Here is a 115,343-nt window from a genome sequence, read left to right as displayed (position 1 = left end):
ATGCCCGCATCGGTTTCCACCTCGAACAGCCGCTCGTCCTTCTTCGTTACTTTCAGCACCTTTTCCTCCAGCCGGACATCGACGGGGAAATGGCTCATTTGTTCGTTCAACCGGTTGACAAGCTCCTGAGCAGTCACTTTGGGGAATCCCGCTACGTCATAAATATATTTTTCAGGATAAAGCGCTGCAAGCTGTCCGCCCAGTTGCGGCATGCTCTCGATAATTTTTACGGAAGCTTGGCGCATTCCTGCGTAAAACGCCGCAAACATCCCGGCAGGGCCCCCGCCGATGATGATGATATCCGTCACTTGTTGATTGTGTTCACTTCCTGACACGAAAACAGACACCTCCAGATCTTTTTTCACACCCTACTATTATAAACGTCTCGATATGCGAAGAAAAGCGGATTTGTCACAAATAACGACAAAATTTAGACAGTTTGTCGCTTGAAATTTTGAATGGGAAGATATATGATTGCTTTTGATAATAAAGCGTTCATAATAATGTCGAATAAACGATGCAGTTGCAGGATGCAGAATGGCTTTACGGAACTCATTTTTGCATGCAATGGGTGTCTCGCTAGTTCGCTTGTGTTTTTTTTCACAATGTCGAGGTCGTACAGAGAAGCTAAACAAACAAGGATATGGATGGGATAAGAGATGAGTACAGTTCCAAGAATCGTCATTTTGGGTGCCGGTTATGGCGGTGTGCTAACCGCTCTGAGATTGCAGAAGGAGCTCAATTATAATGAAGCGAACGTCACGCTGGTGAACAAGCACGACTATCATTATATAACGACCCATCTGCATATGCCCGCCGCCGGAACGGACGATCCGGAAAATGCGCGAGTCAACATTTCCAAGCTGATCGACGAGTTCAAAATCGATTTCGTCAAATCGACGGTCGTACAAATCAAACCGACGGAAAAGAAAGTCATTCTCGAGGACGGCACGCTGTCCTACGATTATTTGGTTATCGCTCTCGGCGGAGAATCGGAAACTTTCGGCATCCCCGGGCTTCAGGAATATGCACTTGCCATCCGCAGCATCAACAGCGTCCGTCTGATCCGCGAGCATATCGAGTACCAGTTCGCCAAGTTCAAGCGCGAACCGGACCGCACCGATTATTTGACCTTCGTCATCGGAGGAGCGGGCTTTACCGGCATCGAATTCATCGGCGAATTGGCCGACCGCATCCCGAAGCTGTGCAAGGAATTTGACGTCGATCCGGCGTTGGTCAAAATCATTAATATCGAAGCGGCGCCTACCGTTTTGCCGGGATTCGATCCGGAGCTTGTCGAATACGCCATGAAGGTGCTTGCGGATAAAGGCGTCACGTTCAAAATCGCTACCGCGATCAAACAATGTACGCCCGACGGCGTCGTACTGGCAACCGGGGAAACGATCAAAACATCTACCGTAGTCTGGACGGGAGGCATTCGCGGCAATCGCCTCGTGGAGCAGGCCGGTTTCGAGACGATGCGCGGCCGGGTGAAGGTCGATCCCTACTTGCGGACGACGCAAAACGGTCATGTATATATCATCGGCGACTCCTCGCTCATGTTCAATGACGAAGGCCGGCCTTATCCGCCGACGGCCCAAATCGCCATGCAGCAGGGTGTCACCTGCGCGTTCAATCTGGTGGCGGCGATTCGCAACCAGCCTATGCGCGAGTTCAAGTTCGACAACAAAGGAGTCGTCGCCTCGCTCGGCAAGGGCGAAGCGATCGGCATCGTGTTCGGCAGGAAGCTGAAGGGCGGGTTGGCGGCCTTTATGAAGAAGCTGATCGATCTGCGCTATTTGTTTATTATTGGCGGCGTTACGCTCGTGTTGAGAAAAGGAAAGTTTTAGTCGGTTGCCGGTCGAAGATTTCGGGAGGCGGTTTATCCATGAGACATTGCAGCGTCCAAGTGCGCGGGCTTCTGACCCGCGAGGAGCTGGACCGTTATAACGCTTTGATGGAGGTAGGCTCGTTTCTCGAATCGCAAAGCCGATACGACTTGGCCTACACGGTACAGAAGGAAGTCGATCTGCTCATCATGCCGGCGATCGAACGGCTGAAGGAGAAAAGCCGCGCCCGCGATCGGGCGGATGAGGCATATTTGCGCGGCCTAGCCGCGGATGATGAGGAAGACGAGGATTGAGAGTTCGGCTATAAGCATGCAAAGCGGCTGTCGGGATAACCCGGCGGTCTTTTTTTGCTACCGCGGCATAATTCGCCTCCAGAGAGCATGTATCGCATGATCGGCAAAGGGCGACTGCCTTTGCCGGTGCCTCGCGGGACCGCGAGTCCAGCAAATAGCGGAACTGGAATATGTTATTGACCCGAGTGTTGGCGTTGATTGCAAATAACGCAAGACCGTTCCGCTACTCTGCCGTTTATGGTCATTTTCACCCCGAACGGTCGAGATAGCGGAAGTCTGTTCCGTTATGATCGAGAGTATAACGGAATTCGTGAGGATAACGGAAGACGGTTCCGCTATTCCGCTGTTCATGATCATTTTCACCCCAAACGATCGAGATAGCGGAAGCCTGTTCCGTTATGATCGAGAGTATATCGGAATTCGGGAACATAACGGAAGACCGTTCCGCTATTCCGCTGTTTATGATCATTTTCACCCCGAACGATCGAGATAGCGGAAGTCTGTTCCGTTATGATCGAGAGTATAACGGAATTCGGGAGGATAACGGAAAACCGTTCCGCTACTCCGCTGTTTATGGTCATTTTCACCCCGAACGATCGAGATAGCGGAAGTCTGTTCCGTTATGATCGAGAGTATAACGGAACTCGGGAGGATAACGGAAAACCGTTCCGCTACTCCGCTGATCATGATCATTTTCACCCCGAAAGATCGAGATAGCGGAAGCCAGTTCCGTTATGATCGAAAGTATAACGGAATTCGGGAGCATGACGGAATATAGTTCCTCTATTTACGGCAACGCGTTGCATCCGCGCATCATCAAGTTGCCTCCGGGCTGCAAGGGAATGATGCTGTCGCAGTTTTTTTGCTATTGACAGAAAGGGAAACTGCGTTTACATTGAGGTTATCGGTAACCTTAACTCCGGGGAAACGAGGTAGGATAATGAACCATACAAACCTGAAGCTTAACTTTGCGCAGCCGGCCAAAAACTGGGTGCAAGCGCTTCCGATCGGCAACGGACGGCTGGGCGGAATGGTATTCGGCGGCATCGCCGAGGAACGTATTCAGATGAACGAAGATTCGATATGGTACGGGGGTCCCCGAATCCGCGACAATCCCGACGCGCTGCATCATCTTGCGGAAGTTCGCAGGCTGCTGTTCGAAGGAAAGCCGCGGGAGGCGGAACGTCTTGCCCGGATCGGGATGACGTCGACGCCGCAGCATTTCGGTCCATACCAGCCGCTCGGCGACCTGAAGCTTCATTTCGAGGGTATGCGGGGAGAAGTAAACGGCTATGTCCGCGAGCTTGATCTGGAAGACGGCATTGCGACGGTCCAATATACGGCCTCGGGGACAACGTTTCGCAGAGAGCTGTTTGCAAGCGCGGTCGATCAGGTGATGGCCATGCGGCTGACCGCCGACAAGCCGGGGAGCTTGACGTTCAGCGCGATTGTCAACCGACGCCCGTTCGAGGGAGTCGTCGAGCTCATCGATGAGAAAGCGCTTGCCATGAGCGGAAGATGCGGAGACGACGGAATCCGGTACAGTACCGTGCTGAGGGCGGACGCCGAAGGCGGCACTGTGCGGACAATCGGCAATTACATATCCGTGGAAGGCGCCGACGCGGTTACCTTGATCGTGGCGGCGCAAACCTCGTTTCGCCACGAGGATCCTCGAGGCGTTTGCCTGGATCAGGCGGATGCCGCCGTGCGATCGGGATATGCCGCTTTGCGCGACCGCCATAGGGCGGAGCACCGTTCGCTTTTCAACCGGGTGGAGCTCGAATTCGATGTGCCCGATCCGGTGCGCGAAGCAACGGAAGCATTGCCTATCGACGTACGGTTGAAACGGGTGCGGGACGGGGAACGAGACATCGGCTTGGAGGCGCTGTTTTTCCAATACGGACGATATTTGCTGATGGCCAGCTCCAGACCGGGCAGTTTGCCCGCGAATCTGCAAGGAATATGGAGCGAGAGCCATACGCCTCCGTGGGATGCCGACTATCATATCAACATCAATCTGCAAATGAACTATTGGCCGGCCGAGGTGGCCAATCTCGCCGAATGCCATGAACCGCTGTTCGACTTGCTGGACCGTCTCCGGGTGAATGGACGCCGGACGGCGAAAACGGTGTACGGGGTCGGAGGCTTCGTCGCCCATCACGCCACCGATCTGTGGGCGGATACCGCCATTCAAGGCTCTTATGTGCCGGCCGTGTTTTGGCCAACCGGAGGCGCCTGGCTGGCCCTTCATTTATGGGAGCATTACAAGTACGGAGTGTCGGACAGCTTCTTGTCGGAGCGGGCTTATCCCGTCATGAAGGAGGCGGCGCAGTTTTTCCTCGATTTTCTCGTCTTGGATGCGCAAGGACGGCTCGTAACGGTTCCTTCCTTGTCTCCGGAAAACAAATATGCGCTGCCGAACGGCAATACCGGCTGCTTATGCGTCGGCCCCTCGATGGATACGCAAATCGTGCACGCCTTGTTTGGCGGCTGCATCGAAGCGTCGCTGCGGCTCGGCGTGGACGAGGGGTTTCGCGGCAAACTGGAGGAAGCGATCCGGAAGCTGCCGGAGCCGGCAATCGGCAGGCACGGGCAGCTTATGGAGTGGTCGGTCGATTACGAGGAGCCGGAGCCGGGACATCGGCATATCTCGCATTTGTTCGCCCTGCATCCGGGCGAGCAAATTACGGTGCGCGGCACTCCGGAGCTGGCCCGCGCGGCCCGGGTAACGCTGGAGCGTAGGCTCGCGAACGGCGGCGGGCATACGGGCTGGAGCCGGGCGTGGATCATTAACTTCTGGGCCCGTCTCGAAGACGCGGAGCAGGCTTACGAAAACTTATCGGCGCTGCTGCGCCATTCGGTCCATCCGAATTTATTCGGCGACCATCCGCCGTTCCAGATTGACGCCAATTTCGGCGGCGCGGCGGCGATTGCGGAAATGCTGCTGCAGTCGCACGGAGGAGAGCTGAAGCTGCTGCCGGCGCTGCCGCAAGCGTGGCCGGGAGGAAAGGTCAAAGGCTTGAGGGCGAGAGGCGGCTTCGAGGTCGACATCGAATGGGCGGAAGGAAAGCTGGCCGCCGCAGTGGTTCGCTCGATGAACGGGGGGGTATGTGCCGTACGGACGGATATTGAGCTTTCGGTCAGCGCAGACCAGAGTTCGGGCGATGAAATAAGCAGGGGCGAAGGTCTGCTGCGCTTCGAAACGAAAGCCGGTCAAACGTACCGGATCTGCAGCGTGTGACAGTCACCGGTCTCCGATTAAAGGTATCGTAAAACTATTCGATATAAGGAGAGAAACGATTATGACGGTCTCGCCGCGCACCAAGCCGACTGCCCGGCAGCTTGCTTTTCAGGAATGGGAATTCGGACTGTTTTTGCATTTCGGGCTTCGCACGTTTTATGAAGGTTATGTCGATTTCGATAAACGGCCGATGTCGCCTTCCGCTTTCAATCCGGTCAGGCTGGATTGCGGGCAATGGATCCGGACCGCCAGGGAAGCGGGAATGAACTATGCGGTGCTGACCGCCAAGCACCATGACGGATTTTCCAATTGGCCTACGAAATATTCGACGTTTTCCGTCTCCGCGTCTCCCTGGAAAGAGGGAAAAGGCGATGTAGTGAAGGAGTTTGTGGAGGCGTGCCGCAAATATGGGGTCAAACCGGGAATTTACTATTCTCCGTATGATGGCTCCGCCGATTTTTACAACCAGGATGCCCAGGCGTATGACGACTATTTCGTAGGGCAAATTACCGAGCTGCTGACCGGTTATGGGGAAATTGACGTATTATGGTTCGACGGCTGCGGCTCCGAAAATCACGACTACGACTGGCCCCGCATTATCGGCGAAATCCGCCGTCTGCAGCCGAATATATTGATTTTCAACATGGGCGATCCCGATTTTCGCTGGATCGGCAACGAAGACGGCATTGCGCCGATTCCATGCTGGAATGTGGTCGATTCGACCGATTTTTCGATTATGACCGACGATAAGGAAAAGCTGAAGGACCGGCTCTGGCTGCCTGCCGAATGCGATGTGCAGCTGCGCTCCAGCTGGTTTTATAGCGACGACAATGCACATGCGCTCAAAAGCTTGGAGGAATTGATGGGGCTGTACTCGCTCTCGGTCGGACGCGGGGCCAACCTGCTGCTGAACATCGGACCGGACCGCGACGGATTGTTTCCGGATATCGATGCGGAGCGCCTGCTCGAATTCGGTGCGGAAATTCGCCGACGTTACGGCAAGCCGATAGCGACGCTTGCCGATTTTGAAGTGCGGGAAGGCAAGTGGGTGTACGACACGAAAGAAGCGCAATTGATCGACCACGTCGTGCTCGGAGAGGATTTGACGGAAGGCGAAAGCGTCAAGCGTTTCGCCCTCTCGATCATAACCGCCAAATCCCGCCGTCCGTTCCGGATATACGAAGGCCGGAACATCGGACATAAGGCGATCGTCCGGCTGCCGGCCGTCAAGGCGAGGGGAATCGTCCTCGACATATTGGAAAGCGACGGCGAGCCCGCGATCCGGAGCTTGACGCTCCATTACGCGGGGAAGGCGTGATCAGGATGGGATGCGACTGTTGGGCGCGACATGACGTTGCCGTAAATAGAGGAACTCTATTCCGTTATTGTTCCAAATTCCGTTGTACGCTTGAAGATAACGGAACTGGCTTCCGCTATCTCGACCGTTCGGGGTAAAAATGATCATGAACAGCGGAATTGCGGAACGGTTTTCCGCTATTTTGCAATCAATACCAGTACTCGGATCCATAGCATACTCCAGTTCCGCTATTTGTTGGATTTGCGGTCCCGCTTGGCGCCGGAAAAGGCAGCCAACCTTCACCGAACAGTCGTTATTTGCACTCCAGTACACGAATTCCAGCTATCTCAGAAAAAACAAACAAAACCGCCCCGTACCGGAGTCATACCGGTTCGAGGCGGTTTTGTCGCTTGTCCTTATCGTTCCAAAAGCTTAAGACCGCTTCTGCGCCAAACCGTTATCGATCGCTTCGCGGACGAAGCCGTGCGATTGCTCGAGGAGCGTCGTCGCTTGCTCGTACGGGGAGTTCGTGGCAATCATGACGGTGGCCGTCTTGACGTGGCCGCTCGTAGCATGGAATGCCCGCTCCACCTCGTCCTCGGGAGCGCCGGTAGCCATGCGGATCATTTGCTTGGCCCGGTTGACGAGCTTCACGTTGGTGGCCTGCATGTCCACCATCAAATTGCCGTAAACTTTGCCCATCTGGATGAAAGAGGTCGTTGTAAGCATATTCAATATCATTTTCTGCGCGGTACCCGCCTTCAGCCGCGTGGAGCCGAGAACGGCTTCCGGTCCGACGACCGCCTCGATCGCGACATCGGCGTGCCGGCCCATCGCCGTATTCGGGTTGTTGCATACGCAGACGACCGCGGCGCCTGCGGCTTTGGCATGCTTCATCGCGCCGATGACGTATGGGGTGCGTCCGCTGGCGGCGATCCCGACTACGACGTCATTTGCGCCTACATGGCATCGTTCGATATCCTCCGCTCCGAGCGCTTCGTTATCCTCCGCGCCTTCGACCGCCGTACGAATGGCCGTGTCTCCTCCGGCGATAATGCCTTGGACGAGCCCGGGATCGGTTCCGAACGTCGGAGGACATTCCGATGCGTCGAGTATGCCCAGCCTGCCGCTAGTTCCCGCCCCTACATAGAATAGTCTGCCTCCAAGACGGAATCGGGCCACGATAAGATCGACGGCTTTCCCGATCTCGGGAATCGTTTTCCGGACCGCTGCGGCGATCAGCTGGTCCTCGTCGTTCATAAGCTCGAGCATGCGGACCGTGGACACCCGATCGATGTCGCGCGTCCTTTCGTTTTGGCGCTCCGTAATCAATCTTTCCAAAGAATAGTTCATCAAAATCCCTCCGCAACTGTTTTCTCATAGATGGGCATCGAGAAGTTGTCTATGTGCGCTCTGAAATCCGGATAGGGCAGGCGGGTAAAATAAGGACGCCCTTCTTCGGCTCAGGCCGATATAAGCCATTATAGAATCCGCTCGCAAAGACGATTTTCTTAACGTTAAGGAATGCTTATCCGTAACTAATTAGGTATTCCATACCAACAATAAGCTGCGGTTAAATCGCGGTCGCTCATCACTGGAAGGCGTCGATAGAAGCTTTTCTTACTATAAACGATAAAGGGCTTGTCTGTAAAATATTTTTTTAAATATTATTTTATTGTTGAAATTTAATTTCACGATGCTATAATGGGGCGTGTGGATGAAAATAAATTTTAAGACTCTGGACACTGATTGAAATTAAATTTTGATCGTACTAATTGTTAAGTCCTGCGGATCAACGATTTCCGACTTAACATATACCGGGGTCTGTGAAAGCGTTGTCAAATTTAGATTTATAACGGTGAAACGAAAAAAAAGACACGTCGATATTTCGACGCAAGCCAAACGGCATAAGCAACATCTTTGGCCGGAGCTTTAAGCAACCAAAGCGATAAAGCTGCAAAGCCGTGAACGGTCAAAGCGGCTGTCCCCGTCTAGACGGACCCGTTCGAATGAGAAGAGAGGAAGGAACCCCGAACATGGATAGTTTGGAATACCGCTGCTACGAGCCCGGAGACGAGGCGGCGATCGTGGAGATGTGGAACGAATGCTTGCATCGCGACCCGATCACGCCTGTGCGATTCCGTCATATGGTGCTGCTCGACGCCAACTTCGATCCCAAAGGATGTCGTCTCGCCTTCGCGGACGGACGGCTGGTCGGAGCGGTTTACGCGGTAAGAAGGCAGCTGCCGATGCACGGTACGGAGCTGGAGCCGGATAACGGCTGGATCACGTTTTTCTTCGTCGCTCCGGATTATCGCCGCCAAGGGATAGGCACCCGGCTTATGCGGGACGCTTTCGGATTTCTTGCGGAGCTTGGTCGCAAGCACATCTTTTTCTCGTCCTACGCGCCGAACTATTTCGTTCCCGGCATCGACGAGAGCAGCTACCCCGAAGGCTACTCTTTGTTGCAAAAGCAGGGCTTCTCCAAGCTGTATTCCCCGGTAGCGATGGATTACTCGCTCGTAGGGTATTCGGTACCCGAGGAGATCAAGGCTTTGAAGCGGCAAAGGGAGTCGGAAGGGTATACGTTCGCTCTTGCCCGGGATCGCGATCTTGTCGAAGTGATCCGCTTCGCCGCCGATAGCTTCAACCCCGATTGGGGCCGGGCGATCCGGGAAGGCTTGCTTCGCGGGCTGCCGCTCTCCGCGATCCATATCGTCCGGGAGCGGGGGAAGCTAGTCGGCTTCTGCATGCATGGCGGGTATGAGGGCATCCTCGAGCGGTTCGGTCCGATCGGCATCGATCCGTCCCAGCAGGGGAAAGGACTCGGCAAAATCGTCATGCACGACTGCATGGCGAATATGCGGGCGCAAGGGCTGCACGGCGTCTGGTTTCTGTGGACCGGGGAAACGTCGACGGCAGGACATTTGTACAAAAAGCTCGGCTTCCATATTACGCGCCGCTTTCACGTTTGCCGGAAAAGCTTGTAAACGTTTCGGATGCGGCGGAATATCGCCGGAAATCGGGTTCATGCGGTTTTCCTTGGTTCGGAAAGCAGGCTGCGCCTTCTTGCTTCGGCGCAGCCGAACGGACCGAATCCTTTATATACCAACATTTTCAGGGAGGTCTATTTCATGAAGAAGAAATTCGCCACACGCGCAATCAGCCTTACCGTTACATCGGCGCTGGCCGTAAGCTTGGCCGCCTGCGGCTCGAGCAAGGAAGGCTCGGAAGGAAACGGAAGCGGCTCGAAAAGTCCGGTAACCCTTACGCTGTTATCGCACTATGCCGGAGCTCAAGACGAGAAGCTCAAGCCGTACGTCGACATGTGGAACAAAGATCATCCGGACATTCAAGTAAAGCTGGAGCCGGTCGATTTCGGCGAGCTGCTGAAGACGATCCAGGCCAAGCAGACGGCGGGCCAAGTCGCCGACATTATGCACGTGTATTCGCTCTGGGGCGGACAGCTGACGAAGAATAAGGTGCTCGCCGAGCCGCCGGCCGACGTCACGGACGATATCAAGAAAAACTATCCGGACGCTTCCATCAAGGGCGCCTCGATCGCAGGCAAAGTGTACGGCTTCCCGACCGAAGTAAACGCCTACGCCTTATTCTACAATAAGAAAATGCTGAAGGATGCCGGCTTCGACAACCCGCCGAAAACGTGGGACGAAATGTACAACATGGCCAAGGCGATTACGAAAAAAGACGCCTCCGGCAAAATTACGCAGCAAGGCTTCGGCTTCGCCCGCGGCTACGCTTCGATTGTCGACCAGCCCTTCATGTCGCTCATGGCGACCGCAGGCGGCCAACTGATCAGCGACGACCTGAAAAAAGCGCAGCTCGATTCCGACGCGGGCAAGAAGACGATGGATTACGCCGCGAAGTTTTATAAGGACGGCATCGCCGACGTCTCGTTCAGCGTAAGCAAAACGTTCCCGGCCGAGCAGACGGCCATGACGATCCAAGCCGGATGGTATGCGGGTTCCCTGCAGGGCACGATGAAGGACGCGTACAAAAACATCGGCGCCGCTCCGCTGCCTTCCCCGGACGGCTCGAAGAAAGGCTCGGTCGCCTATACGTGGATGTGGGGCGTAAACAACAAATCGAAGCATCAGAAGGAAGCTTGGGAGTTTCTGAAATGGTTCAACACCGTGTCGGTCAAAGACGGTCTTACGCCGGAGGGCAGCTTCCTGCTCGACGCGTTCAACTCGCTGTCGACCCGCAAGTCCGACCTCGACGCGAAGCCGATCAAAGACAAGCTGGCTGACGACGCCGTGCTGAAAACGTTCGTGGATGCGCTCAACTATGCGATTCCGGAACCGAACCCGGCTGCCGGAACGGAAATCCAGGATATCCTGTTCAAGCAGATCGAAGCGACATGGACCGGCCAAGCGACGACGGACGCGGCGGTGCAAGCGGCGCAAAAAGATATCCAAGCGAAGCTGGCGGCCGAATAAGAGAATCCGCCGAGCCATGGCGGGGAAGCGCGGGCCGGGTATTCCGGCCCGACCTTTTTTACCGCACGACATGCTTTACTTTTCGGGGAAGGGAGTAGTGGCAATGCATGAGCGGAAATAACAAACTGAACCGCGGCCAAGGAGCTTTGGGCTGGTTGTTTTTATCGCCGGTCGTCGTGTTTTATGCGATCTTTTTCCTCATTCCGCTGTTTTTCTCGCTGTTTTTAAGCTTTACGGAATGGGGCGGCTTCGACCTTACGCTGATCGACTGGGTCGGGCTGAAAAACTATAAAGCGCTGTTCGCCGACGGCTCGACCTTCGTCAATCCGATCATCAAGAATACGTTCGTATTCGCGTTCGGCACGGTCGGCTTGTCGTTTTTCATCGCGCTCATGGTAGCGTACATGATTACCCGTCTTCGGTATGAAGGGTTCTGGCGGACGCTGTACTTTCTGCCTACGGTGACGACGGTTGTGGCTATCGGCAATGTGTGGCTGTACTTGTACAATCCGACGAACGGCCTCATCAACGCCGTCCTGAACAAGCTCGGCGTGTCGTCGATCAAATTTCTCGACGATCCGAACACCGCGCTCGCCTCGATTATCGTCGTTGGCGGCTGGCTCGGTATCGGCAGCTCGGTGCTTATCCTGACGGCCGGGCTCAAAGCGATCTCCGACGATTTCTACGAAGCGGCTACGCTGGAAGGCGCAGGCCTGACGGCCATTTTCACGAAAATTACGCTGCCGCTGCTGAAGCCTTCCATTTTATTCGTACTTATTACTTCCTTTATCGGAGGACTGCAATCGTTCACGCTGTCGCTCGTCATGACGAAGAACGGCGGTCCCGGCAATTCGACGAACGTAGGCGGTCTGGAAATGTACAATCAGGCGTTCTCCTACGGCAACTGGGGGACGGCCAGCGCGATGGCGTTCGTGCTGTTCATCTGCGTCTTTATCGTCACTATTATTCAGCTGACCGTATTTCGCCGGGGGGGAGTGGAAAGTTACTGATGAAACCGAAAAAATTTCCATGGTTTTCGTACACGGTCATTATTATCGGAAGCATCATGATGGTGTTCCCGTTTCTCGAGATGATTTTCTCCTCCTTCAAAGGTCCGGCGGATTACAACCGGCTCGATTATTCGCTGCTGCCGGAGACGTTCGAGATCGGCAATTATGAGACGGCGTTCGAGCAGCTCAAGCTCGGGCTGTTGTTCAAAAACAGTCTGATCAAGTCCGTCGTGACGACGGCGATCGTGCTGCTGACGAGCTCGCTGGCCGGCTACGCGTTGACGAAGCTGCGCTTTCGCGGACAAAAGACGATTTTTCGCTTCATTCTGGCGACGATGATGTTCCCGGCGTTTTTGTTTCTCATCCCGAACTTCTACATCATGGTGCATTTCCCGTTCGTAGGGGGCAACGATTGGATGGGCGAGGGCGGGGACGGCGGCATGGCGAAATATACGCTTGCGCTCATTTTGCCGTTTACGGTCAGCGCGTTCGGCATCTTTCTGATGCGCCAGTTCATTATGACGATCAACGACGCTTATATCGAAGCCGCGCGGATCGACGGGGCGTCGGAGCTGCGCATTTTTTTCCAGCTCATCCTGCCGATGACGGTACCGGCTCTCGCGACGCTGGCCATCTTCGAGTTTATCGGCAGCTGGAACGAGTTCATATGGGCGCTGCTCATGTATACCGTCAATAAAGATTTGGCGACGCTGCCGGTCGGCATCCAGCAGCTGAAGTCTCACCTCGACTCCAATATGACCCAGCCGCTCGTCAACGCGGCGCTCGTCATCAGCACGGTGCCGATTTTGCTCGTCTTCATATTCCTGCAAAAATATTACGTGCGCGGCATGATGAATTCGGGCTTGAAGGAGTAGCGTTTGAATTCCGCCCCAAAACGGATACAATAAAAAGGAGAAATGAGACATGTCCGATCAACCGAAAAAGCACATATTGGCCATTAGCGCCCATGCGGGAGACCAGGAGCTGACGGCCGGCGCGACGATCGCGAAATATACGCAGGAAGGCCATAAGGCCACTTTCCTGCATTTGAGCCCGGGGGAGAAAGGCCATCCGCGTCTGAATCCCGACGAATACGCCAAGCAAAAAATCGAGGAATCGTATAAAGCGGCGGAAATACTCGGAGCCGACGTCCGCTATTTGTCCTACAAGGACGCCGAAATTCCGGTTCATGACGAGATCAAATACGAAGTGGCGGACGTCATCCGGGAGCTAAAGCCGGATATCATCATCACGCACTGGAAAAACAGCATTCACAAGGACCATGCGAACACGCACAAAATCGTCGAGGACGCGCACTTTTACGGCGCTCTGAAAACGATCGAACGGGAGCTTCCTGCCCATTACGCGCGCAAGGTGTACTTCTCGGAAAACTGGGAGGATATGCACGAGTTCGTGCCGGAAGTATTCATAGACATCCCGGAGGAAGCGTTCGACGCCTGGGTCAGGGCGCTCGGCCAATACGCGTTCGCTCGCGGGGAAACGTACGGCTTCCCGTATATCGACTATTACAAAGCGTTGACGGTCGTCCGGGGAGCTCCGGTTCGCTTCAAGCACGCGCAAGGATTTATGGTGCCGAAGGGCGGCCTGAACAAACGGCTGCAGTGGTTGGAATAAGACGGCCGGCAAACGGCAAAGGTGGAATCGAATTGAACGGCGGGTTGGTTCGCATAAGGGAAATGGTGCAGCACATTACGCCATCGGAGCGTATTATCGCGGAATATATTTTGGCTCATCCGGAGGAAATGGCGCACATGTCGGTCGCCGATTTGGCGGAACGGAGCGGGGGCAGCCAGGCGGCGATTATCCGGTTGTGCAAATCGCTCGGGTTCAAGGGATACCCGGATCTGAAAATGAAAGTAGTCGGAGACCTGCAAATGCAGGAAACGTATGAATACCGGGAATTCAGCCCGAACGATCCGATCGGGTCGATCGTGCAAAATGTGTCGCACAACAACATGCAGTCGATCCGGGACACGATGAAAATATTGGACCTCGGCCATTTGCAGCGGGCGGTCGAAGCGCTCAGCAAGGCGAGCCGCATTTTTTTCTTCGGGACCGGAGCGTCCAACCTGATCGCGCAGGACGCCCAGCAAAAGTTTCTGCGCATTAACAAAGCGTCGTTCACCTTTACCGATCCGACCGTGCAATTGACCGCGGCCGTTACGATCCAAGCCGATGACGTTGCGGTAGGCATCTCGTATTCGGGCGAGACGAAGCCGGTTATCCAGAGCCTGATGTATGCGAATGAAGCCGGAGCCGCCACGATCTGCATTACCAAATACGGCAATACGACGTTGGGCGGCGTAGCGGGCATTCCGCTCTACATCGCGTCGACCGAGAACGAAATACGCAGCGGAGCGATGACGTCGCGGATTACGCAGCTGAATTTGATCGATATTTTATATTTGAGCGTGGCCAGCGCCAATTATGCGGAATCGGTAGTATATTTGGAGCGCAGCCGCAAAGTATTGCGGGATATGGAGCGGATCGAGACGAAAAAATAGAGCCGGTGCTTCCCGCACCGCAGGCAGCTCCCGGCGAGTGGTGTCGCGCTGCATGACGGCGGTCGGTCGAACGCGGCGCGGTGATGTTCCCGCGTTCCGGGTTTTCCCCGGTCACCCCGGTCACCCCGGTCACATCGGTCACCCCTGTCCTCGGTCCTCGGTCCCTCCCGCCGGCAGATGGAAAATATGCAGTTATTTTCGATCATGGAGTATGCTTAACGTACATTAGCTGCAAAAAGTCCAGTTATTTGTCCCGTCTGGGCCCCGTTCGCCTTGATGGCGGGGAAATAGCTGTAGGTTTTCCCGTTAAATGTCGGAGACGACCTTCGAGACGGATATTAGGTGCAGGTTTTCCATCTATTTGGACTGAAGGGGATAAAAGTCGAATACCGGTTGGAAGCAGACATGCGGCGGACTCGATGGGCCAAACCGGATCGAACCGGAGTAAACCGGAGCATGAAGGCTGATCAGATTGCCCGCTCCTATTCGATTCCAGGCTGACAGGCGTCCCCAACACTTGCAGCCATAGCCTTGCTGTGCCTTTATGTAAAATATTATTTTATATTATATAATTATAATTGAAATATTGTTTCATAGTGCTATAATGGGGCTGTAGCGACAAACCGATTTTTGGATTCGATTCATAAGGAGCAGCGAGAAAGCGAATATTGAAACGGAGTGGAGGAATTTGTAATGGAACTGTCGAAGCTGCAGCCCGTACTTTCGGGCGCCGACCGGCTGGAACGATCGGCCTCGGCTTACTTGGACGGCAAACGGATCGGCGTACTGACGAACCCTACCGGAATTACGCGAAATTTCCGCTCAACCGTTGATGTGTGCGCGGGACAGTCGGCCGGGAAGCTGACGGCATTGTTCGCCTGCGAGCACGGCATCCGCGGCGAGCGGCAGGCGGGGCTGCTGTTCGAGGACGAGACCGATCCCGCTCTCGGCATTCCCGTATACAGCCTGTACGGGAAGCACCGGGCGCCGACGCCGGAAATGCTGGAGACGGTCGATGCGATCGTGTTTGACTTTCAGGACTTGGGCGTGCGGTTTTATACGTATTTGACTACGTTGATCTATACGATGCAGGCATGCGCGAAGGCGGGCAAGGAGCTGATCGTGCTCGATCGCCCGAATCCGCTCGGTGGACGGAACGTGGAAGGCGGCATTCTTCGCGACGGCTATCAGTCGATGGTCGGGGGTTGGCCGATTCCGTTTCGTACGGGATTGACGATCGGCGAATTCGCCAAGCTGGTCAATGACCAATCGGAACTAAAGTGCAGCCTCCAAGTCGTGCCGCTGGACGGTTGGCGCCGGGAGATGGAATATCCCGAGACCGGGCTGCCTTGGATTATGCCTTCGCCCAACATGCCGACGATGGATACAGTAAGGGTGTACGCCGGTACTTGCTTGTTCGAGGGGACGAATCTTTCGGAAGGACGCGGGACGACACGGCCGTTCGAAATGATCGGAGCGCCTTGGCTCGACGGCAGACGCGTAGCCGATTCGATGAATAAGCGGGGACTTCCGGGAGTTACGTTCCACCCGGTGTATTTCACCCCGATGTTCTCCAAGCAGAAGGGCGAATTGTGCAGCGGCGTACAATTGTATGTCAACGATCCGGCGGAATATCGGGCCGTGCGGACCGGACTCTATTTGCTGAGACAAATTCAGGAGCAACACGAGGAGCATTTCGCCTGGCTTCCGCCTTTCAAGGAAGGCTCGAAAGGATTTATCGATTTGCTGACCGGCAGCGACAAGGTGCGGCTGACGCTGCACGAAGCCGGAGCGGCCGAGCGAATCGCGGACGAATGGGACCGGGAAGCGGCCGAATGGGCCAAAACGCGCGAGGCTTACTTGCTGTACGAATAAGCCGTAAAGGGGAGATCAGGCATGGCACAAATCAACTACCGGCATTACGAGCCGGGCGATGAAGCGGCTATCGTGGCGTTATGGAACGAAAGCCTGCACCACGATCCGATCACGCCGCTTCGGTTCCGCAATATGGTGCTGCTGGACGCCAACTTCGATCCGGCGGGATTGCGGCTCGCCTTCGAGGGCGAACGACTGGTCGGAGCGGTATACAGCCTGAGAAGACTGCTGCCGATGCACGAAACCGAGCTGGAGCCGGATAACGGCTGGATCACGTTTTTCTTCGTGGCAAAGGATAAGCGCCGCGGCGGAATCGGGACCCGCCTCATGCGGGACGCGTTCGAATTTTTGACCGGGCAAGGCCGCAAGCACGTATTTTTCTCTTCCTACGCGCCAAACTATTTTGTGCCCGGCGTAGACGCGGACAGCTATCCGGAAGGCTACGAGCTTCTGCAAAAGCTCGGCTTCAACCGGCTGTATTCGCCTGTAGCCATGGATTACTCGCTCGTGGGTTACTCCGTGCCCGAAGATATCCGAGCGCTGAAGCGCGAGCGCGAAGGCGAAGGCTATACGTTCCGTCTGGCGCAGGACAGCGACCTCGTGGAAGTGATCCGCTTCGCCACCGACGCGTTCAACCCGGACTGGGGACGCGCTATTCGCGAGGGCGTGCTTCGCGGGCTGTCGCTCGGCGCGATCCATGTGGCGCGGGAGAACGGCAAGCTCGTAGGCTTCTGCATGCACGGCGGCTATGAAGGCATTCTCGAGCGCTTCGGCCCGTTCGGCGTAGATCCGTCCCAGCAGGGGAAAGGGCTCGGCAAAATTTTGCTGCACGATTGTTTGGCCAATATGCGGGCTCAAGGGCTGCATGGCGCCTGGTTTCTATGGACCGGGGAGACGACGACGGCAGGGCATTTGTACAAGAAGCTCGGCTTCGAGATTTCGCGGCGTTTCCATGTATGCAAGAAAAGCTTTTGAAGCCGACTGTTTACAGCTGAGAGACGGGCCGTTAAAGGGCGGCGATAGATAGATGGAGGGAGAACATACCATGTCCGAACAACAGAAGCATCATATCCTGGCGATCAGCGCCCATGCGGGAGATCAGGAGCTGACAGCCGGAGCGACGATCGCGAAATATACGCAGGCCGGCCACAAGGCGACGTTTCTTCATTTAAGTCCCGGAGAGAAAGGGCATCCGCGTCTGTCGCCGGAGGAATACGCCAAGCAGAAGATCGAGGAATCGTACAAAGCGGCGGAAATATTGGGCGCCGACGTGCGTTATCTGCAGTACAAGGATGCGGAAATCCCGGTCAACGATCAGATCAAATACGAAGTGGCCGACGTCATCCGCGAGATCAAGCCGGACATTATCATTACTCATTGGAAAAACAGCATTCACAAAGACCACGCGAACACGCACGCGATCGTCGAGGATGCCCACTTCTACGCCGCTCTCAAGCAGATCGAGCGCGAGCTGCCGGGCCATTACGCCAAGAAGCTGTACTTCTCGGAAAACTGGGAGGATATGCACGAATTCGTGCCGGAAGTGTTCGTCGACATTCCGGAGGAAGCGTTCGAGGCCTGGATCAAGGCGCTCGGCGTATACGCCTTCGCTCGCGGGGAAACGTACGGCTTCCCGTACATCGACTATTACAAGTCGCTGACGGTCGTACGCGGGGCGCCGGTCTACTTCAAGCGCGCGCAAGGATTCATGGTGCCGAGAGGCGCGCTGAACAAGCGTCTGCAATGGTTCGAGTAATATAGAGGATGGTTGGAGGGCCGACTTCCGCGCTTTTACAGGCTGCGGGAGCGGTCTTTTTTTGTAGGATAGCAAGATTCCGCGTTCAGGAGTGCATGTACCGCAGGATCGGTGAAGGCAGGAAGACTTTGCCGGCGCTTGCGGGACCGCGAATCCAACAATAGCGGAACTGGAGTACGCTATGGATCCGAAAATCCATGTTGATTGCAAAATAAAGGAAAACCGTTCCGTTATTGCGCGATTTTCTACCCATTTTCACCCGGACAGATCGAGTTAACGGAAGCCTGTTCCGTTATCTTCAAGCGTGCAACGGAATTTTGGACAATAGCGGAACACAGTTCCTCTATGTACGGCAATACGTCGCGCCCGCTTCATCAAGAGGCTTCCAGGCATGTATGAGGGAGGAAAATGCTGTCGTGTTTTTTGCATCGCCGCATCGCCGCCGCATTCCGGATTCTGAACGCGGATGCTAGACCGGATTGGAAGCCGCGTTAAGTGAAACGCTGGGGATGTTCGGAAGAGCTTAACCGCTTTTTGTACGACAGGGGAGTCTCCTTGACCAGCTTCTGAAAATCCCGATAAAACGAGGACGCGCTCTGGAACCCGCACTGCCCGAGTATGTCCTCGACGGACAAATCCGTCTGCACGAGCAACCGCTGCGCGGCTTGTACCCGGAGATGCGTCAAGTACGTTTTAAATCCTTCCCCGATTACTTCCGGAAACAGATGACGGGCTCTCGACGGGCTGAGCGACATCGCTTTGGCGACATGGTCCAGGCTAATAGGTTCATGATAGTGGGACTGGATGTAAGAGAGTCCTGTTCGAAGTGTTGCGTATTTGTTATAAAATCGGTGCCACATGTCACTCGTCTCGACATGGTAATGGCGGAGCAGCAGCGAACTGATCTGAAACAGCATGCTTTTGATCAGCGGGCCGTGAGCCGGCCGCTTTGCGAGAAGCTCTTCCTGCATGCGCAGCATAAGCTCCCCGATCTGCCGGGCGACCGGGAGATGCGACGGTATTTTATGGGTGAATCGACTCCGGTTATATATAAACGGGCGGAGCAGATTATAGTCCAATTGCTCGATCGTCGAGGCGTGAAAAAATAAAAATAAGTTCGAGCATGGATCGCCTCTGTACGATTTGGACGTATGCCGCTCCACGTTGTTCACAATGATCAAGTCCCCGGTCGTTATATCGTATTGCCGGTCGATAAAATAAAATACCCCTTTTCCGGAAACACAGTAGCATATTTCCAATGTATCATGCCAATGAGGGATTTCCGGAATCGTCGGCAATGTCCACGGAACGAGGTCAATCCCTGTCTCCAAGCTGGGCTTATGCTTATTTTGTATAGCATCGACAGTCTGAATGATGTTCATTTGGCGCCGCCTCCCATTCCTCTACGCATGACCATTTCCAGTATACGACCACGACCGTCGGCCAGCCAACCCATAATAAATAGTTAGCCGTTTTTGGGAGTAAAGGGGACGCTGCCGTTATTGTTTCGGCTTCTGTTTGTTTCTAAGATAAAGATAGCTTAAACAGAGGAGAGGGTTAACGATGGCAACCGAAACGACAGTAAACTTCCGCTATGAGTTCGACCGGGACGAAGTGGCGGAGATCGTAAATTGCAACAGGCGGCACGGATTTGCCATAGTGAAAGGGCTGTTGCCTGCCGGTATGGTGGAGATGCTGAAAGCGGAAGTACGCCGCATACTCGAATCTATCGTTCAGTCGAAGGGCCTCGTGACGCATACGCATGACCACTACATCGAATATTCCCCCGTGTATGCCTCGCTGATGACCTATGAGCCGTATATGCGCATCGCCCGCGCGTTGTGCGATGACGAGCCGATGACCGTAAACCGTTCGGCTGCCATTTACAAGAAGGCCGGATGCGGTCCGATGGCATGGCATACGGATTGGGGGCCGCTCGAGCACCAGTATAATACGAACAACGTACTCAACAACTCGGGAGCCTCGTCCATGTGGTTTTACTTAAACGGGATCGATGACGTGCGTGGAGGATTGGCGATTATACCGGATTCTCATACGGAAGATTGGCCCGCTCCCGAAGGCTTCGAGTTTACGCCCCACAAAAAGTCGTTTTACGCAAAAGGAAGCGAGCCGCGGCCTCATCTTCAGATGGACGATGTCCCCGGGGCTATGCCGGTTATCGCCGGGCCGGGCGATATGATCGTGTTCGCGGAACGAACCTATCACGGAGTGTACCCGCACCGCGGATCGGAAACGCGGCTCAGCTGCGGCATGAGCTTCCGCAAACGCAGCTACAAGCCGGAGCAAACATGGCCGTTATCCGAATCGGCCAAGCAGTTTATTCACTTTTGCCCGCCGGAAGCGAAGCCGTTCGTCGAAGGATATTTGGGAATGGGCGGGGACTGGAAAGGCGCTCCAACACGATAATGGCATAGAACATCCAAAGTGGCATATGGGACAAGGCGGTGCGAATATACTCCAATGAAGTTGCGGACGGCCAGCCCGGGAATCGATTGCGGCTGTGCGCTCCCGCGACCAATATCGATAACGGAGGAATCGAACCGATGCCGACCAGTGCCGAGTTGCGCGCGACCGCAAGAACAAGTTTGAGCGGGAATTGGCTTCCCGCGATAGGCATTACGCTCCTGTTCGCAGTCATCCTAGGAGTCGTCTCGTACATACCTTACATTGGCGAAATAGGAGTGCTGCTGCTGGGGGGACCGCTTACGCTCGGTCTCATCACTTACTTCGTCATGCTGGTCCGAAACGAAAAGCCTCTAGTCGGGCTGTTGTTCGGCTCGTTTGACCGGTTTCCCGTCTCGTTTCTCGTCTACCTGCTCGTACAAATTTTCGTGTTCCTGTGGACGCTGCTCCTGATCGTGCCGGGGATTATCGCGGCATTGCGGTATTCCCAAGCGTTCTTCATTTTGCGGGAAAATCCGAACATCGAAGCGATGGACGCGATCCGGCAAAGCAAGGAAATGATGGTCGGTCACAAAGGCCGCCTGTTCGTGCTGTACTTGTCGTTTATCGGCTGGGCGATCTTGGCGGCGATTCCGTTCGGCCTCGGCTTCATCTGGCTGTATCCGTATATGCTGGCCGCTCAGGCGGCGTTTTATGAGGATTTGAAGGGGCGGGCGAATGTTGGCAGCATTTAATGCAAGGATGGACGCGAGCCCATAGGAATTAGGAATGACGTGAGAGCCCTTGTGATAAGGGCTCTTTTTGTGTGTTTTAGAGAGAAGAAGCCAGAGTCTATAAACCGAGACGAAGCTAAGTATACCGGTGAAAGGATACGTATGAAGGGGAGATTGCGGATCCGCTGCTGAGTCTTAACCTGTACGCTTATTTGGCGAATAATCCGGTATTCTGTTTTTTACGAGGTGAATTTGAAAACATGGGAATCAGCAATAAATCGGCATGAAAGACCACCACCAGGAGTAACAGGAAGGTGGTCTTTTGTATTCCGATAAAGACAGGTGGACTTCTTTGTGTTGTTCATTGTTAGAATGAAGCTCCAGAATGGTATTCAGCAGAAAACGATGGTGGGCCGAAAATTGACCTTCGAGGGACTGGACCAGCTCCGGCAATTTCGGTTTGACATCGGTCTTTCTCCCCGGCACATGCTTGATATGCCTGGCGTTGACCACCATGACTTCAAAATCCGATTCCAGCATGTTATATACCGGTTTCCAATAAACGCCGGAGCTTTCCATCGCAACGTGCGTGCATCCTTTCACGGTCAGCCAGATCATTCAACGCCAATAGATCAACGGTCATCGTCCCATACGTCTTCGTTTCCAGGACTGGCTTTTTGCCAAATGTCCCGGTGATGATCGTGGCTACCACTGATCCTTATGAACATCCAAACCAGCACATCGTTCAACGAGACCTTCCATAGGTATTCCTTCTTTCCTGCAGTGATGGAACAGGGTTCGCTTTGATCGGAGTTTGAAGTAATTTGATATACGAGCTCTCGGCAACAATGATTTGTGCTTTACGATCGATGCTGTCCGTTTAGTTCGCGGGGTCTGATCTTGCTACCACCATAAAGAGTACCGACTTTGCAGCGGAAGTCTCTCTTTCCTTGTGGGAGATTTTTGCTTATTATTTTTAGAAAATTTTTCCTTGACTTCTTGTGTCACCCTATTCTATATTGGCACAAGATGAGAAGTAAAATTCATCTTGGCAATCCCAAAGGGGGGCGCTTCGAAATGAAAAACAGAAGGCTGCAAATGCATTTTCCTAATACGAGCAGCGTTTTTTTCAAGCTGCTAAGCTCCTTTATCATTTTGATTTTGGTGCCGATTCTAATCTTTGGAAGCTTGGCTTATTTCCTATTCTCGAATGCGCTTCAAGAGGAAGTGAAAAAGAACAACGAACTCCTGTTGAAGCATGTGCATGTCAACATTGAGCAAAAAATGGAGGAAGTCCGGCAAACCTTGTATCAAATTTCGTTGACCGTTGATGTCGATCCCGGCAATCCAACGAAATTGCTGGATGTGTCCAAAACATTAAATCGCATCAAAGGCACGCAATCTTTTATAGACGATGTATACGTGTACTATAAGGAGAAGAATTGGATTATCACGGAGTCGGGTTTGTTTTATCCGGATTATTTCTTCGACTACGTGTATAAACCCGAAACGAACGATCGAGAACAATTGCTTCAGAAGCTGCAGGACCGCAATCTCTTTCAAGATCTGGGTACTTTCAAGCTGACAGACGGTGCTGGGTCCGGCAAACGGTATATCGTGGTTTTGTCGTCGTTTCCCCTTTACAACGCTGGGATCAGGGGGACCCTTGTTGTCTTGATCAATGAGACTAAATTTATGTCCATGATGAATTCCGTGAATCCATCGGACGCTCAAACCGGTTTTTATATCGTGAACGAGCAGCTTCAAACGATCATGGAATCGGATGCGAACCATTTCAATGTACGATTCTCGGATTGGAAGCTGCAGCAGTTTTTAAATGAGACTCTGATTGAAAGCCCTTCCAATAGAGTGCGATACAACAATTACTTCGTTTCCCAATTTCATTCCAATGTGACGGATTGGAAATATATCGCGTTTTCATCGGCGGCCCATATTTTTAAACCGGTTTTCTTTTTACGCAATTGGATGGTGATCACCAGCTTATTCCTGCTAAGTTTGGGCGTAATGCTGTCCATCTTTCTCGCGAGAAATTTATACAAGCCGATTGGAGAAATTATGAGGTCGTTCCAATTCGACATGTCCGCCGTGGATTGGAAAAAGGAGAAAAAAATAAGCGAATTGGAGCTGATCTCGAGCCACATTCACTACATCACAGAGCGAAATCAGCATTTGATGCAAAGCGAAACGGAGCATATCTCTCTTTTGAAAGATTATTATGCGAAAACGATGATCCTGGGCGTACCGGAGGAACGGATGAAGGTCAGGCCGGACTCAGCGGCTGGATTCAAGTATCCGTTGTTTTCCGTTATCGCGGCGAAGATCGAAATGACCGATCCTTTAAGCACCACCTTCCAACAAATGAATTTCAATAGCCGCCTGATCGAGGTGTTCAATCAGCTCTTGAACAATGATGCGGATATCTCGTGCATGGTAACGAATATTGGCCGGAATCAAATCTCCATTCTTGCGAATTATGAACAAGAAGACAAGCTCACTCTGAACTTGCAGGCGGCCATGGAGCAAATATCCGGGTTGCCAGAAAAGGTCCGCTTTTCCCTTGCGCTAGGGATCGGAAGACCGTGTGATGATCTATTGACCGTGAATCGATCTTACGAAGAAGCACTGGAAGCATTAAATTATCGTGAAGTAGACAAAACGATTCAGCTTATTCAACATCAGGACATCCACTTCGTACAGAAGTTTGTGGATTATCCGATCGATTTGGAACAGCAAATCATTGGAAATGTTCTTTCCGGCGATTACGCGAAGCTCGAAACGGTATTGAATGAAACCATCGACAGAAACAGGCATGCCATAAACTCGTATTTGCTATTGAACGATCTTTACAACACGCTTATGGCTACGGCCAACAAAATCATCCAAAGGAGCAGTGGGAAGAAGGAAGAGGTGTTTGACGAAGCCGTCATCAGCATTTATATGAACAAAGAAATGACGAGCCTGGAAAGTATGAAGGACTCCGTATTCGGCATCTACAGGTATATGATCGAAACGTTATACGGGAATAAGGAGAGCAAAAACTACGACTTAAAGAACCAAATGATTCACTATATCGAATCCCACTTTAGCAGCGATATTTCTTTAACAACACTTGCGGATCATTTTAACTTGAATCCCAAGTATTTGAGCCGCTATTTTAAAGACCAGACCGGAACGAACTTCATCCAGTATGTCAATCGGCTGCGGATAGATCAAGCCAAACTGCTATTGCTAAAAGAAAAAAGTCTCCATATCGACGAGATTGGGGAAAAAGTTGGCTATTTGAACAAAAATACGTTTATTACCACTTTCAAAAAACATGAAGGGATGACTCCCGGAAAGTTCAGGGAACTATCGACCCAAAACCTCTGAAGTGATCTGCTCAGAGGTTTTTCTTACTCTGACAAACGTAACGCCGCAATTTTCCGATTTATCCCATCGAACCCCCGCTTTACGAGCCTAACCGAACGCCGAAGCCAAAAACCGTCCGCGAACCGGACGGTTTTTCTTAGGACTTGCGGTTTTTGCGAAACAAATATAGAAAATAGATGCCGAATTTGCCCAGAATGTAGAATTTGAATTCCTCTTCGAAATTGAATGCTTGAATCGCATTGAAACCGCTCTTATGATCGGGTTAACACAGAGTGAGCAGATCCAACACGATGCGGAAAAGACATGCAATTGGTTGCGATCAGGAAGAGGGCGATAAGTTGAAACAAACCTTACGATTAATCAAAAGAGACCGCTTGCTTTTATTCATGCTGCTTCCCGGAATCCTTTATTTTCTCGTCTTCAAGTATGCCCCCATGTACGGAGTCGTCATCGCCTTCCAAAGATACAATCTGTACAAAGGTATTTTTCACAGCGAATGGGTGGGCCTCAAGTATTTTATAGAGTTTTTTCAAGGCCCGGACGCGTGGCGGCTGATCCGCAATACGCTGCTCCTCAATGTGTATCAACTCCTGTTTGCCTTCCCCGCGCCGATCCTTTTAGCGCTTGCTTTTAATGAATTGAGAAAGGCCTGGTTCAAAAAGATTAGTCAGACAATCAGTTTTCTGCCGCATTTTATCTCTACCGTTGTCATCGCCGGACTTGTCGTCAATTTTCTTTCGCCATCGACGGGGCTTGCCAACAAATTGCTGGGCCTATTCGAGATCAGTCCGATTTCGTTTATGATGATGCCGGATTATTTCAGGACGATTTTCATCAGCATGGGCATCTGGAAATCGGTCGGATGGGGGACGATCATTTACTTGGCAGCGATGGCGGGGATTAATCCGGAATTGTACGAAGCCGCTTCCATTGATGGAGCCAGTAAGCTTAAAAAAGTGTGGTATGTGACACTCCCGGGGATAATGCCGGTCATCATCATCTTATTCATTTTGCAATTGGGCGATATCCTGAGCGTCGGCGCAGAATCCATCATTCTTTTATACAATCCGGTCACCTATGAAACGGCCGATGTGCTGTCGACATACGTTTACCGCAGAGGATTGATTTCTGGCGAGTTCAGCTTCGCTGCAGCGGTCGACTTGTTTAATTCCGTCGTAGGCCTCATTCTTGTGTTCGCCGCGAACAAAATCAGCAAAAAAGCAACGGAAACCAGTATATGGTAAACCGGGTGGGGGAACATCCAATGAAAATCGCCGATAGCTGGGGAGACCGAATCTTTGCCAATATTTCGCGGATTCTGGTTTGGTTCGTCGTACTCGTTACCTTGTATCCGTTTGTATACGTTTTCTCGTCTTCGATCAGCGATCCGACAGCGGTATATAAAAATCAAATCTTTTTGTGGCCGATCGGGTTCAGCTTGAAGGCGTATAAAACCATATTAAGTTACCCGGAATTAAGAATGGGATATGTGAACACCGTCTTCTATACCGTTGTAGGAACGGCCATCAACATGTTGCTCACTTCCTTGATGGCTTACCCACTTTCCAGGAAGAATCTCGTATTCCGCAAACCGTTCATGATCATGATCACCTTCACCCTTGTCTTTTCCGGAGGTTTGATCCCTACGTTCCTGATCGTGAAGTCGCTTGGTATGGTGGATACTTATTGGGCGCTGTTAATCCCAGGCGCCATCAGTACGTGGAACGTTATTCTGATGAAGACCTTCTTCGAAAACTTGCCCAGAGAGCTGGAAGAAGCGGCCACGATCGACGGCGCGTCGTCGATGCAAATTTTGTTTCGCATCATCTTGCCTTTATCGAAACCCGCCTTCGTAACGATTGCCTTGTTTTATGCGGTCGGACACTGGAACAGCTATTTTCCGGCGATGATCTATTTGCAGAGTGAACACTTGTATCCCGTGCAATTATTTTTGCGCAAGATCGTATTGCTTGGTCAAACGGCCGATATCACGGGGGGGCAAGGGAGCACGGAGACGATCTTGATGGCGGAATCGCTCAAATATGCAACGATCATGATTGTTGCTTTGCCGATCATGCTCGTATACCCGTTTGTCCAGAAGCATTTTGTAAAAGGTGCCATGATCGGCTCGCTGAAAGGGTGAAGAAGCGCAAGCTTTTTACCATATATCCAAAAACACTTAGGAGGGGTTCGAAGTCTGAAAACTAAGCTCACCGCACGTAGTACGGAGAACGGGCATAGCAAAATAAGTCGTGCTCAGAACGACTTAATGGAAAAAAAATGTATGTTGGGGCGCGTAAAAAGTCAGGTGGCCACGGCATCACATGGTAACTGTAACCTTGGGTTTGCAACGACAAAGGTTTGGTGAACGTCAATCCTGCAACCGACCCATATAACGATGCGGTCACCTCGTGAAGAGGCGGCCCACTCACCTCCGCGTGATTTGCAGTATACGGGGTCTCTGTATTTCCAGCATACAAAAAGAATTGCTCATCGCCGCCAACGGATTTCATTCCGTTTTGTGTTTTGAGCGAAGCGAAAGGAATGGTATAACGATGAAGGAATTCAAGAAAATCTCGTGGCTGATGACAGCCGGTTCGGCTTTGGTGATCTGCGCTGCAGGATGCGGCAGCTCGGATTCGGGTTCGGCAGGGCAGTCAAGCCCGAGCGCGGCGCCGTCTGCCGGTGCAGCGTCAAGCGCGCCGCCAGCTGCCACATTCCCGCTAAAGGAAAAGGCTTCATTCGAAATATTCTCCGCCGCCCACGATACGAAACCGCAAAGGGGAAATGAACCAATTTTTGCCGAAATTGAAAAAAGAACGAATGTACAGCTGAAATTGACCAACATTCCCTCTGCTAGCTACGCCGATAAATTCAAGGTGACTCTGGTTTCCGGCGATTTGCCGGATGTGATGGATTCGGACGTCGCCTCGGCGAAAAAGTACGGCATGGATGGAGCGTTCCTGGCGCTGGACGACTTGCTCAAAAAGTTCGGTCCCAACATTTTGAAAGCGATCAAGGAAGAAGGCATAGATACTTCCTTGCGGGCAGCCGACGGCAAAATTTATGGAATTCCCTATTTCTCCATGCCAGGTACCACCGCTACCGTCCCGCAATACAGACAGGATTGGTTGGATGAGGTGAAACTGAAAGCCCCAACAAACCCGGATGAGTTTTATCAAGTCCTCAAAGCTTTCAAAGATGCGAATTTGGGCGGCAAGGACACGATTCCGTTCGCTCCGCAAGGGTATAACAACTTCCCGATCTTCAGGGCGTTCGGAACGGATCCGCGCATGTATCTGAACAAAGAAGGGGTGTATCAATTTGGCCCTGCTCTTCCAGGGATGAAAGATGCGCTGACCTTCTTGAACAAACTATATAACGAAAAATTAATCGATCCCGAATTTGCAATCATCTCGAAACAGCAATGGGAAGCGAAGGTTAGTAAAGGCAATGTGGGAGCGATCTTCTTTAACCCGGGCCGCACCGATTTCTTCACGGATGTGCTCAAGAAGGAAAATGCGAAAGCCAAGATGGTGGGCGGCGGAGCGCTTAAGGATAAAAACGGAAAAGGAGAGTTGCTGCCGGATTTCAGCCTGAAAGGTGTCATGGCGATTTCGTCCAAGTCCAAAAACGCGGAGTTGATCGTAAAATATTATGACTTCTTGTACAGCCCTGTAGGCAAGCTTCTGACGCAATATGGCATTGAAGGTCAGAGCTACACCATGAAAGATGGAAAGCCGCAATATACGGATGATTTCAAGAAAGATATGGTGAATAACCCCACAAATCTAGGCATAGGCACATCCAAATATTTCTTTACCGCTCCTCTGCCGAGCCTATTCAAGGATCGAAATGAAGGCATGTTAGTGGCCGCTGCCGTAGAAACTTCGAAGCCCGATTGGACCAAGCAGGAGCCGCAACTGAGCTTTACGCAAGCGGAGCAGGATATCGTGTCCAAAAACCTGCAGCCGATTATGGACAAAACGAGCGAGTACATGATCAAATTCATCATCGGCCAGGAGCCGTTGACAAACTTCGATAAATACGTAGGAGAACTGAAGCAACGCGGTTTGGATGACTTGGTCAAGACTTATAATGCAGCGTATCAACGTGCTTTGAAAGCTTCCCAATAATCCAAGAATGCAATAAAGATTCTAAATTGGAAGGCAGTTGCTGCCTTCCAATTTAGAATCGCGATTGATCGGGTTAATCACAGCATGAAGCTTGATTGAGGAGGAGATGCGCGAATGATATCGCTCCATTTCGAGAAAATTTCCATGTATCCCAGACATGAGGAACCGTGCATGATGGCGGTGCCATTCGCGAAAGGGGCAGTGTCTGATACAACAAGAGTATCCGTCCTTGACGGCAACGTGGCCGTACCGACGCAAACAAGGGTGACCGCCAAATGGCCCAATGGTTCTGTAAAATGGCTGCTGCTGCATTTTCTAGCCGATCTTCCGGCCAATTCGGGCAAAGCGTTTGCACTCTCGACGGATCGCGTAACGGCAGTACCTGCGAAACCGGTTGTGATCGAGCCGGTGAATGGCACGTTTGTGATCCGCACGGGTGCGATCGAAGCCGAGTTGACAGCCCCGGGAGGAATGGGATTATTCCAATCGTTGAAGCGAACGGGATTTGTACCCACCCATGATGTGGTTGGACCCTCGCTTCGAGACGCTTCCGAACAGGAGTATGATTGCGAGATTTCCGCAGAAGGCTGGCGCGTCATCGAAGCGGGTCCGGTTCGCTGTGCGGTTGAAGCGAGAGGAAAGCACCGCGGTCGCGCAAAAGAGAGCCACTGGTTGGATTTTGTTGTCCGAGTTTATGCGTATGCCGGAAAACCTTGGCTGATGATCGATTATCAGATCGTCAACAAGGAGCCTGAGAGCGAGCAGGTGATTCATGCGGCCCAACTGCATGTTCGTTCAGCGCAACATATTGTGACGTCCGATCAGCTTCGACTGGGGATTAGCCGCGCCGGAGCCGATCGCAGGATGAAGAGCGGATCGGCGGGAGAACGGTTGTCGTGTACATTTACGGCTGAGGTTCTCGAAAAAGAATTTATTGAAGACCAGGCGGAAACGTTCGCGGGTACATTCTGGGCGGATCTGTCCGACGAGAAGCAGGGCGGAATTACCGTTACGTTGTTTCAGGCCCTGCAAAATTGCCCCAAATCGCTGGATGTTACAGGCGAAGAAATAACCGTCGGCATCATTCCTGCGGGACATCCGATTACTATGCTGCAGGGGATGGCCAAGACCCATCGATTGTTCCTGCATGTGCATGACGGGGACGAAACGCTAGAAGAGGTGAATGTGCGCAGTCTGCAATTCCAGCTTGCGGATCATCCTGTTCTGGAGTCCGCTGCGTTCGAGCGGGCCGGCATAATCGAATCGATTCCCGGCGATCAGACGATAGATTGGGTGGAACGCGGATTTTATCGGATGGCCGACGGCCGTACGAAAACATACGGCATGCTTTATTGGGGAGATGCGCCGGATAAAGACTATACGGCCCAGGGCAGAGGCGGCGGAGATTGGGTATGGGTGAACAACGAATATGATCTGCCACATGCGATGATGCATTTGTATGCGAGAACCGGGAAACGAAGGTTTTACGACTATTTGATGAGAGCGGCGGAACATTGGAAGGACGTGGACATTCTCCATTACAGCCCCAATCCGCTGCGTCATCAAGGTCAAGTGATGCATTCCGCCAAGCATGTAACAGGCGAGGTGAAAATATGTCATGAGTGGGTGGAAGGGTTGCTTGATTACTACCACCTAACGGGGGAAGCATCCGCACTCGAGGCCGCAATCGGCATCGGAGACAATGTGAGGAGGCTGCTGGCTACTCCCCGTTACCGAGGCGAAGGCGGCATTTCCGCAAGAGAAAGCGGTTGGGCGCTTCGCAGTCTGGGAGCTTTGTATACCGAGACCCATGACGAGAAATGGCTGCAATCCGCCGACCAAATCGTCGATCATTTCGAAGCCTGGAAAAAGAAGTATGGCGCCTGGCTGGCACCGGCTGCAGGGCATGTCGTTTATCGTTCAGGCTTCATGATATGCATCGCCGTCAACAGCTTGATGCGCTATTATCGAATCCGCCCGGAAGAACGAATCAAGCAAATGATCGTGGACGCGATGGAGGATTATGTGGAGCATTGCTATGTGAAGGAAACGGGCATGTTCTATTACAAAGAACTGCCGAGCACGCAGCATCTGCACAGCAATCCAATCTGTCTGGAATCGCTCTCCTATGCCTACGAATTCACCGGCGACCTCAAATATTTGGAAGCCGGCCGAGTCACCTTCGAAGAGGCCATCAGATTCGCTCAGGGGAGTGGTAAAACAAGGGAAATATCCGGCGAGGCACTTATTTTTTGGGGAGACAGTCCGAAAAAGTTTGCCCAGTACTACTACCCGATCTTTTATTATTATCGAACGATCCTAAAAGCCGAAGAGGAAACCGGAAGACTGCAGCAGGAATTTTTCGCCGGAGGTAGGCGTAAATGATCACGCTGCAGACGAGCGGCTGTGGAAGCCTGCGGTGTTCAAACGTTAAAAGTGGTGTTTGAATCCAGGCATGGAGGGGACTGGATGAGGCTGCAGCTTCAAAATAAAGTGATTGTCATAACCGGCGCGCTGGGCAAGATCGGCTTCTCTTCCACTCGAATGTTTCTGGAGAGAGGCGCCAAAGTGGTCGCCAATGATTGGGTAGTTGCGAATGATGCTCCCCGGATGTTGGCGCTGATGGAGCAATACGGCCCGGAAAGGCTGCTGTTTGTGGAAGCAGACGCGAGCGATGAGGATCAGGTCATCGGCCTATTCAGCCAAATCCGCGATAGGTTCGGCCGCCTGGACGGGTCATTTCATAATTGTTATTTGCAGAATCGGAAGCCAGTTACGGGTTATACGCTGAAGGATTGGAACCAAGTGATCCAGGGCACGCTCACTTCGACATTTCTCATCAGCAAGCATGCCATTCTGCTGATGAAGGATTCCGGTGGCGGGTCCATCGTCAATACCTCCTCGATCTTGGGCATGAAACCGCGAGTGGGCGAAGGGGCCTATGGATCGGCTAAAGCCGGGATTAACTTCTTAACGCAAGTGATTGCCGCCGAGAATGCCAATCATGGCATCAGGGCGAATGTGATCGTACCGGGGGACATAAAAGAGCCGAAGCAGCGGACACCAGAAAAGGCGGCGGAGATTCGTAAGGACATCTTGCTCGGGCGAAGCGGAACTCCGGACGAAGTATCCGAGCTGGCCGCCTTCCTGCTGTCAGATGCCTCCGCCTACATCACGGGATCGCTGTATACGATCGACGGAGGGATCCGGATATGAGGAAGCGGGTTGCGGTGATCATTACCCAATACTGGCTTAATTCCCACGCTGATGTGATCGTCAGCAGGCTGCTTGGCGAGCTTGGATATAAACCGCAAGTCGAGCTTGTCGCTATGTACGTCGAACAAGTGACAGCCAGAGACTTGAGTCGTGAGCTATCCGTGAGGCACGGCGTACCCATCTGTGCCACCATTGAGGAAGCAGTCGCCTGGGGTGCCCCAGAACGGCCGGTCGACGGTGTTGTCGTCATCGGGGAGCATGGAGATTACCCGTGGAATGAGAAGCAGCAGCACTTGTATCCGCGGCTGCGGTTCATGCAAGAGACGCTGGCAGCCATGGATCTTCACGGCATTCGCGTGCCGATCTTTCTGGATAAGCATTTCTCATACAACAATACGGATGCGCGCTGGATTTATGATGAGGTCAAGCGCCGGGGTATTCCTTTCATGGCCGGTTCTTCCATCCCCTACACGGATTATTTGCCTCACTTCGATCGGGCGTTTCTGCAGAAAGGACGGATATTCTTCATCAACAGTCATGGCGGGTATGAGTCTTACGGATTCCATGGCATGGAAGTGCTGCAGGCGCTAGCTGAACACCGCCACGGGGCGGAGTTGGGCGTCGCATCCGTTCATGCCTTGTCCGGTGACGAGATGTGGCAAGCGATGGACCGTGGAGAATGGCCGGAAGCGCTGATGCTGCGTGCCCTCGCACTCGAGCCGGAGCTAGCAGGGAGACATCCCCGCAAGGAGTGTCCTAATCCCGCGCTGTTCGTCGTAACCTATCAGGATGGTACGATGGGGTACGTGGCTCAGCTCGATAAATTTGCAACCCGATGGAGCTTTGCCGTTCAGGATGATGAAGGAGCTTATATCGCTGCGTACTGTAATACAGGGACCGAGAGGCCTTATCGCCATTTTACCAGGCTGACCGAAATGATGGAGGAGATGTTCATCAACGGGACCCTTCCTTGCCGGATTGAAAGAAATTTGCTTACTACTTACTTGATCAATTCCGCCATGGAATCCTTATATCTGAGACGCCCGTTGTCCTTGGAAGAATGGAATGTTGCTTATGACCCGGCACCGAACCGCTGATCTTCACCTCGGGCATGGAAGGACCTGCTTGTGACCGGGAAGTTTTATAAAGCGGACGAATCTTACCAGTCATGGCTGGCGGTGAAAGCCGCGGATGCGGCGATCATGGCGTTTCGCAACCGGGTGGAAGCGAGAGTCGGCGTCGGTGCCGGATATGAAGCCGACATCTCTAATGTGGATACTTACCGAGAATTATTATATCTCGATGAAACGATTGATCGAAAAATGGGGAGGAGACGATCCTGTGATTGTATTAAACAAGTTCGATTTTGCAAAAGAATCCGATGCATGGGTGATCCCGGTATCGGATCGGGTTGTACGGCAGGAGAACGGATTGTCCGTACGGGCTTCGGGCGGACCGTCGATTGAGATTGAAGGTCCGGGCGTTCATACGCGCAACGGCGACGCCATTCACTTAGTTTTCAAAGATCTGGGCAGCGGCTCCGGTTATGTGCGATTCGGCTTTGACGGCGGTTTCGAATACGCCTATGTGGAATGCAACCTCGCCTGTCGCGAGGCTGCGCTTTTCACCAGCGAGTGGAATCGCGCACAGCCCGTCGTTCGGGTCGCGTTGCCGCCTGCTGTGCAGGACGAGAACGAAGTTACTTTGGTCAAAACAGAAGGAGCCGGCAATCGGATCAAGCTGGCCGATCTGGCAATCTATTGGAATGGCGAATGCGTGATTCGCAGCGTCGATCATGATATCATCCCTCAGCTGGGGGTAAGGATTAGTGTCGAGGATGCGGATGTGGAGCTGCGGCGATTCGCGCATGAAGGTCCAACAGCGCTGATGAAAGAGTATCTGAAGACGGGCGCCTGGCAAATGCTGAATTCCCGCGATGTGAAGGACAATGTTCGATCCATTTGCAAAGGGATACGAAGCGCGGCGGAGCTCGGTATTGAATTATTAGTGGCGCCGGAATACTGTATATTCGGTTTTTTTCGCACCAAGCCGACGCTCGATCAGATGGAACCGATGCAAGAGGCCGAAGCGATCATTCGAGCCTGTTTGCGGGAAACCGCAAACTCGCCCTACCTGATTGTCGGGAGATCGAATTGGGATCAGGTGAGACCCGGTTCGTCCGAACCTGTCTTCAATTCTTGCAGGTTGTACGATCCGGAAGGCAATACCGTGCGCGACAATCTAAAATTCAGGACTTGCGAAAGGTACTATTACCATGGGCACATGCTGAACGAATTTGACATTTACGGCGTCCCGGTCAGCCTGCATGTATGCCATGACCGAAGATATCCCGATCTGAGAACGCTGCCTGTCATGTTCGGCTCACGACTCATCATTCATCCGGTTAACGGAGGACTCGTTACAGGTGCCCGTGTAGCCGTACAGGCAGTGGCCAAAGATGAAACAGCAACCACGCACGCATTCTACCTGAGAGCCGCTACGGATGGGGGCAGTTATGTGATCGGACCGAAAAAATTCGACAACCTGCTCGCCATCAGCTCGGAATGCAAGTTGACGGATTCTCCCGGCGAGCTTGCAGGCGCTCCTGCCGAAGAATTGGTCGTTGCCACGATTCGAACGCACGACGCTTTTGGATACTGGCCTGTCCGCGCCTACCGGGCATCGGAAGCGATCGCAGAAGCCTACGAGCAGCTGTACCGAACGATGGGCGGACGGAATATTTGAATCGATCCTCCGGACCGGTGCAGTCAAGGAAACGTTGCACCGGCTGGAGAATCGGAGGATGTATCACGGTCACGGACGTTCGCTCGGAGAAGGATTGTGGAGAGAGAAGGAGACACTTTCATGAGAAGTTTGAAACAGCAAGTGTATGACATGGGCAAGCCCGAGTGGAAATCGATGCTGGAATATACGGTAGAGCTTCATAACAAGTGCACGCGGGAACCGGAGCCTCCCTTTCATTATCCATGGGAAGAAATCGGAACGGGGTACTGCTACGGTCCGGCATTCGGTCACATCGATCTAACCCATGCGACTTTGGACACCCTCCGTTATCAGCCGGATCATGCCAAACATCAAATGTTAAACTACTTAAACCTGCAGACTTCCGACGGATTGATCCCCGGCTGCATTTGGTTCCGCGGCGGCGAGGTGAAATGGAGTACGGTGAAGGGACATCCTCCGTTTTGGCCGGTGGCCGTGCAGGATTATGTTGACCTATACGAAGATATCGATTTGTTGAAAACAGCCTACCTTGCCCTGGTTCGTCAAATCGGTTGGTTTGAAACCAAACGGAAGGCTGAAAATGAAGGTTATTATTATATCGATCTGTGGAAAAAAGTATGGGAAAGCGGTGTCGATGACGGAATTCGTTATGACCATATCACACCGGGTCCCTATGCGTGCGTCGATGCGACTGCGCATGTTTATCAAATGCATGTCTGCGCTGCACAATGGGCGAGCCTTCTTGATTTGCCTGCTGAATCCGCGAAATGGCAAAGCAGAGCCGGACAGCTGGCGGAATTTATGCGCAGCGCCTTGTTCGATGAAGAAACGGCTCTATTCCACGATATTTGGTCGGTTAATAATCCCGGGAGCCGTCGCCTTACGTTTGAGGGCATGTGGCCGATGATGGTAGGTGCGGCAACCGTGGAGCAAGCGAATCGTGTGATCGATGAAAATGTATTGAATCCAAAGCGTTTTTTCACCAAGCATCCGGTTCCGACCATCGCTCTGGAGGATCCGGCCTTTGAACTTCGCATGTGGCGGGGGCCTTCTTGGAACAGTATCACCTATTGGGTCGCCCGGGGTTGTACCCTGTACGGGAGAAACGATGCGGCCAAAGTGATTCTGGAACGCGCATTGGACCATACAGCCGAGAAATTTTCCGAGACCGGGACATTATGGGAGTTCTATCATCCTCATGGAGGACATCCGACCGAACTCCAAAGAAAACCTTATACCGAGTTTAATCAACCGTGTCGCGAGTATATGGGCCATAACCCTTTGATCGCCATGACCGATTTATGGGCTTCCCTATGAAAAACCAGACCCGTCCGGAAAACGCAGAAAAGCTTATCGGGAGAGGTGCAACCGGTGATCGCTTCTTCACTGTTAAGAAGATGGTTTGTGTTCAGCACGCTTCTTACGCTACTCCCGATTCTTTTTTTGGGAGTGTTTTCATATACAATTGCATCCAAGGGCATTCAGGAGAAAGTAGACGAGGGCAATCTGCAAAATCTGTTACAGACCCAAATGCGGGTGGAGCAGCTGCTCAAAACACTGGAGTACGTGGTGATGCAATATGTCAGTTCGCCAATTGTTACTAATGCTCTTTATAAGCCGCTCACTACCACCACCCACTTCAAGGAAATCAACGATTTGTCGCAAGGATTGCATAATCTTCATTTTTTCGTCGGTGTGCAAGATGCTGCTTTGATTAATGTGAGGGAAAACTGGTACATAGGAAAAAACGGATTCGGAAGCAACCTTAAGGAGCTTGCCGATTATGAAAGCTTGGAACGATATACTTCGATGAGGAACAATTTGGTGTGGATGCCGGATTCGACTTCCTCCCCGGAGATGGGAACCTTGAATCTGATCTGCAAAGTGCCACTATTGAATTTTTCCGTGGAAACTAGTGCTTTGCTAATTTTAAAAATCAAAAAAAGTGAATTGAATCGGCAATTTTTGGCGCAAAATGAGCTGGGAAACTTGTTCGTGCTGGATCGTTCCCCCCAAGCCGTGCTCGGTGATCCGAATATCGGTGAATTATCTGTGGAAGTCCAAAACCGGATTACTGAAAGGATAGAGTCCTTGCAAAGTCGTAACGGTCACTTTCCGATGGATTGGGAAGGGCGAGATGTACGGATTCATTTTATACAATCATCCCAGCACGGTTGGACATATCTAGCCGTTCAAGATGCCAAAAAGTCTACACAGGAGGCTCGACAAATCGGGATCTTCACATTGGCCAGCTGTGCGGCGTTATTCCTGCTTTTCGGAGCGGCAGCCCTTTATGGCTCCCATTGGATGTATTCGCCAATCCGGGGATTTGTCCAATTCCTGCGAAGTGACTTAGGCAAGAAAGAAGACGGGGATGTGAAGGATGATTTCGCCGACTTGGCCCAACGTATTCGTCATTTGATGAACAGCAGTCTTCAGATGCAGGACCAATTGACCTTCTATGCCGTCCAACTCAGGGACAGCTTCGTGCAGCGGTTATTGGCCGGAAAAATCACTAAAAGCAAATTGCTGGAGCACTTGTCCGCAATAGGCTTTCCCGTTGCTTGGAAGCGATTGATTGTGCTTGTTGTCCAAATTGATACTTTGAAGAATACCCGTTATCAGGAACGAGACCATGATTTGTTACTTTTCGCGATCGGAAATATTGTGGGCGATTTGGTAGATCCCATGAAAAGATTTCAGCCGGTATCCATGGACAACTCGCAAGTGACGATTCTGGCTTCGGAATTTGAAACAGATGAAGAATGCAGCAGATGGGCTCTCTCGATTGCGGAAGATATTCGAATCAAGATAGCGGAATTCCTCGGTTTGAAGGTAAGCATTGGGGTCAGCCGTTCTTATGTCGACCTTGTCGATGTATCGGGTGCTTACCAGGAAGGTCTTGAGGCTCTGAAGTATAGGTTCCAACTGGGATCGGAAATGATATTGCACATTAATGACATTCAATTGAACAGAAGCAAGCAAACCGTATACCCCAAGCAGTTGGAAAGGGATATTGTGGATGCGGTTAAGCTCGGGCATCCCGAGCGGATCTCCGCAAGCTTGGAAGTCTATTTGGTACATGCCATCCAATCCAATATCCATATTCAAGAATTCCAATTTATGCTGATGCAATTAATCGGAAGTTTGACTGAGTTGCTTTACGATTCAGGTTTGTCGGCCGAGAAGGTTCTTGGCGATAAGCAGGTTACCCATCATTTGTTGCAAGGAAAATCATTGATTGAGTGGAAACGATGGCTATTGGACGAAATCGCGATGCCTATAGCCAACCACTTAAGGGATGAACGCGAATCGCACAATAATCGGATAACGGAAGATCTGATTCGGATAATAGAAAGGGAATTCGAGTCCAATTTAACGCTGGAGGATTGCTCGGCGAGACTGAATTTTCACCCGGTTTATGTCAGTCGCGTGTTCAAGAAGGAAACCGGGTTAACCTTCAGTGATTTTTTGGCGCAGTATCGGCTACGGTTCGCCAAGAAATGGCTGGTCGAGACGGATATGACCATTTTGGAAATCGCCACGCGGCTGAATTACGCGAATTCAACCCCGTTTATCCGATATTTTAGCAAGGCTACCGGAGTTACACCTGGAACGTATCGTAAAGATCATATGCAGTTGTAGGACATACAAACACCCATGCTTCCTAAGGAAACTTGGGTGTTTCTTCTTATCAGACCTAATAGCTAAATGGGGTGGATGTATAGGTTATCTGCTGTATATAACGATCATCAATGTCGATCTCGGTGAAATAGTTAACTGAGGGATATATACTTCTTTGAACACGGCGCGTTACATTTCAGGTATCCAATAACGATTAGGGAAAGGAGAACATCAAACATGAAGAACAACGCCATGGCGACAACCGATCTTCAAAGCACTCCGTCTGTTAAAAAACGCAGGCCGTGGGTAGCCGACCTGATCATGGATCGATGGTTGTATGTAATGCTTGTTCCAGGTATCGTTTTTTTCATTTTGTTTAAATATGTACCCATGATTGGTATAGCTATGGCGTTCCAAGATTATAGGCCGCATTTGGGGATCTTAAACAGTCCGTGGGTCGGGTTCAAGCATTTTGAACGTCTGTTTGCGGATCCGCAGTTTATGAATCTTCTGAAAAACACGTTGATTTTGGCCGTGTACGACATCGTTTTTTATTTCCCTATACCGATTATTTTGTCGCTGCTTCTCAACGAGATTCGTCTTCAATTGTTCAAGCGAACCATCCAAACGCTGGTCTATATTCCACACTTTATATCCTGGGTCGTTGTGGTCGCGATTTCTTATCTTTTCTTCACAACAGAAGGCGGGGTCGTGAATGACCTGATCGCCTCGATGGGAATGGAGAAGATCCCTTTTCTGCTGAGCGAGGAATGGTTCCGGCCTCTGTTTATGCTTCAGGCGATCTGGAAGGATGCGGGATGGGGGACGATCATCTTCCTGGCCGCTTTGGCGGGAGTCGATCCCCAGCTCTACGAGGCCTCTCGTATAGACGGAGCTAACCGTTGGCATCAGCTATGGCTGATTACTTTGCCCGCCATCCGCAGCACCATCGTGATTTTGTTTATCCTCCGTCTGGGCAATTTCTTGGATGTAGGCTTCGAGCATATTTTTCTGATGCTGAATCCGATGAATCGGGAGGTTGCGGAAGTGTTTGAAACTTATATTTACAGAGTCGGCTTGACACAAGCACAATTCAGCTACAGCACCGCTGTAGGTCTATTCAAATCCTTAATCGGACTGGTTCTGGTATTGTCGGCCAACTGGGCGGTACGAAAGACGGGAGAGGAGGGAATCTGGTGAATCATCGAGGCCTCGGGGGTCGTATGTTTGACGCATTCAATGTCATTCTTTTGACCTTGATCGGTTTATCGGCGGTACTTCCCTTTATATACATCGTCTCCGCATCCTTCTCATCGGAACATATTGTTGCGAAGGGAACGTTCTTGCTTTTCCCGACTGATGTAACGCTTGATGCATACAAGTATATTTTTTCCACCAATACACTCGTTCGCAGCATGATGATTTCGTTGTACGTGACCATTGTAGGAACGCTGATCAATCTGATACTCACTTCCTTGATGGCGTATCCGCTTGCCCATCATCGTCTGCGCGGAAGACGAACCTTGCTTATACTCGTGCTATTTACGATGTTGTTTACAGGCGGCTTGATTCCGACCTATATCGTCGTCAAGTCATTAGGTCTGATCAATTCCTTGTGGGCACTAATGATCCCGAATGCGATCAGCGCATTCAACCTGATTATTCTGAAAAACTTCTTTCAGCAAATTCCGGATGGACTGCAGGAATCCGCCAAGATCGACGGCGCAAACGATATGCGGATTCTGCTCCGCATTGTGCTTCCCCTGTCGGCACCGGCTTTGGCCACTTTTGCCTTATTCTATGCGGTCGGACACTGGAACAGCTATTTCAACGCCATCATTTATTTGAACGATTCCGATAAATGGCCGATCCAAGTTATGCTGCGGCAAATTGTCATCTTAGCGCAATCCGGCTTCGCGGATTCGTCTTCGCTGGAGGATGCGATACTCCCGGCGGAAACCGTGAAAATGGCAGTGATCACTTTTGCGACGGCACCGATCCTAATGGTGTATCCGTTCCTGCAAAAGCATTTTGCTAAGGGCGTTCTGTTGGGTTCGGTAAAAGGCTAGTCTTGAGGGGGGTGAAACGAACGAATCGGCAGTGAGGGATGGCTATCCGGAAATCAGAAGGGACCGTTTTTATTACAAAGAGAGGGGAGCATTTGTCAATGAAACAGCAAGGATGGCTACCGGTGAAAGGGATGGTTGTTGCTTCGATGCTCTTGACGACCTTAGCTTGCTCCACCGCAGGAACTAGCAGCTCGGGTAATCCGGAAGGAAGTGCAGTCAAGAAGGAGGAAAAGCCCCTCGAGCTCACAATGGCCGCGGTGGCTTATCAAGAACCGCCCGTCGATGGTAATGAAATCGAAAAACGGATTGCGGCATTCACGAATACCAAGCTGTCCATTCAGTGGATTCCCTTGGCTGCCTATACCGACAAAATCAATTTGATGATTGCATCCGGAGAGCTGCCTAAGGTCGTGAATGCAAACTATAGTCCTACGATTCAAAGTGCCATGAAATCCGGCATGTTTTGGGAAATCGGTCCGCATTTGTCCAAATTCAAAAACTTATCCACTTTCAATAAAGCGTATTTCGATCATACTGTGGTCGATGGAAAAGTTTATGGAATTCCCTCTTCACGGCCGATCACAAGGCAATCACTCATTTACCGCAGCGATTGGCTTAAGAATGCAGGTTTGAAGGAGCCGAAAAACTTAGAGGAGCTTTATCAAGTCTTAAAAGCGTATACACAAAATGATCCGGACAAAAATGGCGTTAACGATACGGTTGGCCTAGCCATGGAAGGCTTAGGCAAGCTCAACAACATCGTTGTGATGCATGGCGGTCCTAACAAATTTGCGATCGAAAGCGGAAAGTTGATTCCCGATTTTGAGACCAATGAGTACATGGATGTTTTAAAATTCATGAAGCGTTTATATGCCGAAAAATTGATGAATCAGGATTTTGCGGTCGCCACGAGAGCTCAAACGCAAGGCTCATTCACTACAGGAAAGTCGGGCATGGTTCAAGCCGTTTCCGGCAACGCGTATAACTTCTATGCAGTTCTGGTCAAACCGGTGCCTCAAGCGGAAGTGGATTATTTCACAGCTTTTGAGGAGCCAAAGGGCAGAAAAGTGGTTGCGGAGATCAATACGGAAACCTTGACCCTTATTCCTAAATCATCCGTGAAAACAGAGGAAGAGCTGCTTCGCATTCTCGCCTTCTTCGATAAACTCGCGGAACCGGAAATGGCGACCCTGCTCGCGAGAGGGATCGAAGGAAAGCACTACAAAGTTGAAGACGGCAAAGCGCTCACCACCGACGGCGCATTATTCCTTAAGGAAGTAGCCGATTTACGCAACCAGCTTCTGAAAACCTGGATATTTCACAACACCATGCCGCCCAAACAGCATGCTCTATTGGATAAATCGGATCGCAGCGACAAAGATGATGAAAAATACGGTGTTTTTGATGCTTCCAAGACTTTGACCTCTGCAACCTACATGGAACGCGGAAAGGAACTGGAACAAATCATCACGGATGCGGCCACCCAATTTATTATGGGCAAAATGGACGAAGCCGGTTTCAGGAAGGAAATCGAGAAGTGGCGCAAAACCGGTGGAGACAAAATGTTGGATGAATTTATGGCCGATTCCAACAAAAAGAACAAGAAATAATTTCAGTTCATTGTGGAAAGCCGCATCTGTATCCGGTGCGGTTTTCCCTGCAAGAGTGGAGAGCGATGCTGGAATATACGGGGGAGCTTCATAACAAGTGCACGCGGGAAGCGTGCGGCGAGTATAGGGGCCGTAACCCTATGATCGCCATGACCGACTTATGGGCTTCCCTAAACCAAGAAGAATAGGAGAGGTAAAAGCCGTTGAAAAACGAGACCCGTCCCAACATCTTGATCTTTATGCCGGATCAAATGCAGGCCCAAATCACATTTCCCGGTCACCCCTGTAAAACCCCGAACATGGATAAAATCAAAGAAGCCGGCGTTAGTTTTCACTCCGCGTATCCGCCTATGGCACATTGCTGTCCGGCAAGGGCTTCATTCATGACAAGTCTTTACCCTTCGCAGCATGGGATCTACAATAACGTTTCCAATGATCAGGCGATTCATAGCCATCTAAACCCCGGGATCGAAACCTTTTCCGAGAAACTGGCGGAGAGCGGTTATCAAATGTACTATGCCGGAAAGTGGCACGTTTCGGCCGCAGAAACGCCGCAATCCAGAGGGTGGACGGAATTGTACCTGAAGGAACAGGAATTGGACAATGGATCACGCAGAAAAGCGTATCGGGAAATGATCTGCGAAAGCGGCCAAAGAAGCCGAAAACGAGGGGAAATCTTGCGTCCCGGATGGGGGGGCTATACCCTTTACGGCACGTCGGACAAATCTTACACCGAGATAGACGACTATGAATGTGTGCATAAAGCCATCTCGCAATTGGATAGGCTGCAAGATAGTGCTGATCCCTGGTGCATGTATATCGGACCGAACGGTCCGCATGATCCTTTTGTTATTCCGGAAAAGTACGCCACGATGTATGATCCCAATCAGATCGATCTGCCGCCCAATTACGAGGACGATATGCAGGATAAACCCCGAATCTATCAACGCATGCGAAAGGTGTTCAGCCAATTAAGCGAACAAGAAGTGAAGGGATCCATTGCGCATTATTGGGGTTACTGCACGCTAGTTGACGATTTATTCGGGGAAGTCCTGGATGCTTTGGCCCGCAACAACCAGATGGACAATACGCTGATAATCGTCGTATCGGATCATGGCGAACATGCGGGAGCCCACGGGTTATATTGCAAAGGAATCAGCATGTTCGATGAAGGGTATCGCGTTCCTCTTATTATGAGCTTTCCCAAACTTGTCCAGAATCCGGGGAGAGCCGTCGAACAATTCGTGACACTCATGGATATAGCCCCTACATTGATCGAACTTACTGGAGCGGAACCGCTGGGCAAAACGAGCGGGCGCAGCCTGGTTCCGTTCCTGTCCGGTGAAACGCCGGATAACTGGCGGGACAGCATATATGCCCAATGCAACGGTACGGAATTATACTATACCAGCCGGATGGTCAAGACGAAGAACTATAAGTTCGTCTATAATCCTACCGACTTTGACGAGCTATATGACCTGGAATCGGATCCGCATGAAATGCACAATATTGCGGACCGTCCGGAATCGGAAGCCCTTTTGAAGGAAATGTACGGCAAGATGTGGGAGCATGCCTTTGAATCCGAGGATATGAATATGGTGAAATATATTCCGGTTACCACAGGAGAGTATGGTCCGGCTATAGTCAACGCAAAGGAGAGATTGATGAGATGACCAAGTATACGGTAGCGGTGACCGATTATGGCTTTCCTGATTTGCATCAGGAAGAAGATGTGTTACTTCCTATGGGCTTTGAATTTGTAACGGGACAATGCAAAACGCCGGATGAAGTGATGCAATTAACCAGACACGCGGATGCGATTTTAATCGAAAGAGCGCCGATCACCAAAGAAGTCATCGAGAACTTGGAGCGTTGCAAAATCATCGTAAGGTATGGCGTCGGTGTCGATAGCGTGGATATTCAAGCGGCAAAAGAACGAAATATTCCCGTTGTCAACGTACCGGATTATGGGACGGGGGAAGTCGCCGATCATGCGATGTCGCTCTTGCTCTCGAGCGTTCGGAAAATCCCCCAAATTGTTTCCCAGGTGCGCCGAGGGGTGTGGCAAACGACTCCGTGCCGACCGATTATGGGCTTGCAAGGGAAAACGCTCGGAATCGCCGGCTTCGGCCATATCGGAAAAGATGTGGCAAGGAGAGCCCAAAGCTTCGGCATCGACACGATCGCCTACGATCCGTATGTGCCGGAAACCGTTTGTAACGAGTGGGGAACACAGAAGGTCGATTGGCACTCCTTGCTGGAGCGAAGCGATATGATTTCGGTTCATCTGCCCTTAACCCCGGAGACCAAACATCTCTTTCATGATGAAGCCTTTGAGCGAATGAAATCAACCGCTTACTTGGTGAACACATCCAGAGGCGGAGTGATCAAAACCGCAAGTTTAGTGGATGCGTTGCAAAGCAACAAAATCGCGGGTGCGGCGTTGGATGTATTGGAGGAGCAACCGATTCCGATGAGCAGCCCGCTTCTCCAATTCGACAACTGTTTCATCACGAGCCACTGCGCCTGGTATTCGGAAAGCTCGTTAAACCGGCTGCAGCGACATGCAGCTCTGGAAATTAAGCGAATATTCAGCGGCGAGAGTCCCAAGCATATCGTGAATGGCGTAGAGGTGTAGGGACATGAAGACTTTGGTTTATCACGGACCTGGGCAAATCAGCGTCGAAGAGCAAGAGCTGCCGAAGGCAGGCCCGCACGAAGCCTTGATCAAAGTGGAAGCCGTAGGCATTTGCGGGAGCGAGTTGGAAGGGTATTTGGGCCATAGCAGCGTGAGGATTCCTCCGTTGATCATGGGACATGAATTTTGCGGAACGATCGTCGAAATCTTCGGACAATCCGGCCACAAATCGAAATGGTCCGTAGGGGATAAGATCGTTGCGAATCCGCTTATCTCTTGCGGGAGCTGCGATCGTTGCACGAAGGGGAAACATAATCTATGTCGCAGGCGCGAGTTGATCGGCGTTCATCGGCCCGGTGCCTTTGCCGACTATGTAGCAGTACCTTTGAGCAATTTGTACCCCGTTCCCAAGGAGATGAACGCCTCGTTAGCTGCTTTGGCGGAGCCGTTAGCGGTTTGCATCCATGCGGTCAAGCTGGGTCTCCAGCCGTTTGAGGATGTCCTTATTTTTGGCGCCGGAGCCATCGGGCTGCTCACCGTGCAAGCAGCGATGAGGATGGGTGCCCATCGAGTCCTGGTCGTGGAGAGGCAAGAGGCGCGCATGCACCATGCCAAGGCGCTGGGGGCGGACGTTGTCACGCCGGAACGATTGGGCAACGGGGCGAATGACTGCTTGCCGCAAGGAATCGATACGATCATTGATTGTGTCGGCGTGACGGCCACTCGCAACCAAGCTCTGCAACTGATTAATTCCGGCGGGACAATCATTATGGTCGGCTTGGGGCATGAGGAATCGCCGATCCTGATGAGCCGCCTTGTGCGGCAAGAAGTATCCATCATCGGTTCCTATTCGTATTCCAACGCGGATTTCCAACAAGCGGTTCAGTTGTTGGCCGGAGGTCACATCCGAATGGAGCCGTGGACGGCTGCCCGCAGCTTGACGGAAGGCCCCGCCTCTTTTCAACATTTAGTGGAAGGGAAATCCCCTTTCAGCAAAATCATTCTGAATCCGTAAAGAAGGATGCGATGCCATGAGATTCGATAACAAAGTGTTCATCGTTACCGGCGGGGGCACCGGAATCGGGCGGGCAACCGCTATACGCTTGGCTGGCGAAGGGGCTCGCGTAGTCATCGCGAACCGGTCGGAGCAACATGCCGAAGAGACCCTGGAGCAGATTGAAGGTCTGGCGGGACTTGGGTTGTTCGTGAAGACGGATGTCGGGCAGCATGACGATATTCGGAACTTGATCCAAACCACGATTGATACCTACGGGCGGCTGGACGGGATCGTCCATAGCGCCGCCATTGAATCCTTACGGGGAGTCGTGGATTTATCGGTCGAGGAGTGGCATACGACGCTCAATGTCAATTTAACTTCTGCCTTTCTGCTCGGGAAATACGGGATTCCGCCTATGATCGATGCAGGTGGGGGCGTGATCATCCATGTCGCTTCCGTACATGCTCAGGCTACGATACGCAATTATGCCGCCTACGCCGCATCCAAAGGAGGATTGATGGCGCTGACCCGAAGCATGGCCATCGATTATGCCAAGCAGGGGATCCGCGTGAATGCCGTCCTTCCGGGGGCCACCGATACCGGCATGTTGAATCGATATGCGGAATTGGGGGGATTGTTTCATGCGGATTTGAACGAAGCATGGAAAGACTCCCAACCGCTGGGCCGAATCGGAAAACCCGAAGAGATCGCTAGCCTTATTTGCTTTTTGGCAAGCGATGAAGCCAAGTTTATTATTGGTACCGGTGTGGTCATTGACGGAGGGATGCTGGCCGAATTGTAGGAAGCCAATAAGTATGGGATGAAACAACCTCACCTATAGAAGAGGAGTTGATGATATGTCTGCGAACAGAATCATAATCGATACGGATATTGGAACCGGGGCCGTACTCGGAGGGGACCCGGACGATGCTATAGCCCTTGCGCTCGCCATGAACTCACCGGAAATCAAGCTGGAAGGCGTGACCACAGTTTATAGAGATGCGATACCGCGCGCCCGCTTTGCACAAAAGATCCTGCATTTGGGAGGCAGGGATGACATTGACGTTTATCCCGGATTAAGCGAAACGATGCTGCGCAATCGTCCTGGAGGGCATACCATTGACGGATTGCCTTGGGAGGCCGGTCGCCAGGATGAAGGTGTTGACATCGGAAGGGAATGGAAAGGGCATGCGGTTGACTTCATGATCAAGACCATTATGGACAATCCCGGGGAAATCACACTTGTGGCTCTCGGTCCACTGACTAATGTTGCCGTTGCCATGGTCCGGGAGCCCAGGATCATCCAACATGTCAAGGAAATTATCCTGATGGGGGGAGCTCACAGACTGGGGGGCAACGGAGCGGGGCTTAACCCTGCCGAAGCTAACGTAAAGCGCGATCCCGAAGCGGCCTCCGTCGTGTTTTCATCCCAAGCACCGATTGTGATGGTTGGATTAGACGTTACTATGAAGGTGGGATTCACGCAAAATGAATGCGATCTGTTGCGAAAATCAGGAAATCCGCTGAACGAAATGCTGGCGAACATGGTGGAACAATGGTTTGAAGTGATTCGCACCAAGAGACCGGATATCCGTCAAACCGGCCAAGATAAAACACATATGCAAGATCCATTAGCGGTCTCTCTATTGTTGAACCGTTCGTTGGTTACCACCCGAAAAATGAAAGTAACGGTCGAGTATGACCACCGTGTAGGTACCGGCCAAACCGTTGCAATAGCTCCGGAAGAGAGTATATGGCTGGACTTGGGAAACACTCGCGGAAATGTCGAGGCCTGTATCGATGTAGACAGCGAGGCTTTTCGTGAGCTGCTGCTGGAAAAGTTGAATTGCAAAAATATTGACACAGCCAAAAGACATCTCCCGTTTGATCGGTCTTCGCATACCGATGACGGTATCCTGTTTGGAAGCGCTGACTGAAAAAGGAGATTCATAAATCATGACTATGAAAAAGTTTCTCAATCATCCTGAGAAAGTCGTTGACGAAATGCTGGAAGGATTACTACTCGCCCATTCCGATCTATTGAGGAGCGTAATAAGCGATAATCGTGCGCTGGTCAGAGTGGATGCTCCTGTACATAATAAAGTGGCCATTTCTACCGGGGGCGGTTCCGGGCATCTTCCATTATTTTTAGGCTACGTTGGAAAAGGGATGCTGGATGGAGTGGCCGTAGGCGATATTTTTGCTTCGCCGAGTTCAAAGCAGATGCTTGATGTGACGCGCGCAATTCATGGAGGGAAAGGAGTCCTTTATATTTATGGCAATTATGGCGGCGATGTAATAAATTTTGATACCGCTGCGGAACTTGCAGATTTGGAAGATATTCGTGTGGAGACGGTAGTTGCAACGGATGACGTCGCCTCGATGCCCAAAGGGTATGAACAGCAGCGTCGAGGTGTCGCCGGCCTCTTCTATCTCTATAAACTGGCCGCAGCAAAGGCAGAGACAGGTGCAGATCTGGACGAAGTGAAAAGAATTGCGGAAAAAGCAAATGCAAGAGTACGCACAATGGGCGTGGCTCTAAGTCCATGTATTCTTCCTGCTGTCGGGCATCCGACATTTCAGGTGGCAGAAGGCGAGATGGAAGTCGGGATGGGGATTCATGGCGAGCCGGGCATTCAGAGGGGAAGCTTACAAACGGCCGACGAAGTCGCCGCAACGATAGTATCCGCCATTCTACAGGATATGCCTATTGAGAAAGGGGAGAAAGTATCCGTCCTGATCAATGGGCTAGGAGCAACGCCGTTAGAGGAATTATACATTATATACAAGGCTGTCTATAGCTTGCTTACAGATCAGGGAATCCACATTAACTGCCGCTATATTGGCGAATTTGCAACGTCATTAGAGATGGCCGGACTTTCTGTTTCCATTCTGCATCTGGACGACGAGTTGTGCAGATTAATGGAAGCGCCGTTCGTTACGCCTTTTCGCATTCAACATTAAGGCTCGCGCATTCCGGGAAGGGGAATCTTATGAAGGAATCGCTTCGGAAAGAAGATGTCTTTCAGATTTTAGAAGAAATCAGCAAGATAATGGATGAAAATAAAGATTATTTGTGCAGGCTTGATGGGGCGTTAGGGGATGGCGATATCGGATTGACGATGTCCAAGGGATTTAAGGCTATCGTCTCCAACCTGCCTAACCTGGCTGATCAAGATATTGGCGGGATATTCGTACAGTGCGCGCTTCTCATGGGAGAGACGGTCGCTTCAACCATAGGTACACTGATATCAGTTGGATTGCTGCATGCAGGAAAAGCGCTGTCGGGAAAAAACGAGCTAAGCAAAGAGGACTTGATTTTACTCTTTGAAGCAATGATTAAGGGAATTAGCGGCAGAGGCAAAGCCAAGGTCGGTGAGAAAACGATTCTGGACTCCCTTGGGCCTGCTGCCCAAGCCATGGCGCTCGCAAACAGCCAACAAGTATCATTAAAAGAAATGATGAATAGGGCTCTCGAGGCTGCCGAGAACGGTGTGAAAGAGACGATTTCCATGCAGTCCAAACACGGAAGAGCTAGCAGGTATCTCGAGCGGTCGATTGGTTTACAAGATCCTGGTGCAACTGTCGGAGCGCTTATGATAAAAGGTTTTGTCCGTCTGTTCTGACTGTTCTGATCGTGTCATCTGTCGTGATAGAGGTAGTGGGAAAAATCTTCATCGTCCACACAATTTGTAGAATTTGTGTGCCTTGTGAAAAAGAAGTCCAACTTGGAATCGAGAAAACGCCGGGGCTTGTAGAATAATAAGGACCGATTGGAAAATGATTGATTGAATAGAATGGAGCGGTTGTTTTATGTTTTTCTTAACTCGACGAGACTCCGTTACCATTGCGACACAATACCTGCGAAACTGTGAAAAAAGGAGGGGTGAATAGTACTTTATATTTTATAAGACCTGTGTGTAGAGAATCCGACTGCAGGAACGGGTCAACCCATGATCGTGGATGTGATGGCGGATCATCTCGAGCCATGCTTTGTTGTAAGCGCTGTCGTAATCTGATGGATTTACCGGCAACCAGATATTCCCGGAGGCAATCAGCAAATCGAAAAAGGGAGGCTGTTATTGAAATGGCCAACAAGGTGAAACCAAGGTTGAAATTTATTTTTGTTGTTGCCTTACTTCTTTCGCTTGTTTTTCCTACTTCGATATGGGCGGGATATACGCATGCGCCTGTTACAATTACAAGCCCGGCCTCGCCGATCAATATAACGGTGAACGGCAAATTAGTGAAATCGGATTTACCGCCCAAATTTATCGACGGTAAAATCTGGGTATCGGCCGAGGCAATGGCTCATTATCTCTATTCGGTATTTTATGAAACTACCGATCACACGCAATTTGTTTTAAAAAATGATTACTATAAAATGACAGCCGAATACGGAAGCAATCAAGTAACAGTAAATAACGGTTCAACGACTACAACCCTTACTACCGCAATGCCCTTTAAAGACGGCTATAGAAGTTTTATCCCATTGGATACGCTCATGTATGCGTTTGAAGCCACATACACGTGGAATGCCGGGAGCAATACGGCGGAAGTGCTCTATGATGAAAACCGGCATATTACCGATGAGGCCGCTATACCTACAGCCGTGCCTGGTGTTGATATAACAGCCGTAGGAAAATCGAGAGACGGCTATTATAGGATTCCGCTTAGCGATCCGAATGCTGTAGTAACGGTATGGCGGAAATCAGCGGATCCGGCCAACTATGTCATCCCTGCTAAACCGAGAAATACGGGCTACGCTTGGCTTGAAATGCCTAAGCCCGGGTATAATGCGGCAATAGGCGCCTTTGAAGGAGGCATTAGTTATGCGGGCGGCCCCGGCAACGAAATCATTCGCGTTAGAATTAAATACTCAGACGGCATCACGCCGGATAAGTGGTTTAAAACCACCATTTCCACAGTCGTCGGAGGCGGTAACAGTATACCCGACTACACCTATCATCTAAGAAGTACGTTCAACAATATAAGCGTGTATCTGGATTATTTCGGTTATACAGCCGGAGATTCAATTACATATACGCTTCCAGTTGCATCTCCTAACACCATGCAAGTTCCCCTTGATCCTGCTAATGAGGTGCGTTTCAGGAAAGTAGGAGCTGTAGCATGGGAAGAAGGCCTTTCATTGGCATACGATTCGGCTAACAGGAATTTCAGAGGCTCTATCGTCGGTCTTGAGCCCGACACGGAATATGAAGTGCAAGTGAAAGTCCTTAAGGACAATTCTACGTACACCGATATAATCCGAACATGGAAAGAAGACGTCCCGATCGCAACGAACATCCCTATCTCATCCATCTATGAGCCGGGTAAACCGCTGTCCGTTCAAGGGTTGAGAGGAACAGCAAGCGGATATATCCGTATCATCGGAGACGGAACTACTGTGATCGAAGTAACCGATGAATTTTGGGAAGCGGTCATGATCGCGCAGTCCGAATATGTGATTTTGGAAAACGTAATCATCCGGGGAGGCAAAAGGAGCGGGATCTCGGTCCTCAGTTCCAGTCACCACATCCGAATTATCAATTGTGATATTTCCGGTTTCGGAAGAGAAGCAACTCTCTACTTGGGAAAGCAAACGATAGTCAACAATTCAAATCCTAATCTGGCTGTTGACCTGCGCACAGGGCAAGTTTATTCGGCCAACGCCACGCCTGTCAACAATGACTCGGGTATCCATGTAAGCGACGCAAGTTATCTTGTCATTGAAAAAAACTTTATTCATAATGCAAGAACAAAATCCAATGCTTGGAATGCCGGTGGAGGTAGAGGATGGTACGAAAATGTGCCGGGGTTCTTCGAATGGAATGAAAAACATCCGCAAGGTGTAAGCGGCATGTATGCAAGAGGAGGAGTAGGCGTCGTGATTCGATACAACGATATTGTCGGAAGCGACGATCACCGTTTTAACGCTCTCATTGAAACTTACGGAAATCACGATACAGACGGCGGTATCGGGGTCGATTCCGACGTATACGGAAACTATTTGGCGTTTGGTCAAGCCGATAGCATGGAATTAGAAGGCTCGAATATGAACGTAAGGTTTTACAACAACAAAATAGAGGGCATGTCTGGCGGATTAGGGATGGATTCGGTTTATATAGGTCCCGTGTATGTGTTTAGAAATCTGATCACGAACTTGGGTGACGAATGGGGACTGGTTACAGGAGTAACCAAGCACGGAACAGATCCTGCTGATTGGAGAATGGGATTGGGCGTTAACTATCTGTTTAACAATACGATCATTAGTCCAATGGGGCACATAACCCGGAAAGACGCTCAATTATACAGACCGTATTATCGGAATAATATCATTGAATCCCAAGATAGTCCTGTTGGCGGCCAGAACGTAATTACGCTTAAACATATGTACAATTATCCCGGCGTTAGCTACGATTACGACTTGCTTAACGGAGCTTCGACATCCACGAATAATACCAGTACCGGCGGACCTGCGCCGATCGTTGAGCCTCACGGGATCACCGGGGTAAAGACCGGAACAGCTATAGCACCCGATTCGAGCAAAAAGGCGACGTTCTCCAACAGAACGGAAGGGGATTATAGCCAAACGAGCGGGAGTCTCGGTTTTGATGCGGGCACCACGATTCCTAACTTTGTAACCAGTGCTTCGTACTCAGGCTCCGCACCTGATATTGGAGCTATCGAAAGCGGCAAAGATGTGATCATTCCTACCAGACCAACCGCTTTAAGGTCAGATGGCAACAAATATCAGGTCAACATTACAGGGAATACAACTCAAACCGTCACGATCAAAACGAACGGTATTCCGACCGGAACCAAATATGATCTACGGAAGAACAACGATAATGTTTGGTTTACCGTTACAAATGCTGCAGGGGGTACCAGCGGCACGATTACAGAGGGTGTCGACCTGGTGCTCACTGTAACCGGCTATCCCAAGAAAATCGGTAAAAATTTCATGGGTGGACAATTCGGAACAACGATAACAAAAGGTCTGGTTGACCTTGCTAATTCGAAGTTTAATGTATTAACGGGTCAACCGGCAAAAGGGAAAGGAGCCTTCTTTGTTAAATTGGAAGATGGTCTTTCCTTGCCGATTTCCGTATATGTGACGGAAGGCAGCTATAACGCGAGCCATAATGTTACCTTTAAAGATGGGGCATTCGAACAAACGGTGACAGTCAATGCAAACGGAATGTCGCTCGGCGCAAATGTTACCCCTCCGACGCGGACAAAAGAATTTTATGCCTTCTTAGGCTGGTTCGACGCCACGTATGCGAACAAGTTTGATTTCAGCAAACCAGTCGAAGCGGATACCGTTCTATACGCCAAGTGGCAGCCGGACACCACTCCGCCCGTAAGCTCTGCAGCTGTGTCCGGAACGGCCGGATCGGGAGGATGGTATAAATCGGACGTCACGGTTTCGCTCTCAGCCTCATATGACATTGCCGGTATCCATGCGACCCAATATGCGTTAACCGTCGTACAGAGCGTTTACGGCACGCCACCGACGATTGGCTTTATAGCATACGCTTCACCGCTTGTGCTTGGTGACGGCATCTATGATGTGCAGTATCGCTCGATAGATAAGGCGGGCAATGCAGAAACCGCCAAATCCATAACAGTGAAGTCCGATAAGATTGCACCGACGTTTACGGTATCGGCGAACGGAAATCCGCTGATGGAGGGCGCGGTGTTTGATGACAGCCAGCCCGTTACGCTGACTATTGTAAGCGGAGATAGCTTATCCGGTGTTGCCTCACAGGTGGTTACTGTCGATGGCCAGCCTTACGTGCCGGGAACAGCATTGAATTGGGCAGGTCAGTTAGGAGCCCATGTCGTTCAAGTTGCGGTGACGGATCAAGCAGGAAACTCGAGTCAACGGACGACGAATGTCACCGTTAATTGATTAAAAAAATTCTAGTACTTCAAAAGTCGAGTTGCAGCCCTGGTCTCGTTATGAGATCAGGGCTTTTCATCATAAGCCTGCACTCTGCCAAAGCCACTTGTAGAAAATATGCTTGCCAATGGTAAAAATAAAACCGGTCCGGAAGGAAAAAAACGTCATACTTGTGGAATTATAATGCCTGATTGGAAATGGATTGATTGAAAAGAAAGGGGCGATTGTTTACGATTTGCTTAACTTGACGAGATCCGACCCCGCAGCGACACAATACCTACGAAACATTATGAAAAGAGGAGTTGGAGAAGCAAATGAACCAAAATGAATTGTTTGCGCTGTCATTCTCGCCTGAACGTTTAGGGATTCCCTAATTTGGTCAGCGGCTGGCTACGTCATCGCACTCCGTACGGAGTGCGTGGATTGAAACTGATGGCCGAGAAAACCGGACAGCGCATCCTTGGGGCATCGAGCCTATTGCTACCGTGATCCAAGAAACCGAGAAGAGCATAATTATTCAAGGGATTGCCCTGTTCAAGGGGGACCGGATGGTAGTCCGGATCAAGCCCGAGGACAAGGTGGTGCTCGGACTTCTTCGCGATCATGTACAAACCGGCGAGTTGTATATGGATTTGTCCGAGAGGAAAGGGAGTGGCGACCAAACGACTTTATCGTATATTTCCAGCCGCAGAAACGTACGTGTCGAGCCGCCCGGCGCCAATCGGGAAGGAAGTCCGTGGAAAGCGACCGTGGCGATCTCGATCAAAGGGTCGCTGCTCGAATATATCGGGGATCGGAGCGTTAGCGACGTTGCCGACGTTGCCGATCAGTCGGAGCTGGAAGCGGAAATGGCTGATCCGCATTATGCAGCAGAGCAAGACCGATTCGATCGGAATCGGTCAACATGCGAGAAATACGATTCCGTATGCGGAATGGAGCCGGCTCGATTGGAGTGAAGCGTTCACGAAAGCGGACATTCGCGTGCAGGTCGATGTCCATTCAAAGATTAAGGCGAACGATAGCCGAGCTGGATGGAAATATCCAGGGCGGCTTGTTTTACTTTTTCCCCGATAACGGCGATTTCGTGGATTTGCAGATCGGTGCGCAGCGCGGTAATGCTGATCGACGCTTTCAGCTCCCGCCGGTGGTCCCAGATGGCGGAGCCTACGCAGCGGATCCCCGGCTCGCCTTCCTCGTCCTCGACGGCGTACCCCTGTTTGCGGATGACCTCCAATGCACTCCTGAACTCGCCGGGGCTGGTAATCGTGTTCTCCGTCCGCTCCGCGAGTCCCTTCTCCCGGATGATCTGGTCCAGCTGCTCGGGCGGGATATAGGCGGCGAGCGCCTTGCCGACGGCGGAAGCATGCAACGGCTGGCGCTGGCCGATGTAGGTGTTGAATTTGACGAACCCTTGGTTCTCCACCTTCTCCACGTATATCGCTTCGCCTTCGTCGAGTACGGCCAAATGTACGGAAAATTTCGTTTCCTGCAGCAGCTTGTCCATGAAGGGACGGGCCACTTCACGAATGTCCAGCTTGTTGAGGATGCTGAGACCGATGCGAAGGAACGTGTTGCTGAGCTTATATTTGCCGTCGCTCGTCTTCGTAATGTATTTATGCTGGTCCAGCGTGTTCAATATGAAAAAGACGCTTGTCTTCGGGATGTCCACCAGCTTGCACAGCTCGCTGACTCCGATCGCCTCTTCGTGTTCGGACAGCGTTTCGATGATCGCGATCGCTTTTTCCAAGGCGGGAACGTTATATTTTTTGGACAATTCCATGAAAGACACCTCGTTTGAAAATTTGAAAACGATTGCAAATCAGTTTAACTCAGTATACCGATGTCCGGTTTGAGAATCAAGTATTTTTTAAAACAATAGTTAACATGTAAATCATATGCTGCAGCGGTTGAAACGATCCCCGCCTAAGCGGTCGTATTCGTGCTGATGGGAGGACGTTCAAATCATATCGTTAACCACAATTGGCTGGAAGCGTAGCACGTGTTCTATAAAGGAAAAGGCGAATGGCGAATCAAAAAGTTTGTTGTCAAATCATTGTTTATAATTTCCATCTGATTTTGTTCCGAATATAAAGTCGTCAATATGAAAATATACGAAAGTAATGGATTATGTACGCGAATATACGGAAAGAAAAGGTGGGAAAGCGAAAGTGGATGAAATTTGTTTTGTATATTGACAATTGTTTAGAATAGATATTATAGTTGTTTTATAAATTTCTTAAACATTGTTTATGAATTAAACGTGCGTCACGATTGTATGCGCATTCATTAGCGAGTGCGAACGCTCAGTCCGTTTTCGATTCCGTGAGGGCGCTTACAAGTGCCGAGAGCTCTCCGGAATTTGCCGCCCGGCCGTCGCGATCCGAATTAGGAAAGAGAGCCGGCAGCGAAATATTCCGCGCAACCGCGCAACGCTCTGTAAGCGCTTTTGCCGCCAAGTCTTGCCAAGCAAAGGGAAACCAACTTTAAGGGGGAAGTCTCGATGAGAAGAATGCTCAACCTGTTGTTTATCGTCCTGCTGTCGATTTCCGTGGCCGCTTGCGGCGCCGCGAAGGAGTCGGGCGAGAGCGGGGAACAGAAGCCGAACGCCGAAGCGGGGAATAACAATGCTGCGCCGAAATCGGGCGGAACGCTCCGATTTGCCCAAAACGCCGAGCCTACTACGTTGAACCCGTACATTTACTCGACGTTCAACGACCGCAACTCGTTCCTGCCGATCTTCAACAGCTTGATGGAGTACGATCCGAAAACGTTGAAGCCGGTGCCGGGGCTGATCAAAGAAGCCAAAATCAGCGGCGACGGGCTCGTCTACGAGCTGACCGTACAAAGCGGCGTCACGTTCCACAACGGAAAAAAATTGACCGCGGACGACATCAAATATTCGCTGGAGAAGGCGAATGCGAAAGAAGCGACCCGGACGAACGCGCTGCTCAAATCGATCAAGGACATCAAGGTCGTGGATGAAACGCACTTGACGGTTACGCTGTCCAATAAAGACTCGCTGCTGCTCGATTCGTTCGTCGAAGTATTCGTTACTCCGAACGATCCGTCGATCGACCATACGAAAAATCCGGTCGGAACCGGCCCGTTCGTATTCGAGAAATGGAGCCGCAACGAGAAGATCGTGCTGAAGAAAAATGCGAACTATTGGAAGCAAGGACTGCCTTATTTGGACAGCATCGAAATATTGACCGTTCCCGATGCGGAAGTCAAAAACCTGCAGCTCATGAACGGACAAGTCGACGTGATCGACATCGTCCCGACGAGCAAGGTGGCGGAAGTGTCCAAAAACCCGAACCTGATCCTGGCTAAAATCGACGATGAAGTTACAGTGGCGAACCATTTCCTGCTGATGAACAATTCGAAGGCGCCATTCAACAACGTGAAGTTCCGTCAAGCCGTCAACTACGCGCTCGACCGCAACAAAATGAAGGCATCGCTGTTCGGCAATTTCGTCGTGCGCAGCTCGCCGGTACCGAGCGGAGACCCTAATTATAATTCGAGCGTTCCGAAATACGACAAGGACATCGAGAAAGCGAAGCAATTGCTGAAGGAAAGCGGATATAACAACGAGAAAATGACGCTGGTCTACCACAAAATCGACCTGATGTACGATACGATCGCGCAAATTACCGAGCAATCGCTGAAGGAGCTGGGCCTTAACGTCGAGCTTAAGGGCGTCGAAATCGCCCAATGGGTAGAGAGCGTATTCAACCAGAAGCAGTTCGACATGGCTCTTACGGGCAGCACGCCAAAGCCGAATACGGTCGATATGCTGAACCATATGTACGGCAAGCAGAACGGCTCCGCCATCCAATGGAGCAACAAGGCATGGGGCGACAAGCTGCTCGGCGTCAGCCAGCTGTCGCCGGAGGAAGGCTCCAAAGTGCTCAAGGAGCTGCAAGCCGAGGTGCTGGACCAATCTCCCGGCATTATCGTAGGCGGACTCGTGCAGGCGCAAGGGCTGTCGAAGAAGGTGCACGGCTTCATTCCAAGTCCGCAGCAGAAAATGTATTTCGAATCGGTCTGGAAGGAATAGTACGACCGGCAAGTGCGGCTGCACGAGCGGCGAGAGGCGATCGCTGCGGCTGCAGCCGCACTTGTTCGGCAAGAAGGGAGGAGCAGCATGCTTAGACTTTTGACGAAAAAATTGACCGAACTGTTCCTGGTGCTTTTTTTCGTGACGCTCATCGTGTTTTTCACGTTCCGGCTGCTTCCCGGCGATCCCGCGCAGATGAGGCTCGGCATGGATCCGGCCCCCGAGGCGGTGGCGGCGCTTACGATCGAGATGGGCTTGGACAAGCCGTTGATCGTGCAGTACGGCAATTGGATCGCCGACGTCGTTCGCGGCGACCTGGGCAAATCGATGTTCGACGGCAAGCCGGTAACGGAGCTGCTGGCGGACAAAATTCCGAAAACGTTCGAGCTGGCCGTTCTGGGTGCGCTGCTGTCGATCATGATCGCGGTTCCGTTCGGGGTGCTGGCCACATTGAACAAGAACAGCTGGATCGACAAGCTGGCCCGCGTCTTCTCGCTGTTCGGCTTCAGTATTCCGGCGTATTGGCTGGCCGTGCTGCTGATGCTGCTGTTCGCCTATCAGATGCACTGGCTGCCGGCGGGAGGCTACGTCTCGTTTACGGAATCGCCCTCCGGCCATATGAAGGCGCTCGTCTTGCCGGTAGTTACCGTAGGCATAATCAATTCCGCGCAAATATTCCGGTTTCTGCGCTCGGGCATGCTCGAGGTGATCAGCCAGGATTTCATACGTACCGCGCGAGCGAAAGGCGTATCGGAATGGGTCGTCATCGGCAAGCATGTGGCGCGCAACGCGATGCCGAGCCTGATCACGATCGTCGCCTTGAACTTCAGTCTGCTGCTGAGCGGGATGGTCATCACCGAGCAAATTTTCGCTTGGCCGGGACTGGGCTGGCTGATGATCCAATCGATCCTGTCGCGCGACTATGACGTCGTGCAGGCCGCCGTACTGATCTCCGCCGTATTTATCGTCATTATCAATTTGATAGCCGATCTGATCAACGCTTGGCTCGATCCGCGAATCAAATACAACTAAAGCAGGAAGTCATTCCGAAACGGGCAGGGGGATCCGATGAAAAAACTATGGAAAGACACAACCGCCCTGGCAAGTTTGATCATTTTTGGCTGTATCGCCGCACTTGCTTTGCTTGCTCCGGTCATTACGCCGTTCAAATACGATGAAATCGTCGACGCGCCGTTACTCGGGGCTTCCGTAGCGCATTTGCTCGGAACCGATGAGATCGGCCGCGATATTTTCACCCGGATCGTATACGCCGGCCGCGTGTCGCTCATCGTAGGCATTTGCTCCACCTTGATCGCGATGGTCGGGGGAGTCGTGCTGGGGTTGATCAGCGGTTATTACGGAGGCAAAATCGATACGCTTATCAGCCGTTTTCTGGACGGCTTGCTCGCTTTCCCTTCGATCATATTGGCGCTGGCCGTCATGGCCGTGCTCGGACCGGACATTTACAATGCGATGCTGGCGATCGGCATCGTCTCGATCCCGATTTTCGCCAGAATTACCCGCAGCAGCGTGCTGACGCTGAAGGGAAGGGAATTCGTGGAGGCGTCGCGTTCGATGGGGGCGGGCGACGGACGGATCATGTTCGGGGTCATTTTGCCGAACTGCCTCTCTCCGCTGCTCGTGCAGATCAGCCTGACGTTCGCTTCCGCGGTCCTTACGGAAGCGGCGCTGAGCTTCCTCGGCTTGGGCGTGCAGCCCCCGACGCCTTCCTGGGGCTCGATGCTGAACGCGGGCCGCAGCTTTTTGTCCCAGGCTCCGCTCTATTCGATCATTTCGGGAGCCGCCGTATTTTTGACCGTGCTATGCCTGAACGTTCTCGGAGACAGCCTTCGCGACCTGCTCGACCCGCGGGAAGCGAAGAAACGCGCATAAGGGAGGTGACCGATCATGAACAAGCCGCTGTTGAACGTGAACCAATTGTCGGTAGGCTACGAGAACAAAAACGAACGCATCAGCATTTTGCAGCATGTGACGTTTTCCGTGGCCAAAGGGGAAATCGTCGGCATCGTCGGGGAGAGCGGCTGCGGCAAAAGCTTGACCTCGCTGTCGATTATGGGGCTGCTCGGCGAGCCTTTGCGGGTCCAGACGGGAACGATCGATTTTAACGGAACGGACTTGACCCGCCTCGGGAAGAAGGAGCTCAACCGGATTCGCGGCAAAGAAATTTCGATGATCTTCCAGGAGCCGATGACGTCGCTCAATCCGGTATTTACGGTCGGCGACCAAATCTCCGAGTCGATGATTACCCATTTGGGACTCGGGAACAAAGAGGCGCTCGCCCGCACCGTTCATTTGCTCAAGATGGTAGGCATTCCGTCGCCCGAGCAGCGCGTCCACGAATACCCCCACCAGCTGTCGGGGGGGATGCGCCAACGGGTTATGATCGCCATGGCTCTCGCGTGCGACCCTTTGCTGCTGATCGCCGACGAGCCGACGACGGCGCTGGACGTGACGATTCAGGCGCAAATTCTCGAGCTGCTGCTGGACGTTCAGCGGAAAAACGACATGTCCCTCATCTTCATTACCCACGATCTCGGCGTCCTGTCCAAAATGGCGGACCGGGTCATGGTCATGTACGGCGGACGGGTGATCGAATCGGCACCGATGAAGCAGCTGTACGACAATCCGCTGCACCCTTATACGCAAGGCTTATGGAAAGCGATACCAGGCAGCGCCAAAGGGCAGAGACGCCTGTACAACATTCCCGGCACCGTGCCCGATCCGCGGGACGACATCCGGGGCTGCCGCTTCGCCTCGCGCTGCCAGTTCGCCGAGCCGCGCTGCCGCGAAGCCGAGCCTCCGCTGCTCAAGACGGAAGAGGGACGGGAGATCGCCTGCTTCTTGTACGATAAATGAAGGGAGAGGGACCGATGGCGGACATTTTGCTGAAGACGGAAGGATTAACGAAGCATTATCCGGTGAACGGCGGCTTCTTCGCCAAATCGAAGCAGAAGGTGCACGCGCTGGACAAGGTCGACCTGACCCTCTACAAACGCGAAATCGTCGGCGTCGTCGGGGAAAGCGGCTGCGGCAAATCGACTTTGGCGAAAGTGCTGCTGAGGCTGATCGAGCCGACGGAAGGCAAGATTCATTTCGAAGGACGGGAAATTACGGGGCTCGACAAAAGGCAGATGCGCGACGTCCGCAGACAAATGCAGTTCGTATTCCAGGACCCGTTCTCCTCGCTGAACCCGCGCAAAAAAGTGATGGAGCTTATTTCCGAGCCGCTCGACATTTACCGGATCGGAACGCGCAAGGAACGGGAAAACCGGGTGTACGAGCTGCTGGAGACGGTCGGACTGACGCGAAACCACGCCGAGCGCTATCCGCACCAATTCAGCGGCGGACAACGGCAGCGTATCGGCATAGCGCGCGCGCTGGCGCTCAATCCGAAGCTGGTCATCTGCGACGAACCGGTATCGGCGCTCGACGTATCGGTACAGGCGCAAATTTTGAATTTGCTGCAGGATTTGCAGGAGCAGTTCGGGCTGTCGTACTTGTTTATCGCGCACGGGCTTGACGCCGTTCGCCATATCAGCAACCGCATCGCCGTCATGTATTTGGGCAAGCTCGTCGAGATGGGGAACAGCGAAGAAATCTTTACTCGTCCGCGGCACCCTTATACGCAAGCGCTCATCTCGGCCATTCCGGAAATCGATCCGGAGCATGAGGCGAAGCCGATCAAGCTGACGGGGGAAATTCCGAGTCCGATCAATCCGCCGTCCGGCTGCCGTTTTCATACGCGCTGTCCGTATGCCGTCGAGCGGTGCAAAAACGAGATGCCGGAGCTTCGAACGGCGGAGGACGGACATGCCGTTGCCTGTCATTTGGTGTAAGAGCGGCGTATGGTATAAAAAAAGGAAAGGGAACGGATGCGACCGGACGGTCTGCGTTCCGTTCCCTTTGTCGTTACGGCTTCCGTTTTCTTGCGATTTCCTCGTTGATCGCCTTGTTGATCGTCTCCTCCGCGCTGCGAAGAGCCGTGTTGACGTCATTCTTGCCTTGGATGAACCGATTGAACATAATAATTGAAAATATGGATATTCGTCTTATGCGGGGAGCGGTTCTAATCATTTCCTCATGCGGATCGATCCAAAGTATGCTATGATACGTTTGCTTACATATATGGATTGTAATTTTCTTTGCGTAAGGAAAGGTGACATCATGACAAGCACATCGGAACATCCCGCACCGGCGGCGACCCGCGACATTCGTTTGTTTCGGCTGACGTGGCCGATTTTTCTCGAGCTGCTGCTGTTTTTGCTTATGGGCAGCGTCGACACGTTCATGCTCAGCCGCGTGTCCGACAACGCCGTCTCGGCGGTCGGGGCCGCCAATAATATCATAATGATCGCGATACTCGTGCTCGAAGTGATAGGAAACGGAGCGGCGATCGTCGTAGCGCAATATATCGGTTCACGGCAGTATTACGAAGCGTCGAAAATATGCGCCGTCGCCATCACGATGAATGCGATCATCGGCTTGGCGCTCAGCGCCGTTTTTCTGTTGTTCGGCAAAAGCATGCTGGCGGCGATGAACTTGCAGGGCGACATTTTGGAATACGCCGATACGTATTTGTATATCGTGGGCGGAGGCATTATTTTACAGGCACTGATCAATATTGTGGCGGCCATTATCCGAACCTATGGATTTACGAAAGAAACGATGTTCGTATCGCTCGGCATGAACGTGATCCATGTCATCGCCAACTATGCGCTCATATTCGGCCATTGGGGCTTTCCCGAGCTCGGCGTGGAAGGAGCGGCGATCTCCACCGTCGCCAGCCGGTTCGTATGCCTGATCGTATTCGTGTGGCTGATGTACCGTCTGATGGAAGTGCGGGTCTCGTTCGGCCAATATTTCCGGCTTCCGAAGGCGTACGTCCGCAAAATATTGAAAATCGGCATCCCTTCCGCCGTCGAGCAAATCATGTATCACTCGTGCCAGCTCGTATTCGTGTTCTACACGACGTTTCTCGGAGCGACCGCGCTGGCGTCGAAGCAGTACGCGTCGAACATCTCCATGTACATTTACTTGTTCAGCGCCGCTGTCGGGATGGGCACCGCGATCATGACGGGGCGACTAGTGGGCGCGAACCGCCAGAACGACGCCTACCGCCGGGTATGGTCGAGCGTGAGATGGGCGCTCGCGATTACGGTTCTGATCGATGTGGCCGTTATCACGTTCCGCGAGCCGCTGCTCGGCTTGTTTACGGATAATGCGGATATTGTCCGGCTCGGGTCGCAAGTCATCTTGTACAGCATTTTGCTGGAGACGGGACGCACATGCAACATCATCATCATCAATTCGCTGCGGGCGGCCGGAGATGCCAAATTCCCGGTTTATATAGGCATCGTCTCGATGGTCGGCATCAGCTTGCCGCTCGGCTATTTGCTCGTATTTCAATGGGGCTTCGGGCTCGTCGGCATATGGCTGGCGATTGCGGCGGACGAATGGATCCGCGCGGTCATCATGTATTTCCGCTGGCGCAGCCGGGCTTGGGAGAAGCACGGCCTGGTCGAGAGAAGCGGGCAGGAGCAGCCTCCGGCCGGGGCGGCACCGGCAGCCACGTTATGAGGCGTGCGGGGAAACCGGACAGCGAGATAAGCCGAATACGGAGAAAAGCCGAATACGGAGAAAAGCCGATTAAGCCGAACACGGAGATAAACCGAACACGGAGATAAACCGAACACGGAGATAAACCGGATGCGGAGATAAACCGAATACGGAGATAAACCGAATACGGAGATAAACCGAATACGGAGAAAAGCCGAATACGGAGATAAACCGAATACGGAGAAAAGCCGAATACGGAGATAGGCCGAACGAAAAGCATAAGCCATTGCGTGCCGGAACTGGATTCGGCAAACGACAGCTGCAAAAGAACCGCATGATGACGAAAAGTCTCGTGCGGTTTTTTACACCGGTCCGAACAAATACTGCAGCAGATCATCGTGTGGATCGACTGGTTCATCAGCGCGCCGCCGCCATCCAGCGCCCAAGTCCCCCGCCACTTCGCGCTGTCGTAATAATCTTTCCCGCGAATACCAGTTGACCGCCGCCGTCCCGAGGAAAAGCCGTCCGAACCGGCCTGCCTCGATTTGCCGCTTTACCAGACGACGGACGGATCGAATCGGTGCTGCGAAATGACCGACAGCTTTTTCCCCGCTTTGCGGAATGCTGTGATCATCCGATCGGCCTTCTCCAGCGTCACGTCGATCGGCTTCTCGACAAGCGCATGCTTGCCCGCTTCGGTTGCAACACGTAGCCGTAAATAGAGGAACTGGCTTCCGCTATCGTCCCGTATTCCGTTGCACCCCTGAAGATAAAGGAACAAGCTTCCGTTATCTAGATCTTTCGGATGAAAATGGAGAGTATACAGCGGAATAGCGGCACGGTTTTCCGTTATTTTGCGATCGACATGGGTACTCGGACACAATAACGTACGCCAGTTCCGCTAGTTGACGGATTCGCGGTCCCGCAAGCGCCGGCAAAGGCCGCTAGTCTTCACCGATCATTCGGAATATGCACTTTGGTACGCGAATCATGCTGAAGTAGTTTTTGTATGAGCGCGAATCGAATAAGCCTGCCGAATCGGTAGAAGCTTATCCGACGATTGCAAGCGGGAGTTGAGCTTTCAGTCCGTAATTCGGGATGATGCGGAACAAAAAGTTCCTCTATGCTGCAAAGGAAGCGTGCCCGGGAGGTCAAACGGAACGATAAGTTCCGTTATTCGGCAAAAGCATGACGAATATCGCCTTTCAGGATGCAATAAAGGAAAAAATCGTTCCTCTAAGGCCGTCTGAGCCGTCCGTTTACGAGCATAGAGGAACTTTTTGTTCCGTAAGCCCGATTTCGCAGCCTATGGCGGCAAAACGCTAGGCCCTCTCAGCCTCTCGACTCTGCATCGGTCTATTATGTCGTCGACCAATCGCCGTCATGCAGCGAAACACCGTGCGCTGGGGGTTGCGCGCGGTGCGAATTATGGGGAGTAAAACTCCTACAGCTGCCATCCCTATTAGCCTACCGTTTCCGCGCGATACGAGTGGAGCATGAAGGGATTTTCCCGGACCCGAAGGCAGCGCTCCCTATCAAACCGATTTTATACTTTTTTTAGACTTCCTTTACGAGGGCTTTAGACCTCCCGGCTAATATAAAGATGCAAGAGAAAGTGTCGGGAGGGAAACAATATGAAAAACAATAAATGGATTGCAATGGGCGCGGGACTGGGTGTAGGCGCCGTTCTGCTGACGGTGAGCGGCTTGACGGCGATGGCCGGGGCATCCGGATACGACGCATGGAAATCGGCTTTGAAGCAGACGAAATCGGTGGCCAGCATTGCCGGAAGCGTGAACGTAGCCATGACCGACAACGGAACGAAGCTGGCGGGCGTCGAAGCGTCGTTCAAAAAAGCGGATAGCGCGGCAAGCGCCAATGTGCTGCTGAGCACCGGCGGCGCATCGCGGGGCATGGACGTGTATTTGCAGGACGGCAAAGCCGTTCTGAAGGCGAGCGATAGCGACGTTTACCGGGTAGCGGAGCATGGCGAGGGCAACGGACCCGACTGGAAGCGGAATGCCGACCATAAGATGGATCCCGCTTTTGCCGAGCGGGTCGAGCGGGTGTTCGATGCGCTGGTGGGGAATCTGAAGGACAGAGTAGAGCTCGACACGAATGCGGACGGCAGCAAGCACGTATCGCTCCATCTGAGCGGCAACCAAGTTCCGGTGGCGGTCAATGCGATCGGTTCCTTCGTCATCGGCGGCGTATCCGACGGAGGACATTGGGAACACGACGGGAAAGCGGGCCGGGGAAATCGGGAGCAAGCGGCTGCAGGGAAGACCGCCGACGCAAACGCGCTGTTCACGTCGGAGATGAAGCCCGATTTGCCCAAGCTGACGCAGGATGTCCGGATCGAAGAGATCAAGCTCGACGCGACGATCGACGCGAACAACTATTTCGAGAATAAAACGGCGGAAATACGCGTCACCGGCAAAGATGAGGCCGGAGCGCCGCACAGCGTCGTCGTCCGTGCGGAGGTCGACTTGACCGGCATTAACGCAACCAAAGCGGACTCGATCGATTTGACCGGCAAGAAGGTGGAAGCGATCGAGCGCGAAGCCGGTTTCGGGCACGGGCAGGAGCGCGGCCGTCGATAAGCAAGCGCGATACCCGATACGAAAGGAGTGACCGGAGATGGAACCCATTCTGCAAGTCCGCCAATTGTCCAAACGGTACCGCAATGGTCGAGGCGTGCGGAATATCAGCTTCGAGGTTCGCCGCGGCGACGTATACGGTTTGTTCGGCCCCAACGGCTCCGGCAAGACGACCGTGCTGAAAATGATCTCGGGGCTATGCAAGGCGGACAGCGGAAGCGTCTCCTTGTTCGGCCATGATGCGGCCGAACAATTCGAGCCTGCGATGAGCCGGGTGGGCTGTATCGTGGAAACGGCCGATGCCTACGACTACATGAGCGGTTACGACAATTTGAAGCTGGCCGCAAGACTTTACCCCGAACTGCCGAAGACCCGCATAGACGAGGTGCTCGAATGGGTCCGGTTAACTCCGTACAAACGGGAAAAGGCGGGAGGGTATTCGCTCGGCATGAAGCAGCGGCTGGCGCTCGCCGCCGCTCTTCTGAACGAGCCGGAGCTGGTCATTCTCGACGAGCCTTCGAACGGGCTCGATATCGAAGGCGCGGTCGAGCTGAGGGAGCTTATTTTGCGCCTTTCCGCCCAGAACGGCACGGCGTTTCTCATATCCAGCCATCAGCTTGACGAGATGGAAAGGGTTTGCAGCCGGATAGGCTTCATGTACGGCGGCGCCTTCATCCGGGAAGGTGGAATCGGCGAGTTGACGGGGGAAGAAAGCTTGGAGCGGACGTATTTGTCGGAAATTCGCAAAGCCAGAGGGGAGGGAGGAGCCGATGTCTAACCGGTACACGCTGTATGCCAACACATTGAATGAGACGGCCAAGCTGTTTTACCAAACGAAGACGAAGCTGACGCTCGTACTGACTGTGCTCGTGCCGGTGCTTGCCGCCGTAATGCTCGGCAATCTGGAGTCGGGCATCGGCATCGCGCTGGGCCGCGATTTTCCGCAGCTCATGCTCGGTCTTTTCACGGTCGTATGGCTGCCGCTGTTTCTGTTCATGGCCGCGGCGGAATCGTTTTCCGGCGAATATGCCGCCAGGACGATCAAGCTGGTGTTGCTGCGGCCCGTGTCGCGAGCCAAAGCGTTCGCTTCCAAGGTGCTGGCGCTGCTCGGCTATTTGGCGGTCCTGCTCGCCGTCGTATGGCTTGTCTCGATTGCAGCCGGTCTCATTCTGGATTCCGGCACGACGCTGTCCGGGCTCGCGGACTCCGCAATAGCTTATGCGGCGGCATTCGTGGCCATGTCGTCGATCGGCATCGCAGCCTCGTTTGTCGCGCAATGGCTGCGCAGCGGCGTAGGCACGCTCGCTCTGTGCGTGTTCCTATATGTGGCGGCTAAGCTGCTGCCGTTCTTTTTCCCGGAAGCGGGGGTCTGGTCTTTCCTGGCATACGCGGACTGGCATACGCTGTGGGTCGGAGATGCGGCGGGGGCAGGCAAGCTGCTCCAGGTATTCGTTTTCCTGCTGGCAAGTTGTATGATAAGCTATACGGCAGGCTGGTATTTGTTCGAGAAGAAATCGTTTTAATCCCCCAAAAGTGAAGTATGCCTTCGAAGTGTAGTCTGAATACTTTTGGGGGAGCCTGCCCCCGGAATAACTCCAAAAGTGAAGTGGTCCAGAAAATGACGAACGGGAGAAATGCTTATGTCGATCCGCAAAAAACTGCTGTTGTCCAATTTCGGCATGGTGCTGATCCCGCTCGTCTTGTTTTTCATTTGCAGCATGCTGCTGTACGGCCTGTTTAAACGGGATATTTCGTCCATCACGGGGTATTACGGGGGAGACGGGGCAAGCCGGAAACAGATCGTCGCGGTCCGGGACATATTCGAGCGGCGCAGCGAGCTGTTCGCCGGCATCCGGTTTATGGTCAAGTACGATTCGGAAAGGCTGACCGACGAAGCCTTCTTGAATGAGGTGGGCACAAGGCTGACCGATACGAAGGCGGGTATTTTCATGACCAAGAACGGGGAGCCGTCCTTCATCTCCGCTTACGTAAGGGACTTGGATATCGGGAAGCTGGAATCGTTCGAGAGGGAGCGCGGGAAATCGGAGTCGCGCCACGGGGATGCCCCCCACCTGCAGAGCGGAGAACGCCGATATTCGATAGAACGGCTGGATTTCGCTTATCCGGACGGGAGCGGCGGCGGCGCCTATTTCGTGACGGACATGAGCCCGATCGCCCGTTTCTTTCCGAAGGTGATGCCCCTGGTGGCTGGGGTGCTGCTGCTCATCCTGTGTCTGACGAACGGCGCGCTGACGATACTCGTCTCGCGGAGCTTCATCAAGCCGCTGTATGCGCTTAAAGGAGCGGCCGAGCAAATCAAGGAAGGCAATCTCGATCAGGGGCTGGCGCTCGGGCGCAAGGACGAGTTCGGCGAGGTCGGGGCGGCTTTCGAGGAGATGCGCGTCCGTCTGAAGCAATCGATCGGGCTGCAGCTGCAATACGAGGAAAACCGCAAGGAGCTGCTGTCCAACATCTCCCACGATCTGAAGACGCCGATTACGGCGATCAAAGGCTGTGTGGAAGGCCTTCTGGACGGCATCGCGGATACGCCGGCGAAGCGGGAAAGCTATCTTCGCATGATCGGCAGGAAAGCCGAGGATATGGATCGCGAGATCGACGAGCTGTTCCTGTTCTCGAAGCTCGACTTGAAGCGGGTGCCCTTTCATTTCGAGAGGCTGGAGCTGGCCTCGTATTTGGGCGATCACGAGGAGGAGCTGCGTCTGCAGCCGAAGAACGCGGATATAACGATCTCTTACGAGCGGCAAAGCATGCGGAACGTTTATGTGCAGGCGGACCGGGAGAAGCTCCACCGCGTCATCCAAAACATCGTCGATAACAGCATCAAATATATGGACAAGGAGCCGAAGCGGCTCGATATCGTGCTGTCCGAGACGCCGGACGAAGCGGTCGTGCGCATTCGGGACAACGGAGCGGGAATAGCGCCCGAAGCATTGCCGCACGTATTCGACCGGTTTTACCGTGCGGACCAGTCGAGAAGCGGCAGTGGAGGCGGCAGCGGTCTCGGTCTCGCTATCGTGAAGCAGATCGTAGAGGAACATGGCGGCCGCGTCTGGGCGGAGAGCGCCGTGGGAGAAGGAACGAGCATCTTATATACGCTGCCGAAATCGGCATCCGCAGGGGCGGGAGGGGAACGGGAATGAAACGCGTACTGATTATCGAGGACGATCCGGTCATATCCGAAGTGCAGCGGGATTATTTGGAGGCGGGAGGCTTCCGGACCGAGGTGGCCGTGAGCGGGGACATCGGTCTGGAGCTGGCGCTGAACGGCGGCTACGATCTGATTATTCTCGATCTCATGCTGCCCAAAACCGACGGCTTCGAAATATGCAGGCAAGTCCGTCAAGCGACCAACATCCCGATCCTGATCGTATCGGCCAAAAAAGAGGAGGTCGATAAAATCCGCGGTCTCGGGCTCGGTGCGGACGATTATATTATGAAGCCGTTCAGTCTGGGGGAGCTGGTGGCGCGGGTCAAGGCGCATCTTGCCCGCTATGAACGGCTGGTGGGCAGCGGAGAGCGCAAGCCCGACGAGATCCGGATCCGCGGCATCCGCATCGACAAGCTGTCCCGACGGGTGTACGTGAACGAAGCCGAAGTGCCTTTTACGTCGAAGGAATACGACCTGCTTCTTTTCCTCGTTGCGAATCCGAACCGGGTGTTCAGCAAGGACGATTTGTTCCAGAAAATATGGGGCTTCGATTCGCTGGGAGACATCGCCACCGTAACCGTGCATATCAGCAAGCTGCGCGAGAAGATCGAAGCCGATCCGTCAAGACCGCAATATATCGAGACGATCTGGGGAGTGGGCTACCGGTTTAACGTTTGAGCGCGCTTCGGTCCGTTCGGCGCCACCGCATCCGGTGGGCGATCCAGGTCTATCCGGATGCAGCCTGAAAGGAGGGTATTATGTGAAAAAAATCACAATAAATCAAAAAAAGGCGCTGCTCACCGCCCACATTTTGTTCGCGTCAATTATGCTCGGCGTGATGGTGACCTTCCTCGTTCTGAGCATAGCGGCGGCAACGACCGACGATCCCGAAGTTTTCCAAGCATGTTATGCGGTCATGCTCGTCCTCGCCGGGTCATCGGTGCGCGCCTCGACAATCGGCACCGTCGTGACCGGAGTGCTGTTGTCCGTCCTTACGCATTGGGGGCTGCTGAAATATTACTGGATCATTGCCAAAGAGCTTCTGACGGTCGTTGCGATCGGGATCGGAATGATCGGCATTTACGTGTGGTCGCTCAAGGCGGCGGACTTGGCGGGCGAGGCCGGATGGGATGCGCTGCACAACCCGGAATTTTTGGCGAATCGGCTCTATTTGGTTACCGGTATCGTATGCCAGCTCGTTTCCCTCGCCGGGATGTTTGCGCTATCCGTCTACAAGCCGTGGGGTAAACGCGGTTCAATCGTTTAATCCGGAACTGAATTCCTTAGAAGACGCTGGTCGCGGAGTTTCACAAGGCGTATCCCGGCATTCGCATCGATTCCAGTACGTTTCGGCGAAAGTGCTGGTCGATGTATGGATGGTTGCCATGTTCCATGGAGATGGATGACAAAGCATGAAGCTTCCGGGGAAGCAGTTCGCTTATGCGGCTGACCGCCGCGATGCGGACGGATACGCTTCCCCGGTTTGCCTCACTTTTCGTCATTCTCGATCATTCATTCCCGCTATAGCGGTACAAAGCAAAGCTTAGAGGCTGGGTAAGCGTGATCCGGATTTCCCCGGTCGAAGATGGAGCCGTCCGTTCGATTGTACCCGGGAACGCCATCTGCTGTCGCCCTTCCGAGCGCACCAGACACTCCAGCCGGGTGGAGGCAGAACGGCTTCCCCACAATCGGAACGTGCCCGTATCTTCGCGGGTATACTCCCGGAATGCGAGCAAGTAGCCTTCCTTGTCGCCCGTCATGCATTGCAGGCCGGTCCAGCCCGTACCGCTCGGCTGCTCGCCGATGGGCAGCACATGCCCATGACCCGTTTCCGATTTGATGCGATTGAATAGTGCGATAAGCGGCTTAAGCGTCTCTACCTGCTGATCGGACAAACCGGACAGCTCCATCCATGCCAGCGGACTCGCGAACATCGTGACGGCGAACGAATACCCGATCCCGCACATGGAAGGCGATAGCGGGTCGTCCTTATAAATCGCCGTATTCCGTTCCGTATTCAGAAATTCCATCTGCAGCTTACCCGCGGGTACATAGGGGGACAGCATCCAAATATTGCGCAGCGTCCAATGCGGGTAGTAGCTGTTGAAATCGGTGTAGCGGTTTTCCAGAAACAGATTGCCGCCCGACGTATGGTACAAGTACCCAAGCCGTTTGCCGTTCGTCGTATCGAGATTGAAATAAATGTTGCCGGAAGTCCGATTGGCCGTCTCGCTCAAAATACGCAAAAACCGGGACTCCCCAAGCTTGTTCCGGATGGAGATGCCGTCCAGCTTGAAATACCGCACCCCGTAATCGTTCCACAATCGATATAAAACCTCGACGTCTTTCTCCCAATGCGCGAAGTCGTCATTGGAATCCGGCGAAAACCATAGACCGAGCCGGATATTCAACTGCTCGGCGCGCTGCACGACGGGAGCCAGCCCGTTCGGAAACCGTTCGGGATGGACGTCCCAGAAATCCGCATGCTTCGAGTAGTAGTCTGCCCACGTACCTCCGGCAATGATCGAATTCGAGGTTGCTCCCTTCTGCCAGCCGTCGTCGATCTGGACATGAGTGATGCCGAGCCGGGAGGCTTGCTCCAGTTCCCGCAAAATAAACGATTCCGTGATGCGGCCGTCGCGGGATCGGTCTCCCCAGGTGTTGCTCATGATGTAACAATCGCCGTCCGTACTGTACGATTGCAAACATGCATGATAATGCCGGATCAGGCGGAGCCGTTCCAGCTCGTCACCGTGATAGATGCCGACGGCGGAGCCGTAGCATTCCACCCATTCGCCGCTCTGCAGGTCTTGTTCGGATACGCCGGAGCCTGTCACCCATAACCGTCTCCCCGACACGCAGAAATCGTCGGATGCGGCCAGCAGCTGTCCGAAGGAAGTCGGGCTTTCTTTGACGAGCAGCAGTCCGTCTTTCGTCACATTGTTGCGGAGCGATAAATAATTGCCCGACAGCGGGTGAAGGGCTTTGTCCGTGTAGAGCAGTCCTTCCTTTACGGTCACGAGATTGTTGTTCGTATCGGTCACGTCGTGCAGCTGGATGGCTTCCCAACGGCAATGCAAGGGAGCGATCGCAAGGAAGTCCATATAGTCGGTTGGCGAGACCGGTTTAGGGGCATTGCGCTCCGTAGCTCCGTTGTTGTACAGATCCTTGTTCAAATACTCTATCGACAATGGTTCCCCGCCGCTGTCCGTAACGCTCGATTGGTCGGACTTTCTGATGAACACGGTTTGTCGGATCAAAGGGACGTCGGGATAGATGCGGAGGCTCCAGCACATGTCGAAGCTTCCGGACACGGCCGTTACATGTACGAGCAAATGATCGGGAGCGCGGCCATTATCGTTATCGGGCTGCTGTCGAACCTCGTAATCCGCAAATTTCGTTATCGCCGGATGCCGGAAAGCAGGGGCTGTGCTTGCGGCTTTCTGTTCAAGCCATTCGGTATTCCGTTGACGATCCAATACGGATAAGGGAACTACCCCTGCGGAATCGAGGGTCCATTTGCGCTCGATACGCGAGTTTCCGATCGTCAATATTCCATCGCGGACATCCGCATAACAAGCCGTGGCGGCTTCAGGCTTCATATCGAAATCCCACCATTCATGATAAAATATTGTTATAGTTCTGAATACTGCAAGTGTATGAAATGCGCCATATTTATACAAGAGAACGATATTTCGTCGAATGAGGGGTAAAATATTGTGCTATCCTCTTACGGATTTAGATATACCGAGCCGGCCGATGAGCTGCTGCGCATATATACGATCGGCTATCAGCGGATAACGGAAGCCGGGTACGATTTTCACGGACAGAAGCGGGCCAACAACCGGGGCATGCTTTTTCAATATTCCCTTGCCGGTACAGGCTATTTGGAGATCGAAGGCGGCGTGCATGCCGTTCCGAAAGGACATGCGTTTCTGGTCGAAATACCGGGGGAGCATCGCTACTATTACGACACTTCCGGCACGAAGCCGTGGGAGGTGCTATGGATTCGGTTCGACGGTCGGCTGGCGGTGACGTATTGGAACCAAATGTGCGGGCTCGGACATATCCTTCCGTTCGAGAAGGAATCGGCGGCGATCCGGCTACTGCTCCAGTTGTACGGCGATGTGAAGGGAGCGAGGCTGAGCGGCTCGGTCGAGCAATCGGTCCGCATCTACGAATGGCTGGTGAACGCTTGGGACCACGTCGTGAGACCGAGCAAGCCCGATACGTCGGCCGATGCCGAAATTTTTCCGAATGCCGTGTTATTTATGAAGGAGCACCTTCACCGGCCGATTACGCTTCAAGACATTGCGGACAGCGAGCAGCTGTCGAAATACCATTTTTGCAAACAATTTCATTTGAAGCTGGGAATGTCCCCGATCGCTTATTTAAACAAGCTGCGCATGGAGGAGGCGGTCTCGCTTTTGTCCACGACATCTTTGCCCGTCGCCGATATTGCCCGACTAACCGGTTTTGATACCCCCGGCTACTTCGCCAAAGTGTTCAAGCGGGTCGTGGGCGGCACGCCGACCGAGTACAGGGAGAGCAAGCACGAGCCGGCGGCTTCCGTGATGCGGATATATTGAATTTCCAGGAAAAAAACCACGACAGCATGATCCGCGTTCACCTGGAGGTATCTTGATGAAGCGGGTGCCATGTGTTGAAGTCAGTAGAGGAACTATATTCCGTTATGGTACCGAATTCCGTTATACTCTTGTAAATAACGGAACAGACAACCGTTATCTTGATCTTTCTGGGTGAAAATGATGGATGACAGCGGAATAGAGGAACGGTTTTCCGTTATTTTGCTACCAACACGAGTACTCAGGTCAATAGCGTACTTCAGTTCCGTTATTTGTTGGATTCAAGGTTCTCGCAAGACGCTGGCAAAGGCTGTCGCCTTCCCATGCATTTCTGTACGCGAATGATGCTATCGCAGAAAAAAACGGGAACGCACGTTCCTTGAAATCGGAAAATCGGTTATTATAAAGGAAAAGCAAGTCGCTGAAAGGGATGCCAACGATTTGAACGAGGAGCGACGGGAAAGCCCCCCACCGAGCCGAGGGAGGCGAGAGTGATGATTTCGAATTTGGAGAAGATGTTCGAGAATCTGGAATACGATATGGAACGCAAATACATGAAGATCGGAATCCAGAAAGGCTTTGAGCAGGGCGTCGAGCAAGGAATTGAGAAGGGGATTGAGCAAGGCATTGAGCAAGGAATTGAGCAAGGAATTGAGAAGGGGATTGAGCAAGGAATTGAGAAAGGAATTGAGCAAGGAATTGAGAAAGGAATTGAGCAAGGCATCGAGAAAGTGGCTCGTCGAATGTTGGGACTCGGTATGGATATTCCGACTATTATAGAGGCTACGGGATTAACGTCGGAGCAAGTAGAAGCTCTCAAGAAAAAGGATTAGTCTGAATAGGAAAAGACCGTGCTCTCAAGTCGAGTACGGTCTTTGTTGCTAGCAAGCTCGGGTATTTTGTCAACAAACCGGTCAAGCGGTGTCATGAAGCTCCCGCAGCTTATCCAAATACCGCCCCAGGTGGCTATACAGCACAATCGGAGTGCCGGCAAACGAAGTCCAACGATAATGATAAATCCAGCCGTTGTCCTCATCCTCGCTTTCCACCACATGCGTAAATCGATCGTCCGTAAGTTCGGCCTCGAGCCAGTAATAGTGGCGGATCAGATCGTGCCCCAGTTTCTCGGACAAGTAAGAGTATTCGCCCAAATAGGCTTTCACGGTGGCTTCGCCGATACCGGCTTCCTCGCGGATTTCCCGGAGCAGCGCCTGCTCCAACGATTCGTGCTCCATGACCGTTCCGCCCGGAACCTGCATCCCGAGGTGCTCGTAACCTTCTTCTTCGAACACGAGCAGCTTACGCTCTCCATCCCGCATCGCCGTAATGTAAGCCGTGACTTTTAGTGTCGGTGTCCGTTCTATATCGATTCACTCCTCTGTACAGATCAGGAAGTAGCGTCGGACGTCTCGGCGTCAGGCTGCTTCGGGCCTATGACTAGTTCGCGGAAACGTTCCTTCCAAGCGGGATCGGCGGCGGGAATGGCATCCATCGTTTCTTCCGCTTTTTGCAGGAACAGCGTCTTGATTACTTCCGTGTATTCCACGCAACCGGATTCGCGGATGTAGTCGACGCTCGCCAGCTTGTGCTTTAGAAATTCGTTGCGGTCGATTTCGCCGTCATAGTATTGACGGATTACCGGAAACGCTTCTTCTTCGTCGGCCAGCAGGAATAGGATGGGGAGCGTACGTTTCTTATGCAGCAGATCGTTCTTGATATCGTATCGCAGCACGTCCCGCAGATCGTTGGAGAGTTGGGAGACGACGCCCAAGTAACCGGCCAGCAGCTCCATCTGCTCGGCAACCGGAGGGACCGGCTGCACGGAAGCGTAGCCCATGAAGTAAGCGAGCTTAAGCAGCATGCACGATTTCTGCTGGACGACGGCGATATAGTCCTGTTCGGTGACGATATCGTTGGTCAGATCGCGGTATTGACCGTTTACGGCGTTCATCACGATAAGCGCGGCTTCTCCCGGGTCGGGAAACGTTTCTTCCGGATGCTCCGCTTGCAGCCGGCCCAATTCGCCGATCGTTCCCATCAGCAGCCCCATTACCGCGTTCAACGACAGCTCCGGCGGGCACTGCATCCAGCTTTTCTCGGCATTATCCTGATCCTGCAAATCATCGGCGATATCGAGCGCCAGCACGATCAGCTCGGTCAATGCCGCGATGCGGTTTATGTGCGGGGAATTGCCTCCGAACATATAATGCGCGTGCCGAGTCGTTTCGCCCCAACGCGACGCTTCCCCGGCCTTGTCTTTGACGAATGTGCGGAGCAGCGAGTTGAAGGCGGGCACCGGCACGAGCCGGTCGATCGTCTGCTCGATTTCTTGCAATAGGGCGGGCTCCATCATCAAATTTCCTCCTGCAAATCGACGTACATCGGGCTTCTGACGAACTTCTCGATCGCTTGAATGCGGCTCGTCACGTCGAGCTTGTCATATATTTTTTTCAAATAATTGTCGACCGACCGTTTGCTCACATGGATTTGATCGGCGATTTGCTCGTGGGTAACTCCTTTGACGAGCAGGGTCATAATTTGAATTTCGTCGGGGGACAAGTCGATAAACTCCGTATCGGCCGATTTTTGCCGGCTCGTGATCCTCATTTGCCTGTAGATCGGAATCGGAATCATCGTATGGTTGTCCAAAATACAGCGGACCAAATTTTGAATTGTCGTTTCGCCCGACTCTTTGGAAATGATGCCGCTGACGCCGATCTCGATCAGATGGTTGTACATATCGGCCAAGTCGATGCCGGTAAAGATGACGATATGCGTATTCGGGCTGCGCCGTTTCGCCTTCTCGGCGACTTGGCTGCCGTATTGGTCCGGTAAATGGTAATCGAGAAACAGCAGGTCGGGCTGGTGCTCCTCGACGAGCTCGATTCCGGCTTGTCCATTCGCGGCGATGCCGACGACGTCGACGCCTTCGACTTGCTCCAAAATATGTTTTGTAGCTCTGGCCACTACGGGGTGGTCGTCTACGACGATCGTTCGGATATTGCGTTTCATGCGGTCATCCCTTCTTTCATAGGAAACGAGATGCGGAGATCGACGCCTGTACCGCGACCGGCATCCAGCTCCAGATGGCCTTGCAAATGCAGGATGCGGCTGCGCAGCTGCTCCATTCCGACTCCGGAAGTACCTACATCCGGTGCGGTAAGACGATCCGGATCGAAGCCTACGCCGTCGTCCCGATAATGCAGCCAAAACTTCCCGTTGCTTGACGTCAGCCGAATGCTAACGAGAGTCGCTTCAGAATGTTTCTTCGCATTGTTTAACAATTCCTGCACGATTCGGAATAAATGTCGTTTTGTCTCCAAATCTTTCCTTTCTATCGCGTTTGCGCCAACCGCATCAAATCGGATTTGGAATGGGCAAGAGTACGATTCGCGCTCGATAATTTTCTCGATCGTTCTCACGAGCCCGATCTCCTGCAGCAAATACGGGTGCAGGTCGAAGCAGCTTTGCCGCAAATTCACATTGATAATTTCCACATATTCGATCAGGCTGCCGATGCTTTCCTTCGCATCGGCAGGGAGAGGATATTTCTCGCCGATTGCCGCCAGCTTGCGTTTCAGGAAAAATAAATCCTGCATCGTCGTGTCGTGAAGATCGGTCGCGATCCGGACCCGTTCGCGCTCCTGAAGCTCGAAGGTGAGCTTGCGGAACCAGTTGAAATCCTGAGCCTCCTGCTCGTCGGGCAATTGGGAGGCGAGACGGTTCAGCTTGTCCGTCAGCTTGCGGATCAAATACACGTTCTCGAGGCTAACGGCCAAATAGGAAATAATCAGGTTCAGCCACTGCACCTCCTCCAGTCCGAGCCGCGTGTTCGACTTTTTGCGCGTCATGATCAAGTAGCTTGTATATTCCTCGTGCCGGTTGATTTCGAAGCACATCAGCTCCGGGTGCTCCTCGGGGGTATCGTTGCTGACCAATTGCTCGATCGCGGCTTGGTCGATTTCGCCTTCCCGGATGGTCTCCATGCTGTCGCGGTATTTGAAGACGATCGCGCCTCCGTACACCTGCAGCGTGTTGACGATGTCAAGAAGGATCAGGTCCTTCAGATCGCGGAAGCTGGACGTGGAGGTGAGGTCTTTTGATATGCGCTTCAGAGCGGCTTGAAGCACGTGCTTCCGCGGGAACATGAACCGTTCCAGGCGGGTGTACATGTGTTCTATGGAGTAGAGGAAGAACGTCAGTGCGATTAAAATTGTGAAGAACAACATTAAAATTTTTTTGAAAGAATAGTCATTATAAAAGAAGATGATATCAAGTAAAGTAACAAGTAATGTCGGCGCCAAAGCCATAATAACAGTGAACAATATTCGTCGTAGTACAACATCAATATCATACAGTTGTTTTGTAATAATCAAGTATGCAAATGCTAGTGGAAAAATGAGCACAAACCAGCTTGAGTAATGGGAGGACACTGGGGCCGCACCGTAAATCAGACTTGGAATGAAGGACAAGAAAATAATGGGACAGAAAGACAAAATTAATGAAAAAATGACAAATCTAATAATAGTTGTGAGGTAAGATTGAGTTTTCTTATAGCGAATAAATATATAGATCAAAATACCGATAACCCAAAGCACACCAATAAGGAACATGAACATAGTCAATAGGCTTGTGAGACGGTAAATGCTGTAGTTCACATACTCAGGGAGAAAGATAATGAAGCTGAATATAGCTTTACAAGCTGCTAAAATATAAAGGTATTTTAAATAGTTGGAACGGAGGACCAAACTACCCTTTTCCTTAAAAAAAACAATAATGAAGTGCAGGAAAACAATCGGAATAGGTGTCATGGAGTTCACTATCAGTAACTTGCCAATGTTATCTCCTCTTACAGAGGCGCCCAGTCCCATAAAAGTTATACCGATATTTAAAAAAACTGCAGCCAAAAATATAGCCGATTTTGAGCCGCCCACTTTAGTATAAAGCAGAAAAGAGGCTAGGAAGCATATAAATTCCGCTACTATCGGTAAAATGTCGTAACTGAATGAACTTTGCAGCACACTAGTTTCTACTAGTATATTCTCTTCGTTACCACGAGTTACCTGTATGGAGTCGGCTTGTTCAAGCGCTCTCCATTTCCTGACTGTGATATGCTCGTCAGGGGGTCTGCCATCAACACTACTGATAACATCCCCGATTCTCACATCAAGTAGTATCGGGGTTTCTTTCCTGTCAATGGACTGGATCACCCATTGTTCATTACTGGATAAACTTAGATTGATGCCCAGATATGGATAACGATAGATTGAATAGAAAAACCAAATTTGAATAGAAATTAATAATAATATGATGAAAAACGTCAGTTTTTTTCTCAAGGTATTCACACCTTCGCATAAAATATTGTATAATTAGCACCAAATACAATAAATAGGTATGGAGGTTTGATATTATGGTAATGGTACAATGGTCACCTAACCTTCAAGAGGCAGTTCGAGCAGCAGTGAAAAAAGGAAAGTCGTTTGATAACGCTAACATCAATTATGGAATCGTTGATTCCGAGAGAAGAATGCTAGAAAGGGTTCTTTCAAAACCATCTGTTCAAAAAGTTGGCGTTGCGACAGTCTGGTTTTGACAGCGCAATTTCTGCCGGTCACCTCAATAGGGACCGGCTTTTTTTACGTTCTACGCCCCGTCCCCATAATAATCCGCCAGCTCCCGTGCCAGTTCCGCCACTTGCCGCCGCAATTCGACGGGCTCGACGATCCGGATCGTTTTGCCGAACGACAGGAGGTAGCGCGGAAAGAAGCCTTCGAAGGTCGGCTTGGTCAACAGGAGCGTCACGTCCGTCTGCGAGTGGGATACGACCCGGTCGCGCATGTACCAATTATCGCAAATGCTCGCAATCGAGTGAGGCTCCCCCTGCAGCTTGACAGTTTGATCCGGCTTATCGGCAGCCGGGTCGTGCCACAAATCGAAGCGGTTCTCCATAAATTCCCGCAGAGAAAACGACGCCGGCCGAACGAAGGTTAGCTCGGTCAGCGAAGCGCCGGCTATGCGATCCGCACGGAAGACGCGCATTTCGTCTCGCAGATGGCAGTGGCCGATCAAATACCATTTGTACAGCCGGTTCACCAGCCCGTAAGGGTCTACTCTCCGTTCCTCCGGGTCGGAACCTTTCCATTTCTCGTATAGAATGGACAGCGTGCTGCCGCTCGCGACAGCGCGCTCGATCTCTTGAAGAATGCTTTCCGATACCCGATGGGCCGACGGTTGCATCACCTCGAAGCCTGTCGTGTGCCGCTGCAACTGCTCCGCCTGTTCATCGCTAAGCCTGCTCTGCATTTTCCCCGTAGCCTGACGAAGCGGTTCGGTATACGGATAACCGGCCTGCTCCGCAAATTGCCCCGCGTGCACCATCGCCTTCAACTCGTCGATGCTGAAAAATAACGGCGCATCCCGGAATGTCGGAGGCAGCCGGTAGCCGCCGCCGTGTCCCGACTCGGCCTCCACCGGAACACCGCTCATGCATAGGGCGTCAATATAACGGTAAATCGTGCGCACGCTCGTTTCCAATTGTTCGGCCAGCTGTTCCGCGGTCATGCGGCTTCTCGATCTCAGAAGCCACAGCACGGCCAGCAGTTGATCCGCTTTTGCCATATATGATCCCGATCCTTTGTCGTCAAATCAAATCTATAAAACCATTATATCGTTTTTTCGGCTGAAAGGACGGTTATTTCGACTTCTGTCGGACATATTTCCTGCAAAAATTTGGGGAAGCTGTCATTCATAACTTCCTGAAAATTCGATGACCGTGCGAAATATATCGATGGAGTGCAAAATAAGGTGCTTTTGCAGGCTCCGCTTGGATTTGCATTCGGATGCAAACCGATTTGCATTCAAATGCAACAAGTTTGCGCTGACGCGGGACTCAAACTTCGTTAACATAGGTGTATAAATATGGAAGTCGTGTAACCGTTTAATGCTGCACGATGACAGCCTGGGAGGGGACGAGTGATGATGAAGGTAAGTCAAGGAGACGAACGTTTCTTTGAATTGGCGATTCAAACCGTGTTGCACAACAACAAGCACCGCCTCTATTTGCTGACCGATAGCGGAGAATCCGAACTCTTTTTGCGGGACATGTCCCGAGAAATATTGCAAAAGGCGAGAACTTTCAAGACGATAACGGATACGGCCGTACGTGAAATGGAGATCGGGCCGAGAGCGGTTGTCCGGGAGGGCGTACGATGAGACGGCTCAAAGACGAGCATTTGGTCGAATGCTACATCCGATCCGTTCAGTGGAAGCTCGATGAGGATTTTATTTTGATTTTGCGCAAAGAAATGGAGAAGCGCAAGTTGGACATTCCGGTCTGTTATCCTTTCTGATCTTGGCTTGGAGCCGTATCGTCCTCATAAAAAGCCCGGTCCTTCGCGGACCGGGCTTTCCGTATATCGGAACGACTTGCGAAAATTCACACTTTGAGCAAGCTGCCACATTTTTCGGCATCAAGAAGGTTGCCTACGTAAAAGGCGCCGAATTCGCCGAAACGGGCGCTCGCTTCATCGAAGCGCATTTCGTACACGAGCTTCTTGAACGTAAGCGGATCGTCCGAGAACAGCGTAACGCCCCACTCCCAGTCGTCGAGACCGACGGAGCCGGTAATGATCTGCTTGACGCGGCCGGCATAGCTGCGCCCGATCATCCCGTGGCTGCGCATAAAGCCGCGGCGCTCCTCCATGCTCAGCATGTACCAGTTGTCGTCGCCGGAACGGCGCTTGTTCATCGGGTAGAAGCAAATATGCTTGGACTTTGGCAAAATCGGCTTCAGGCGCGCCATAATTTCCGGGTCCTGCATCGGATCCGTGCCCGGCTTCGCCATATAGCTGCTCAATTCGACGATCGATACGTACGAATAGACGGGTATCGTATATTGGGCGAATGTCGTTTTGTTAAAGGCGTTCTCCAACGCGTTCAGCTCGTCCAGCGTTTCTCTCAAATGCATAAAGACGAAATCCGCTTTCTGTCCGACGACGGTATAAAAAGCGGTGCTGCCTTCCTTGCGCTGCTCGATCGCACTGTACTCCTGCAGCAGCGTATACAGCTCGTCCTCCGCTTTGGCCCGCTCCTCGGCGGATAGACGCTTCCAGGCGTTCCAATCGATCGCGCGGAAATCGTGCAGGGCGTACCAGCCCTCCAGCGTATTTACTGCCTCGCTCATAGATGCCACTCCTCTCGGATAGTCCGTTCTATTAGTCGGTTTCCAAAAATATTGTAACGAAACAATCAGAAAAGGGCAAATTCAACACATTTATTAGTTGAGAGGAGAGTTTCTCCATGTTCGAGCCTATGCAATCGATTTTGGACAAGCTGGATCGGATCGAACGTAATCGAGCATTAAACCGCACGTAAAACCCCCTGCCTTCGGCAAGGGGAGCGGGCTAATCGTTGATCGTCATCGGCTGGATCGGACTGCTGTCCGGAATGATGTCCTGCAGCGAGTAGACGGATATCGGGAACATCGGAAAGCCGAACACGTACGGCGTAATTTCGTATAACTGAAAATAGACGACGATCGCTTTGTCCGCGACGTAATAGTCCTGATCGGGACGAATCGAGGTGAAGGGCTGCAGCGTTTCGATGCCGCGTTCGGCGATTTGCGCCTTGACAATGTCGGAAATCCGTTTAACGTAATCGCTTCCCGGAGCGAACAGGTCGCCTAACGAATATACGTTTCCCGTCGTTATATCGAAGGTCAGCGACTTGAGCAGCGTCAAGCCGTGAGCGGCGTGCTCCGTGTAGCCGTAGATGTTCAGAGCGATGCTGAGCAGGCCCCGTTCGTTCGTCTTCACCTCGTAGAAGCCGTTGATTTCCGTCGTTTTCGAATTCGGGACGTAGCCCAATTGCTTCAGCATGGACTGCACTTCTTTGGCAATCGCGTTGTTGATATTCGTTTGCGCCGCCGCATTCGGGGCGTTCACGACCCGGGGGACGTACAGATCGAGCTTCGGTCCGATCCGGTGAATCGTTTGAATTTGCACGGGCAGCGTATACGGTTTGTTCAGCATGGGGCATTCCTTCCTTTCGGTTAGAGCCTATATTTCAATCGTATTCCGCTGTAGCCCGCGGCGTTCCCTTTTTTTGCGGCGGAGAAGTGACGGATTACTGACTTTCGCCGATGAGGCCTTTACTTCGCGGGCCGTTTCCTCTACAATGGACGTGAAATGCGGGAAAGCTTGCGGGAGGTACTAGTCATGATAGACTTTATCCAGTTGTTCATATTGATGGTGCTCGTGTTCGTGCTCATGTTCGGAATCGGCTTCATTTTCAACATGCTGCTGAAAACGACCCATTTTCCAATTTATTTGTACATCGTTGCCGTCATCGGCATGCTCTGTTATTGGGCTTGGAACTCGGGCTCCCTGCTTGCGCATTTGGCCGAGCTGAAGTTCGGCGAATATTTCTTGTTCGTCTGCGGACTGGCGGGTGCGGTGCTTAGCGGCAAGACGATCCATTTGTTGAGAGTGCGCGGTTACAAAATGTTTTGAGGGCAAGCTTCTCCTTTCCGGAGAAGCTTTTTTTGTCTGCAGCGTAATACGCATACGACAAGCGGCAAAAAGGCTGCCGGCGCAACTCCGGTCCCGATTGCTTTTCGGAGCTTACTGGTTTAAGAAATAGCGGAACATACGTACGCTATACATTCGAATACCGCTATCGACAGCACGATAAAGGAAAAGAATTCCGCTAATCCGCGGTTTCGGACCGTTGTTTAGCGGCAAGCGGGATATAACGGAACGAAGTTCCGCTATTTTTGGAAATATTGCGGAAATTGAAGGAGTAACGGAAAAACGTTCCGTTATTTGCGGAGACGTGAGGTTTTTTAGGTTGTTGGGAAAGTCAAAAAGAGAATAGAACCCCTTGCTTCCACAGCTTCCACTTTTTTGTACACTTCCACAACGTCTCGAGGTTCGGTCAAAGCTTTTTTGTCCTGTCATGATCGCTTGCTCGATAAAAGACCGCTTTCCGGGGAAACGTATAGGTTAGAAATGTCAACTTATTCTCCGGGAGGGAACGAATCCATGCCGAGTGCGGCCATTAACGGAACGGTTATCCATTATCAGGTTCACGGCAAAGGGACGCCGATCGTGTTCATTCATCCGCCGCTGCTGACGAGCGCCAATTTCCGCTACCAGCAGGTGCAGCTGGCGGGAGAGTTTTCGGTCATCACGTTCGACATACGGGGACACGGCAAAAGCAACGCGTCGAAAGCCCCGCTCACATATGCCCTGATCGTCGAAGACATCAAGCAGCTGTTGGATCATCTGGGCATCCGCAAAGCGTACATATGCGGCTATTCGACCGGCGGCTCGATCGCGCTGGAGGCACTGCTGACGCATCCCGAACGGTTTGACGGGGGCATACTCGTCAGTGCCATGTCCGAGGTCAGCGATATCGTCTTGAAGAGCCGGATCCGCATCGCCGCCGGATTGTCCGGAATGAAGACAATGACCAAGGTGCTGATGCGCGGCATCACCTGGGGGAATGCGGACAGCGGCTTGACGTACCGCAATTTGCTGCAGGATGCGAAGCGGGGCAATGCAGCCAACATTCACCAGTTCTACAAATATAGCCTGCGCTACAATTGTACGGGGCGGCTGTCCGAATTGCGGGCTCCGGTACTGCTAGTGTATGGGGAGAAGGACGGGGGCTTCAAACGGTATCGCGAGAAGCTGGAGAAGGAGCTGCCCGAGTGCGAGGTGCACGTGCTGGACGGCGAGAAGCACCAAATTCCGACAAAAGCCGCGGCGGAGATGAACGAGATCATTCGCCGCTGGATTCGCGCCCGCAAGCGCTTGGCAACGCCCGATCGAGCAACGGCGCAAGCAACCGGCGAACCGGAGTATGCGGCACAGGTTCCGGCCCCCGGCACCGCTTCGCGGGCGGAGGAGCAGGCGGAATTGTAAGCGGGATCCGGTAAGAGCTCCTGGCCTGAACGATTGGGCCGGGTCTTTTTTTGTTGAAGTTTGGACGTATTTTACTAGGTTGAGAGGAACAAGGTTTTCGACACTTTCGGAACTATTTTGTGATAGAATAGAGGAACGGATTCGATAAGCCGTTCGCATGGCCGTTGAAACAGGAATGGGGAAACTTTTTATGCGTATTACGAACATACTTCACTTTACGGAAAACCACCGGTTTTGCGTTTACCGGGATTTTGCGTTAAGCGGGCTTGATTACCGGATGTTCTCCGCCATCTATCAGCCGATGATCGGCGGCTTCGCCATCAGCGTCTACCATACGTTGTACCAGCAAGTATCCGGCGACCGCACAGGCTTCTCGGAGCTCGAGCAGCAGCGGAGGCTGTTCATGGCGCTTGAGCTGGAGCAGGGGGAACGGGGGCGCAGGCTGCTGGCCGAGCAGACATCGAGGCTCGAAGCGATCGGGCTTTTGCAAACGAACCGCAAATATTCCCCGGCCGCCGATGACTACATGTACGAATATGTGCTCTCCCAGCCTTTGACGCCGCAGGAATTTTTCAAAAACCAGCATTTGGTCATGCTGCTGCACGATAAGGTCGGCAAATACGCCGTACTCTCGCTAAGGGAGCAGTTCTACTCGCCGGAGCCCGAGGAGATGCAGGATCCCGGGCTTCATTCGGAAGATTTATCGATGCCGTTCTACGAATTGTTCCGCTTGAACGCGAACGTGATCGACTATGAGCTGGAGCAGGCGCTGCAGGAAACGGCCCCGGCCCGGGAGACCGAACGGACGATCGACATTACGAGCAAGGCGTTCCATTACAGCGAAATTATTCAGCGCTTCCCGCGCGGTACTTCCCGCAACCGGCCGTTCGTCGAAAACTTGCGGCACAATCCCGAACAAATGTTCGAGATTAACAAAATCGCCCGCAAATACAATTTATCGCTCCGGGAAACGTGCAGGCTGCTGGACGAGGACGGGATGTTCTCCGAGGACGGCGAGCTGGAGAGCGATATGATGCAGTATAAAGCGAACTTGTATTTCCGACAGGACAAGGATCGGGAGCAAGAAAGGGAGAGGCTATTCCACAAAATCGCCGGGATAGCGAAAACGGACCCGTCCGACGCGCTCGAAGAAAAGCCGGTCGAGATGCAGTATTACCTCGAGGTGCCGGCGATGTTCATCAGCCAGTGCAACCAGCATCAATACAATTTGATCATGCGCAACGAGCCTTATACGAAGGTGCTCGAACGGTTTTTCCCGAGAGGCTCCGTACCGAAGCCGGTTTCCGATATTTTCGAGAAAATCGACGTCAATTACCGGATGCCGGACGAAGTGATCAACGTCATGATCCATCATCTGCATGTGTACAAGGAATCGTCCTGGACGAAAAACTATATCGACTCCGTCGCCTCCAACATGATGGCCAAAGGGGTCGGCAGCTACGAGCAAGCAGTCGCCTACATACGCGATCAAACGATGAAGCGGACGAATGCGTTCGCCAAAGCGGACGGCAAGCTTACGCCGGTTCCCGGCAAAGGACGGGGAAGCGCACGTACGCAAAAGCCGAAAATCGCGATTATTACCGATATCCCGACGCAAAGGCCGGTCAGCGAGGAGAAGCTGGCGGAAATCCGCAAGCTGGCCAGGGAAATAGACGGCAAAGGGACTTGATGTGTCGAATCGGACACTCTGACGAAGAGGGAAGGGAGCGTGCTTATTCATATGGAATCGTTATCCGACGCGCTTGGAAATTGGCGGAAGCTTTCTTTTGCCCAGCGGGCCGAGAACAAGACGAAGCAGCTGCTTGACGATCCGCTCGTTCAGAGGCTGCGCGCGAGCTACCCGGAATTGGATGACCGGACGATCAAAATCAATATGAACCGGCTGTATCAATACGTGACCGAGCATCGCAATTGCTCGAATTGCCCGGGTCTGGAGCGCTGTCCGAACGATTTCGAAGGCCACTACACGATGCTGTCGGTGGAGACGGTGGGCGATACGACCTATTTGCACGACCGTAAAGTATCCTGCAAAAAGCTGATCGCCAAACAGTCCCAGGATGCGATCCGCAATCGGATCCGCAGCTTCTATATCGACAATACGGCGCTGACGCACGGCTATTCGACCGACGAGATCGTCGATATCGATCCCGAACGGGTGGAAGCGGTCGGAGCCATTCTCAAATATATTCGCCGCACGCAAGCGGAAGGGCTGCAAAAGGAAGGGTTGTATCTCGTCGGGCCGTTCGGCACCGGCAAAACGTTCCTGATGTGCTATATGCTGTACCAGTTGGCGAAGAGCGGACAGTCCGGCGCAATCGTCTATATGCCGGACTTCGTGGAAGACCTGAAATCGATGTTCTCCGAGCCGCAGCGGATGAAGGAAACGATCGATCTGCTGAAGGAAACCGACCTGCTCGTATTCGACGATATCGGCGCGGAGAACTTGAGCCCGTGGGTGCGAGATCACGTCATGGGGGCGATACTCAATTACAGGATGAACCGGAAGCCGACCTTTTTTACGTCCAACCATGAGCCGGAGGAGCTGGAGAAGCATTTCAGCTTTACGAGCAAGGACGGGGACGAGGAATACAAGGGACAGCGTATTATGGACCGGATCCGGCCGTTTGTCGAAGTCGTCGTCGTGAACGGCACGAATAAACGCGGCAAGGCGGGAGCATAAAGCTCCCGTTTTTGTTTGGGGGCGTGCAGGTCCCTTACGGAACAAACTGCCTGAACGGCAAAAAAAGCCCTCTCCTTAAGCGGAGGGGCTTTTTCTTCGTGTGCCGCTAGTCCGGGTCCAAGGCGGATCAGAACAAAGTAATGATCGTCGCTACGAGAGCCATCAAAAAGAAAATACCGAAAGTGACGGCGAAGCCCATGGCAACGTCCATAAAATCGTTTCTAGGCTCTTCGTTCGTGTGCAGTCTAGGATCTGTCATGCGCGTATTCCTCCCGTGCTAATCGTCCTATTAGCAAAATTGGCTATGATTAGTATACCGAATCGCGGATTCCATTGTAAAGCAAAATAAGTGTGACAATACTGCGACATTTGCAAATTCGTCGTTGTCCATAGTATGCGCGGATGTGCAGCGGAATATGTTTTCAGTTATGAAAGTAGCCCGGATTGTGGTATACTTTACATGTTGGACAATAATCATTAAAATAGTCAGGTACACACTTTTTGTAAGTATAAGGAGGAAATCCTGTGGCTATCGTTAACGTATCCGATCAATCGTTTAAAAGCGAAGTCGAGGGGAGCGGTACGGTTCTTGTCGATTTTTGGGCTCCATGGTGCGGACCTTGCAAAATGATTGCACCGGTTTTGGAAGATTTGGATAAAGAAGTAGGCGAGCAGCTCAAAATCGCCAAATTGAACGTGGACGACAATCCGGAGTCCGCTTCCCGCTTCGGCGTCATGAGCATTCCGACGCTGATCGTGTTCAAGGACGGCCAGCCGGTCGACAAAATTGTCGGCTTCCAGCCTAAGGATGCATTGAAAAGCGTAGTCGGCCGTCATCTGTAAGCTGACAAACGTTACATTCGCGGGCGGGATTGTGCGAACAGTCCCGCTCGTCGTATGATAACAATAGGGACGACGAAGGTTCTGTTTTCGCGCCTTGCGGGAACGGGACCTTTTTTTGGTCCCCCAAAAGTGCAGCGGGCTCTACGAAGCCTAGTCCAAGTACTTTCGGGGGAGCCCCCGAGAACCGGGAAGCTTGGGGTGTAGAAGGGAGAGGGAACCATGTCCGAAGAGGGTATAGGGGGAGGACGCGACAAAACGTCGGAATCGATCCGACGGAAGCTTGCTCTGCTTCCGGACAAGCCGGGCTGTTATTTGATGAAAAATCGGGATGGAACGATCATTTACGTCGGCAAAGCGAAAGTGTTGAAAAACCGGGTCCGTTCCTATTTTTCGGGCAGCCACGACGGGAAGACGCAGCGGCTCGTTACGGAAATATGCGATTTCGAATACATCGTTACCGCAAGCAACATGGAAGCGCTCATTCTCGAGTGCAACCTGATCAAGCAGTACTACCCGCGCTACAACGTCCTGCTGAAGGACGACAAATCGTTTCCGTATATCAAGATTACGCATGAAACGCACCCGCGTCTCGAGGTAACGCGCAAAGTGCTGAAAGATAAAGCGAAATATTTCGGTCCTTATCCGAACGCGTTCGCGGCCCAGCAGACGAAAAAGCTGCTCGACAGGCTGTACCCGCTGCGGAAGTGCAAAACGCTGCCGGATCGCGTCTGCTTGTATTACCACCTTGGGCAATGCGTGGCTCCGTGCGAATTCGAAATACCGATCGGCGAATACGAACGGATGGTGCAGGAGATTTCGCGGTTTTTGAACGGCGGTCACGAGGCGATCAAGGACGAGCTGTCCCGCAAAATGCTGGCCGCCTCCGAAGAATTGAATTTCGAGCGGGCGAAGGAGCTTCGCGACCAAATCGTCAGCATCGACGCCGTCATGGAGAAGCAGACGATCACGATGACGGATGCGGTAGACCGCGACGTATTCGGCTATGCCGTCGACAAAGGCTGGATGTGCGTTCAAATTTTGTACATGCGGCAAGGCAAAATGATCGAGCGCCACGTGTCGCTGTTTCCGTATTACGGCGACGAATACGAGGACTTCATTACGTTCGTGACGCAATATTACAGCGACAACCCGGCTCTGCCCAAGGAGATGTTTTTGCCGTCCTCGGAAGAACGCGGAACGGCTGGAGCGAAGCAAGCGAAGCTGACGGATTCGGCCGAATCGACCGAGCTTACGGCTATTTCCGAGGCGGCGGCTTCGACTGCGGAACAAGGTGAAACGCCCGCCCCGGTCAGCGATCCGCTGGCCAAGGAACGACACTCGGACGCCGAGGTGGCGGAGTCGTTGGAGAAGTGGTTGCGGATCAAGGTGCACCAACCGCAGCGGGGCAGGAAGAAGCAGCTCGTAGGAATGGCTTGCGACAATGCCAAAGTAGCACTCGAGGAGAAGTTCCGTCTGATCGAGAGGGACGAGGAGCGTACCGTCAAAGCGGTGGAGAGCTTGGGAGAATGGATCGGCACCGGAACGATCCGCCGGATCGAAGCGTTCGACAACTCCAACATCCAAGGCACCAATCCCGTATCGGCGATGGTCGTATTCGTCGACGGCAAGCCGGACCGCAAAGAGTATCGCAAGTATAAAGTCCGCACCGTTCAAGGTCCGGACGATTACGAGACGATGCGCGAGGTCGTCCGTCGCCGCTACGAGCGCGTGCTGAAGGAGCAGCTGCCGATGCCGGATCTAGTCGTCGTGGACGGGGGCAAAGGACAAATATCGGCGGCGGTGGACGTGCTGGAGAACGAGCTGGGGCTATATATTCCGGTATGCGGTCTGGTGAAGGACGCCAAGCACAAAACGGCGCAGCTCCTGATAGGCGACCCGCCGGAAATCGTTCCGCTTCCCCGGGACAGCCAGGAATTTTACTTGCTTCAGCGCATCCAGGAGGAAGTTCACCGGTTCGCCATCACGTTCCATAGGGAGACGCGGGCGAAATCGATGGTCGTTTCCCAGCTGGATTCGATCCCGGGTATCGGGGAGAAGCGGCGAAAGCTGCTGCTCAAACATTTCGGCTCGCTCAAAAAAATTAAGGAAGCGGCGGTCGACGATTTTCGTCCGCTCGGCATCGGCGACAAGCTGGCCCGCGATATATTGGCCGCTTTGCACGGTCCGGACGCTTCGTCCGATACTGCCGAATAAGGCAAATAGCGCAAAAAAGCCCGAAGGCGCAATTGAGCCTTCGGGCTTTTCATATCGGATTCGATTGCCACGAACAATCAGTTGACGCGGATGCTCCTCCGTCCGACGATGGCGTGATGCAGACGCCAAATGATCCATGCCACGAGTGCCGGCATCGCGATATAAAATAATCCGAGCCCGACATATCGGGCCTCTCCCAGATTCATGAGCGAGAAGCTCATGAGCAGAGTGTCCATCGTGGCGTGAGCGAATAAGACGGTCGCGAAGCCGAATTTCAGGAACGCGTATCCGAAGACGATGCCGAGAAGCGTCACTTCCACGAATCGGGTGTATACGGGATAGATCGGATACTGGGTATGGCTGAACGCCCATATCATGCTCGGCACGAGAACGGCCAGAAACGTACTGCGAAGCAGCTTTTTGAAAATGGCGATACCGAAAAATCGGTATATCGCTTCTTCGGATATGGCCGCGGTCCACGCCATCAACGGAAACAGCTCCGGCCTGAGCAGGTTGTACATCGATCCGGACGGGTCGTTGACCGCCCACATATCGAATCGTTGCTCGGCGATAAAGAACAACAGCGACTGGAGGCCGAGTATGAGGAAGGCAAGCAAATACCCCCGTTTCATACTATCCAGCGTATCCCGGCCAAACTCCGGCTCCCGCCATCTGGGCCATAAGTGCAGTCCGCGCTCGCGCCACATCGGTTGTCCGGAAGCCAATGAAAAATAGCCGATAATGCCGAGGAAGGCCACGACGACGTTCATGACCGTAATCATGACGAGCGCGCCGTCGCTCGTCAGAAACGGATCGGTCCCCGTTCCGTCAAGCGTCTTGAATGCCGGCAGCATATTCGCATTGTTGATCCAATACAGCACCAGGAACGTAATCGTCAGCCAAATACCGCGGAGGAATGCGATCTGCTTGCGGTGGACAATGGCCAGCACGATGGCGGCTATGCCCATCAGAACGGACAGGATCATATTCCATTGCGTCATCTCCGAGGCGGCGCGGTCCTGCTTGGCAACCCAGGCGTAATGGCTGTCGGGCACGCGCAGCTCCGTGCGGAATGCGCTGATTTGTCCTCCGCGAATTTCGACGATTTCCCGCAGCTTCGCTTCGCCGATCTTGGCGGTACGGTGCTCGAAGGCGAATTGGTAGGGCGAGGAGGAGTTCGGGAGGAGCATCTGGTAGTCGTCCAGCGGTTTGCCGGCTTGCCGCAAATACGCTTCCGCCATTCGCCGTCCGTCTCTTGCGGACGGCGCTTCGGCTTTGCTGCGCATTTGCCAGCCGATAACCGAGCCGTTCGTCATATGGACATCCACCATATAGTCCGCGTTTCGGTCCGTCTTCAGCTCGACCCGATAGAAGTCGATCGGAACGCGCTCGAGGAAGCGGGACTTGTAGTCCGCCGTCATATGCTCCTTCTGCACGTATCCGCTAAGCAGCTTATTGGATTGGTAGACGACGAACCGGCTGGTTGCCGCACCGCCCCCCAATTGCTCCACATACGTTGCCGCGGCGTCTGCGGCCTCCTGCTTCGATATCGACGGGCGCGTCTCCAACATCGCGTTTTTATTTTCTTTTCCCGTAAAGGTTGGCCACCAATTCGTAACGATAAATAGAACAATTCCGAGAATAGCGAGAGTCCCGAGCCATGATGTTTGCGGACGCGGCATGCAAGCCCTCCCTTTTTTTCTAACCGTATCACACTTTTTTTCGAAATGCCACTTCGGATGCCGTCAGCATTTACATGCGCTATTTGCGTAACAGCTCTTAAACGGAAGCAACGAAGGTAAGGACAACGAAAAGTGCTCGGCTAGCCGTCTAATTAGCCTCAAGCCGTGTTTTCAACTCGTTTTTCATGAAATTGCGGCTTTGTGATCTTCGCCCGGCAGGATTATAATCACTTCGTTAGCCAATATCAACCATACCGAGCCGAATTTCTTTACGAAAACGGGGGAACCATGTATTTCAGGGGTGAATTTCGTCAATCCGTTCCGGCGGAAAGGCGAATAGGGTGCCTAACAACCCGAATCCGTCAGCTAACCTCGTAGGCTCCAGTCAGGAAACCACACCGTTTGCGGCATTGGGATTCCAGTGTCTTTTTTTGTTGCCAAAAAAAGACAACGGTGCGGCCGGGTTTCCATCATAATGAGGTGATTTCGTTGAAAGGCAAACCCGTACTCGAGCGGCTTACGCCGCCGCAAATTCTCGTAATCGGATTCGCCGCAATTATTTTGCTGGGCGGCCTTCTGCTCTCGATGCCCGTCTCGACCTCGAACGGGGAAGGTCTTCCGATTATCGACGCGCTATTTACGGCGACTTCCGCGACCTGCGTAACCGGCTTGGTCGTCGTCGATACGGGAACTTATTTTACCGTTTTCGGGCAAGTGGTCATTATGGCGCTGATCCAAATAGGCGGTCTCGGTTTCATGACGATGTCCACGCTGATCGCGCTCGTCCTGCGCAAACGGATTTCATTGCGGGAGCGGCTCATTTTGCAGGAGGCGTTGAATCAGGGCTCGATGGAAGGGATCGTCCGGCTTATTCGGAAAGTGCTCGTGTACTCGCTGACGATCGAGCTGGTCGCCGCGCTGCTGTTCGCGATACGCTGGTCGTTCGACTACCCCGTCGGAGTGGCGGTCTACAAAGGATTGTTCCATGCCGTCTCGATGTTCAACAATGCCGGCTTCGATTTATCCGGCGAATTCCGCAGCCTGATGCCCTATGCGGACGATGTTTTGATCAATGTAGTGGCGATGGCGCTTATTATATTGGGCGGGATCGGGTTTATCGTCATGTCCGACGTTATGGATTATAAAACGAAGCGGAAGCTGTCTCTGCATTCGAAGGTCGTTCTAAGCATGACTTCGTTTCTGATCGTTCTGGGAGCGATCGTCATCTTTCTATTCGAATATACGAATCCTCGAACGCTGGGCTCGCTGAACGGAACCGGGAAAGTGCTCGCGGCTTTCTTTCAATCGGTGACGCCGCGTACGGCCGGCGCCAACACGGTGGATATCGCGGGTCTTCGCCAAGCGACGCAATTTTTCATCATTATTTTAATGTTCATCGGCGCGTCTCCGGGCTCCACGGGAGGCGGGATCAAAACAACGACGTTTACTACGCTTATCGGCGCGATGGTAGCTATGATCCGAGGAAAGGAAGACATCGTGCTGTTTCATCACCGTCTGGCCAAAGACCGTATTTATAAAGCGATTACGCTGACGTTGTTCGCCATCTTTCTCGTCATTGTCGTAGCGATGGTGCTGTCTACGACGGAGGACCATCAATTTTTGATGATTTTGTTCGAAGTGACGTCCGCTTTCGGTACGGTGGGGCTCTCGATGGGACTGACCCCGGATTTGACCGTCTTCGGCAAAATCATGATCATGCTGACGATGTTCGCGGGCCGTCTCGGGCCGATCACGCTGGCCTACGCTTTGCAGCCGAAACCGGAAAAAGAGCTGTACCGACATCCGGAAGGCAAAATCATTATCGGATAGGAGAAGTTCAATATGAAAATGAAGCAATTCGCCGTAATCGGCTTGGGAAGGTTCGGCTCCAGCCTGGCCAAGGAGTTGGTCAGCCAGGGCTTGGAGGTGCTCGGGATCGATCGGGACGAGGAAACCGTGGACGAGATGGCCGACGTCCTGACGCATGCGATCGTCGCGGATTCGACCGAGGAGGAAACGCTCCGCTCCATCGGCATACGCAACTTCGATTGCGCCATCGTGGCCATCGGGGACGACATACAGGCCAGCATCATGACGGCAATTTTGCTGAAAGATCTCGGCGTGAGAATGGTAGTGGCGAAAGCGTTGACAGAGCTGCACGGCAAAGTATTGGAACGTCTGGGCGTGGACAGGGTCATTTATCCGGAACGGGATATGGGGATACGGGTCGCTCATCAGCTCGTAAACCCGAATTTGCTGGATTATATCGAGCTGTCCAAGGAGTATACGATCGTAGAGCTTTCCGTACCGGGCAAGTTGAACGGGGTAACGCTCAAGGAGCTGGACCCGAGGGCGAAATACGGCTGCAGCGTCGTGGCAATCAATAAAAAAAGCGGCGTTATTATCGCCCCTGCCGCTACGGACGTGATCAACGAACGCGACGTCATGGTCATCATCGGGACGAACAAGCAGATCGAATCGTTCGAGGATGAGCTGGTCGGCTCATAATAGCAGGCACGGGAGGCGGCGAGCTTGGACAACGGAACGGATCTGATCATCCATCACGTCATTTTTCTGCTAGTCTTCCTATTCGCAGTGGGCATGGTGTCGGGGAAGCTGGCCTCCGTCCTCAAGGTGCCCGACGTGGCGCTTTTCCTCGTGGCCGGCATTGTAGTCGGACAAGGACTTCATCTGGTCACGGAAACGAGCAGCTCGTTTACGAACCAGTTCATTTTGACCATAGGCTCCGCACTCATCCTGTTCGACGGCGGCCGGAATATCCGCTTGTCCGGGCTGAGGAAGGTGTGGGTGACGCTGACGCTCCTGAGCGTGCCGGGCGTATTGATTACCGCTTGCATAGTGGCGGCGGCGTCCCACTACGTGCTCGGCTTGCCGTGGTTGCATGCCATGCTGCTCGGAGCGGTGATAAGCTCCACGGACCCGGCGACGATCATACCGGTGTTCCGTCAAGTGCGCATTCGCGAGAAGGTGCGGGAAACGGTGGAAAGCGAATCGGCTTTTAACGACGCCACCGGATCCATCTTGACCTTCTCGATCATGGCGGTTATTCTCGGCACGGAGAAGGTGACGCTTGCCGGAGCCGTCGCCGATTTCGTCAAATCGGCCGCAGGGGGCATTTTGCTCGGCTTGGTCGCCGGGTTTCTGATGACGTATTTGGTTGCCCATTTGCGGGTCGGTTTTCTGCGGGATTATACGACGATCGCGATGGTCGTTACGGCATTGGGCGCTTATTTGCTCGGGGAGCAGCTTGGGGTGAGCGGCTTTATGGCTACGTTTACGGCAGGGCTGTTATGGGGCAATTCCGGGGCATTCGGCTTGAGGATGGAGGACAAGCTGCATGAAATGGCGCATTTCTCCGATAACATTACGGTCATCATGCGGATGCTTATATTCATCTTATTGGGAAGCCAAGTCGACTTCGGCGTCGTGAAACATTATTTGCTGCCGGGGCTCGCCGTCATCGTCGTATTCATGGCGATCGCGCGTCCCGCAACGGTGTACGCGTGCGCTCTGCCGGACCGCAGAGCGAAGTGGGAGCGGAATGAGCTGCTGTTCATGTGCTGGGTGCGGGAAACGGGAGTCATCCCCGCCGCGCTGTCCGGGATGATCGCGGGAGCGGGTATCGCCCATGCCGACGTTATCGCCGCGGTCACCTTTATGGCCATCCTGCTTACGATTGTCGTGCAGGCCAGCTCGACCGCCTATGCGGCGAGGAGGCTGGGCTTGGAGGAGTAGCGCGAGGATCGCTTACAGGAGGGCGTTGCCGTCGCGCGCATAATGCTCCTTCGCTTTGCGAATCCATTGGCGCGTCGAAGCGTTGAGCGTCGATTCGTGACCGAATAGAAGGGACGTCGTTCTCGTCGTTTCTTGCAGCTCCGGAATGTTGCGCAGCACGAGTCCGTTGTTGTCCAGCATCATCTGGCGCAAGTATGATTTCGGCAGCAGCGTCGCTACGTTGCAGGTAGAGACGAGACGGAGAATCGCCTCGAACGAATCGATTTCCATCTTCACGTCCGGATACACCGTGTACCGGTGGAACAGCTCGTCCATCAGGATGCGGTACCACGTTCCTTTCGAGAACAAGATCATCGGCAGCTCTTGCAGCTCGGTGATCTCGATCGCCGGCTTGTCCGCCCACTTATGGTATGCGGGCAGCACGAGACAGAGATGATCGTCGAACAACGGGACGCAGGTGAGCTCGGGACTGTCGATTTTCGAGGCGACAAGCCCGAGATCGACTTTTTTTTCTTTGACGAGGCTGACGATTTCGTGCGTCTTCCCGGTTATGGCCTTAATATCCGTCTCCGGAAAATCGCGGGTATACAAGGCGATCAGGTCGGGAAGCGTCGATTGCAGCGTGGTCAGGCTCGCGCCGATCGTAATGCTCTTGTAGGACGAGCGGTATTCGGCGATGCGCAGCAGAAGCTTGCGCTCCATCTCGGACAGCTCGATCGCATACTCGTAGCAGATTTGACCGAGTCTGGTCAGCTCCAGCTTTTTCCCTTTGCGATCGAACAGCAAAATGCCGAGCTGCTCCTCGAGCTGGGCGATTTTCCGCGAAAGCGCGGGCTGCGAAATATTGAGCGTCTGGGCGGCCCGGTTCAAGCTTCCGTGTTCGACGACGGAGGCGAATGCTTCCAAATTCGGCAGCATGCGATTCAGCTCCTTCATTAAATAGGATAGCGCAATGAGGTTCAGCAATAACGAATTTGGTTAATTAATAGGGCGATGCTTGATGTGGTACCATCCAAATATACGGCTGACAACCGGGATCGTCCATAAGGATCTCTTATAGGCGCCAATGTGCTCTTATACCTTTATTGCATAACCGATTATAATAAATCGGCACTTCCATTATAAGACCTTTGGGAGTAACATGAAAGCTGTCAAACATTGTTCACAATCCTGGGTTTAAACATGTCCTTCCTTGGCAAAATAGGCAAGTATACGCATGATGCCGATAACGTCGAAATATCGACGATGTGCGATACTGTCGATATTTCGACTGTATACGACATTTTGTTGACGCTTGTCAAACTCGGGAGTACAATGAGAGATGGTTTGTTTTGCACACGTTGTCATATTTCTCTAGGGGGGAACTCGTTTCCATGACCGGTAATTCCTATTACTACCGAAAGCTTCACTCCTTGCTCGGTGTAATACCCGTCGGCTTTTTTCTGGTCGAACACTTGATTACGAACTATGAAGCGTTCAACGGAGGACATCAGGCGTTCATCGATTCGGTACGATGGCTGAACAGCTTGCCGCTCGTTATTTTTCTGGAAGTGTTCGGTATCTGGCTGCCTATTTTGTATCACGGCATTTACGGCTTGTTCGTCGCTTTCCAATCGCGCAACAACGTGAACCGTTACGGGTATTTCCGCAACCTGATGTTTACGCTGCAGCGGGTAACGGGCGTCGTCACGCTAATCTTCATCGCATGGCACTTCTTCCAAACCAGGTTCCAGGTGGCGATCGGCAACGAGACTCACGATGGTCTGGGCGTCGTCATGCACGAAATTTTCACCACACCGACCTACTTCACGCTGTACTTGATCGGCGTTCTGGCCGCGACTTTCCACTTTACGAACGGCATGTGGTCGTTCCTGGTCAGCTGGGGCATCACGATCGGACCGCGCGCGCAGCGCGTATCGAGCTTTGTCTGGATGGGCGTATTCGTGATCATGTCCATCATGTTCATCCTGACGATGGTAGCCTTCACCGACGCGTCGTTCCAGGATACTTCCGTACTGGATATGGCGGGCAAACATTAAGGGGGAGTGAACTGCAATGGCAAAATCCAAAATTATAGTCGTAGGCGGCGGACTTGCCGGGCTTATGGCTACCGTGAAAGCGGCCGAAGCCGGGGTTCACGTCGACCTTTTCTCATTGGTACCGGTTAAACGTTCCCACTCCGTATGCGCCCAAGGCGGCATTAACGGAGCGGTCAATACGAAAGGCGAAGGCGACTCCCCTTGGGAGCACTTCGACGATACGGTTTACGGCGGAGACTTCCTGGCCAACCAGCCTCCCGTCAAAGCGATGTGCGAAGCGGCGCCGGGCATCATCCATTTGATGGACCGGATGGGCGTTATGTTCAGTCGTACGCCGGAAGGACTGCTCGATTTCCGCCGGTTCGGCGGCACGCAATACCACCGCACCGCATTCGCGGGCGCAACGACCGGCCAGCAGCTGCTGTATGCGCTCGACGAGCAAGTGCGGCGTTGGGAAACCGCAGGGCTTGTCACGAAGTACGAGCATTGGGAATTCATGTCCGTCGCCATCGATGACGACGGCGTTTGCCGCGGCGTGAGCTCGCAAAACTTGCGAAGCATGGAAATCCAGACGTTCCGCGCGGATGCCGTCATTCTCGCTACCGGCGGTCCCGGGATCATCTTCGGCAAAACGACAAACTCGGTCATCAATACGGGTACGGCTGCCAGCGCGGTGTACCAACAGGGCGTTACGTATGCGAACGGCGAATTCATCCAAATCCACCCGACGGCAATCCCGGGCGACGACAAGCTGCGTCTCATGTCCGAATCGGCACGGGGCGAAGGCGGACGGATCTGGACTTACAAAGACGGCAAGCCATGGTACTTCCTTGAAGAAAAATATCCGGCCTACGGCAACCTCGTGCCGCGCGATATCGCGACGCGGGAAATTTTCAGCGTGTGCGTAGACGAGAAGCTCGGCATCAACGGCGAGAACATGGTGTATCTCGACTTGTCGCACAAGGATCCGAAGGAATTGGATGTCAAGCTTGGCGGCATCATCGAAATTTACGAGAAATTCATGGGCGACGACCCGCGTAAAATTCCGATGAAAATTTTCCCGGCCGTTCACTATTCGATGGGCGGCATGTGGGTAGACTACAACCAGATGACGAATATTCCCGGCTTGTTCGCGGCGGGCGAATGCGAATACCAATACCACGGCGCCAACCGTCTCGGCGCCAACTCGCTCCTGTCGGCTATCTACGGCGGCATGGTGGCCGGGCCGAAAGCGATTGAATACATTAAAGGTCTCAACAAATCTTCCGAAGACGTTTCGAGTTCCGTATTCGACCGCGAGACGAAGAAAAATACAGACAATTACGAAAGACTGCTGAAGCTCGACGGCACCGAGAACGCTTATGTGCTGCATAAGGAGCTTGGCGAGTGGATGACCAACAACATGACGGTCGTACGCTACAACAGCAAGCTGCAGGAAACGATCAACAAAATTAAAGAATTGAAGTCCCGTTACCAAAAAATCAACATGACCGATACCGCGCGCTGGAACAACCAAGGCGTCGCCTTCACCCGTCAGCTGTGGAACATGCTGGAGCTGGCCGAAGCGATGACCGTCGGCGCCCTATTGCGTGACGAGAGCCGCGGCGCGCACTACAAGCCGGAATCCCCGGACCGCAACGACGATAAGTATATGAAGTCGACGCTGGCCAAATGGACGCCGGACGGTCCGCAAATTTCGTACGAAGATATCGACGTTTCGCTGATCGAGCCGCGTAAGCGCGATTACACGGCGAACAAGAAGACGGGAGGTCACTGATCATGGCTGAGACGAAAAAAATCAAGTTGGTAGTCACCCGTCAGGACGGCCCGGATTCGCAGCCGTACACGGAAGAATTCGAAATTCCTTACCGCCCGAATATGAACGTCATCAGCGCGCTCATGGAAATCCAGCGCAACCCGCAAACGTCCAAGGGCGACAAAACGACGCCGGTATGCTGGGAGTCGAATTGTCTGGAGGAAGTGTGCGGCGCGTGTTCGATGGTTATCAACGGCAAGCCGCGCCAAGCTTGCTCGGCGCTGGTCGACCAGCTGGAGCAGCCGGTACGCGTCGCCCCGATGTCCACGTTCCCGATCGTGCGCGACCTGGTTATCAACCGCGAGCGGATGTTCGATTCGCTCAAGCGGGTCAAAGCATGGATTCCGATCGACGGTACTTACGACCTCGGCCCGGGACCCCGGTTGGCGGAATCGAAGCGTCAGTGGGCGTACGAGCTGTCCAAGTGCATGACGTGCGGCGTCTGCCTGGAAGCTTGCCCGAACGTCAACGACCGTTCGAGCTTTATCGGTCCCGCTCCGATTTCCCAAGCCCGCCTGTTCAACACCCACCCTACGGGCGAAATGAACAAGCACGAGCGGCTGGAAGCGCTGATGGAGGATGGCGGAATCGAGGGCTGCGGCAACTCGCAGAACTGCGTACGCTCTTGCCCGAAAGGCATCCCGCTCACGACGTCGATTGCGGCGATCAACGCCGAGACGACGAAGCATTTGTTCAAAAAATGGCTCGGCATGTAAGCCGGGTTTCAGCATAGCTGGATTATCGGAAAGGAGAATGCCGCGGCATTCTCCTTTTTAAATCCGCTAGAGGGAGAGCGACCGAATGATGTCAACGGAAGCCAGTCCCTACATGTTAACTGTAAATGATACAGTTATATGTAGCTAATTTGCCATATTTACTGAATGAACTGGAAAATATGCAGGTAAATCGCTACCAGACCGTAAAATGGGCGTAAACGATCAAGAATAACTGTATATTCTCCAGTTAATTACAGAAGTGAGACAAATCTTCACCGGAATAACTACATGTTTTACAGTTCGTCGGAGTGATTCCCCGGCCTTATATAACTCGGATGTCCTTCATCGAGAAGGCTTCGATCAGAAGCTCTTCTTAACGATAAGAAAGTTTTGCTTCGCTAAAGAGGTAAGAGCGAATCAAGTCTTTCTTTACCAAGGAAAACAACCGCTGAATCGCGGTCGGTCATCCTTCAAATACGCCGATAGACGTTTGGCTTAAAGCTACAGAAAGCCTATCTTCGCTAAAGCGATAAAGTGAAATGTTCGTTACAAATCAAAGAACCTTTTAAGCTCCGATGGTACATCGTCGATTACGTTTCGAGAAAAGCTTTTCAAGTGCGTAAACCGATGCCAAGTGAACGTGCGACGGAGCGGGCACGCAGATTGACAGTCTTTCACTTTGATCATTATACTCAATTTAAACGTTTAAACGGATAGGGAGGAAGCATCGATGGCGGAGTATCGGCAGGCTACCGTGTTCGATGTGGCCAAAGAGGCGGGCGTGTCTACGGCGACCGTATCGAATGTGCTTAATCGCCGCGACGTGCCGTTGAGCGAGAAGACGATCCGCAAGGTCGAGGAAGCCGCGGCGAAGCTGGGATACCGCCGGAACGTCATGGCCGCGTCCTTAAGCCGCCGCAAGACGTATGAGGTCGGACTGCTGCTGCCGGGATTCGTCGGCTATTACGGCTTGTTCGCCCAGCAGATGGAGCGGACGGCTCACAAGTACGGCTATCATTTGTCCGTTTTTTCTACGGACATGGATTCCAAGGTCGAGCGGCGGTTGCTCGAGAAGTTGCTTGAACGTCGCGTGGACGGACTTTTTTGCCACGGCTTGGCGATGTCCGGCGATTCCGCCCGCAAAGTCGTGAATGACGGGACGCCGATCCTCTTTTTCAACTGCTGGAACGAGCTGAAGCACCTGGCGATCGGGACGGTCAACCTGAATGTTTATCAGGCGTGCGTCGATGCGGTCGTTCACCTGCATGAGCAGGGCTGCCGTTCTTTTTTTTACTATGGCAATAAGCGGGCTTTCGCAACGAACGAGCAGCGTATTCATGGCTTTCGGGAAGGTCTGCGGCTCACGGGCGGCAAACATCCGGCCGATATGATCGACGTCGAGGATATCGCCGCCGACGATTTGGCGGAATGGCTTGCCGAGCGCAGCGAAGATGCAACGCCCGCCGGGGTTATGTGCTTCGACGACTGGAAGGCGTTCGTTTGCCAAAATCGGCTCATCGAGGGCGGGTACGACGTTCCGGGGCGGTTCAAGGTTGTCGGCATCAACAACGAATTTGTGGCGGGGCATTCGTACCCGGGCATTACGTCGTTCAACGTTCCGTACGAGCATCAGGCCGACATGTCGTTTCGCTGGATGCTGACTCATCTGGGCGAACAAGCGAAGCTCGAAGCCAAGGGCGAACGGCCGTTTTCGCCGCCGGTTGCGGGCGGGGAAGTGAAAATACCGCTGACGCTTGTCGAGCGGCTGTCTTCCCGATGAATGGTTAAGACGACGGCAGCACGCGGAGAACTCGGCAAGTTAACGGTAACTATGAATATTGAAATATTAACTTGCATTGTTTACAATAAGGGGAAACGTTGCGGACAGGGGAAAACGATATGACATCGATGAACGACATCGCAAAACTTGCAGGTGTCTCCAAAGCGACGGTTTCGCTGGCGCTTGCCGACCATCCGCGCATTTCCGAAGAAACGAAGGCCAAAATCAGGACGATCGCTCAACAACTCGGCTATATGCAGCGGCCTTCCTCGGCCAAATCGGATGTTGCGGAGCCGAGGAGAAAAGCGGGCATTTCGATCGGGGTGCTGTACGTCGGAGGGAACCAATCGTTCGCTCAAGGTTTTTTTCGCGACACGCTGATGGGGATATGCGGCGAAGGGGCCCGCAACCATGCGCATGTGGTTGTGATCGGAATGCACGCATCGGGCGAAGATACGGACACGGACGATTTGTACGGCAAAGTGATGGAATCCGGCGTGGAAGGCATCATCGTCATCTCCAGCACGCCGAAGCTGTACGGGTTCGACAGACTGGTCGAACGGGACTTCCCGATGGTATTCGTCGGGAACCGGCGGCTCGCGGACCGGGACCACGCGCTCCATTCCGTCTCCTCGGACAATTATGACGGCGGTGTGATGGCAACCGAGCATTTGCTCGGCCTCGGTCACCGCAAGCTGGCCGTCGTCGTCGGCCGCCGGCCGTTAACGTGGGAGACGGATCGCCTGAACGGTTTTTTCTCGGCGCTCCGAGCCGCCGGCATTGCCGCGGGAGAAGAAGCCGTCGTACGAGTAACGAACTCGTACGATCCCGAGGAGAGCGGCTGGAAGCAGCTCGAACAAATGGGCGCAACGGCCGTTTTCGCGACCAACTCGCTGCTCGGCCATATGACGCTGCGCCACTCCCGCAATATCGGGAAAAGCGTGCCGGAAGAGCTGTCGTTGATCGTGTTTGACGATACGGCGTTTTTCCCTTTGGAAAACCCGCCGGTAACGGTCGTAAAGCAGGATATGGAATCGCTCGGCACGCTGTCGGCCAAAATGCTGCTCGATCTGATCGACAATCCGGGTCAGCCGGCTAGACAGGTGCTGATCTCCGCGAGTCTGGCGGAGAGGGCCTCCTGCGCGCCTCCGGCACAGGTTGACATCTCCAAATAGGCAACGAACGATATACACAATCTTAGACGAAGTCCGTCCCGTCCGGGGCGGGCTTTTTCGTCGTTGCCGATAACGGGGAGGAGTGCCGGGGACAAGCCGCAACTGAAGGTGCTTTTCATCCCATCCGCGGGGACCGTGAGGTGTGCTGCAGAGAAAAACTGAGACTATCTGATCCGCATGCAAGCCGGGGGCCTCTTATGGGGAGCGTGGGCAGCACGTTGCCTGTATTTAGCGGCACTGGATTCCTTTATTGTCCCGAGTTTCGATATTTTGCCGAATTTAGCGGCGTAGAGTTCCTTTATTTCGATCTTTAGGGGTAAAACTGGGTAGTCAGCATCGCTATAGAGGAACGGTTTTCCGTTATTTTGCTGTCGACACCGGAATTCGGGTCCATAACATACGCCAGTTCCGCTATTTTATGGATTCGCGGTCTTGCGAGCGCCGGCAAAAGCGGAAGCCTTCACGATCATGCGATGCATGCACGTTTCTGTAGTCGAATTATTGCCGTCATAGAAAAAAAGGTTGAAATCCGAAAGTTACCGAGGTAGAATCAAGTTAACGCGATTCGTTAACTAAACGTTAACCATGAGAGGCGACCACTCCATCCAGCCGGAAGAGGGGGCCGATAGGGGGAGGCTGTTAACGAGTGTCGAACGTGAATCATCGCGAATGAAGAAGAAGACAATCATTCCATTCCGGCTAATGAATCGGAATGCGGCAACAACTACTGCAAGTCGAGCAGAATCCCTATCTTACTCATAGCGGCATAAGCCGCAAGGAGGCATCATGACTATGGCCATCACTAATCAATCATTCGATCTTATCGTATACGGAGCGACGCCGGCGGGCATCGCGGCGGCGATCGCTTCTTCGCGCCGGGGCAAGCGTACGCTGCTGCTGGAGCCTTCCGCGCATGTCGGCGGCATGATGACGAGCGGTCTCGGGCGAACCGACATCCGTTCCCTCGAGTCGTCCGGAGGCATTTTCCGCGAATTCGCCGAAGGCGTGCTGCAGCACTATACGCTCGCCTATGGAGCGGATTCCGTCCAAGTGAAAGAGTGCAACGGAGGGCTGTGGTTCGAGCCCGGAGTGGCGATGGACGTTCTCCAAGGACTGCTTCGGCGCGAGGAACGGATAACGCTTATGAGGGGGACCGAGTTGACGGAGGTCGAGACGGAGCGGAGCGAACTGCGGGCGATAAACGTCGCCGGTCCGGGCGGCCGAAGCGGGAGCCGGTTCGCGGCGGAGCTTTTTATCGATGCGACTTACGAAGGCGATCTCGCCGCCATGGCAGGGGCGCCCTATAAGCTTGGACGGGAATCGCGGGACGAGTGGGGTGAAGAGTATGCGGGCAAGCTGTACATGGATTTCCACCCTTCGAAGGAAGTGTTTCCCGGCAGCACGGGAGAAGGGGACGACCGGATACAGGCTTACAATTACCGTCTTTGCCTGACCGATCGCGCGGACAACCGGATCGAATTCCGCAAGCCCGATCCGTATGATCGCGAACGGTATGCGAGTCTGCCGGCGGACGTGCGCGAAGGACGCATCGGCGGTATACGCGACGTGCTGAACATGCTGCCGATTCCGAACGGCAAGACCGATTCCAACAATCATCATTACTGCATGTGCTCCAGCGACCTGCCGGAGGAAAATTTCGACTATATCGAGGCGGACCCGCGTTCCCGGGAGAAAGTCGTCGAGAGACACCGCAGCTACGTCGAAGGCTTGCTCTGGTTTTTGCAGAACGACGAGGAGCTGCCCGAGAGCTTCCGGCTCGACGCTGGGCGATGGGGACATGCCGCCGACGAATTTGCCGAATCCGGCCATTTTCCGCCGCAGCTCTATGTGCGGGAAGCCCGGAGGATCGAAGGGGAGTACATGTTTACGGAAAACGATGCGCGCATCGCGCCGGGCTCGGGCAGAGCGCCCGTTCATGCGGACAGCATAGCGATAGGCGACTACCCGATCGATTCGCATGCAACAAGAAAACGCGAGCCGGAAGGAAGAAATATCGCGCTGGAAGGCTTTCTCGCGTTGCCGTGGCTGACGGCCATTTATCAAATTCCGTACGGCTGCATGGTCCCGAAGCGGGTCGAAAGACTGCTCGTGCCGACTGCCGTATCGGCTACCCACATGGGACTCGGTACGATCCGGATGGAGCCCGTATGGATGCAGCTCGGTTTTGCCGCCGGAACCGCCGTGGCGCTTAGTTTGGAGCTCGGCTGCGGAGTCCGGGAGCTGTCGGTGGACCGTCTGCAAGACGAGCTGCTCGCAATCGGGCAGCGCATCACCTATTTCCGGGACGCATCGGCTTTCGGGCGCGAGGGCGGCGATATGGCGCAGGTGGCGGCCGAATACTTCGGGACGAAAGGGCTGTTTGACGACTACGCGGCATCGCTGGAAGAACCGGTAACCGTCAAGGAAGCGTCGGCTTGGATCGCTCTCATCCGCCGCTTGGACGGTGGAGCCGGACTGCCCGTCCTTCCCGCTTCGCCGACTTTGCTCAAGGCCGGGATTGATATGGGGCCCCGTCTGCCCAAATCCGAAGTCATGCCGCCGGATTATTGGGCCGCTCATCCGTTCCTGCCGCCCGCATTGGCGAGGGTATGGCTAGCCGCGACGGAGCGTGCCTGGGAGGTGTCAGGGCAAACGGGGATTCGGGACGATGCGGAATACGTGTCCCGGGGAAATTTCCTCGCTTGCTTGTACGAGCGGCTGAAGAAAAGAAGACGCGGGGCTGCTGAGGCCCGCTGACAGCCGACAGCAGACCGCTCCCCGATTCGTCGAATGGCGCGAACAGGGCGAGACGAACAGTGCGAGACGAACCATGCCATCATAAGGGAAGAGCGGGCGGATACGAACGGCAAGAATGAACCAAATTACGTTAACAGTGAACTTCATTTCGTCGCCAATTTGGTCTTTTTGAGCTGAGGAACGAAAGTAGTGAACCAAATGTTGCTGTTACTGAACCTAAGTTCATCAATAGTAAAATTTGGTTCATTCTTTTGCCCGTTCGCCTCTTTATTGCGGAAACATATGCAGCCGACACAGGGACCAGAGGTGTCCGTTAAGGTGATCTTCCGTAGTAACGCTTCGGTTCACCAATCGGCCGGATGGTGCGTCTACCGTCCAGTAAGGGCGGCACATCGGAGAGGTAAACCGATCAGGGAAGCGGCGGCACATGGGAGCAGACGGCCACGGAGTGTCCGCGAGAAGCGAGCGATGTGAACGGCGATCATTAGTTGTAAGGCTGTTTCATTATGCAACCGCTTTCCTGAGGGGAGTTGAGGAGGAGAGGTGTGTCATGAAGGTAAGAACGGAGAAGGGAAAGAGGGCGCCGCGCGAAGGAGAGTACGCTAACGCGTGGTCAAGACGTGCTTTTCTGGGAGCGGCTGCCGGGGGCGCTGTTGCGCTGGCCGCGGGACTGAATGCGACAACAACATTGTTCGCGGGGGCAGTCACGGGGGGACGTGTACGGCGGCCACGACTGCGACACCGCAGCAGATTGCGGAGCAAACCCCGCTTGCACCGCAGCGATCGGACCGCCGGACGGCTTCCGCTGGACGGATGTCCCCTTAACCGTATTCCGCGATACGCAAGGGGCGATCCGAACGGGCTTTGACGTCGCCGACTATAAGTTCACCGGAGCGGGCGGAACGTATTACGTCAGCTTGAGCGCGGGAAATAATCTCAATGACGGTCTGACTCCGGCGACGGCGTTCAAATCGGTCTGGAAAGCGCTGGCCATGCCGGATGCGGACATCGTGCATATCGATGAGGGGGTTTATCCGCGCACCCATGCCTTCAATGGCACGACGATCCCGAGAAGCGTCAGCCTGCTGGCCGTGCCGGGAAAAACGGTGGTGCTCGGCACGTTCGACCAACTGCAATGGACGCTGGAGGCCGGGAGCGCCCGTACATACCGCGCGGCTCGAACCCTCGTCGGACGGGTATTCGATACGAAGTTTGCGGATCCGTCCGGCGATTACCGCGAACTCGCGACCGACAATAAGATGTGGGTCGACGACTGCGTATCCGTCGGCAGCCTGTTCGATTTGCGTTCGTCAAGCGGAGCGGCGCTGCAATACCGCAATTTTCGCTCCAACGGGAAATTTTCTTCCGCTAGCGGCGGGACGATCGGGAACTACTGACAAACCGCGCATGCAAAATGAAACTTCTCCCATTGGAACGTAAGCTTGCCGTAAAAAAGCGAAACGCCCGCCGAATTGCTGCAGCGATACCCGCCACCTCGCCGTCATCGGCGTAAACGTCCGGATACATGTTCAAGCGAAAAGCAATAAATAAGGGTTGCTTTAACTTTGAGTTAACGATATAATTTCGTTAAACAGTTAACTTAGTTAACAATATGCGAAAGCAGGCAGACGGTCAGCGTTCAACCGAAATGCGGCATGAAAGCGCTGATGGCCGCCGCGGACTTTCCGTTGCCCAAAAGAAGAGGGGGAAATCGAATGAAAAAGAGATGGCGTCAAGCCGTATGTTTATCCGCTGCCGCCGCTATGCTTGGCGGGTGCTCGACTGGAAGGGAAAGCGTTGTACCTTCGGCCGAAGCCAACAAGCCGGCGCAACCGGTGACCTTGAAAATTTTGCAGGTTCAGCCGATTAGCGACGAAGACTTCCAGCTGCTGCTGAACGAGCCCGTCACCAAAAAATATCCGCACATTTCGTTCGAACGAATGTCCGGCAAAGTCGAAGAGCTGGTCGCGGCGGGCAACGTGCCGGACCTCATCCTGGCTCCGGACAGCGTATTGTCGCAATACAAAGATCTCGGCCTGACCGCCAATCTCGATCCGCTGGTCAAGGAGCAGGGCATCGATCTGAGCCGCTTCGACCCGGTGTATCTCGACGTAATCCGGGCGGTATCCGGCAAAGGCGAATTGTATGCGCTTCCGTATGCGCGGAACTTCAACGCTCTGTACTACAACAAAGATTTGTTCGACCGATTCGGGATCGGCTATCCGCAGGACGGCATGACCTGGGACGATGCAATCGACCTCGGGAAGAAGCTGACACGCGGAGACGGCGGCATCCAGTACCGCGGGCTCGACCCGGAATCGGTCAGCCGCGTAGCCCGCCAATTTGCGCTTGCTTACGTCGACTACAAGACATTGAAGGCGACCGTGAACAGCGCCGAATTCAGAACCTTGTTCGATATCGTCAAGAGGGTGTACACGATACCGGGCAACGAACCGAAGGATCCGGCGTCGAGCAAGGGGGAAGCGACCTTTACGAAGGACAAGACGCTGGCCATGTACGGGACCGTCAACATCTTATGGAAGCTGCAGGAGGCCGGGAACAACGGTCTTAACTGGGATGTCGCCCAATATCCGGCCATTCCGGGCAAACCGAATGTCGGCAACGACGTGGATTCCCATACGATCGTCGTCACGGGAACGGGCAAAAACCGCGCCGCTTCGCTGCTAGTCGCCGACGTGCTCACCTCGCCCGAAGTGCAGCTGCTCAGCGTGAGGAAGACGGCACGGGTATCGCCTCTTAAGGACGCTGCCCTGCAGCAGCAGTTCGGAGCGGATGTCGGGTTTCTGAAAGGCAAGCGGCTGGGCAGCATTTTCAAGAGCCGTTCCATTGCCGCGCCGGTGCGGGAGAAGCATCATTCCCAAGCTCAGGCGATCGCGAACCAGAGCTTCAAGGAGTATGTGCTGGGCAAAGATTTGAATACGGCTCTTCGCGAAGCGGAAGAAAAGATCAATCAGCTCGTGCAGACGACGAAATGACGATAGAGGACGGCGGCTAACAGGTGGAACCATAGACGATACCCCAAGCAGAGGAGGCTAATCGGATGACTGTGCATAAAGAGGAAGAGGCGGAACGGGGCAAAACGATGAGCAGAAGAAAGCTGCTCGCTTCGCTGGGTGCGGCGACGGCTTTGGGGGTGACGAGCGTCGCGGTCGCTTCTCCTGGAGGGGGAAGCGTCGCGAGTCTCATGAGCGGCGGCGATGCCGCAGTATGCGTACAAACGCTGGAGGAGCTTCTGGCGCTCGGCAGCGGCGAGCACTGCGTCGTATGGGCCGATCCGCAGCGCGGCGGCATTTTCGTCCATGACTCCGCAGCCGTACCGGATCACGCCACTGCCGCGCTTTGCGGCTTGCGGTTTCCGGCGTCAGGCGGAGGCTGCTGGGTCCGACAGTTCGGCGGCGCGATTTCCGTAAGCTGGTTCGGGGCTGCCGGGGACGGTGCGACCGACGATTGGCCGGCGTTCGATTCGGCCATAGCGCGGCTCGGCAAAGGGGATGTACTGCTCGTTCCCGAGGGCGTCTATGCGGTAAGCAGGACGGTAGTCGTAAACAAAGGCTTCGTTACGATAAGCGGTCAAGGAAAGCTGCTCGCCAAAGCTCCTTTCACGGGCGATTTCCTGGTCGGCATCCAGCGGGAGGGCGGTACGGATTACTACCACTGGCCTTGCCATATCGACGGATTGTGGCTCGATTGCGCCTTTTTGTGCCGCGGTCTCGACTGTTACCACCTGGATCATATCGAGCACCGCAACGTGCGCGTGGAGAACAGCTACGGTTATGCCGCCCGCTACGACCGTATCCGCGAATCGAATTCGTGGGGGTTCAAAGCGATCAACTGCCAAAGCCGGGAGGCGTTTCCTACTCCGGCAGACTGGTCGGGCGCTTCCGCTTATGCGGTCGGCAATCGGGCTCGGCGGCAGCCGGCCCCCTATGCGCCGACTACCGTGTATAGCGTAAGCGACAAAGTACTGGCCGGCGACGGCCGCAACTACGCGAGCATGGCCGCAGGCAACTCGGGCAACGATCCCGTATCCAGCCCCGATCATTGGGCGCTAGTACCGGCCGAGGATTACGAATGCCTGATCGCGCATACGAACCGGGACCCGTTGACGTATCATACGAACAACGGCACGGCCGGCAACCGGTTTTGGAAGCGGATCTATCAGGACGAAGCGCTCTTGGAAATCGTCGACAGCGTCCAGCAGACCGGCGACCGGACGAACCAGTTCAATTTTTTCGGCCCGGTGCTGCGGGATTGCGGCAATAAATGCTACATCCGCATCGACTGCAACCGCGGCTCGACCTTCGCCACGCACGTCAACGTGCACGGAGGACATATTCACTACTTGGGCGGAACGACGCCGGGCACGACTTATCCTAACGTTGTAGTGGAAAGCAACGTGCGTATGGTGGAAATCGGGCGATGCCAAAATATCAATTTCTATGGCTCGAACATCAGAATGTGGGACAGTCCGGACGCCATCGGCATTCTGATCGGCAATGGAGGCGGCAAAGGTCCGAGCAAGATCCGTTTCGTCAACTGCCCTATATCCGGCGATGCGGCGCGGCAGCGCGGCGTAATCGTGATGGGCAACGGCGGGAGCGGGCAAAGCCAGCTGCTGTCCGGCGTTTACTTGACAGGCGCCAATACGACCCCGATTGCCGATAAAGGGAGGTTTTTCCGCTTCGACCTGCAATCCGAGATGCGGGTCAGTATGCCGAAAGGGGCCGCTTCGGCGCCGAAAGCGTTCGAGGCGGTAATCGACAGCGGCTATGGGGACGCGAGGCCGTTCGAGGCATCGCTTACGGGAGATCAGGCGTCGCGCATTATGCTGCAAATCTCGTCGGGCGTCTCGCGGCTGCGACTCGGCAACGGCACGGTCAGCGACGTGGAGCTTAGGCGGGGCGGGACGGATTTGCTGGAGCTGGCCGCCGGCGACAGCTTCAAGGTGGACGGTGCGTGGAACGCCGGGATGCTGAAGCTGGGAGCTTATTGTTTATGGGTGGACAGCGAGGGGCGCTTGCGTATCAAGAACGGTGCGCCCGCCAGCGAGCTGGACGGCATCGCAGTCGGCGCTCAGGAGTAATGCGAACGCGGAAAAGGGCCTTGGACCGCCAAGGCTTTTCCGTTTATTTATTCCGGTGTCGATAAAGCAAAGCAAGCCGCCTCTTGCGAAATCGCGGAGGCGGCTAATAGATTGTGAGGCGCAGTCAGGCGGAGCTTGCCGCCGTTATTTGCTCCGGGCGGCTTCTTCCGTCCAAGCCTGGTCGAGCAGCGCCTGGCCTTCCGCCTGAATGACCCTGACGGCTTCTTCGTCGGTGAGGCGGCCTTTGACCGCGTCGTCCATAGCCCGGATAACGAGCGCTTCGAACGGAGTGTGGAACTTGGCGTAGAACGTTGCGGGCGGGGTGTAATCCACCGGCTCCGGCGTGCGCCGCTTGAGCATGTAGAACGGTTCCAGATTGCGGCCGTCCTTCGTTTTCGCGAAGGCCGTACGGGTCGACAATACGTCCGACGTCTTCTGACTCACCTTGGCGGCTTCCTCGCCGTTGAAATATTGCACGACCTTCCAGGCGGTTTCCGCATGCTGCGCATTGGCCGATATGGCATAGATCGGATTCACATTGAAGTAGCGGGTGAAGTCCGGATTCGCCGGATCGACGGGGACCGTGACGATGTCCCAGTTCAGGCTGCCCTCCCCCCATTGCTTCATGCGGAACATTTGCTCCGTGCCGCTGATCATCATCGCGGCTTTGCCCGAGCTGAACAGGTCCATCTGCTTCGTCTCTTCCGGACCGTAATTGACCCGCTTGCCGTCCTTGTAATAATAGTACAGGTTCCCGCTCCGGAAGCCGTCCAGCACTTGGCGGAACGCCTTCTTCCACACGTCCGAGTCCAGCGTCATTTTCTTGCCGTCGGGGCTCATGTATGCGGCGTTCTCGGTGCCGGCGATATCGTTGACGAAGTCGAACGGCGTGGAATATTTCTCGTGAATGCCGTATATGCGCTTAGCGGGATCCGGGTCGACCGGAAACCTGCGGGCGAGCTGCATCGTATCGTTCCACGACATTTTGTTGGTCGGGTACGGTACGCCGTATTGATCGAACAAGTCTTTGTTGTAGTACAGCGCGTAGCTGGTCAATTCCGGGGCGAGCCCGAACAGCTTGCCTTCCCCGTTCGCCTTCAGCTGGGCGATCGCGGCGGGGGTGAAGCTGTCCAGATCGAATTTGGATTTCCGCACGAACGGCTCCAAATCGAGCAGCAGCCCTTTCGCCGCCCATTTATCGTAGTCGCCGGAATAAGTAATCAGCAGGTCGGGCTTCTGTTCGCGGATCAGCTTCTCGAACTCTTCGGCATAATTTTTCCCGGGGCCGTACAGCCCTTCGGTCGGAACAATTTGGACCTCGACATCGGGAAACTTGACGGCGAAGTAATCGCCGTATTGGTATTGGAAAGACTGCTCGTTGCTATACGCTACGCGGAGCGTTCCTTTGGCCTGATCGTCTCCGGACTTCTGGCTGCAAGCGGCAAGCAGTACCGGGATTGTCAGCAAGACGGTAAGCGCCGTCCGGGCGAGCCGGGAGTCCGCTATGCTATCCAGCTTCATCTGATTTCATCCTCCATCCGGTCACGGTTTCACCGCCGCTTTCGCGTTCTCGATCGCTTGCTGCCCGCGTTGTTGAATGGCGCTTACGGCGGCGTCGAGATTTTTCGTTCCCGCGGCCGTTGCTTTGAGTTCTTCGGTGACGGCGGCCGACAGCGCGTTGTACGCCTCCCGGGGCAGCAGAGTATATCTGTCCGTCCGTCCCGAGAACGCGGGATCGGGCTTCAGTATGCTGAAAGCTTCCATCCGGCGGCCGTTCGACGGAAGCGAGACGCTTTTGCGCGTGCTTATGCCGACGGCGCCTGCGTATTGGAGAGAAAGTTTTTTCGCCATCGCTTCGTTATGAATCAGCTTGACGATTTCCCAGGCGTCCCGCGAATTGGCCGATTGCGCGGGAATGGCATAAACGCCGTCGAACGTATAGGAGGACGAAATGTCCGGCTTGGCCGGATCGACCGGCTCCGTGACGATATCCCATGCGAAATCGGCCAAATTGTATCGTTTCTTCGCTTCGATCAAGTCGGTTGCGATACTCGCGCTGGCTGTCATCATGGCCGCGTTGCCTGTCAGAAACGGGGTCCGCTTGTAATAGTCGATGCCGGATATGCTGCCCGTACGCGGCTTCATCTCGTACAGCCAGCCTTTCTTGACCCCGTCGGCGACGAATTGCCATATGTTTCGCCAAGCCGCCGTATCGGCGGTCATTTTGCCGCCGTCGGCGCTAATCATACTGAGTCCCATCGTCCATCCGGCGGCCTCGGCCGTTCCGTAGGGCGAAGCCGAATTAGTAACCAACCCGTATACGCGGTCGTCGCCTTCCCCGTCGGCCGGAAAACGCTGCGCCAGCCTGAATATGTCTTCCCAGCTCATTTTGTCGACAGGATACGGGATCCCGTATTTATCGAACAGCGATTTGTTGTAATAAAGCGCCTCGGTGCGGAATTCGGGAGCCAGTCCGTACAGCTTGCCTCCGCCAACGCTCCGGAGCGTTTCCAATACACCTTCGCGGAAGCCCGCCAAGCTGTACTTGTCCTTGTCGATCAAAGTTTGGAGCGGCAGCAGCTTGCCTTTATCGGCCAACTCCCGGTAAATGTCCATCGTCAAGTAGACGACGTCGGGCTTGTCCCGCTCGATCATTTCCTCGTACTGGGCTACCCGGTCTTTCTGCGGATCATAGGGCGGCGAGTTGACCGTCTCCACGTCCATATTCGGATGCTGGATAATGAACGCTTCTCCGTAGCGGCTCATGAACGACATGCCGTCGATCCAATGCACCTTGACGGACCGTTCCGTCGTGACATCGAACGGAAGCTCGTCCTTATCCTGCTTGAACAGGCTGAGTATCGGTTCCCGCTCGGCAACCAGTACGGCTGCGGCGAGCAGCAGGGCAACGGCGGCGGCCCAAGCTCCGCCCGTATATCGTTTCGGTGTCGCACCCATCGCGATTCGTTCCTCCACGCTTTGCTTTAGTTTGGCCGGCACGCCCTTCGGATTCAAAGGGAACTGCCGGAGTTCTTTTTCCCAATCCGTTCGTCTCGATTTCAATCGGTTCGCCTCCTCGCTGTCAGACATCGCTAATCGATCAATTGTTCCTTCAAAATGGCGGGCACCTTCGCTCTCGCCCGGTGGAGCCGCGATTTGACGGTACCCTGCGAAATGTTCAGCATGGAGGCGATTTCGGGAACGGTCAACTGATGGTGGGCGTATAGGAGCAGCGCTTCCCGAAGCTTCTCGGGCAAATCCATGACGGCTTTCCAGATGTCGCCGTTCACCATTCGGCTGAGCACTTCCTTTTCCGTCGAGGAAGCCGTTTCCGACCGGCGGATCGTCGCCATCAGGAGCACCCGGCGGGCCCATGCCGACTTGCGGTGGTCCTTGGCGACGTTGCGCGTAATCGCGAGCAGCCATGTTTTGACGCTCGATTCCCCGCGGAAAGAAAACATGCTGCGATATACCTTGATGAAGACGTCCTGGAAAATGTCGTCCGCCTGATCGAAACGGCTCGTCAGGAAAAACGCGTAATTCCACACATCGTTGCCGTAACGCTCCATCAAGTCCGATAGAATGACGTTTTTGTCCGTGCTGTCGGACAGCGTGCTCAAATATTCCAAACCCACTTTTCGTTCACCTCGATGTATTGGACGAGCCCTTGACGCAAAGGGTTCCCTAACTTTTCCCCAAAAAGTGACGTGAAGCTTCGCGACGTATTCCGATTACTTTTCGGGGACCCCCCGAGAAGAACCCCCAAAAGTGAAGGGAGAGTTGAGAAAGCTTGCAAAGAGAGGAAGCGGCGAGGACAGGGAAGCGGGGAATATGCTCCTGTTCCGTTAAAATCGAGTTATCTTTTTCGAATTTAAGCGGGTACAACTCGATTTTAAAGTCAGCCGCTCCGCTTTCCGCACATTTCCCCGCCTCCCTTCTGTATTTCAATGCTCTCTTTGGCTTTCTCGACAAACAGGAGCTCCGCAGCTTAGTCCGGATACTTCTGGGGGGAGCCCCCGAGAACACCCCCAAAAGTGACGTGAAGCTTCGCGACGTATTCCGATTACTTTT

At 53.2% G+C, this 115,343-nt stretch carries 91 protein-coding genes, 2 pseudogenes and 1 riboswitch (1 of these 94 running past the window's edge); of the genes and pseudogenes, 72 read left to right on the top strand and 21 right to left on the bottom strand.

Annotated features, from left to right (window positions below; genetic code table 11):
• Window positions 1-335: the 5' end (the start) of an NAD(P)/FAD-dependent oxidoreductase gene (locus FE784_RS17200; RefSeq protein ID WP_139603458.1), read on the bottom strand. Its footprint begins 667 nt before the window's first position; only the first 335 of its 1,002 coding nucleotides appear in the window; its start codon is at window positions 333-335; its stop codon lies off the left edge, out of view.
• A gap of 324 nt (window positions 336-659) precedes the next feature.
• On the opposite strand from FE784_RS17200, the gene FE784_RS17195 reads away from it, so the two are divergent.
• The 4 genes from FE784_RS17195 to FE784_RS17180 all read left to right on the top strand — a co-directional run bounded on the left by FE784_RS17195 (window position 660) and on the right by FE784_RS17180 (window position 6,702).
• Window positions 660-1,850 (top strand): NAD(P)/FAD-dependent oxidoreductase, encoded by a 1,191-nt coding sequence (locus tag FE784_RS17195; RefSeq protein WP_139603457.1) that lies wholly within the window; start codon window positions 660-662, stop codon window positions 1,848-1,850.
• A 38-nt stretch (window positions 1,851-1,888) separates the two neighbouring features.
• A complete protein-coding gene (locus FE784_RS17190; RefSeq protein ID WP_139603456.1) occupies window positions 1,889-2,143 on the top strand; it encodes a hypothetical protein in 255 nt (84 codons plus the stop codon).
• Between the two features lie 940 nt (window positions 2,144-3,083).
• Window positions 3,084-5,384 carry a glycoside hydrolase family 95 protein gene (locus FE784_RS17185; RefSeq protein WP_139603455.1) on the top strand — a complete coding sequence of 767 codons (2,301 nt, stop codon included), beginning with the start codon at window positions 3,084-3,086 and terminating at the stop codon, window positions 5,382-5,384.
• Window positions 5,385-5,445: 61 nt separating this feature from the next.
• Complete coding sequence (locus tag FE784_RS17180) at window positions 5,446-6,702, top strand: alpha-L-fucosidase (RefSeq protein ID WP_139603454.1); 1,257 nt, start codon at window positions 5,446-5,448, stop codon at window positions 6,700-6,702.
• A 411-nt stretch (window positions 6,703-7,113) separates the two neighbouring features.
• Here FE784_RS17180 and murQ read toward each other — a convergent pair whose 3' ends face one another.
• Window positions 7,114-8,034: an N-acetylmuramic acid 6-phosphate etherase gene (gene murQ / locus FE784_RS17175; protein ID WP_139603453.1), complete on the bottom strand. Its 921-nt coding sequence runs from the start codon at window positions 8,032-8,034 to the stop codon at window positions 7,114-7,116.
• 683 nt (window positions 8,035-8,717) lie between these two features.
• On the opposite strand from murQ, the gene FE784_RS17170 reads away from it, so the two are divergent.
• The 9 genes from FE784_RS17170 (at window position 8,718) to FE784_RS17130 (ending at window position 18,307) form a co-directional block, all read left to right on the top strand.
• A complete protein-coding gene (locus FE784_RS17170) occupies window positions 8,718-9,671 on the top strand; it encodes a GNAT family N-acetyltransferase (RefSeq protein WP_139603452.1) in 954 nt (317 codons plus the stop codon).
• A gap of 144 nt (window positions 9,672-9,815) precedes the next feature.
• Window positions 9,816-11,141, top strand: coding sequence for an ABC transporter substrate-binding protein (locus FE784_RS17165; RefSeq protein WP_176706298.1), 1,326 nt, complete (start codon window positions 9,816-9,818; stop codon window positions 11,139-11,141).
• A 107-nt stretch (window positions 11,142-11,248) separates the two neighbouring features.
• A complete protein-coding gene (locus tag FE784_RS17160; RefSeq protein WP_139603450.1) occupies window positions 11,249-12,151 on the top strand; it encodes a carbohydrate ABC transporter permease in 903 nt (300 codons plus the stop codon).
• Window positions 12,151-13,026, top strand: coding sequence for a carbohydrate ABC transporter permease (locus FE784_RS17155; protein ID WP_139603449.1), 876 nt, complete (start codon window positions 12,151-12,153; stop codon window positions 13,024-13,026). The genes FE784_RS17160 and FE784_RS17155 overlap by 1 nt, the downstream gene beginning before the upstream one ends.
• Before the next feature lie 49 nt (window positions 13,027-13,075).
• On the top strand, window positions 13,076-13,786 hold the full coding sequence (locus FE784_RS17150; protein WP_139603448.1) for a PIG-L deacetylase family protein: 711 nt from the start codon (window positions 13,076-13,078) through the stop codon (window positions 13,784-13,786).
• A 32-nt stretch (window positions 13,787-13,818) separates the two neighbouring features.
• A complete protein-coding gene (locus FE784_RS17145) occupies window positions 13,819-14,676 on the top strand; it encodes a MurR/RpiR family transcriptional regulator (RefSeq protein ID WP_139603447.1) in 858 nt (285 codons plus the stop codon).
• 693 nt (window positions 14,677-15,369) lie between these two features.
• Entirely contained in the window at window positions 15,370-16,551 is a 1,182-nt protein-coding gene (locus FE784_RS17140; RefSeq protein ID WP_176706297.1) for an exo-beta-N-acetylmuramidase NamZ family protein, read from the top strand.
• A 21-nt stretch (window positions 16,552-16,572) separates the two neighbouring features.
• A complete protein-coding gene (locus FE784_RS17135) occupies window positions 16,573-17,526 on the top strand; it encodes a GNAT family N-acetyltransferase (RefSeq protein WP_139603446.1) in 954 nt (317 codons plus the stop codon).
• 70 nt (window positions 17,527-17,596) lie between these two features.
• A complete protein-coding gene (locus FE784_RS17130; protein WP_139603445.1) occupies window positions 17,597-18,307 on the top strand; it encodes a PIG-L deacetylase family protein in 711 nt (236 codons plus the stop codon).
• Window positions 18,308-18,798: 491 nt separating this feature from the next.
• Here the strand turns inward: FE784_RS17130 and FE784_RS17125 are convergent, their stop codons facing one another.
• Complete coding sequence (locus FE784_RS17125) at window positions 18,799-19,689, bottom strand: AraC family transcriptional regulator (protein WP_139603444.1); 891 nt, start codon at window positions 19,687-19,689, stop codon at window positions 18,799-18,801.
• Window positions 19,690-19,870: 181 nt separating this feature from the next.
• Between FE784_RS17125 and FE784_RS17120 the strand changes: the two genes are divergently transcribed.
• Complete coding sequence (locus FE784_RS17120) at window positions 19,871-20,734, top strand: phytanoyl-CoA dioxygenase family protein (RefSeq protein WP_139603443.1); 864 nt, start codon at window positions 19,871-19,873, stop codon at window positions 20,732-20,734.
• Window positions 20,735-20,772: 38 nt separating this feature from the next.
• Window positions 20,773-21,465, top strand: coding sequence for a DUF975 family protein (locus tag FE784_RS17115; protein ID WP_246132069.1), 693 nt, complete (start codon window positions 20,773-20,775; stop codon window positions 21,463-21,465).
• 438 nt (window positions 21,466-21,903) lie between these two features.
• On the opposite strand, the pseudogene FE784_RS42860 reads toward FE784_RS17115, so the two are convergent.
• Window positions 21,904-22,206 (bottom strand): annotated as a pseudogene (locus FE784_RS42860) (IS110 family transposase); the annotation flags it as partial.
• A gap of 315 nt (window positions 22,207-22,521) precedes the next feature.
• Here FE784_RS42860 and FE784_RS17105 point away from each other — a divergent pair.
• The 22 genes and pseudogenes from FE784_RS17105 to FE784_RS40925 all read left to right on the top strand — a co-directional run bounded on the left by FE784_RS17105 (window position 22,522) and on the right by FE784_RS40925 (window position 54,849).
• Window positions 22,522-24,834 (top strand): helix-turn-helix domain-containing protein, encoded by a 2,313-nt coding sequence (locus FE784_RS17105; protein ID WP_176706295.1) that lies wholly within the window; start codon window positions 22,522-22,524, stop codon window positions 24,832-24,834.
• 338 nt (window positions 24,835-25,172) lie between these two features.
• The gene (locus tag FE784_RS17100) at window positions 25,173-26,078 is read left to right on the top strand and encodes an ABC transporter permease (protein ID WP_342779110.1); all 906 of its coding nucleotides are present in this window, start codon (window positions 25,173-25,175) and stop codon (window positions 26,076-26,078) included.
• Window positions 26,079-26,098: 20 nt separating this feature from the next.
• Window positions 26,099-26,977: a carbohydrate ABC transporter permease gene (locus tag FE784_RS17095; RefSeq protein WP_139603440.1), complete on the top strand. Its 879-nt coding sequence runs from the start codon at window positions 26,099-26,101 to the stop codon at window positions 26,975-26,977.
• Between the two features lie 412 nt (window positions 26,978-27,389).
• The gene (locus FE784_RS17090; RefSeq protein ID WP_139603439.1) at window positions 27,390-28,970 is read left to right on the top strand and encodes an extracellular solute-binding protein; all 1,581 of its coding nucleotides are present in this window, start codon (window positions 27,390-27,392) and stop codon (window positions 28,968-28,970) included.
• Window positions 28,971-29,084: 114 nt separating this feature from the next.
• The gene (locus tag FE784_RS17085; RefSeq protein WP_139603438.1) at window positions 29,085-31,355 is read left to right on the top strand and encodes an exo-rhamnogalacturonan lyase family protein; all 2,271 of its coding nucleotides are present in this window, start codon (window positions 29,085-29,087) and stop codon (window positions 31,353-31,355) included.
• Between the two features lie 84 nt (window positions 31,356-31,439).
• On the top strand, window positions 31,440-32,186 hold the full coding sequence (locus FE784_RS17080; RefSeq protein ID WP_139603437.1) for an SDR family NAD(P)-dependent oxidoreductase: 747 nt from the start codon (window positions 31,440-31,442) through the stop codon (window positions 32,184-32,186).
• Window positions 32,183-33,283 (top strand): hypothetical protein, encoded by a 1,101-nt coding sequence (locus tag FE784_RS17075; RefSeq protein WP_139603436.1) that lies wholly within the window; start codon window positions 32,183-32,185, stop codon window positions 33,281-33,283. The genes FE784_RS17080 and FE784_RS17075 overlap by 4 nt, the downstream gene beginning before the upstream one ends.
• A 244-nt stretch (window positions 33,284-33,527) precedes the next feature.
• A complete protein-coding gene (locus FE784_RS17070) occupies window positions 33,528-34,931 on the top strand; it encodes a nitrilase-related carbon-nitrogen hydrolase (RefSeq protein WP_176706294.1) in 1,404 nt (467 codons plus the stop codon).
• Between the two features lie 120 nt (window positions 34,932-35,051).
• Window positions 35,052-36,248, top strand: a complete 1,197-nt coding sequence (locus tag FE784_RS17065) for an MGH1-like glycoside hydrolase domain-containing protein (protein WP_139603434.1) — start codon at window positions 35,052-35,054, stop codon at window positions 36,246-36,248.
• 54 nt (window positions 36,249-36,302) lie between these two features.
• Window positions 36,303-38,576 (top strand): helix-turn-helix domain-containing protein, encoded by a 2,274-nt coding sequence (locus FE784_RS17060; protein ID WP_139603433.1) that lies wholly within the window; start codon window positions 36,303-36,305, stop codon window positions 38,574-38,576.
• Between the two features lie 216 nt (window positions 38,577-38,792).
• Window positions 38,793-39,755: an ABC transporter permease gene (locus tag FE784_RS17055; RefSeq protein WP_139603432.1), complete on the top strand. Its 963-nt coding sequence runs from the start codon at window positions 38,793-38,795 to the stop codon at window positions 39,753-39,755.
• Between the two features lie 23 nt (window positions 39,756-39,778).
• Entirely contained in the window at window positions 39,779-40,624 is an 846-nt protein-coding gene (locus FE784_RS17050) for a carbohydrate ABC transporter permease (protein WP_139603472.1), read from the top strand.
• A 98-nt stretch (window positions 40,625-40,722) separates the two neighbouring features.
• Window positions 40,723-42,234, top strand: coding sequence for an extracellular solute-binding protein (locus FE784_RS17045; protein ID WP_176706293.1), 1,512 nt, complete (start codon window positions 40,723-40,725; stop codon window positions 42,232-42,234).
• 203 nt (window positions 42,235-42,437) lie between these two features.
• Window positions 42,438-43,907 (top strand): sulfatase family protein, encoded by a 1,470-nt coding sequence (locus FE784_RS17040; RefSeq protein WP_139603430.1) that lies wholly within the window; start codon window positions 42,438-42,440, stop codon window positions 43,905-43,907.
• Window positions 43,904-44,872 carry a C-terminal binding protein gene (locus FE784_RS17035; RefSeq protein WP_139603429.1) on the top strand — a complete coding sequence of 323 codons (969 nt, stop codon included), beginning with the start codon at window positions 43,904-43,906 and terminating at the stop codon, window positions 44,870-44,872. Before FE784_RS17040 ends, FE784_RS17035 begins: the two co-directional genes overlap by 4 nt.
• A gap of 4 nt (window positions 44,873-44,876) precedes the next feature.
• Entirely contained in the window at window positions 44,877-45,887 is a 1,011-nt protein-coding gene (locus FE784_RS17030) for a zinc-dependent alcohol dehydrogenase (protein WP_139603428.1), read from the top strand.
• A gap of 16 nt (window positions 45,888-45,903) precedes the next feature.
• On the top strand, window positions 45,904-46,671 hold the full coding sequence (locus tag FE784_RS17025; protein WP_139603427.1) for an SDR family NAD(P)-dependent oxidoreductase: 768 nt from the start codon (window positions 45,904-45,906) through the stop codon (window positions 46,669-46,671).
• Window positions 46,672-46,726: 55 nt separating this feature from the next.
• Window positions 46,727-47,806 carry a nucleoside hydrolase gene (locus FE784_RS17020; RefSeq protein WP_139603426.1) on the top strand — a complete coding sequence of 360 codons (1,080 nt, stop codon included), beginning with the start codon at window positions 46,727-46,729 and terminating at the stop codon, window positions 47,804-47,806.
• Between the two features lie 25 nt (window positions 47,807-47,831).
• Window positions 47,832-48,833 carry a dihydroxyacetone kinase subunit DhaK gene (locus FE784_RS17015; protein ID WP_139603471.1) on the top strand — a complete coding sequence of 334 codons (1,002 nt, stop codon included), beginning with the start codon at window positions 47,832-47,834 and terminating at the stop codon, window positions 48,831-48,833.
• Between the two features lie 29 nt (window positions 48,834-48,862).
• Entirely contained in the window at window positions 48,863-49,495 is a 633-nt protein-coding gene (dhaL, locus tag FE784_RS17010; RefSeq protein WP_139603425.1) for a dihydroxyacetone kinase subunit DhaL, read from the top strand.
• Window positions 49,496-49,956: 461 nt separating this feature from the next.
• Entirely contained in the window at window positions 49,957-53,784 is a 3,828-nt protein-coding gene (locus FE784_RS17005) for a stalk domain-containing protein (RefSeq protein ID WP_139603424.1), read from the top strand.
• A 539-nt stretch (window positions 53,785-54,323) separates the two neighbouring features.
• A pseudogene (locus tag FE784_RS40925) lies at window positions 54,324-54,849 on the top strand (Ger(x)C family spore germination C-terminal domain-containing protein).
• On the opposite strand, the gene FE784_RS16995 reads toward FE784_RS40925, so the two are convergent.
• Window positions 54,782-55,555 (bottom strand): IclR family transcriptional regulator, encoded by a 774-nt coding sequence (locus FE784_RS16995; protein ID WP_139603422.1) that lies wholly within the window; start codon window positions 55,553-55,555, stop codon window positions 54,782-54,784. The pseudogene FE784_RS40925 and the gene FE784_RS16995 sit on opposite strands and share 68 nt — an antisense overlap.
• Before the next feature lie 720 nt (window positions 55,556-56,275).
• Between FE784_RS16995 and FE784_RS16990 the strand changes: the two genes are divergently transcribed.
• The 6 genes from FE784_RS16990 to FE784_RS16965 all read left to right on the top strand — a co-directional run bounded on the left by FE784_RS16990 (window position 56,276) and on the right by FE784_RS16965 (window position 63,430).
• Window positions 56,276-57,832 carry an ABC transporter substrate-binding protein gene (locus tag FE784_RS16990; protein WP_139603421.1) on the top strand — a complete coding sequence of 519 codons (1,557 nt, stop codon included), beginning with the start codon at window positions 56,276-56,278 and terminating at the stop codon, window positions 57,830-57,832.
• A gap of 87 nt (window positions 57,833-57,919) precedes the next feature.
• Window positions 57,920-58,864: an ABC transporter permease gene (locus FE784_RS16985; protein ID WP_139603420.1), complete on the top strand. Its 945-nt coding sequence runs from the start codon at window positions 57,920-57,922 to the stop codon at window positions 58,862-58,864.
• Window positions 58,865-58,900: 36 nt separating this feature from the next.
• On the top strand, window positions 58,901-59,725 hold the full coding sequence (locus FE784_RS16980) for an ABC transporter permease (RefSeq protein WP_139603419.1): 825 nt from the start codon (window positions 58,901-58,903) through the stop codon (window positions 59,723-59,725).
• A gap of 15 nt (window positions 59,726-59,740) precedes the next feature.
• Window positions 59,741-60,709, top strand: coding sequence for an ABC transporter ATP-binding protein (locus FE784_RS16975; RefSeq protein ID WP_139603418.1), 969 nt, complete (start codon window positions 59,741-59,743; stop codon window positions 60,707-60,709).
• 14 nt (window positions 60,710-60,723) lie between these two features.
• Window positions 60,724-61,689, top strand: coding sequence for an ABC transporter ATP-binding protein (locus FE784_RS16970; RefSeq protein ID WP_139603417.1), 966 nt, complete (start codon window positions 60,724-60,726; stop codon window positions 61,687-61,689).
• A gap of 328 nt (window positions 61,690-62,017) precedes the next feature.
• Window positions 62,018-63,430 (top strand): MATE family efflux transporter, encoded by a 1,413-nt coding sequence (locus FE784_RS16965; protein ID WP_139603416.1) that lies wholly within the window; start codon window positions 62,018-62,020, stop codon window positions 63,428-63,430.
• 532 nt (window positions 63,431-63,962) lie between these two features.
• Here the strand turns inward: FE784_RS16965 and FE784_RS16960 are convergent.
• Window positions 63,963-64,190, bottom strand: coding sequence for a Gfo/Idh/MocA family oxidoreductase (locus tag FE784_RS16960; RefSeq protein WP_176706290.1), 228 nt, complete (start codon window positions 64,188-64,190; stop codon window positions 63,963-63,965).
• 853 nt (window positions 64,191-65,043) lie between these two features.
• On the opposite strand from FE784_RS16960, the gene FE784_RS16955 reads away from it, so the two are divergent.
• The 6 genes from FE784_RS16955 (at window position 65,044) to FE784_RS16930 (ending at window position 70,445) form a co-directional block, all read left to right on the top strand.
• A complete protein-coding gene (locus tag FE784_RS16955; RefSeq protein ID WP_139603414.1) occupies window positions 65,044-66,012 on the top strand; it encodes a hypothetical protein in 969 nt (322 codons plus the stop codon).
• Window positions 66,013-66,049: 37 nt separating this feature from the next.
• Window positions 66,050-66,787 (top strand): ABC transporter ATP-binding protein, encoded by a 738-nt coding sequence (locus FE784_RS16950; RefSeq protein ID WP_139603413.1) that lies wholly within the window; start codon window positions 66,050-66,052, stop codon window positions 66,785-66,787.
• Complete coding sequence (locus FE784_RS16945) at window positions 66,780-67,532, top strand: ABC transporter permease subunit (protein ID WP_139603412.1); 753 nt, start codon at window positions 66,780-66,782, stop codon at window positions 67,530-67,532. The genes FE784_RS16950 and FE784_RS16945 overlap by 8 nt, the downstream gene beginning before the upstream one ends.
• A 117-nt stretch (window positions 67,533-67,649) precedes the next feature.
• Window positions 67,650-69,170 carry a sensor histidine kinase gene (locus tag FE784_RS16940; protein ID WP_139603411.1) on the top strand — a complete coding sequence of 507 codons (1,521 nt, stop codon included), beginning with the start codon at window positions 67,650-67,652 and terminating at the stop codon, window positions 69,168-69,170.
• Window positions 69,167-69,856, top strand: coding sequence for a response regulator transcription factor (locus tag FE784_RS16935; protein WP_139603410.1), 690 nt, complete (start codon window positions 69,167-69,169; stop codon window positions 69,854-69,856). Before FE784_RS16940 ends, FE784_RS16935 begins: the two co-directional genes overlap by 4 nt.
• A gap of 82 nt (window positions 69,857-69,938) precedes the next feature.
• Window positions 69,939-70,445, top strand: a complete 507-nt coding sequence (locus FE784_RS16930; RefSeq protein ID WP_139603409.1) for a DUF2269 family protein — start codon at window positions 69,939-69,941, stop codon at window positions 70,443-70,445.
• A gap of 40 nt (window positions 70,446-70,485) precedes the next feature.
• Here the strand turns inward: FE784_RS16930 and FE784_RS16925 are convergent, their stop codons facing one another.
• On the bottom strand, window positions 70,486-70,680 hold the full coding sequence (locus FE784_RS16925) for a hypothetical protein (protein WP_139603408.1): 195 nt from the start codon (window positions 70,678-70,680) through the stop codon (window positions 70,486-70,488).
• A 6-nt stretch (window positions 70,681-70,686) separates the two neighbouring features.
• Window positions 70,687-72,780, bottom strand: a complete 2,094-nt coding sequence (locus tag FE784_RS16920; protein ID WP_139603407.1) for an alpha-amylase family protein — start codon at window positions 72,778-72,780, stop codon at window positions 70,687-70,689.
• Between the two features lie 117 nt (window positions 72,781-72,897).
• Between FE784_RS16920 and FE784_RS16915 the strand changes: the two genes are divergently transcribed.
• Both FE784_RS16915 and FE784_RS16910 read left to right on the top strand, forming a co-directional pair.
• Window positions 72,898-73,767 (top strand): AraC family transcriptional regulator, encoded by an 870-nt coding sequence (locus FE784_RS16915; protein ID WP_139603406.1) that lies wholly within the window; start codon window positions 72,898-72,900, stop codon window positions 73,765-73,767.
• Window positions 73,768-74,258: 491 nt separating this feature from the next.
• Window positions 74,259-74,597: a FliH/SctL family protein gene (locus FE784_RS16910; protein ID WP_139603405.1), complete on the top strand. Its 339-nt coding sequence runs from the start codon at window positions 74,259-74,261 to the stop codon at window positions 74,595-74,597.
• An 81-nt stretch (window positions 74,598-74,678) separates the two neighbouring features.
• Here the strand turns inward: FE784_RS16910 and FE784_RS16905 are convergent, their stop codons facing one another.
• From FE784_RS16905 to FE784_RS40915, 4 genes are read right to left on the bottom strand one after another with little or no spacing between them, the layout of a single operon-like run.
• Complete coding sequence (locus tag FE784_RS16905; protein WP_281287108.1) at window positions 74,679-75,092, bottom strand: NUDIX domain-containing protein; 414 nt, start codon at window positions 75,090-75,092, stop codon at window positions 74,679-74,681.
• Window positions 75,093-75,151: 59 nt separating this feature from the next.
• Window positions 75,152-76,117 carry a polyprenyl synthetase family protein gene (locus FE784_RS16900; RefSeq protein ID WP_139603403.1) on the bottom strand — a complete coding sequence of 322 codons (966 nt, stop codon included), beginning with the start codon at window positions 76,115-76,117 and terminating at the stop codon, window positions 75,152-75,154.
• A complete protein-coding gene (locus FE784_RS16895) occupies window positions 76,117-76,776 on the bottom strand; it encodes a response regulator transcription factor (protein WP_139603402.1) in 660 nt (219 codons plus the stop codon). Before FE784_RS16895 ends, FE784_RS16900 begins: the two co-directional genes overlap by 1 nt.
• On the bottom strand, window positions 76,773-77,912 hold the full coding sequence (locus tag FE784_RS40915) for a sensor histidine kinase (RefSeq protein ID WP_176706289.1): 1,140 nt from the start codon (window positions 77,910-77,912) through the stop codon (window positions 76,773-76,775). Before FE784_RS40915 ends, FE784_RS16895 begins: the two co-directional genes overlap by 4 nt.
• 1,262 nt (window positions 77,913-79,174) lie before the next feature.
• Here FE784_RS40915 and FE784_RS16885 point away from each other — a divergent pair.
• On the top strand, window positions 79,175-79,357 hold the full coding sequence (locus FE784_RS16885; RefSeq protein ID WP_139603400.1) for a hypothetical protein: 183 nt from the start codon (window positions 79,175-79,177) through the stop codon (window positions 79,355-79,357).
• 50 nt (window positions 79,358-79,407) lie between these two features.
• Here the strand turns inward: FE784_RS16885 and FE784_RS16880 are convergent, their stop codons facing one another.
• Entirely contained in the window at window positions 79,408-80,382 is a 975-nt protein-coding gene (locus FE784_RS16880) for a helix-turn-helix transcriptional regulator (RefSeq protein WP_139603399.1), read from the bottom strand.
• A 357-nt stretch (window positions 80,383-80,739) separates the two neighbouring features.
• Between FE784_RS16880 and FE784_RS16875 the strand changes: the two genes are divergently transcribed.
• Both FE784_RS16875 and sda read left to right on the top strand, forming a co-directional pair.
• Window positions 80,740-80,976: a hypothetical protein gene (locus FE784_RS16875; RefSeq protein WP_139603398.1), complete on the top strand. Its 237-nt coding sequence runs from the start codon at window positions 80,740-80,742 to the stop codon at window positions 80,974-80,976.
• Entirely contained in the window at window positions 80,973-81,113 is a 141-nt protein-coding gene (gene sda / locus FE784_RS16870; protein WP_139603397.1) for a sporulation histidine kinase inhibitor Sda, read from the top strand. The genes FE784_RS16875 and sda overlap by 4 nt, the downstream gene beginning before the upstream one ends.
• An 86-nt stretch (window positions 81,114-81,199) precedes the next feature.
• On the opposite strand, the gene hemQ is transcribed toward sda, so the two are convergent.
• The gene (gene hemQ, locus FE784_RS16865) at window positions 81,200-81,946 is read right to left on the bottom strand and encodes a hydrogen peroxide-dependent heme synthase (RefSeq protein WP_139603396.1); all 747 of its coding nucleotides are present in this window, start codon (window positions 81,944-81,946) and stop codon (window positions 81,200-81,202) included.
• Window positions 81,947-82,166: 220 nt separating this feature from the next.
• A complete protein-coding gene (locus FE784_RS16860) occupies window positions 82,167-82,793 on the bottom strand; it encodes a DUF3298 and DUF4163 domain-containing protein (protein ID WP_139603395.1) in 627 nt (208 codons plus the stop codon).
• Window positions 82,794-82,979: 186 nt separating this feature from the next.
• On the opposite strand from FE784_RS16860, the gene FE784_RS16855 reads away from it, so the two are divergent.
• The 4 genes from FE784_RS16855 (at window position 82,980) to dnaI (ending at window position 87,390) form a co-directional block, all read left to right on the top strand.
• Window positions 82,980-83,273, top strand: a complete 294-nt coding sequence (locus FE784_RS16855) for a YuiB family protein (RefSeq protein WP_139603394.1) — start codon at window positions 82,980-82,982, stop codon at window positions 83,271-83,273.
• A 531-nt stretch (window positions 83,274-83,804) separates the two neighbouring features.
• Window positions 83,805-84,689, top strand: coding sequence for an alpha/beta fold hydrolase (locus FE784_RS16850; protein ID WP_139603393.1), 885 nt, complete (start codon window positions 83,805-83,807; stop codon window positions 84,687-84,689).
• Between the two features lie 190 nt (window positions 84,690-84,879).
• Complete coding sequence (locus FE784_RS16845) at window positions 84,880-86,379, top strand: DnaD domain protein (protein ID WP_139603392.1); 1,500 nt, start codon at window positions 84,880-84,882, stop codon at window positions 86,377-86,379.
• A 51-nt stretch (window positions 86,380-86,430) separates the two neighbouring features.
• Window positions 86,431-87,390, top strand: a complete 960-nt coding sequence (gene dnaI / locus FE784_RS16840; RefSeq protein WP_139603470.1) for a primosomal protein DnaI — start codon at window positions 86,431-86,433, stop codon at window positions 87,388-87,390.
• 127 nt (window positions 87,391-87,517) lie between these two features.
• On the opposite strand, the gene FE784_RS16835 is transcribed toward dnaI, so the two are convergent.
• Entirely contained in the window at window positions 87,518-87,649 is a 132-nt protein-coding gene (locus tag FE784_RS16835; RefSeq protein ID WP_139603391.1) for a YqzM family protein, read from the bottom strand.
• A 266-nt stretch (window positions 87,650-87,915) separates the two neighbouring features.
• Between FE784_RS16835 and trxA the strand changes: the two genes are divergently transcribed.
• On the top strand, window positions 87,916-88,233 hold the full coding sequence (trxA, locus tag FE784_RS16830; RefSeq protein WP_139603390.1) for a thioredoxin: 318 nt from the start codon (window positions 87,916-87,918) through the stop codon (window positions 88,231-88,233).
• A 219-nt stretch (window positions 88,234-88,452) separates the two neighbouring features.
• On the top strand, window positions 88,453-90,447 hold the full coding sequence (gene uvrC, locus FE784_RS16825) for an excinuclease ABC subunit UvrC (protein ID WP_139603389.1): 1,995 nt from the start codon (window positions 88,453-88,455) through the stop codon (window positions 90,445-90,447).
• 77 nt (window positions 90,448-90,524) lie between these two features.
• Here the strand turns inward: uvrC and FE784_RS16820 are convergent, their stop codons facing one another.
• Window positions 90,525-92,129 (bottom strand): CPBP family intramembrane glutamic endopeptidase, encoded by a 1,605-nt coding sequence (locus tag FE784_RS16820; RefSeq protein ID WP_139603388.1) that lies wholly within the window; start codon window positions 92,127-92,129, stop codon window positions 90,525-90,527.
• A 247-nt stretch (window positions 92,130-92,376) separates the two neighbouring features.
• Window positions 92,377-92,525: riboswitch (cyclic di-AMP (ydaO/yuaA leader) on the top strand.
• 93 nt (window positions 92,526-92,618) lie between these two features.
• Between FE784_RS16820 and FE784_RS16815 the strand changes: the two genes are divergently transcribed.
• From FE784_RS16815 to FE784_RS16805, 3 genes are read left to right on the top strand one after another with little or no spacing between them, the layout of a single operon-like run.
• Window positions 92,619-93,959 (top strand): TrkH family potassium uptake protein, encoded by a 1,341-nt coding sequence (locus FE784_RS16815; protein WP_246132067.1) that lies wholly within the window; start codon window positions 92,619-92,621, stop codon window positions 93,957-93,959.
• A gap of 12 nt (window positions 93,960-93,971) precedes the next feature.
• Entirely contained in the window at window positions 93,972-94,637 is a 666-nt protein-coding gene (locus FE784_RS16810; protein WP_139603387.1) for a potassium channel family protein, read from the top strand.
• A 24-nt stretch (window positions 94,638-94,661) separates the two neighbouring features.
• Window positions 94,662-95,885, top strand: coding sequence for a cation:proton antiporter (locus tag FE784_RS16805; protein ID WP_139603386.1), 1,224 nt, complete (start codon window positions 94,662-94,664; stop codon window positions 95,883-95,885).
• Window positions 95,886-95,897: 12 nt separating this feature from the next.
• On the opposite strand, the gene FE784_RS16800 is transcribed toward FE784_RS16805, so the two are convergent.
• On the bottom strand, window positions 95,898-96,803 hold the full coding sequence (locus tag FE784_RS16800; RefSeq protein WP_176706288.1) for a LysR family transcriptional regulator: 906 nt from the start codon (window positions 96,801-96,803) through the stop codon (window positions 95,898-95,900).
• Between the two features lie 455 nt (window positions 96,804-97,258).
• Here FE784_RS16800 and FE784_RS16795 point away from each other — a divergent pair, with 455 nt between their 5' ends.
• The 9 genes from FE784_RS16795 to FE784_RS16755 all read left to right on the top strand — a co-directional run bounded on the left by FE784_RS16795 (window position 97,259) and on the right by FE784_RS16755 (window position 111,272).
• Window positions 97,259-97,924, top strand: a complete 666-nt coding sequence (locus FE784_RS16795; protein WP_139603385.1) for a succinate dehydrogenase cytochrome b558 subunit — start codon at window positions 97,259-97,261, stop codon at window positions 97,922-97,924.
• 16 nt (window positions 97,925-97,940) lie between these two features.
• On the top strand, window positions 97,941-99,701 hold the full coding sequence (sdhA, locus tag FE784_RS16790) for a succinate dehydrogenase flavoprotein subunit (RefSeq protein ID WP_139603384.1): 1,761 nt from the start codon (window positions 97,941-97,943) through the stop codon (window positions 99,699-99,701).
• Window positions 99,702-99,703: 2 nt separating this feature from the next.
• Complete coding sequence (gene sdhB, locus FE784_RS16785; RefSeq protein ID WP_139603383.1) at window positions 99,704-100,456, top strand: succinate dehydrogenase iron-sulfur subunit; 753 nt, start codon at window positions 99,704-99,706, stop codon at window positions 100,454-100,456.
• Between the two features lie 730 nt (window positions 100,457-101,186).
• A complete protein-coding gene (locus tag FE784_RS16780) occupies window positions 101,187-102,236 on the top strand; it encodes a LacI family DNA-binding transcriptional regulator (protein ID WP_139603382.1) in 1,050 nt (349 codons plus the stop codon).
• A gap of 119 nt (window positions 102,237-102,355) precedes the next feature.
• Entirely contained in the window at window positions 102,356-103,411 is a 1,056-nt protein-coding gene (locus FE784_RS16775) for a LacI family DNA-binding transcriptional regulator (RefSeq protein ID WP_139603381.1), read from the top strand.
• Window positions 103,412-104,203: 792 nt separating this feature from the next.
• Window positions 104,204-106,168: an FAD-dependent oxidoreductase gene (locus FE784_RS16770; RefSeq protein WP_176706287.1), complete on the top strand. Its 1,965-nt coding sequence runs from the start codon at window positions 104,204-104,206 to the stop codon at window positions 106,166-106,168.
• 674 nt (window positions 106,169-106,842) lie between these two features.
• Window positions 106,843-107,565 (top strand): hypothetical protein, encoded by a 723-nt coding sequence (locus tag FE784_RS16765; protein ID WP_139603379.1) that lies wholly within the window; start codon window positions 106,843-106,845, stop codon window positions 107,563-107,565.
• A gap of 318 nt (window positions 107,566-107,883) precedes the next feature.
• Window positions 107,884-109,164, top strand: a complete 1,281-nt coding sequence (locus FE784_RS16760) for an ABC transporter substrate-binding protein (protein ID WP_176706286.1) — start codon at window positions 107,884-107,886, stop codon at window positions 109,162-109,164.
• A gap of 65 nt (window positions 109,165-109,229) precedes the next feature.
• Window positions 109,230-111,272: a glycosyl hydrolase family 28-related protein gene (locus FE784_RS16755; protein WP_139603377.1), complete on the top strand. Its 2,043-nt coding sequence runs from the start codon at window positions 109,230-109,232 to the stop codon at window positions 111,270-111,272.
• A gap of 144 nt (window positions 111,273-111,416) precedes the next feature.
• On the opposite strand, the gene FE784_RS16750 is transcribed toward FE784_RS16755, so the two are convergent.
• Genes FE784_RS16750 through FE784_RS16740 form a run of 3 tightly spaced genes read right to left on the bottom strand, consistent with a single transcriptional unit; the run spans window position 111,417 to window position 114,907 of the window.
• Entirely contained in the window at window positions 111,417-112,793 is a 1,377-nt protein-coding gene (locus FE784_RS16750; protein ID WP_139603376.1) for an ABC transporter substrate-binding protein, read from the bottom strand.
• 21 nt (window positions 112,794-112,814) lie between these two features.
• Window positions 112,815-114,335, bottom strand: coding sequence for an ABC transporter substrate-binding protein (locus tag FE784_RS16745; RefSeq protein ID WP_176706285.1), 1,521 nt, complete (start codon window positions 114,333-114,335; stop codon window positions 112,815-112,817).
• A 29-nt stretch (window positions 114,336-114,364) separates the two neighbouring features.
• Entirely contained in the window at window positions 114,365-114,907 is a 543-nt protein-coding gene (locus tag FE784_RS16740) for an RNA polymerase sigma factor (RefSeq protein ID WP_246132066.1), read from the bottom strand.
• Between the last annotated feature and the right edge of the window lie 436 nt (window positions 114,908-115,343).

It is taken from the genome of Paenibacillus hemerocallicola (genome assembly GCF_006265175.1).
Classification (GTDB): domain Bacteria; phylum Bacillota; class Bacilli; order Paenibacillales; family NBRC-103111; genus Paenibacillus_AB; species Paenibacillus_AB hemerocallicola.
The sequence above is the reverse complement of the archived record's forward strand: the minus strand, read 5'-3'. Positions and strand labels throughout refer to the sequence as shown.

Bases quoted from the DNA above. Each gene is read 5' to 3' on its own strand.
- FE784_RS17195 (WP_139603457.1), top strand. From the start codon at position 660: ATGAGTACAGTTCCAAGAATCGTCATTTTGGGTGCCGGTTATGGCGGT.
- FE784_RS17190 (WP_139603456.1), top strand. From the start codon at position 1,889: ATGAGACATTGCAGCGTCCAAGTGCGCGGGCTTCTGACCCGCGAGGAG.
- FE784_RS17185 (WP_139603455.1), top strand. From the start codon at position 3,084: ATGAACCATACAAACCTGAAGCTTAACTTTGCGCAGCCGGCCAAAAAC.
- FE784_RS17180 (WP_139603454.1), top strand. From the start codon at position 5,446: ATGACGGTCTCGCCGCGCACCAAGCCGACTGCCCGGCAGCTTGCTTTT.
- murQ (WP_139603453.1), bottom strand. From the start codon at position 8,034: ATGAACTATTCTTTGGAAAGATTGATTACGGAGCGCCAAAACGAAAGG.
- FE784_RS17170 (WP_139603452.1), top strand. From the start codon at position 8,718: ATGGATAGTTTGGAATACCGCTGCTACGAGCCCGGAGACGAGGCGGCG.
- FE784_RS17165 (WP_176706298.1), top strand. From the start codon at position 9,816: ATGAAGAAGAAATTCGCCACACGCGCAATCAGCCTTACCGTTACATCG.
- FE784_RS17160 (WP_139603450.1), top strand. From the start codon at position 11,249: ATGAGCGGAAATAACAAACTGAACCGCGGCCAAGGAGCTTTGGGCTGG.
- FE784_RS17155 (WP_139603449.1), top strand. From the start codon at position 12,151: ATGAAACCGAAAAAATTTCCATGGTTTTCGTACACGGTCATTATTATC.
- FE784_RS17150 (WP_139603448.1), top strand. From the start codon at position 13,076: ATGTCCGATCAACCGAAAAAGCACATATTGGCCATTAGCGCCCATGCG.
- FE784_RS17140 (WP_176706297.1), top strand. From the start codon at position 15,370: ATGGAACTGTCGAAGCTGCAGCCCGTACTTTCGGGCGCCGACCGGCTG.
- FE784_RS17135 (WP_139603446.1), top strand. From the start codon at position 16,573: ATGGCACAAATCAACTACCGGCATTACGAGCCGGGCGATGAAGCGGCT.
- FE784_RS17130 (WP_139603445.1), top strand. From the start codon at position 17,597: ATGTCCGAACAACAGAAGCATCATATCCTGGCGATCAGCGCCCATGCG.
- FE784_RS17125 (WP_139603444.1), bottom strand. From the start codon at position 19,689: ATGAACATCATTCAGACTGTCGATGCTATACAAAATAAGCATAAGCCC.
- FE784_RS17120 (WP_139603443.1), top strand. From the start codon at position 19,871: ATGGCAACCGAAACGACAGTAAACTTCCGCTATGAGTTCGACCGGGAC.
- FE784_RS17105 (WP_176706295.1), top strand. From the start codon at position 22,522: ATGAAAAACAGAAGGCTGCAAATGCATTTTCCTAATACGAGCAGCGTT.
- FE784_RS17095 (WP_139603440.1), top strand. From the start codon at position 26,099: ATGAAAATCGCCGATAGCTGGGGAGACCGAATCTTTGCCAATATTTCG.
- FE784_RS17090 (WP_139603439.1), top strand. From the start codon at position 27,390: ATGAAGGAATTCAAGAAAATCTCGTGGCTGATGACAGCCGGTTCGGCT.
- FE784_RS17085 (WP_139603438.1), top strand. From the start codon at position 29,085: ATGATATCGCTCCATTTCGAGAAAATTTCCATGTATCCCAGACATGAG.
- FE784_RS17080 (WP_139603437.1), top strand. From the start codon at position 31,440: ATGAGGCTGCAGCTTCAAAATAAAGTGATTGTCATAACCGGCGCGCTG.
- FE784_RS17075 (WP_139603436.1), top strand. From the start codon at position 32,183: ATGAGGAAGCGGGTTGCGGTGATCATTACCCAATACTGGCTTAATTCC.
- FE784_RS17065 (WP_139603434.1), top strand. From the start codon at position 35,052: ATGAGAAGTTTGAAACAGCAAGTGTATGACATGGGCAAGCCCGAGTGG.
- FE784_RS17055 (WP_139603432.1), top strand. From the start codon at position 38,793: ATGAAGAACAACGCCATGGCGACAACCGATCTTCAAAGCACTCCGTCT.
- FE784_RS17050 (WP_139603472.1), top strand. From the start codon at position 39,779: ATGTTTGACGCATTCAATGTCATTCTTTTGACCTTGATCGGTTTATCG.
- FE784_RS17045 (WP_176706293.1), top strand. From the start codon at position 40,723: ATGAAACAGCAAGGATGGCTACCGGTGAAAGGGATGGTTGTTGCTTCG.
- FE784_RS17035 (WP_139603429.1), top strand. From the start codon at position 43,904: ATGACCAAGTATACGGTAGCGGTGACCGATTATGGCTTTCCTGATTTG.
- FE784_RS17030 (WP_139603428.1), top strand. From the start codon at position 44,877: ATGAAGACTTTGGTTTATCACGGACCTGGGCAAATCAGCGTCGAAGAG.
- FE784_RS17025 (WP_139603427.1), top strand. From the start codon at position 45,904: ATGAGATTCGATAACAAAGTGTTCATCGTTACCGGCGGGGGCACCGGA.
- FE784_RS17020 (WP_139603426.1), top strand. From the start codon at position 46,727: ATGTCTGCGAACAGAATCATAATCGATACGGATATTGGAACCGGGGCC.
- FE784_RS17015 (WP_139603471.1), top strand. From the start codon at position 47,832: ATGAAAAAGTTTCTCAATCATCCTGAGAAAGTCGTTGACGAAATGCTG.
- dhaL (WP_139603425.1), top strand. From the start codon at position 48,863: ATGAAGGAATCGCTTCGGAAAGAAGATGTCTTTCAGATTTTAGAAGAA.
- FE784_RS17005 (WP_139603424.1), top strand. From the start codon at position 49,957: ATGGCCAACAAGGTGAAACCAAGGTTGAAATTTATTTTTGTTGTTGCC.
- FE784_RS16995 (WP_139603422.1), bottom strand. From the start codon at position 55,555: ATGGAATTGTCCAAAAAATATAACGTTCCCGCCTTGGAAAAAGCGATC.
- FE784_RS16990 (WP_139603421.1), top strand. From the start codon at position 56,276: ATGAGAAGAATGCTCAACCTGTTGTTTATCGTCCTGCTGTCGATTTCC.
- FE784_RS16985 (WP_139603420.1), top strand. From the start codon at position 57,920: ATGCTTAGACTTTTGACGAAAAAATTGACCGAACTGTTCCTGGTGCTT.
- FE784_RS16980 (WP_139603419.1), top strand. From the start codon at position 58,901: ATGAAAAAACTATGGAAAGACACAACCGCCCTGGCAAGTTTGATCATT.
- FE784_RS16975 (WP_139603418.1), top strand. From the start codon at position 59,741: ATGAACAAGCCGCTGTTGAACGTGAACCAATTGTCGGTAGGCTACGAG.
- FE784_RS16970 (WP_139603417.1), top strand. From the start codon at position 60,724: ATGGCGGACATTTTGCTGAAGACGGAAGGATTAACGAAGCATTATCCG.
- FE784_RS16965 (WP_139603416.1), top strand. From the start codon at position 62,018: ATGACAAGCACATCGGAACATCCCGCACCGGCGGCGACCCGCGACATT.
- FE784_RS16955 (WP_139603414.1), top strand. From the start codon at position 65,044: ATGAAAAACAATAAATGGATTGCAATGGGCGCGGGACTGGGTGTAGGC.
- FE784_RS16950 (WP_139603413.1), top strand. From the start codon at position 66,050: ATGGAACCCATTCTGCAAGTCCGCCAATTGTCCAAACGGTACCGCAAT.
- FE784_RS16945 (WP_139603412.1), top strand. From the start codon at position 66,780: ATGTCTAACCGGTACACGCTGTATGCCAACACATTGAATGAGACGGCC.
- FE784_RS16940 (WP_139603411.1), top strand. From the start codon at position 67,650: ATGTCGATCCGCAAAAAACTGCTGTTGTCCAATTTCGGCATGGTGCTG.
- FE784_RS16935 (WP_139603410.1), top strand. From the start codon at position 69,167: ATGAAACGCGTACTGATTATCGAGGACGATCCGGTCATATCCGAAGTG.
- FE784_RS16925 (WP_139603408.1), bottom strand. From the start codon at position 70,680: ATGACGAAAAGTGAGGCAAACCGGGGAAGCGTATCCGTCCGCATCGCG.
- FE784_RS16920 (WP_139603407.1), bottom strand. From the start codon at position 72,780: ATGAAGCCTGAAGCCGCCACGGCTTGTTATGCGGATGTCCGCGATGGA.
- FE784_RS16910 (WP_139603405.1), top strand. From the start codon at position 74,259: ATGATTTCGAATTTGGAGAAGATGTTCGAGAATCTGGAATACGATATG.
- FE784_RS16900 (WP_139603403.1), bottom strand. From the start codon at position 76,117: ATGATGGAGCCCGCCCTATTGCAAGAAATCGAGCAGACGATCGACCGG.
- FE784_RS16895 (WP_139603402.1), bottom strand. From the start codon at position 76,776: ATGAAACGCAATATCCGAACGATCGTCGTAGACGACCACCCCGTAGTG.
- FE784_RS40915 (WP_176706289.1), bottom strand. From the start codon at position 77,912: ATGTTCCCGCGGAAGCACGTGCTTCAAGCCGCTCTGAAGCGCATATCA.
- FE784_RS16885 (WP_139603400.1), top strand. From the start codon at position 79,175: ATGGTAATGGTACAATGGTCACCTAACCTTCAAGAGGCAGTTCGAGCA.
- FE784_RS16880 (WP_139603399.1), bottom strand. From the start codon at position 80,382: ATGGCAAAAGCGGATCAACTGCTGGCCGTGCTGTGGCTTCTGAGATCG.
- FE784_RS16875 (WP_139603398.1), top strand. From the start codon at position 80,740: ATGATGAAGGTAAGTCAAGGAGACGAACGTTTCTTTGAATTGGCGATT.
- sda (WP_139603397.1), top strand. From the start codon at position 80,973: ATGAGACGGCTCAAAGACGAGCATTTGGTCGAATGCTACATCCGATCC.
- hemQ (WP_139603396.1), bottom strand. From the start codon at position 81,946: ATGAGCGAGGCAGTAAATACGCTGGAGGGCTGGTACGCCCTGCACGAT.
- FE784_RS16860 (WP_139603395.1), bottom strand. From the start codon at position 82,793: ATGCTGAACAAACCGTATACGCTGCCCGTGCAAATTCAAACGATTCAC.
- FE784_RS16855 (WP_139603394.1), top strand. From the start codon at position 82,980: ATGATAGACTTTATCCAGTTGTTCATATTGATGGTGCTCGTGTTCGTG.
- FE784_RS16850 (WP_139603393.1), top strand. From the start codon at position 83,805: ATGCCGAGTGCGGCCATTAACGGAACGGTTATCCATTATCAGGTTCAC.
- FE784_RS16845 (WP_139603392.1), top strand. From the start codon at position 84,880: ATGCGTATTACGAACATACTTCACTTTACGGAAAACCACCGGTTTTGC.
- dnaI (WP_139603470.1), top strand. From the start codon at position 86,431: ATGGAATCGTTATCCGACGCGCTTGGAAATTGGCGGAAGCTTTCTTTT.
- FE784_RS16835 (WP_139603391.1), bottom strand. From the start codon at position 87,649: ATGACAGATCCTAGACTGCACACGAACGAAGAGCCTAGAAACGATTTT.
- uvrC (WP_139603389.1), top strand. From the start codon at position 88,453: ATGTCCGAAGAGGGTATAGGGGGAGGACGCGACAAAACGTCGGAATCG.
- FE784_RS16820 (WP_139603388.1), bottom strand. From the start codon at position 92,129: ATGCCGCGTCCGCAAACATCATGGCTCGGGACTCTCGCTATTCTCGGA.
- FE784_RS16810 (WP_139603387.1), top strand. From the start codon at position 93,972: ATGAAAATGAAGCAATTCGCCGTAATCGGCTTGGGAAGGTTCGGCTCC.
- FE784_RS16800 (WP_176706288.1), bottom strand. From the start codon at position 96,803: ATGCTGCCGAATTTGGAAGCATTCGCCTCCGTCGTCGAACACGGAAGC.
- FE784_RS16795 (WP_139603385.1), top strand. From the start codon at position 97,259: ATGACCGGTAATTCCTATTACTACCGAAAGCTTCACTCCTTGCTCGGT.
- sdhA (WP_139603384.1), top strand. From the start codon at position 97,941: ATGGCAAAATCCAAAATTATAGTCGTAGGCGGCGGACTTGCCGGGCTT.
- sdhB (WP_139603383.1), top strand. From the start codon at position 99,704: ATGGCTGAGACGAAAAAAATCAAGTTGGTAGTCACCCGTCAGGACGGC.
- FE784_RS16780 (WP_139603382.1), top strand. From the start codon at position 101,187: ATGGCGGAGTATCGGCAGGCTACCGTGTTCGATGTGGCCAAAGAGGCG.
- FE784_RS16775 (WP_139603381.1), top strand. From the start codon at position 102,356: ATGACATCGATGAACGACATCGCAAAACTTGCAGGTGTCTCCAAAGCG.
- FE784_RS16770 (WP_176706287.1), top strand. From the start codon at position 104,204: ATGGCCATCACTAATCAATCATTCGATCTTATCGTATACGGAGCGACG.
- FE784_RS16765 (WP_139603379.1), top strand. From the start codon at position 106,843: ATGCGACAACAACATTGTTCGCGGGGGCAGTCACGGGGGGACGTGTAC.
- FE784_RS16760 (WP_176706286.1), top strand. From the start codon at position 107,884: ATGAAAAAGAGATGGCGTCAAGCCGTATGTTTATCCGCTGCCGCCGCT.
- FE784_RS16755 (WP_139603377.1), top strand. From the start codon at position 109,230: ATGACTGTGCATAAAGAGGAAGAGGCGGAACGGGGCAAAACGATGAGC.
- FE784_RS16750 (WP_139603376.1), bottom strand. From the start codon at position 112,793: ATGAAGCTGGATAGCATAGCGGACTCCCGGCTCGCCCGGACGGCGCTT.